General features: G+C 56.0%; 98 protein-coding genes and 2 pseudogenes (1 of these 100 running past the window's edge). 43 read left to right on the top strand and 57 right to left on the bottom strand.

What is annotated here, in order from left to right; translation table 11 throughout:
- The 4 genes from F3J36_RS06050 to hxlB all read left to right on the top strand — a co-directional run.
- A protein-coding gene (locus F3J36_RS06050; RefSeq protein ID WP_166719196.1) for a PTS transporter subunit IIC crosses the window boundary here: on the top strand, window positions 1-813 show its 3' portion. It extends 441 nt beyond the left edge of the window; 813 of the gene's 1,254 nt are visible here — the last part of the coding sequence; its start codon lies off the left edge, out of view; its stop codon occupies window positions 811-813.
- Between the two features lie 24 nt (window positions 814-837).
- Window positions 838-1,482, top strand: coding sequence for a ribulose-phosphate 3-epimerase (rpe, locus tag F3J36_RS06045; RefSeq protein WP_088517592.1), 645 nt, complete (start codon window positions 838-840; stop codon window positions 1,480-1,482).
- Window positions 1,483-1,595: 113 nt separating this feature from the next.
- Complete coding sequence (locus F3J36_RS06040) at window positions 1,596-2,348, top strand: SDR family NAD(P)-dependent oxidoreductase (RefSeq protein WP_088517591.1); 753 nt, start codon at window positions 1,596-1,598, stop codon at window positions 2,346-2,348.
- Between the two features lie 14 nt (window positions 2,349-2,362).
- Complete coding sequence (hxlB, locus tag F3J36_RS06035; protein WP_088517590.1) at window positions 2,363-2,923, top strand: 6-phospho-3-hexuloisomerase; 561 nt, start codon at window positions 2,363-2,365, stop codon at window positions 2,921-2,923.
- Window positions 2,924-3,117: 194 nt separating this feature from the next.
- On the opposite strand, the gene F3J36_RS06030 is transcribed toward hxlB, so the two are convergent.
- The 5 genes from F3J36_RS06030 to F3J36_RS06010 all read right to left on the bottom strand — a co-directional run bounded on the left by F3J36_RS06030 (window position 3,118) and on the right by F3J36_RS06010 (window position 8,833).
- Window positions 3,118-4,626 (bottom strand): sugar ABC transporter ATP-binding protein, encoded by a 1,509-nt coding sequence (locus F3J36_RS06030; protein ID WP_166719195.1) that lies wholly within the window; start codon window positions 4,624-4,626, stop codon window positions 3,118-3,120.
- Between the two features lie 20 nt (window positions 4,627-4,646).
- On the bottom strand, window positions 4,647-5,627 hold the full coding sequence (locus tag F3J36_RS06025; RefSeq protein ID WP_088517588.1) for a substrate-binding domain-containing protein: 981 nt from the start codon (window positions 5,625-5,627) through the stop codon (window positions 4,647-4,649).
- A gap of 30 nt (window positions 5,628-5,657) precedes the next feature.
- Entirely contained in the window at window positions 5,658-6,692 is a 1,035-nt protein-coding gene (locus tag F3J36_RS06020) for an ABC transporter permease (RefSeq protein ID WP_088517587.1), read from the bottom strand.
- Window positions 6,689-8,137: a xylulokinase gene (gene xylB / locus F3J36_RS06015; protein ID WP_088517586.1), complete on the bottom strand. Its 1,449-nt coding sequence runs from the start codon at window positions 8,135-8,137 to the stop codon at window positions 6,689-6,691. The genes F3J36_RS06020 and xylB overlap by 4 nt, the downstream gene beginning before the upstream one ends.
- A 267-nt stretch (window positions 8,138-8,404) precedes the next feature.
- Window positions 8,405-8,833: a MarR family winged helix-turn-helix transcriptional regulator gene (locus F3J36_RS06010; RefSeq protein WP_247653143.1), complete on the bottom strand. Its 429-nt coding sequence runs from the start codon at window positions 8,831-8,833 to the stop codon at window positions 8,405-8,407.
- A gap of 92 nt (window positions 8,834-8,925) precedes the next feature.
- Between F3J36_RS06010 and surE the strand changes: the two genes are divergently transcribed.
- On the top strand, window positions 8,926-9,675 hold the full coding sequence (gene surE, locus F3J36_RS06005) for a 5'/3'-nucleotidase SurE (protein WP_166719194.1): 750 nt from the start codon (window positions 8,926-8,928) through the stop codon (window positions 9,673-9,675).
- A gap of 83 nt (window positions 9,676-9,758) precedes the next feature.
- On the opposite strand, the gene F3J36_RS06000 is transcribed toward surE, so the two are convergent.
- Complete coding sequence (locus tag F3J36_RS06000; RefSeq protein ID WP_166719193.1) at window positions 9,759-11,276, bottom strand: recombinase family protein; 1,518 nt, start codon at window positions 11,274-11,276, stop codon at window positions 9,759-9,761.
- A gap of 201 nt (window positions 11,277-11,477) precedes the next feature.
- On the opposite strand from F3J36_RS06000, the gene F3J36_RS05995 reads away from it, so the two are divergent.
- A protein-coding gene (locus tag F3J36_RS05995; protein ID WP_166719192.1) for an IS3 family transposase occupies window positions 11,478-12,625 on the top strand; the annotation gives its coding sequence in 2 pieces (ribosomal slippage) (window positions 11,478-11,715 and window positions 11,715-12,625; 1,149 coding nt in all).
- A 203-nt stretch (window positions 12,626-12,828) separates the two neighbouring features.
- Here the strand turns inward: F3J36_RS05995 and F3J36_RS05990 are convergent.
- The gene (locus F3J36_RS05990; RefSeq protein ID WP_247653142.1) at window positions 12,829-13,470 is read right to left on the bottom strand and encodes an Abi family protein; all 642 of its coding nucleotides are present in this window, start codon (window positions 13,468-13,470) and stop codon (window positions 12,829-12,831) included.
- Between the two features lie 702 nt (window positions 13,471-14,172).
- Here F3J36_RS05990 and F3J36_RS05985 point away from each other — a divergent pair.
- Together F3J36_RS05985 and F3J36_RS05980 are read left to right on the top strand one after the other, a co-directional pair.
- Entirely contained in the window at window positions 14,173-15,213 is a 1,041-nt protein-coding gene (locus F3J36_RS05985) for a tyrosine-type recombinase/integrase (RefSeq protein WP_166719191.1), read from the top strand.
- Between the two features lie 144 nt (window positions 15,214-15,357).
- Window positions 15,358-17,052 carry a thiamine pyrophosphate-binding protein gene (locus F3J36_RS05980; RefSeq protein ID WP_166719190.1) on the top strand — a complete coding sequence of 565 codons (1,695 nt, stop codon included), beginning with the start codon at window positions 15,358-15,360 and terminating at the stop codon, window positions 17,050-17,052.
- Here F3J36_RS05980 and F3J36_RS05975 read toward each other — a convergent pair.
- The 3 genes from F3J36_RS05975 to F3J36_RS05965 form a co-directional block, all read right to left on the bottom strand.
- Window positions 17,042-17,962, bottom strand: a complete 921-nt coding sequence (locus F3J36_RS05975; protein ID WP_166719189.1) for a LysR family transcriptional regulator — start codon at window positions 17,960-17,962, stop codon at window positions 17,042-17,044. The two genes, F3J36_RS05980 and F3J36_RS05975, sit on opposite strands and share 11 nt — an antisense overlap.
- Before the next feature lie 124 nt (window positions 17,963-18,086).
- Complete coding sequence (locus F3J36_RS05970) at window positions 18,087-18,863, bottom strand: LysR family substrate-binding domain-containing protein (protein WP_166719188.1); 777 nt, start codon at window positions 18,861-18,863, stop codon at window positions 18,087-18,089.
- A complete protein-coding gene (locus F3J36_RS05965; protein WP_166719187.1) occupies window positions 18,824-18,988 on the bottom strand; it encodes a LysR family transcriptional regulator in 165 nt (54 codons plus the stop codon). The genes F3J36_RS05970 and F3J36_RS05965 overlap by 40 nt, the downstream gene beginning before the upstream one ends.
- Window positions 18,989-19,125: 137 nt before the next feature.
- On the opposite strand from F3J36_RS05965, the gene F3J36_RS05960 reads away from it, so the two are divergent.
- Both F3J36_RS05960 and F3J36_RS05955 read left to right on the top strand, forming a co-directional pair.
- Window positions 19,126-19,719, top strand: coding sequence for a UbiX family flavin prenyltransferase (locus F3J36_RS05960; RefSeq protein ID WP_166719186.1), 594 nt, complete (start codon window positions 19,126-19,128; stop codon window positions 19,717-19,719).
- A 10-nt stretch (window positions 19,720-19,729) separates the two neighbouring features.
- On the top strand, window positions 19,730-21,229 hold the full coding sequence (locus F3J36_RS05955) for a UbiD family decarboxylase (protein ID WP_166719185.1): 1,500 nt from the start codon (window positions 19,730-19,732) through the stop codon (window positions 21,227-21,229).
- On the opposite strand, the gene F3J36_RS05950 is transcribed toward F3J36_RS05955, so the two are convergent.
- Both F3J36_RS05950 and F3J36_RS05945 read right to left on the bottom strand, forming a co-directional pair.
- The gene (locus F3J36_RS05950) at window positions 21,226-22,779 is read right to left on the bottom strand and encodes a sensor domain-containing diguanylate cyclase (RefSeq protein ID WP_166719184.1); all 1,554 of its coding nucleotides are present in this window, start codon (window positions 22,777-22,779) and stop codon (window positions 21,226-21,228) included. The genes F3J36_RS05955 and F3J36_RS05950 overlap by 4 nt on opposite strands.
- 149 nt (window positions 22,780-22,928) lie before the next feature.
- The gene (locus F3J36_RS05945; protein WP_166719183.1) at window positions 22,929-23,957 is read right to left on the bottom strand and encodes an NAD(P)-dependent alcohol dehydrogenase; all 1,029 of its coding nucleotides are present in this window, start codon (window positions 23,955-23,957) and stop codon (window positions 22,929-22,931) included.
- A 110-nt stretch (window positions 23,958-24,067) separates the two neighbouring features.
- Between F3J36_RS05945 and F3J36_RS05940 the strand changes: the two genes are divergently transcribed.
- Both F3J36_RS05940 and F3J36_RS05935 read left to right on the top strand, forming a co-directional pair.
- Window positions 24,068-24,973 (top strand): LysR family transcriptional regulator, encoded by a 906-nt coding sequence (locus tag F3J36_RS05940; RefSeq protein ID WP_166719182.1) that lies wholly within the window; start codon window positions 24,068-24,070, stop codon window positions 24,971-24,973.
- A 301-nt stretch (window positions 24,974-25,274) separates the two neighbouring features.
- A complete protein-coding gene (locus F3J36_RS05935; protein ID WP_166719181.1) occupies window positions 25,275-26,006 on the top strand; it encodes a hypothetical protein in 732 nt (243 codons plus the stop codon).
- Between the two features lie 42 nt (window positions 26,007-26,048).
- Here the strand turns inward: F3J36_RS05935 and F3J36_RS05930 are convergent, their stop codons facing one another.
- On the bottom strand, window positions 26,049-26,963 hold the full coding sequence (locus F3J36_RS05930; RefSeq protein WP_166719478.1) for a LysR family transcriptional regulator: 915 nt from the start codon (window positions 26,961-26,963) through the stop codon (window positions 26,049-26,051).
- Window positions 26,964-27,082: 119 nt separating this feature from the next.
- On the opposite strand from F3J36_RS05930, the gene F3J36_RS05925 reads away from it, so the two are divergent.
- The 5 genes from F3J36_RS05925 to uraH all read left to right on the top strand — a co-directional run bounded on the left by F3J36_RS05925 (window position 27,083) and on the right by uraH (window position 30,777).
- Complete coding sequence (locus tag F3J36_RS05925; protein ID WP_166719180.1) at window positions 27,083-27,820, top strand: SDR family oxidoreductase; 738 nt, start codon at window positions 27,083-27,085, stop codon at window positions 27,818-27,820.
- A gap of 36 nt (window positions 27,821-27,856) precedes the next feature.
- Complete coding sequence (locus tag F3J36_RS24305; RefSeq protein WP_256378227.1) at window positions 27,857-28,144, top strand: SDR family NAD(P)-dependent oxidoreductase; 288 nt, start codon at window positions 27,857-27,859, stop codon at window positions 28,142-28,144.
- Window positions 28,117-28,770 (top strand): SDR family NAD(P)-dependent oxidoreductase, encoded by a 654-nt coding sequence (locus tag F3J36_RS05920; RefSeq protein ID WP_371741996.1) that lies wholly within the window; start codon window positions 28,117-28,119, stop codon window positions 28,768-28,770. Before F3J36_RS24305 ends, F3J36_RS05920 begins: the two co-directional genes overlap by 28 nt.
- 363 nt (window positions 28,771-29,133) lie before the next feature.
- Window positions 29,134-30,234 (top strand): NADH:flavin oxidoreductase/NADH oxidase, encoded by a 1,101-nt coding sequence (locus F3J36_RS05915; RefSeq protein WP_058759145.1) that lies wholly within the window; start codon window positions 29,134-29,136, stop codon window positions 30,232-30,234.
- A 129-nt stretch (window positions 30,235-30,363) separates the two neighbouring features.
- Window positions 30,364-30,777 carry a hydroxyisourate hydrolase gene (gene uraH / locus F3J36_RS05910; RefSeq protein ID WP_166719179.1) on the top strand — a complete coding sequence of 138 codons (414 nt, stop codon included), beginning with the start codon at window positions 30,364-30,366 and terminating at the stop codon, window positions 30,775-30,777.
- Between the two features lie 186 nt (window positions 30,778-30,963).
- On the opposite strand, the gene F3J36_RS05905 is transcribed toward uraH, so the two are convergent.
- On the bottom strand, window positions 30,964-31,803 hold the full coding sequence (locus F3J36_RS05905; RefSeq protein ID WP_166719178.1) for a helix-turn-helix transcriptional regulator: 840 nt from the start codon (window positions 31,801-31,803) through the stop codon (window positions 30,964-30,966).
- A 99-nt stretch (window positions 31,804-31,902) separates the two neighbouring features.
- On the opposite strand from F3J36_RS05905, the gene F3J36_RS05900 reads away from it, so the two are divergent.
- Complete coding sequence (locus F3J36_RS05900) at window positions 31,903-32,799, top strand: SDR family oxidoreductase (RefSeq protein ID WP_166719177.1); 897 nt, start codon at window positions 31,903-31,905, stop codon at window positions 32,797-32,799.
- A gap of 214 nt (window positions 32,800-33,013) precedes the next feature.
- Here F3J36_RS05900 and F3J36_RS05895 read toward each other — a convergent pair whose 3' ends face one another.
- From F3J36_RS05895 to F3J36_RS05880, 4 genes are all read right to left on the bottom strand, one after another.
- Window positions 33,014-34,261: an aromatic amino acid transporter gene (locus F3J36_RS05895; RefSeq protein WP_166719176.1), complete on the bottom strand. Its 1,248-nt coding sequence runs from the start codon at window positions 34,259-34,261 to the stop codon at window positions 33,014-33,016.
- Between the two features lie 158 nt (window positions 34,262-34,419).
- Entirely contained in the window at window positions 34,420-35,430 is a 1,011-nt protein-coding gene (locus F3J36_RS05890; protein ID WP_058776359.1) for a Gfo/Idh/MocA family protein, read from the bottom strand.
- Between the two features lie 31 nt (window positions 35,431-35,461).
- Window positions 35,462-36,283, bottom strand: a complete 822-nt coding sequence (locus tag F3J36_RS05885) for a TIM barrel protein (RefSeq protein WP_166719175.1) — start codon at window positions 36,281-36,283, stop codon at window positions 35,462-35,464.
- A 136-nt stretch (window positions 36,284-36,419) separates the two neighbouring features.
- Window positions 36,420-37,865, bottom strand: a complete 1,446-nt coding sequence (locus F3J36_RS05880) for a sugar porter family MFS transporter (protein ID WP_166719174.1) — start codon at window positions 37,863-37,865, stop codon at window positions 36,420-36,422.
- 317 nt (window positions 37,866-38,182) lie between these two features.
- Here F3J36_RS05880 and F3J36_RS05875 point away from each other — a divergent pair, with 317 nt between their 5' ends.
- Complete coding sequence (locus F3J36_RS05875; protein WP_166719173.1) at window positions 38,183-39,526, top strand: MFS transporter; 1,344 nt, start codon at window positions 38,183-38,185, stop codon at window positions 39,524-39,526.
- Between the two features lie 3 nt (window positions 39,527-39,529).
- Here the strand turns inward: F3J36_RS05875 and arnF are convergent, their stop codons facing one another.
- The 7 genes from arnF to arnB are packed head-to-tail and all read right to left on the bottom strand — an operon-like array spanning window position 39,530 to window position 46,874.
- On the bottom strand, window positions 39,530-39,892 hold the full coding sequence (gene arnF / locus F3J36_RS05870) for a 4-amino-4-deoxy-L-arabinose-phosphoundecaprenol flippase subunit ArnF (RefSeq protein WP_166719172.1): 363 nt from the start codon (window positions 39,890-39,892) through the stop codon (window positions 39,530-39,532).
- A complete protein-coding gene (arnE, locus tag F3J36_RS05865; protein WP_021509383.1) occupies window positions 39,889-40,209 on the bottom strand; it encodes a 4-amino-4-deoxy-L-arabinose-phosphoundecaprenol flippase subunit ArnE in 321 nt (106 codons plus the stop codon). Before arnE ends, arnF begins: the two co-directional genes overlap by 4 nt.
- Complete coding sequence (gene arnT, locus F3J36_RS05860) at window positions 40,206-41,873, bottom strand: lipid IV(A) 4-amino-4-deoxy-L-arabinosyltransferase (RefSeq protein WP_371741995.1); 1,668 nt, start codon at window positions 41,871-41,873, stop codon at window positions 40,206-40,208. The genes arnE and arnT overlap by 4 nt, the downstream gene beginning before the upstream one ends.
- 19 nt (window positions 41,874-41,892) lie before the next feature.
- The gene (arnD, locus tag F3J36_RS05855; protein WP_088517261.1) at window positions 41,893-42,777 is read right to left on the bottom strand and encodes a 4-deoxy-4-formamido-L-arabinose-phosphoundecaprenol deformylase; all 885 of its coding nucleotides are present in this window, start codon (window positions 42,775-42,777) and stop codon (window positions 41,893-41,895) included.
- Window positions 42,774-44,753 carry a bifunctional UDP-4-amino-4-deoxy-L-arabinose formyltransferase/UDP-glucuronic acid oxidase ArnA gene (gene arnA, locus F3J36_RS05850; RefSeq protein WP_088517262.1) on the bottom strand — a complete coding sequence of 660 codons (1,980 nt, stop codon included), beginning with the start codon at window positions 44,751-44,753 and terminating at the stop codon, window positions 42,774-42,776. The genes arnD and arnA overlap by 4 nt, the downstream gene beginning before the upstream one ends.
- On the bottom strand, window positions 44,750-45,736 hold the full coding sequence (gene arnC / locus F3J36_RS05845) for an undecaprenyl-phosphate 4-deoxy-4-formamido-L-arabinose transferase (RefSeq protein WP_021509379.1): 987 nt from the start codon (window positions 45,734-45,736) through the stop codon (window positions 44,750-44,752). Before arnC ends, arnA begins: the two co-directional genes overlap by 4 nt.
- A gap of 1 nt (window position 45,737) precedes the next feature.
- Window positions 45,738-46,874, bottom strand: coding sequence for a UDP-4-amino-4-deoxy-L-arabinose aminotransferase (gene arnB / locus F3J36_RS05840; RefSeq protein ID WP_166719171.1), 1,137 nt, complete (start codon window positions 46,872-46,874; stop codon window positions 45,738-45,740).
- Between the two features lie 457 nt (window positions 46,875-47,331).
- Between arnB and F3J36_RS05835 the strand changes: the two genes are divergently transcribed.
- The 4 genes from F3J36_RS05835 to F3J36_RS05820 all read left to right on the top strand — a co-directional run bounded on the left by F3J36_RS05835 (window position 47,332) and on the right by F3J36_RS05820 (window position 52,027).
- Window positions 47,332-47,547, top strand: coding sequence for a hypothetical protein (locus tag F3J36_RS05835; protein ID WP_227746467.1), 216 nt, complete (start codon window positions 47,332-47,334; stop codon window positions 47,545-47,547).
- A 638-nt stretch (window positions 47,548-48,185) separates the two neighbouring features.
- Window positions 48,186-48,950: an A24 family peptidase gene (locus tag F3J36_RS05830; RefSeq protein WP_088517265.1), complete on the top strand. Its 765-nt coding sequence runs from the start codon at window positions 48,186-48,188 to the stop codon at window positions 48,948-48,950.
- Window positions 48,951-49,165: 215 nt separating this feature from the next.
- Window positions 49,166-50,548 carry a diaminobutyrate--2-oxoglutarate transaminase gene (locus F3J36_RS05825; protein WP_021509096.1) on the top strand — a complete coding sequence of 461 codons (1,383 nt, stop codon included), beginning with the start codon at window positions 49,166-49,168 and terminating at the stop codon, window positions 50,546-50,548.
- A gap of 12 nt (window positions 50,549-50,560) precedes the next feature.
- The gene (locus F3J36_RS05820; protein WP_166719170.1) at window positions 50,561-52,027 is read left to right on the top strand and encodes an aspartate aminotransferase family protein; all 1,467 of its coding nucleotides are present in this window, start codon (window positions 50,561-50,563) and stop codon (window positions 52,025-52,027) included.
- 83 nt (window positions 52,028-52,110) lie between these two features.
- On the opposite strand, the gene F3J36_RS05815 is transcribed toward F3J36_RS05820, so the two are convergent.
- The gene (locus F3J36_RS05815) at window positions 52,111-52,503 is read right to left on the bottom strand and encodes a RidA family protein (protein WP_058770208.1); all 393 of its coding nucleotides are present in this window, start codon (window positions 52,501-52,503) and stop codon (window positions 52,111-52,113) included.
- Window positions 52,504-52,632: 129 nt separating this feature from the next.
- Here F3J36_RS05815 and F3J36_RS05810 point away from each other — a divergent pair, with 129 nt between their 5' ends.
- On the top strand, window positions 52,633-53,235 hold the full coding sequence (locus F3J36_RS05810; RefSeq protein WP_021509093.1) for a TetR/AcrR family transcriptional regulator: 603 nt from the start codon (window positions 52,633-52,635) through the stop codon (window positions 53,233-53,235).
- Here F3J36_RS05810 and F3J36_RS05805 read toward each other — a convergent pair.
- Window positions 53,216-54,127, bottom strand: coding sequence for a LysR substrate-binding domain-containing protein (locus F3J36_RS05805; protein ID WP_166719169.1), 912 nt, complete (start codon window positions 54,125-54,127; stop codon window positions 53,216-53,218). The two genes, F3J36_RS05810 and F3J36_RS05805, sit on opposite strands and share 20 nt — an antisense overlap.
- Window positions 54,128-54,224: 97 nt before the next feature.
- On the opposite strand from F3J36_RS05805, the gene F3J36_RS05800 reads away from it, so the two are divergent.
- Window positions 54,225-55,088 (top strand): aldo/keto reductase family oxidoreductase, encoded by an 864-nt coding sequence (locus tag F3J36_RS05800; RefSeq protein WP_166719168.1) that lies wholly within the window; start codon window positions 54,225-54,227, stop codon window positions 55,086-55,088.
- Window positions 55,089-55,102: 14 nt separating this feature from the next.
- Here F3J36_RS05800 and F3J36_RS05795 read toward each other — a convergent pair whose 3' ends face one another.
- The gene (locus tag F3J36_RS05795; RefSeq protein WP_211072895.1) at window positions 55,103-56,596 is read right to left on the bottom strand and encodes a PLP-dependent aminotransferase family protein; all 1,494 of its coding nucleotides are present in this window, start codon (window positions 56,594-56,596) and stop codon (window positions 55,103-55,105) included.
- Between the two features lie 109 nt (window positions 56,597-56,705).
- Between F3J36_RS05795 and gabT the strand changes: the two genes are divergently transcribed.
- Together gabT and gabP are read left to right on the top strand one after the other, a co-directional pair.
- Window positions 56,706-57,959: a 4-aminobutyrate--2-oxoglutarate transaminase gene (gabT, locus tag F3J36_RS05790; protein ID WP_166719167.1), complete on the top strand. Its 1,254-nt coding sequence runs from the start codon at window positions 56,706-56,708 to the stop codon at window positions 57,957-57,959.
- Window positions 57,960-58,063: 104 nt separating this feature from the next.
- The gene (gabP, locus tag F3J36_RS05785) at window positions 58,064-59,461 is read left to right on the top strand and encodes a GABA permease (RefSeq protein ID WP_166719166.1); all 1,398 of its coding nucleotides are present in this window, start codon (window positions 58,064-58,066) and stop codon (window positions 59,459-59,461) included.
- 31 nt (window positions 59,462-59,492) lie between these two features.
- On the opposite strand, the gene F3J36_RS05780 is transcribed toward gabP, so the two are convergent.
- Window positions 59,493-59,813 carry a hypothetical protein gene (locus tag F3J36_RS05780; RefSeq protein WP_166719165.1) on the bottom strand — a complete coding sequence of 107 codons (321 nt, stop codon included), beginning with the start codon at window positions 59,811-59,813 and terminating at the stop codon, window positions 59,493-59,495.
- A 172-nt stretch (window positions 59,814-59,985) separates the two neighbouring features.
- Between F3J36_RS05780 and F3J36_RS05775 the strand changes: the two genes are divergently transcribed.
- Window positions 59,986-61,278 carry a glycoside hydrolase family 10 protein gene (locus tag F3J36_RS05775; RefSeq protein WP_166719475.1) on the top strand — a complete coding sequence of 431 codons (1,293 nt, stop codon included), beginning with the start codon at window positions 59,986-59,988 and terminating at the stop codon, window positions 61,276-61,278.
- Between the two features lie 40 nt (window positions 61,279-61,318).
- On the opposite strand, the gene F3J36_RS05770 is transcribed toward F3J36_RS05775, so the two are convergent.
- The 4 genes from F3J36_RS05770 to F3J36_RS24150 all read right to left on the bottom strand — a co-directional run bounded on the left by F3J36_RS05770 (window position 61,319) and on the right by F3J36_RS24150 (window position 67,222).
- Window positions 61,319-63,178 (bottom strand): hypothetical protein, encoded by a 1,860-nt coding sequence (locus F3J36_RS05770; RefSeq protein ID WP_166719164.1) that lies wholly within the window; start codon window positions 63,176-63,178, stop codon window positions 61,319-61,321.
- 340 nt (window positions 63,179-63,518) lie between these two features.
- A complete protein-coding gene (locus F3J36_RS05765) occupies window positions 63,519-65,501 on the bottom strand; it encodes an autotransporter outer membrane beta-barrel domain-containing protein (RefSeq protein WP_247653141.1) in 1,983 nt (660 codons plus the stop codon).
- A gap of 410 nt (window positions 65,502-65,911) precedes the next feature.
- On the bottom strand, window positions 65,912-66,256 hold the full coding sequence (locus F3J36_RS05760; RefSeq protein WP_166719163.1) for a hypothetical protein: 345 nt from the start codon (window positions 66,254-66,256) through the stop codon (window positions 65,912-65,914).
- 336 nt (window positions 66,257-66,592) lie between these two features.
- Window positions 66,593-67,222, bottom strand: a complete 630-nt coding sequence (locus F3J36_RS24150) for a VENN motif pre-toxin domain-containing protein (RefSeq protein WP_247653140.1) — start codon at window positions 67,220-67,222, stop codon at window positions 66,593-66,595.
- A 410-nt stretch (window positions 67,223-67,632) separates the two neighbouring features.
- On the opposite strand from F3J36_RS24150, the pseudogene F3J36_RS05750 reads away from it, so the two are divergent.
- Window positions 67,633-67,866, top strand: a pseudogene (locus tag F3J36_RS05750) (SymE family type I addiction module toxin).
- Window positions 67,867-67,923: 57 nt separating this feature from the next.
- On the opposite strand, the gene F3J36_RS05745 reads toward F3J36_RS05750, so the two are convergent.
- The 3 genes from F3J36_RS05745 to F3J36_RS05735 are packed head-to-tail and all read right to left on the bottom strand — an operon-like array spanning window position 67,924 to window position 69,458.
- Window positions 67,924-68,340, bottom strand: coding sequence for an Imm63 family immunity protein (locus tag F3J36_RS05745; RefSeq protein ID WP_166719162.1), 417 nt, complete (start codon window positions 68,338-68,340; stop codon window positions 67,924-67,926).
- A gap of 1 nt (window position 68,341) precedes the next feature.
- On the bottom strand, window positions 68,342-68,734 hold the full coding sequence (locus F3J36_RS24360) for a TNT domain-containing protein (protein ID WP_371742001.1): 393 nt from the start codon (window positions 68,732-68,734) through the stop codon (window positions 68,342-68,344).
- A 1-nt stretch (window position 68,735) separates the two neighbouring features.
- Entirely contained in the window at window positions 68,736-69,458 is a 723-nt protein-coding gene (locus F3J36_RS05735) for a VENN motif pre-toxin domain-containing protein (protein ID WP_166719160.1), read from the bottom strand.
- 259 nt (window positions 69,459-69,717) lie between these two features.
- On the opposite strand from F3J36_RS05735, the gene F3J36_RS05730 reads away from it, so the two are divergent.
- Window positions 69,718-69,933 carry a SymE family type I addiction module toxin gene (locus tag F3J36_RS05730; RefSeq protein WP_211072893.1) on the top strand — a complete coding sequence of 72 codons (216 nt, stop codon included), beginning with the start codon at window positions 69,718-69,720 and terminating at the stop codon, window positions 69,931-69,933.
- Here the strand turns inward: F3J36_RS05730 and F3J36_RS05725 are convergent.
- From F3J36_RS05725 to F3J36_RS05705, 5 genes are all read right to left on the bottom strand, one after another.
- Entirely contained in the window at window positions 69,911-70,132 is a 222-nt protein-coding gene (locus F3J36_RS05725) for a hypothetical protein (protein WP_166719159.1), read from the bottom strand. The genes F3J36_RS05730 and F3J36_RS05725 overlap by 23 nt on opposite strands.
- 467 nt (window positions 70,133-70,599) lie before the next feature.
- The gene (locus F3J36_RS05720) at window positions 70,600-70,860 is read right to left on the bottom strand and encodes a hypothetical protein (protein WP_166719158.1); all 261 of its coding nucleotides are present in this window, start codon (window positions 70,858-70,860) and stop codon (window positions 70,600-70,602) included.
- A gap of 142 nt (window positions 70,861-71,002) precedes the next feature.
- Window positions 71,003-71,254: a MafI family immunity protein gene (locus tag F3J36_RS05715; protein ID WP_166719157.1), complete on the bottom strand. Its 252-nt coding sequence runs from the start codon at window positions 71,252-71,254 to the stop codon at window positions 71,003-71,005.
- Window positions 71,255-71,264: 10 nt separating this feature from the next.
- Window positions 71,265-71,765: an EndoU domain-containing protein gene (locus F3J36_RS05710; protein WP_166719156.1), complete on the bottom strand. Its 501-nt coding sequence runs from the start codon at window positions 71,763-71,765 to the stop codon at window positions 71,265-71,267.
- Between the two features lie 15 nt (window positions 71,766-71,780).
- Entirely contained in the window at window positions 71,781-72,158 is a 378-nt protein-coding gene (locus F3J36_RS05705; RefSeq protein WP_166719155.1) for a VENN motif pre-toxin domain-containing protein, read from the bottom strand.
- A gap of 276 nt (window positions 72,159-72,434) precedes the next feature.
- On the opposite strand from F3J36_RS05705, the gene F3J36_RS05700 reads away from it, so the two are divergent.
- Window positions 72,435-72,662 (top strand): SymE family type I addiction module toxin, encoded by a 228-nt coding sequence (locus F3J36_RS05700; protein ID WP_166719154.1) that lies wholly within the window; start codon window positions 72,435-72,437, stop codon window positions 72,660-72,662.
- A 39-nt stretch (window positions 72,663-72,701) separates the two neighbouring features.
- Here F3J36_RS05700 and imm45 read toward each other — a convergent pair whose 3' ends face one another.
- Window positions 72,702-73,013, bottom strand: a complete 312-nt coding sequence (gene imm45, locus F3J36_RS05695; protein WP_166719472.1) for an Imm45 family immunity protein — start codon at window positions 73,011-73,013, stop codon at window positions 72,702-72,704.
- A gap of 253 nt (window positions 73,014-73,266) precedes the next feature.
- On the opposite strand from imm45, the gene F3J36_RS05690 reads away from it, so the two are divergent.
- Both F3J36_RS05690 and F3J36_RS24140 read left to right on the top strand, forming a co-directional pair.
- The gene (locus tag F3J36_RS05690) at window positions 73,267-73,566 is read left to right on the top strand and encodes a helix-turn-helix transcriptional regulator (RefSeq protein WP_247653138.1); all 300 of its coding nucleotides are present in this window, start codon (window positions 73,267-73,269) and stop codon (window positions 73,564-73,566) included.
- A gap of 167 nt (window positions 73,567-73,733) precedes the next feature.
- Window positions 73,734-73,892 (top strand): annotated as a pseudogene (locus tag F3J36_RS24140) (SymE family type I addiction module toxin); the annotation flags it as partial.
- Window positions 73,893-73,935: 43 nt separating this feature from the next.
- Here the strand turns inward: F3J36_RS24140 and cdiI are convergent.
- The 4 genes from cdiI to F3J36_RS05665 all read right to left on the bottom strand — a co-directional run bounded on the left by cdiI (window position 73,936) and on the right by F3J36_RS05665 (window position 88,321).
- Window positions 73,936-74,367, bottom strand: coding sequence for a toxin-immunity protein system imunity protein CdiI (gene cdiI / locus F3J36_RS05680; RefSeq protein WP_166719152.1), 432 nt, complete (start codon window positions 74,365-74,367; stop codon window positions 73,936-73,938).
- The gene (locus F3J36_RS05675) at window positions 74,367-85,004 is read right to left on the bottom strand and encodes a hemagglutinin repeat-containing protein (RefSeq protein ID WP_166719151.1); all 10,638 of its coding nucleotides are present in this window, start codon (window positions 85,002-85,004) and stop codon (window positions 74,367-74,369) included. The genes cdiI and F3J36_RS05675 overlap by 1 nt, the downstream gene beginning before the upstream one ends.
- A 12-nt stretch (window positions 85,005-85,016) precedes the next feature.
- Entirely contained in the window at window positions 85,017-86,681 is a 1,665-nt protein-coding gene (locus F3J36_RS05670; protein WP_166719150.1) for a ShlB/FhaC/HecB family hemolysin secretion/activation protein, read from the bottom strand.
- Window positions 86,682-87,112: 431 nt separating this feature from the next.
- Window positions 87,113-88,321: a pyridoxal phosphate-dependent aminotransferase gene (locus tag F3J36_RS05665; RefSeq protein ID WP_166719149.1), complete on the bottom strand. Its 1,209-nt coding sequence runs from the start codon at window positions 88,319-88,321 to the stop codon at window positions 87,113-87,115.
- Between the two features lie 68 nt (window positions 88,322-88,389).
- Here F3J36_RS05665 and F3J36_RS05660 point away from each other — a divergent pair, with 68 nt between their 5' ends.
- Entirely contained in the window at window positions 88,390-89,451 is a 1,062-nt protein-coding gene (locus F3J36_RS05660; protein ID WP_166719148.1) for a gamma-glutamyl-gamma-aminobutyrate hydrolase family protein, read from the top strand.
- Here the strand turns inward: F3J36_RS05660 and F3J36_RS05655 are convergent.
- Genes F3J36_RS05655 through F3J36_RS05625 form a run of 7 tightly spaced genes read right to left on the bottom strand, consistent with a single transcriptional unit; the run spans window position 89,414 to window position 96,060 of the window.
- A complete protein-coding gene (locus F3J36_RS05655; RefSeq protein WP_104093320.1) occupies window positions 89,414-90,358 on the bottom strand; it encodes a dihydrodipicolinate synthase family protein in 945 nt (314 codons plus the stop codon). The genes F3J36_RS05660 and F3J36_RS05655 overlap by 38 nt on opposite strands.
- A gap of 9 nt (window positions 90,359-90,367) precedes the next feature.
- Window positions 90,368-91,537 (bottom strand): Xaa-Pro peptidase family protein, encoded by a 1,170-nt coding sequence (locus tag F3J36_RS05650; RefSeq protein ID WP_166719147.1) that lies wholly within the window; start codon window positions 91,535-91,537, stop codon window positions 90,368-90,370.
- Entirely contained in the window at window positions 91,521-92,624 is a 1,104-nt protein-coding gene (locus tag F3J36_RS05645) for a mandelate racemase/muconate lactonizing enzyme family protein (RefSeq protein WP_166719146.1), read from the bottom strand. Before F3J36_RS05645 ends, F3J36_RS05650 begins: the two co-directional genes overlap by 17 nt.
- Complete coding sequence (locus tag F3J36_RS05640) at window positions 92,621-93,796, bottom strand: M20 family metallopeptidase (protein ID WP_166719145.1); 1,176 nt, start codon at window positions 93,794-93,796, stop codon at window positions 92,621-92,623. The genes F3J36_RS05645 and F3J36_RS05640 overlap by 4 nt, the downstream gene beginning before the upstream one ends.
- 13 nt (window positions 93,797-93,809) lie before the next feature.
- Window positions 93,810-94,556, bottom strand: coding sequence for an amino acid ABC transporter ATP-binding protein (locus tag F3J36_RS05635; RefSeq protein WP_058775910.1), 747 nt, complete (start codon window positions 94,554-94,556; stop codon window positions 93,810-93,812).
- Entirely contained in the window at window positions 94,553-95,287 is a 735-nt protein-coding gene (locus F3J36_RS05630) for an amino acid ABC transporter permease (RefSeq protein WP_166719144.1), read from the bottom strand. The genes F3J36_RS05635 and F3J36_RS05630 overlap by 4 nt, the downstream gene beginning before the upstream one ends.
- Window positions 95,288-95,307: 20 nt before the next feature.
- Window positions 95,308-96,060, bottom strand: a complete 753-nt coding sequence (locus F3J36_RS05625; RefSeq protein ID WP_369974301.1) for an ABC transporter substrate-binding protein — start codon at window positions 96,058-96,060, stop codon at window positions 95,308-95,310.
- A gap of 250 nt (window positions 96,061-96,310) precedes the next feature.
- On the opposite strand from F3J36_RS05625, the gene F3J36_RS05620 reads away from it, so the two are divergent.
- Together F3J36_RS05620 and F3J36_RS05615 are read left to right on the top strand one after the other, a co-directional pair.
- Window positions 96,311-97,207: a GntR family transcriptional regulator gene (locus tag F3J36_RS05620; RefSeq protein WP_088517292.1), complete on the top strand. Its 897-nt coding sequence runs from the start codon at window positions 96,311-96,313 to the stop codon at window positions 97,205-97,207.
- Between the two features lie 52 nt (window positions 97,208-97,259).
- The gene (locus F3J36_RS05615) at window positions 97,260-98,045 is read left to right on the top strand and encodes an SDR family oxidoreductase (RefSeq protein ID WP_088517293.1); all 786 of its coding nucleotides are present in this window, start codon (window positions 97,260-97,262) and stop codon (window positions 98,043-98,045) included.
- 115 nt (window positions 98,046-98,160) lie between these two features.
- On the opposite strand, the gene F3J36_RS05610 is transcribed toward F3J36_RS05615, so the two are convergent.
- Both F3J36_RS05610 and F3J36_RS05605 read right to left on the bottom strand, forming a co-directional pair.
- A complete protein-coding gene (locus F3J36_RS05610) occupies window positions 98,161-99,354 on the bottom strand; it encodes an ImmA/IrrE family metallo-endopeptidase (protein ID WP_166719143.1) in 1,194 nt (397 codons plus the stop codon).
- Window positions 99,355-99,366: 12 nt separating this feature from the next.
- The gene (locus F3J36_RS05605) at window positions 99,367-100,038 is read right to left on the bottom strand and encodes a hypothetical protein (protein ID WP_088517295.1); all 672 of its coding nucleotides are present in this window, start codon (window positions 100,036-100,038) and stop codon (window positions 99,367-99,369) included.
- Window positions 100,039-100,270: 232 nt separating this feature from the next.
- On the opposite strand from F3J36_RS05605, the gene F3J36_RS05600 reads away from it, so the two are divergent.
- Genes F3J36_RS05600 through F3J36_RS05575 form a run of 6 tightly spaced genes read left to right on the top strand, consistent with a single transcriptional unit; the run spans window position 100,271 to window position 106,277 of the window.
- The gene (locus F3J36_RS05600) at window positions 100,271-100,981 is read left to right on the top strand and encodes a FadR/GntR family transcriptional regulator (protein ID WP_021509083.1); all 711 of its coding nucleotides are present in this window, start codon (window positions 100,271-100,273) and stop codon (window positions 100,979-100,981) included.
- Window positions 100,968-102,134, top strand: coding sequence for a PLP-dependent transferase (locus F3J36_RS05595; RefSeq protein ID WP_166710381.1), 1,167 nt, complete (start codon window positions 100,968-100,970; stop codon window positions 102,132-102,134). The genes F3J36_RS05600 and F3J36_RS05595 overlap by 14 nt, the downstream gene beginning before the upstream one ends.
- 21 nt (window positions 102,135-102,155) lie before the next feature.
- Complete coding sequence (locus tag F3J36_RS05590) at window positions 102,156-103,427, top strand: sugar ABC transporter substrate-binding protein (protein ID WP_059011244.1); 1,272 nt, start codon at window positions 102,156-102,158, stop codon at window positions 103,425-103,427.
- 24 nt (window positions 103,428-103,451) lie between these two features.
- Complete coding sequence (locus F3J36_RS05585) at window positions 103,452-104,372, top strand: carbohydrate ABC transporter permease (protein WP_058759118.1); 921 nt, start codon at window positions 103,452-103,454, stop codon at window positions 104,370-104,372.
- A 9-nt stretch (window positions 104,373-104,381) separates the two neighbouring features.
- Entirely contained in the window at window positions 104,382-105,206 is an 825-nt protein-coding gene (locus F3J36_RS05580) for a carbohydrate ABC transporter permease (protein ID WP_166719142.1), read from the top strand.
- A gap of 3 nt (window positions 105,207-105,209) precedes the next feature.
- Window positions 105,210-106,277, top strand: coding sequence for an ABC transporter ATP-binding protein (locus F3J36_RS05575; protein ID WP_088517298.1), 1,068 nt, complete (start codon window positions 105,210-105,212; stop codon window positions 106,275-106,277).
- Window positions 106,278-106,293: 16 nt separating this feature from the next.
- On the opposite strand, the gene F3J36_RS05570 is transcribed toward F3J36_RS05575, so the two are convergent.
- Together F3J36_RS05570 and F3J36_RS05565 are read right to left on the bottom strand one after the other, a co-directional pair.
- Window positions 106,294-112,266 (bottom strand): autotransporter outer membrane beta-barrel domain-containing protein, encoded by a 5,973-nt coding sequence (locus F3J36_RS05570; RefSeq protein ID WP_166719141.1) that lies wholly within the window; start codon window positions 112,264-112,266, stop codon window positions 106,294-106,296.
- 300 nt (window positions 112,267-112,566) lie between these two features.
- Window positions 112,567-113,703, bottom strand: a complete 1,137-nt coding sequence (locus F3J36_RS05565; RefSeq protein ID WP_211072891.1) for an acyltransferase family protein — start codon at window positions 113,701-113,703, stop codon at window positions 112,567-112,569.
- Window positions 113,704-114,263: 560 nt separating this feature from the next.
- Between F3J36_RS05565 and F3J36_RS05560 the strand changes: the two genes are divergently transcribed.
- Window positions 114,264-115,064: an SGNH/GDSL hydrolase family protein gene (locus tag F3J36_RS05560; protein ID WP_166719139.1), complete on the top strand. Its 801-nt coding sequence runs from the start codon at window positions 114,264-114,266 to the stop codon at window positions 115,062-115,064.
- Window positions 115,065-115,343 lie beyond the last annotated feature (279 nt).

The following is a 115,343-nucleotide window of genomic DNA, read 5'->3' as shown; positions in this document are numbered from 1 at the left end:
TTCGGTGTTGCCGTAGCCCTGAGTGTGATTGCCCTCTTTATTGGCGATTTGATTGCACCTCGCTGGCAAAAATATTACGGTCTGGAAGGTACCACCTGTACCACCATGATCCATATCGGCTGGACGTTACCTTTTGCCTGGCTGGTGAATAAAGTGATTGATGTGATTCCCGGTCTAAACAAACTCGATGTCGATTTAGAGAGTGTGCAGAAACGTCTCGGTGTATTCGGTGAGCCGGCCATCATTGGTGTTATTGTGGGTTGCTTGCTGGGATTACTGACGAAACAACCGGTAACAACCATTGTCCCAATGGCAATGGGAGTGGCGGCGGTCATGGTTCTGCTGCCTAAAGTGGTAGGCGTATTAATGGAAGGTCTCTCACCGATTGGCAAAAGTGCCAAAGAGATCATGCAGCGCCAGATGGGTAAAGATGCAGAACTGAATATTGGTATGGACTGCGCACTGGCGTTGGGTGACCCTGCAACCGTAACGGTCACCGTGATTACCATCCCGCTGACTATGCTGTTTGCCTTGATATTGCCGGGCGTGATGATCTTCCCGATTGGTGTGTTGATGTCAATTATTTACATGAGCACCATGACCGTGATGGCCAGCAACGGCAACGTTATCCGTTCGATTATCTCAACCTTACTGTTCACGATTGTCGTGATGTATTTAGGTGGTTACGTCGCACCCGGCGCAACGCAATTCCTACACGGGGCGGGCGTAGGCTTGCAGGGCCAAGGTACTGACTTTGTTTTAACCGGGCCCTGGGAAGTATTGACGTATTGGTTGAGCACAGTATTCCATTAATTTAAATAATGAGGTTTGCTTACCATGGCACAAATATTACCTTCAATATTCGGAGCGAACATTCTACGTCTGCAAGATGAAATTCGTTTCTTAGAGGAAGAAAATACCGAAATACTCCATGTTGATTTAATGGATGGAACCTATGTGAGCAATATTGCATTTGGTCCCAATCAAATTTCAGCCATGAAAAAAGCCAGCAAGATGATATTCGATGTGCATATGATGCTGGCTAACCCGGAACGCCATATTGACGATGTCATCAATACTGGTGCAGAAATGATTTCCGTACATTATGAATCCACGCCACATGTGCACTTCATTTTGCAGAAAATCAAAAAGGCCGGGCGTAAGGCTGGTGTGGTGATCAACCCCGGCACACCAGAAAGTGTGCTGGAATATTTATTAGATGATATTGATTACATACTGATTATGACCATCAATCCGGGGCAGCCCGGACAGATATTCATTGAGAAGAGTCTGGAGAAAATCAGAAACACCAGAAATATGATTGCGGATCGAAATATTCAGATTGAAGTTGATGGCGGTGTTAATCTGGACATCGCGAAAAAAGTTCAGGAAGCTGGTGCGGACTTAATTGTGGTTGGCGGTGCCTTATTTAATGACAACCCTAAAACAAGCTATCAGGCACTAAAAGCCGCCATGAATTAATTCCAGTCCTTTCGTTAATGGCGTGCTCAATAATGAGTGCGCCAGCAAGTTACACATCTACGATGCGGGAAGTTACCCTTCTCCATTCGTACGAAAATCAGGAGAAAAAGCTCATGAGTCAATTTGAAGGCAAAGTGGCATTAATTACCGGTGGCGCACACGGCATTGGTAGAGGTATCGCGAAACAATTCGCTGAACGCGGTGCGCATACAGTGATTATTGATTACAACGAAGCAAACGGCATTAAGACTGCGCAAGAACTGACTTTTGGCAGTGTAAAGTCACTCTTCGTGAAAACCGATGTTTCTGATCCTCAGGCGCTGGTTGACGCACGTAACAAAGTTTTCGAAACCTTTGGGCGCATTGATATTCTGGTATTAAACGCTGGTGTTGCCTTTGCGAATAAAGTCAAAGACATCAGCTTTGAAGAGTGGAATAAAACAATTTCCATCAATCTCACGGGTCTGTTTACCACGGTCAAAGCGTTTTATGCAGACTTCCTGACGAATCAGGGATCTATCGTCTATATCTCTTCTGGCTCTGCTTTATCGGGCACGGGCGGTGGCGTCAGTTATCCAGCCAGTAAAGCAGGTGGTGAGGGGTTAATCCGTGGTTTGGCAAAAGAGCTGGGACCTAAAGGCGTGAACGTGAATGCGATTGCCCCACGTTTGATCGATACCGGTGAAATGATGCGCGTGAACTACCCCACTCAGGCCGATTTAGATGCGGTGTTGGAAAAGATCCCTGTGCGTCGTCTGGGGACCATTGAGGATGTGGCCAACCTGGCGGTATTCCTCGCTGATAAATCTAACTCCTATATTCAGGGGCAAACCATCCTTATGGACGGCGGCCGTACCATTGCATGACGGGAAAGACGAAAATGGGTGTTCAGGAAAATACCATCAGTATTCTCAGAGAGTTAGAGCAAAATGCGCTGAAGATTGATAACAGCCAGGCACTGAAGCTCATCGCTCAAATCCGTCAGGCCCGGCACATCTTTCTGCAGGGCGCGGGCCGTAGCGGCATAGCCATCCGTGCTTTCGCCAATCGTCTGTTGCACCTGGGTTTCTCGGTGAGTGTAGTGGGTGAGATATCTTCACCGCATACCGAACCGGGCGATCTGCTGATTATTGGTTCCGGCAGCGGCGAAACCGGCAGCCTTAAAAGTCTGGCGCAAAAAGCTGTGGAAAGCGGCGTTGAGGTGGCGCTGGTGACCATGAAGAAAGAGTCAACAATTGGCAAGCTCGCCAGGTGCGTGCTGGTGCTGCCAGGCACGGTTAAGACGGAAAACGATCGTAATCTGGGTCAGTTTTCACAGCCGATGGGTTCGGCTTTTGAGCAGTTGTGCTTCATCACTTATGACGCACTGGTGCTGGAGTTGATGAATCAGTTGGGTGAAACCAGCGAAAGCATGTTCAAACGCCACGCCGACTTTGAGTAACATACACGAGCGCTTCCCGGGAGGCGCTCTCTTCCTTCGATATCCCATCCGTATTACCCTTACCCCCATCCTTTTTGATGCTATAGCCAGCCCAGCGATGGGGAATATCAGCCTTACGTCTTGCAGCAACACTGATTAATAAAAAGGGGGCTATTTTCATACGAAATAGCCCCTAAAAACATTCAAGTACTCAGTTAAATCGCCGTTTCAGCATGCTCCCATGCCGCTTTACGCAGATCGGCGGGGTTTAGATCTCGCGCAGGGATCACCACGCCATCGCAGGTTCCGTGCCGGAATACCGTGACGTTATCTGCGACATCCAGCAGTTCTTCTTCTTCGCTGGACACCACAATCACGCAGCAGCCTTTATCCGCTAGCTGATGAATAATGCGGTAAATATCCGCTTTTGCGCCAATATCGACCCCTTTGGTGGGTTCATCCAGTAATACCAGGCTGGCATGCTGCGCGACGACCCGTGCGAGCAGCACCTTTTGTTGGTTGCCCCCCGAGAGGGATTTAATCGGGCCATTAAGGGCTCCCAGTGTGTTCATCTTACTCAGCAATTCTGCCGCTGCCTGGCGAGCGGCACGGTGGCTAACAAAAATCCCCGTACGAAATTTTTTCAGCACGGGCAAAGTGGCATTGGCATAGCTGGTCATCAGCGGAATGAAACCGTCTTTTTTTCGCTCTTCCGTCAGATAAGCAATGCCCTGCTCGATAGCTTTTGCAGGGGATACCGGATGGTAATCCTTGTAAGCCAGTTTGATCGTGCCGCCGGTGACTGTTTCAAGTCCGAAAAGGGTTTGGCACAGACGGGTGCGGCCTGCACCTGCCAGACCATAAATGCCCAGAATTTCTCCTCGATAGGCTTCAAGGTTGACCCCTTTCAGCCGATCGGTCTGCAGATCGGTGACCGATAACCAGGGTTTTCCCAACACACCCCGGATGATACTTCGGCTGTTGGATGCCGCCTGATAGGCACCGGCATCGCCGACAATCGCATCAATGATGGCGCTTTTATTCAGCGTTTGTTTGCCTTCATTGTAAATCACGCGCCCGCCACACATGACGGTGGCTTCATCGCATACCCCAAGCACTTCATCCAGTTTATGCGACACCAACACCACGCCGATCTGCTTTTCCCGCGCGATGCGCTGTACAGCCAGTAACAGCGCCTCCGCTTGCGCGCCTTCCAGCGCGGTAGTGGGTTCATCAAGGAACAGGAAACGAGCTTCGCGGTCAAGGTTAGACACCACTTCCAGCATCTGCTTGTCAGGGTGCGACAGGTTATTGACTTTTTCGGTGGCGCTAAACGTCAGATGATACTCCTGCAGCACTTTTTCCGTGTGCGCAATCATACTGGCATCATCCATAAAACCGTTGCTTTTGCGCCGTTCGCGCCCAAGGAACAGGTTTTGCCAGACGCTCATGCCAGGAATCAGGCGCAGTTCCTGATAAACACAGGCAATACCACTGCTTAGTGCCTCACGTGGCGAAGCGAGTTGCACTGGCACTTCACCAATCAGCAGCGTGCCGCTGTCGGGTTTATCAACGCCAGCCAGTATTTTCAGCAGTGTCGATTTGCCTGCACCGTTATGGCCAAACAGCCCATGGATCTTTCCTGGCCTGACGCTGAAATCCACACCGTGCAACACCTGCACACCTGAAAAACCAATTTTTATCTGCTTCGCCACATAGTTCATTCATTAGCCCTCTGCTTCCCTCAGTACGCTGAACCGATCACTGATGCCGCGTTCTCTTTGTTGACCAGCAGCGGTGGATTATTGATCATGGCGGGCACCTGCTCGCCATTCAGGCTCTTTTTAGCATTTTGCACCAGCAGTTGTGCCAGCTTAACCGGCTCCTGAATGGCGCCGGCTTTCATGACACTGTTGTTTTGCACGGCTTTCACGCCCTCTTTATCGACAAAGGCATAAAGCTTCACTTTGTCACTGACGCCCAACTGCTGGATAGCGGCCAGGGATCCCAACGCAGCAGGTTCGGTGTCGGAATAGACCACATTAATTTCCGGTCGGCCTTGCAGCATTTCGGTCGTCACCTTTAACGAGGTGGTCTCTTCCACTTTGCCGTTCACCAGTGCAACGAATTTGATGTTCTTGTTGCTGGCCAGGGCCTCTTTAAAACCGTCATCGCGCGCATTGGCGGCAATGGAGGTCGGTTCACCGACAATGCCTACCGTGGCTGAACCGTTTTCACCGATATCTTTCAGCAGTTGCTGACCAATCAGCTTGCCGCCTTCGCGCTGATCGGTCTGAACCCCCTGCACAAGCGTGACGTTCTGCTGCTTCATCCCATCGGTATCGGGCAGAATATTGATGGCAAACGCCGGGATTTTGGCTTGATTGAGCTGGCTGATGATCGAGACGCACGGGCCAGAGGAGACGCAGTTGACCGCCACGGCATCGACCTTCTGCTCGATAAAGTTCTGTACCTGCGACAGTTGCTTGGCGTCGTCATTATCGGCGATAGAGATTTTGATGTTCATGCCCTGCGCGGCAGCGTTTTCTTCAAAACTTTTTTTCATCGCGACGTAATAGGGATTGGTCAAGTTCGGCAGCGTCACGCCCAGCGTTTTTTGGGGGGTGCCCACGGTCCCTTCTGGGACATCACGGTTACAGCCCACCAGTGTAAGGGACAGCGCGACGACCACCGCACCAGCGGTGAGTGTTGTACGGAGTGGCATTATTATCTCCTGAAGAGGTGTAGGTCAGGGTTAAGAAATGGGTGTTGTTGTTTTTCGTGATTTGCGGACTTTGAGCCAAGGGATCACGATTTTTTTCGAGGTGCGCAAGGTATCAAAAGTCACGCCAAACAAGATGATCAGACCAATGACCAGTGGCTGCCAGTAAGCACTGACGTTCAATACGTTCATCAGATTTGAGATGGCGGCTATCAGCATCGCACCAATCATTGCACCTATGATACTGCCGGTGCCGCCAAACAGGCTGACGCCCCCCACCACGGCGCCCGCAATGGAGAAGAACAGTTCATCACCGCGTCCGGCAGTGGGATAGCCCGTCATCAGACGCGAGCCGTAAATCAGACCGCCGCAGGCGGCGCAGAGTCCGGAGATCGCATACACCAGTAAGGTAATGCGGGGGATGCTGATGCCCGATAAACGTGCGGCATCAGCGTTTCCACCCACCGCATAAATATGCGTACCAGTAATGGTGCGGCGCAGGAAAATCACCGCGATAACAATCGCCAGCAGAAGCGCAATCACAGGGAATGGAATGCCCAGCGGCTTAGACTGCCCGATCAGGCTGTAGCCGATTTGCGTCACTCGTATTGATTCCGCACCGGTGATGATCTGCGGGATGGAGGCTGCCACGCCCATCATGGCAAAGGTCACAATAAATGGCGGGACGCCGGTGCGCTCAATGATCAGGCCATTAATGAGTCCACTGAACGCACCTATAGCAAGAACCATCGGCACCGCCAGTTGCCAGGGAATACCAAATTTCTCCATCAGTAGTGCAGCGACGACACAAGTCATCGCCACGATAGAACCGCAAGAGAGATCGATCCCCCCGGTCAGCAAGACAAACGATTGCCCCAGACAGAGAAAGCCGATCACTGCACCATTAAGCAGCAAAACCATCATATTGGAAACGGTAAGGAAGTTAGGCGTGGCGATAAATCCGCCCAGCATAACCAGCATGAAGACAACGGCGATACCTGCTTCAGCCGGCACTTTCAGTGGCTGCTTAGGAGGCTTTATTTTGGCGGGGGTGCTCATGGAACTCATTGCAGTTCTCCTGATAATGCCTGGGAATAGGTTACGTAGGCGTCCAGCACATGGCGCGCGTCTTGCTGAGGTTCAGCCACGGATACAAAGGGGATGCTCCAGCGCTCCGCCATTGCGGCGTTGGTACATCCCAGCACCGCTGCAGCAGCCTGAATAGCTGCCCCAGCAGCCGCGGTTTCGCCTACGGGCGAGATCCAGACGGTTTTGCCGGTGAGATCGGCCAGAATCTGGCGGTAGGCGCGTGACTTCGCACCTCCCCCGGTAATCACGATGCGGCCATCGTCTTTAAAACCCTGTTGTTTGAGGATTAACCTGCCCGCCAGTAAACCGCACAGCACGCCTTCAACCGCGGCACGTGCCATGTCATCTGGCGTGGTGGTGGTGCGCAGTCCACGCAGGTGTCCGGTGGCATTCGGCAGATTGGGTGTGCGCTCGCCGTCCAGCCAGGGAACCAGTTGCAGGCCGTTGGCACCCGGCGGTGAACGCAGAGCGAAATTATCAAATTCATCGGTGGTGACACGCAGCAGTTTGCGAAACGCATCAGTGACTTTGGCGGCGTTAAGGGTGGTGATCATTGGGATAAATTGATCGGCGGCATCGGCATAGCCGTTGATCATCCCGCTGCTGTCAACGATGCCTGTGCTCGATATGCCGTACAGCGTCCCGCTGGTGCCAATTGAGATACCGGTGTCACCCGCTTTCAGGTTCATCCCCAATGCGGCGGACATATTATCACCGGTGCCGACCCCGACAATCGCCCCCGCCAACCCTTCCAGTTCAGGGATCAGCTTCAACACGCCTGCCGGCTGATGAGAAGGAATAATGGCCGGCCAGAGGGAGACCCAATCGATGCGATCATTAACTATTTCCGCGAGTTGAGGCTCCCAGCTGTTGGTGAAGGGATTGAAGTAACCGGTACCGGAAGCACCACCGCGCTCGCAGACAAAGCTGCCACTCAGGCGATAGACCAGATAATCAAACGGCAGCATGACGCGGCGGCATTGCTCCAGCACTCCGGGATGATGCTGTTGCGTCCATGCCAGCTTGGAAATCGTCATGGCAGGTCCCGGCACGGAACCGGTGAGACGCGCCCATTCCTGCGGCGCGATTTGCGCGCATAACGCGTGTGCCTGGGGGGCGGACTCGGTGTCATTCCACAGTTTTGCCGGGCGCAATGGGCGATCATGCTTATCCAGCATCACCAGACCGTGTCCCTGTCCGCCTACCGCTAAACCGGCGATACGTGGCCACCACGATTTAAGTTCAGTAAGTGCGCCCACCAACGCCTCCCACCAAGCCTCGGGATCCTGCTCACTGCAGGGTGGCGTCGTCGGTGGATGCAGTGTGCGTGCATGCGCCACCACTTCGCCGTTTTCCAGACTGCGCAGCATGACAGTACAAGACTGGGTGGATGAGTCTATACCGGCAACAAGGTCCCGCTTCATTGAATACCCCTAAGACGTACTTCTTAATGGTTGAGACAATACTGCTGATCGACGTGATGTGAGTCGGGTAAAACCCGTCTTACATTTTGCTCACATGATCATTTTATTTGCTCATTTGTTAGGTTAAGAAAATACCCACGGCAAATCTATCGTCAATTGCCGATTTTTAGGAACGTAACCAATGTCTCACTTTTGTGGTAGATCGCCATGCCGGACGGAACAGCATTTTCATCTATGTGGGCGTGAGGCTTGTAGGTTAATACACCTCTATTTGATCGCCGCCAGACGCGCTGCAATTTCTCCTGCTTTAAACAGAATGTCTTGCTCATCAGGCGTGAGTTGATGATGCATCGCTTCAGATAACCACTTATCGCGCACGCGGCGATTGTCTGCCAGTGCGGCTTTGCCCGCTGGTAATAATGTGATGCGCACTTTTCTGCGATCCTTTTTGTCAGGCAAGCGCTGAATGAAGTGCTCATCCTCCATTACGCGCAGCAGCGTCGCGAGATTGGAACTCTGCATTTGTTCAGCGCCTGCAAGTTCAGAGGGGGTGACTCCATCACCCAAACGATCAATGGCGCTGAGAATCAGCATTTTCGCCCAGGACTGGGGAGTATTGCGGGATTCCTGCCGGAGTCGCCGTGACAGGCTGGTGAGTTGATTACGCAGGATACTGACATCGCGAGTAGACATCATGTCATTTACCTATATAAATATAGCTATTATTATCCTGTAATTTACCTTAATCCTCAGCGTATGAGGAGTCGTTATCTATATAAGGATGGAAAATGACAAATCCAGCGTACTTGTGTGACCGAATTCTTCTGACCAATGATGATGGTATTGACGCGCCAGGGCTCGCAGTGCTGGGAAACATCGCCGAAACTCTGGCAAGAGAAGTGTGGGTGGTCGCACCGGTGCACGATCAAAGTGGCACTTCACATGCGATAAGTCTGCATCAGCCTCTTCGCGTGGTGCAGCGTCATGACCGACGCTACGCAGTCACTGGCACACCTGGTGATTGTGTAGCAATGGCCCTTGGCCATCTGATGCGTGATAACCAGCCGGATTTGATCCTATCTGGCGTTAATCGCGGTGCCAACCTGGGCATCGAGACGGTGTTCTCGGGAACTGTCGGCGCGGCAATGACAGGCATGTTGATGGGGGTTCCCTCATTCGCAATGAGTCAGGCCTTTACTGACCGGGCGCATATCCCCTGGCAGGTTGCAGCAGACAGCGCAAGTGATGTCATTCGTCATCTTAATCTCCATCACCGCACCACAAAAGCCTGCCTGAACATTAATTTCCCAGTGCAGCGCAGTGCAGATCATCCCCTGTTTACGTTTACGCGTCAGGGTAAAGGCTACCTCAAGGGGATTAGCGTGACCGCAATGCAAGATCCGCGCGCGCTTGACTACTATTGGCTGTCATTAAGCCGGCATCAGGAAGAGGATTATCCCGATGCGGAATCCACAGTACTGCGTGAGGGCGGGATAACAGTGACGCCTTTACAATTTGAACGGACGGCGAAGAAGTAAGGGAGAGTGTTCCCGAACAAAGCCGGGAACAGTGATGCCCACCGGGATAAATAATTGCGCATTACTGAACTCCTGAGCCGCAGTTACATATATACCTCTTTCTCTTCAAGATAAGCCATAGCATCAAGAATGGATGACCAGCCAACCAGGCGGGTCAGCGGATAGTTATATATTTTCATGCCGTTATGCAGAAATACGTCGCACGTTTTTGCCCCGGTATGCATCCTGATCTCCGGGATGAGGCTGCGTGCCGTCAGCTGGCACATCCGGCGATCGCTGATATCAAGCAGGTTCAGGTTCGTTGCTGTAGCGCAGTCTTTCATCTGTCGGACGCCGGCCATCTCTCCCTCCAGCCTTCTTATCTCCCCGGAAAGGCTCTTTGCCCGCTCACAGAGTTCAGTCACGTCCGGCGCGACTTCAATCGCCCTGATGATGTTGTGCAGACTTCCGGTCAGCTGCAGATGCCTCGCCGTCAGCGGCCGCAGCGTATCTTCAGCTGAAACGCGTCCGCTCGTGGCGGATGCCTCCTGCACCAGACCACTTATCAGATAACGATCGGTCAGGTCCCGGCGTATCGTGACGGCTTCACAGCGGTTCTGCCGGCGCATTGAACATACGTAGTAGCCATAGCCCTTTACCGAGATTCCGGTCAGGATGACCGCATGACCGCAGAGGCCGCACCGCATCAGCCCGCGGAAAATATTGATGAGGTAAGGGTTAAAATTACCATCCCTGCGGCTTTCAGGTTCCCGGTACATCAGCTGCGCGCGCGCGAAATCCTCTTCGCTCATGATCGGCGGGTAGTAATCGGGTATCTCTTCCGCCTCTGTCGCGTTGCACTGATGTGACGGCACGAGATATCCTATTACAGCCTTTTTTCTTACCAGTCGTTCAATGGATGAAGAGTTCCACTGTGATACCTTCCCCTTCAGATTCTCCTTTCCCTGCGCGTTCAGCGCGCAGCTGATCCTGACAAAGGACATGCCTTCAAGACGCATGCGGAAAACTGAGCGGATTACCTCTGCGCGCTCTTCCAGCACGTCAAAGCCGTCGCGGGCAGCGTTAACCTTCAGCCAGTAAGGGCACTTCGCTGTCATAATCGTTCCCGCTGCAGCTGCCTTACGCTTTTCCGCCCATGCGGCGCGCATGCGCCTGGACTTCATTTCGCTCTCTTCATTCGCCCGCTGGGCAATCAGAATGGCCCTGATAATGGCGAAAGGATCGTCCAGCGAACCGCGGGTATATCGAACATTATCGCTGAGCGTGACGACGTCAATGCCGGCTTCCAGCAACGCCCGCAGACGGCCGGTGGCATCGCCGATTTTCTCGCGCGACAGTCTGTCGAGGCTTTCAATCAGCAGTACCGTACCGCTCTCGATGAGCCCCTGCTCAACCGCTGCCATAAATACGGCGAAGGCTCCCCTGACGGCGTGCTGGCCACGCCAGGCGCTCAGCCCCATGTCCTCGTAGGTAACAGGATCAAGGTAATAGTCAGGATTGTGGCTGAGCCATTCACCGATCAGTTTTTTCTGGCGCCTGGCTGAGTCGCCTTTCGCCTGCTGCAGTGAGGAAAAACGAAGGTATGCAATCGCTTTTTTCATGGAAACACCGCCTGAAAAGTCAGTTCAAGACGTGCAGCGTACGCGTGTCGTGCAGTCTAACTACAGCGTCTTTCCACCGGTAAGATTAACGGTACAGTTCCGGCAAAACTGTCGTTCGGCTCAGATTTTATCGCTGACTGAATCGCCACGGGTTTAACAGACACCTCCGAGTCATTTAAGATGGCTTAAAGAGAGGTGCCCATGAGCGGTAAGCGTTATCCCGAAGAGTTTAAAATTGAAGCAGTCAAACAGGTTGTTGATCGTGGTCATTCTGTTTCCAGCGTTGCAACACGTCTCGATATCACCACCCACAGCCTTTACGCCTGGATAAAGAAGTACGGTCCGGAATCTTCCACTAATAAAGAACAGTCAGATGCTCAGGCCGAGATCCGCCGTCTCCAGAAAGAGCTGAAGCGGGTTACCGACGAACGGGACATATTAAAAAAAGCCGCGGCGTCCTTCGCAAAGCTGTCCGACTGAGGTACGCCTTTATCCGTGACAACACCTGTTGCTGGCCTGTTCGCCTGCTCTGTCGGGTGCTGGATGTTCATCCCAGTGGCTTTTACGCCTGGCTTCAGCAGCCGCATTCACAACGCCATCAGGCAGACCTGAGACTGACAGGACAGATTAAACAGTTCTGGCTGGAATCGGGATGCGTCTATGGTTATCGCAAGATCCATCTGGATCTGCGGGACAGCGGGCAACAGTGCGGAGTGAACCGGGTCTGGCGGCTGATGAAACGTGTCGGGATAAAGGCTCAGGTCGGATACCGGAGCCCGCGGGCACGTAAAGGCGAGGCCAGTATCGTGTCGCCCAACAGGCTCCAGCGGCAGTTCAATCCGGATGCTCCGGATGAGCGTTGGGTAACGGACATAACCTACATCAGGACCCACGAAGGCTGGCTGTATCTTGCCGTGGTTGTTGATCTGTTCTCACGCAAAATTATCGGCTGGTCCATGCAATCCCGGATGACAAAGGACATTGTCCTGAACGCACTGCTGATGGCTGTATGGCGGCGTAATCCCCAAAAACAGGTGCTGGTTCACTCGGATCAGGGCAGTCAGTACACAAGCCATGAGTGGCAGTCGTTCCTGAAATCACACGGCCTGGAGGGCAGCATGAGCCGTCGTGGTAACTGCCACGATAATGCGGTTGCAGAAAGCTTTTTCCAGTTATTGAAACGCGAGCGGATGAAGAAAAAGATCTACGGAACGCGGGAAGAAGCCCGCAGCGATATTTTTGATTACATCGAAATGTTTTATAACAGTAAGCGTCGGCATGGTTCGAGCGAGCAAATGCCTCCGGCTGAATATGAAAACCAGTATTATCAACGGCTCAGAAGTGTCTAGATTATCCGTGGCGATTCACTCAGGGGAAGTGTTGGTATGCCGTTAGGAAGTTGCTTGTTTTTCCAGAGAGCATGTGTGTTACACAATTCCCGCACCTTATCATTATTATCAATAATATTAAGAAGCTTTAAATTAGACGGGTTTATCCAACGTATAATATCAAGGCATTTTTTATAATCGTTAGCAATTTTATTAATCGCCTGCTATACATTGTATGTGCTATTTTTGCGCCATAATGGTTCATGATGAGAAAGGCGGTTACGTATTTTATTAATATCACGCAAATCGTTTCCAATTCTGTTTATAGATAACGGCTGGCCTTTATTATTGCATGCGTTCGGAAACACCTTTCCCCGAAGATGAGGCCACAATGTCAGATAGGTTGCATTAGGTGTACTGAAATCTTTATCAACTAATGCAACCCAGAAACCCAAAGTGAGCTTTGCTATGTAATTCTCTGGACTATGAGACTTAGCCTCGTAAGTGATTTTTCCTCGGGCTGTATTTATCTGACGGTAAGATTCTAAATTGTTTGCTTGCGTCATGACGGTAATAAACCAGCTTCGGTCAATTGCAGCCTTTTTTGCTGCCCATGCATGTGCAGCGAATTTTTTTTCAATGACTTCCTCTTCATACTCGATTTTTGCCTGATAAATGGCATTTCTCAGAGAAACTTCAAGTATCTGAAGGGCCGGTAGAAACGCGCTTGCTAACTGTTTATTCCACAGGTAAATGCCCAGACATTCTTCATCTGTAGCGCCTTTAAATACGGCTGTCTGATACGTTGAAAATCTCTGTTGTGAGATAGAGTTGAGTATCGCGTATATTGTCATGGGGATTTCCATCTTTCCTTATGTTTTACATACTATAATACGTAGCTCATGCGAACCGAACAAAATTTGTGCTTGACGTATCCGTCAACTTTCTCCATAATCTCTTTCAGAGACAGGTTCTCTAATTATGCGAGCGTACAGTCCTACTCAACGATGTCTGTATTAGCGAAAGATTTTCATGAAAGGCTTCCCGTAAGGGAAGCCTTTTTTGATCGTGCCTGACCCAACTCAATTCTTTACCTGCCTGCTTCCGTCCCTTCTCACCCTTTGCGGAGAAAGCAGTATTCTTCCGCACGCCCTGCCCCTTCCCTCTCTGCACAACATTTAGTGCCAATCAGTTACTCTCGACTACCATATGTTGTGTTTTTTGTGATTATGAACCTCCGAAAGCAACTCTTACCGGCATTTATTTGTGCGGAATTAGCCTGTACAGTGCATAAACTTCCGCAACGCGGCTATGCTGCAAAATAATTATCTTTCTTGACCACATGTGATGTCATGGGCATCCGTCCATTAATGGATCTTTTTGAACAAAAGTAACTTCATATAATAAGACTTATATAAAGTCAGGATCCGCAGGATCATCACCTTTGGTTAACATGCTGCAGTGTGACTGCGCCACATCGTGCATAAAAAACCGGCACCGCTACGTTAAATCTGGCGGGTGATGACCCTGCTACATGCACAGAATTCACGTAGCGACATCATAAATTAATGAGTAAAACGGACACCCTGCCCGGGATCACCGCCAGCCCGGCCCTGATGAACAGTATTGATGAGGATATTGCTGAACGCCTGAGAGAATTTGTCAGTGATAAAGAGGCGTTTTCTGATAACACGTGGCGACAGTTGCTGAGCGTTATGCGGATCGGCAGCCGCTGGGCGACTGAACATGGCCGGCAATTTTTACCGATGGATCCTGCCGATCTGCGTGATTACCTGCTGTGGCTTCAGGCATCGGGACGCGCCTCTTCGACCATCGCGACTCATGCGGCATTAATTTCCATGTTACACCGTAACGCCGGTCTGGTGCCGCCCAATGTTTCGCCGCTGGTGTTCCGGGCCATGAAAAAAATCAATCGCAGCGCGGTGATAGCCGGTGAACGTGCCGGTCAGGCCATCCCCTTTCGCATTCGGGATTTACTTAAGCTGGACCAACGCTGGGCGGGCTCTGACCGCCTGCAACAGCAGCGCGATCTGGCATTTTTGCATGTGGCTTACGCCACGCTGTTGCGCATCAGTGAACTGAGCCGCCTGCGGGTGCGTGATATTTCGCGTTCGGCCGATGGCCGTATCATTCTTGATGTCGCCTGGACCAAAACCATTGTGATGACCGGAGGACTAATTAAGGCACTCGGCGATCTCTCATCACAACGTCTGACCGAATGGCTGGTGGCATCCGGGCTGATCGCTGAACCCGACGCGTTCATTTTTGGCCCGGTGCACCGCGCCAACCAGGCGCAGATTGTCTGCGATAAACCGCTCTCGACCCGCGCGCTGGAGGATATTTTCGTCCGCGCCTGGCGTGAAGCGGGACCGGGTACCGGCGTGCAACCCAATAAAAATCGCTATCGCGGCTGGTCGGGACATAGCACCCGGGTCGGTGCCGCCATCGACATGGCCAGCAATAAGTACAGCACCGCGCAGATCATGCAGGAAGGCACCTGGAAGAAGCCGGAAACGGTGATGCGCTATATTCGCCACGTTGATGCGCATGCCGGGGCGATGGTGGATCTGATGAATGGGCATCTTTAATCACGCGGCTTTGCCTTATAGTCATACCTTTTAGGGTATCAAACAGGCTAATCTTAGTATTGGAATCAACGCTCACCCTGCTTCTAAGATAAATTCAGCCCGGAAACTGGCGGATTATTAATCGATAGTCAGAGGTGAACAACGATGAATAAACCCATTGCAAAATTAAACGACACCCCGGTACGCCGCGGTGGTGATGTCCTGCTGGAAGTGTTAGAGAGCGAAGGCGTGGAGTATGTGTTCGGTAACCCAGGTACGACTGAGTTACCTTTTATGGACGCCCTGCTCCGAAATCCCAACATCAACTATGTGCTTGCCTTGCAGGAAGCCAGTGCGGTTGCGATGGCCGATGGTTACGCGCAGGCCGCCGGTAAGCCCGGTTTTCTCAATCTGCACACGGCCGGTGGTCTGGGACACGGCATGGGCAATCTGCACAATGCGGTTTGCTCGCAAACGCCATTAGTGGTGACGGCTGGCCAGCAGGATTTACGCCACAGCATCACCGATCCCCTGCTGTTGGGGGATTTAGTGAGTATGGGTAAGATTTTTTCCAAATGGTCGAAGGAAGTCACCAGCGTTGACCAGTTACCAATCCTGGTTCGCCGTGCTTTTCATGATGCGGATGCTGCGCCCAAAGGCCCGGTTTTCCTCTCTTTACCGATGGATGTGATGGAAGCCATGAGCTCCGTTGACATCGGCGCGCCGTCTAACGTTGATCGTAAAGCGGTCGCAGGTTCACTGCCGCTGTTAGCCAAAAAATTAGCCGCCTTTACCCCCGGCAAGGTCGCGATTATTGCCGGCGATGAGATTCATCAAAGCGACGCGGCTGCGGAAGTTGTCGCACTGGCTGAGTTGCTGGCCGCTGACGTTTATGGCTCAACCTGGCCGAATCGGATTCCGTATCCCACCGCGCATCCTCTGTGGCGAGGCAATCTCTCTACTCAGGCGACGGATATTGCCAAAGCGCTTGATCAATACGATGCAATCTTTGCGCTCGGCGGTAAATCGCTCATCACCATCCTCTATACCGAGGGGCGTGCGGTGCCGGAGCATTGTAAAGTGTTCCAGCTCTCAGCCGATGCCGGCGATTTGGGACGAACTTATCGTAGCGAGCTCTCAACTCTCGGCGATATTAAATTATCGCTGGCGGTGCTGCTACCTGAGCTGAAAGAGGCTACCGCGCATAATCGCCCCGATTATCAGCGTCGTTTCGCGGCTGCGGCAGCACAGTTCGAACAAACTAAAGAGAACTTATTCCAGGCGGTACAAGAGCAGCAGTCGGCCACGAAGATCACGCCATTGATCGCCGCATTTGAGGCCGCGCGCGCTATTGGTCCGGATATTACAATTGTTGACGAGGCCATTGCGACCTCACAATCGCTGCGTAGATCGCTGTCGAGTAACAGAGCAGATCAATATGCTTTTATGCGCGGTGGCGGTCTGGGCTGGGGCATGCCCGCAGCAGTGGGGTATTCCCTCGGACTGGGCAAAGCCCCTGTTGTCTGTTTTGTGGGGGATGGTGCGGCAATGTATTCGCCTCAGTCGCTGTGGACCGCCGCCCATGAGCAATTGCCGGTAACCTTTATTGTGATGAACAATACTGAATATAATGTTCTTAAGAATTTTATGCGGTCTAAAGAAGATTATACCTCGGCGCAAACCAATCGCTTTATCGCCATGGATTTGGTAGATCCTGTGATTGATTATCAGGCGCTTGGCACCGCGCTGGGGCTGAAAACGCGTAAGATTGAGGTGGCTTCACAGATCGCTGCGGCTGTCGAGGAAGCTATCGCCAGCGGTAAACCCAGCCTGATCGAAATCGTGATTGCTAAGAACTGATGCGGGTATCCGATGCCGTGCTTAACTCCTCTGCGAGGGCACGGCATTGGTTAACAAAGTGTTCCAGCGCTGGATTTTTATTATCAGAAGACCACATCAGAATATTTTCTATGGTATTTGCGTCCGCAATTTTCCGATAATTAATGCCTCTTATCTGCGCCGTCGCCATACTTGCCGGAATGATGGCCACCCCTAATCCATGAGCGACGAAATTAACGATGGTTTGCTGGACTGAAACCTCAACGCCAATATGTGGACTAAAACCGGCTTTCAGGCACTGATTAAAAATCCTGTCATAAAGCAGCGGCGACATAGGGCGAGGCACAATGATAAACGGGTCATTGGCCAGCGTTTCCAGGGTGAAATTTTCAACATTGGCCTGGGGATGATCCGCAGGAAGCGCGACAATTAACGGTTCACGCAATAACACCAGCGAGTTAATCGCGGAGCTGGTGACTTCCGAAAAGCTGATCGCAACGTCCAGCCGCCCATCCTCCAGCGCAGCGTTTAACCCGGGCGGGATCATTTCCTGGAATTGCAGATCAATACTGGGATAATTCATTCTGTGTTTCATGACCAGTTGCGGCACCACACTGTACGATGCGTACATGGTTGCGCCCAGCTTAATCAATCCCATTTGCCCTTCTGAAACAGCCTGCACATTACTACACGCCTGCTGCATCATTCTTAATACAGCGTAAGCATCTTTCAGGAATTGCTCGCCGGCAAAGGTAAGTTTCATGCCTTTGGCATTACGGGTAAACAGTTTCGCACCCACATCGCGTTCGAGCTGGGCTATTTGTCTGCTTAGCGGTGGCTGCGAAATATTCAGCTTTTCTGCTGCCCGGCCTATATTCCCCACTTCTGCCACGGTACAAAAACTCATTAGCTGATTCAGTGTTGGCTTCATGACTGCGCTTCTCACGCATAATCTGACAATAGATTACGTCAGTGAATCACAAGTTGGCCGATAAGGCATAGCAATTCGCCAGCCAGATCCCCATAACGCCGCTGAGGCTGGAATGCCCGCCTGATTACGCAGCGGGTTCCTCACCATAGTGTGACTGCGCGTACCCGGCAAAGCGCCGGATCTCCGGGTTAGCAGCGCCGGTTTTCCAGCACAGGTAGAGTGCCGTCGTGACATCCTGCTGCGCCAGCGGCAGCAGTGCCACATCCTGCCGCAAAAATCTCTCCGGGGCGTGGGGGATGAAGGTCACGCCCAGGCCCAGCGCGGCGAGGTCAACGGCGGTGGCCACATCGCGCGCGTGGAGCACGCTGGCTGGAATCTGCCTGGCGGCGGCATAGAGATTAAGCACCGCGCCACCCAGCCCGATGCCTTCCGGATCTTCCTGCAAAATCAGCGGCTCCGCCGCTAAATCAGCCAGCGAGATGCAGGCCTGCTGCGCCAGCGGATGGTCGTCGGCCAGCACCGCACACAGCGAGGTTTGATGCAGAATTTGCCGGCTAATCTGGCGACGTTCCGGCAGCGGCCCGCGCAGGATGCCGATATCCAAATCGCCGCTCTCCAGCAGGCTTAGCTGTTGGTTGACGCTGTACTCCACGGGTTGCAGCGCGATCTGGGGAAAATCACGTCTGAAGGCACGGATAATTTTGACCAGCGCCGGCTCCAGCATAGATGTGCCCACATAGCCAATGCGTAACATGCCGCGTCGTCCGGCGGCCACCTGCTTAATTGTGTCCTGCAGATGCTCCACACGCTGCACCGTCTGCTGGACTTCCCCGAGCAGCAATACACCTTCGCGCGTCAGACTCACCTTACGCTTGCGCGCGCAAATAACTTCACGCCCCACTGCTGCTCCAGTGCCTGAATATGCTGAGACAACGCCGGTTGCGTGAGGTTAACCGCCGCCGCCGCCCGTGCGAAATGCAGCGTATCGGCGAGTGCCAGAAAAGAACGCAGCTTACGGTAATCCATGCTACTCCTGATAAGGATTCGTTATTAATAAAAGCATAATACCAATTAGACCCTGATTAGCGAGCGCATTATCTTTGCCAGCAGGACGGCGACGGCAGGAACGCGCCGGAAAATTTTTGCCTTTCACAGGAGGCCTTATGCGCATCATTGTCGGCGTAACCGGTGCCACCGGTGCCCCGCTCGCGCTGCGATTACTGCGGCAGCTGGCGGACATTCCACACATCGAAACGCATCTCATTTTGTCACGCTGGGGAAAAGTGACGCTGGAACATGAAACCAACTGTTCTCTCAATGAAATCAAACAACTGGCCGATGTGTTTCATCCGGCCGGTGACCAGGCCGCGACTATCTCTTCGGGCTCATTTGTCACCGACGGGATGGTGATTATTCCCTGCAGCATGAAAACGCTGGCCGGTATCCGCAGCGGGTATGCGGAAGGGCTGATTGGCCGCGCCGCGGATGTCGTCCTGAAAGAGCAGCGCAAACTGATTCTGGTACCGCGCGAAACCCCGCTCAACACCATTCATCTGGAAAACATGCTGGCGCTGTCACGCATGGGCGTCAGCCTGATTCCGCCTGTGCCGGCCTGGTACAACCATCCGGCCACGATTGCCGATGTGGAAAATCATATCGTGGGTCGCGTGCTGGATCAGCTTGGTATCGACACTGCTGGCGCCACGCGCTGGCAGGGTTTACATCCCGCCAGTGATGACCTGACACTCCCCAACTAAGGAACAGCCTATGTCAAACACATCTCCCTCTTCGCACAGCAGTGAGGTTTACGATCTGCGCTCTGCCATCGAACTGCTGAAACAATTTGATGGTGAGTATATTGAGACCGATGAACCGGTGAATCCCGAAGCGGAACTGTCCGGTGTCTATCGTTACGTTGGCGCGGGCGGTACCGTGATGCGTCCCACGCAGACCGGACCGGCGATGGTGTTTAATCACATCAAAGGTTACGACAACTTTCGCGTACTGATTGGTTTGCTGGCTTCACGGCAGCGCGTGGCGCGCCTGTTAGGGGTGCCGAAAGAAAAGCTGGCGCATCTGCTGCGTTCATCGGTACACAACGCCATTGCGCCGGTGGAAATAAGCCAGCAGCAGGCGGTTTGTCAGGAAGTGGTGCACCTCGCCACGGACGACGGTTTTGATATCCGCCGCCTGCTGCCTGCGCCCACCAATACGCCTGAAGATGCCGGCCCCTATTTCACCATGGGGATGTGTTATGCCGCCGATCCGGAAACCGGCGAACATGACGTCACTATTCACCGCTTGTGCGTGCAGGGCAAAGATGAGATCTCGATGTACTTTGTACCGGGCCGCCATCTTGATCAGTTCCGCATCAAGGCTGAGCAGGCGGGCAAAGCGTTGCCGATTACCATCAGTATTGGTGTCGATCCGGCCATCGAAATTGGTGCCTGTTTCGAACCGCCGACCACACCGCTCGGTTTTGATGAGCTGGCGATAGCCGGGGGCTTGCGCGGTCGGGCGGTTGAGCTGGTTAAGGGTGTCGCCGTTGATGCCCGCGCCATTGCCCATGCAGAGATCGTGATTGAGGGTGAACTGGTGCCAGATTATCGCGTACAGGAAGATCAGCATACCCATAGCGGTAAAGCGATGCCGGAATTCCCGGGTTATACCGGTGAAGCGCAGGCGGCAGTGCCGGTGATTAAAGTCAAAGCCGTGACGCACCGCAAAAATCCCATCCTGCAAACCTGCATCGGACCGAGCGACGAGCACACCAATCTGGCCGGAATCCCGACCGAAGCCAGCATTCTCGATATGGTTGAGCGTGCGTTACCGGGTCTGGTTAAGAATGTACATTGCCCTTCGCCAGGCACCGGGAAATATGTTGCGGTGCTGCAAATCAATAAGCGCGGCCCACAGGATGAGGGACGCCAGCGTCAGGCTGCCCTGCTGGCTTTCTCGGCCTTTTCAGAGTTGAAGCACGTGTTCCTGGTCGATGAAGATGTTGATGTGTTCGACTTAAATGACGTGATTTGGGCGATGACCACGCGTTATCAGGGCGACGCGGATACCATCTTTATTCCCGGCGTGCGCTGTCACCCGCTCGATCCCTCACAGGATCCGGCCTTCAGCAACTCGATTCGCGCCCATGGCATTACCTGTAAAACCATTTTTGACTGTACGGTGCCGTATGACCTGAAACACAACTTCCAGCGCTCGCAGTTTATGGAAGTCGATGTTTCACGCTTCATTCCTGGTTATAACCGTTAATCACTCACTGCCCGCCAGGCCTGCGCCTGATTGCGTCCGCTATGCTTGGCCTGGTACAACGCCGCATCAGCATGCTCGATCAGGTTGCCGGCCTGATCGTCATGCCAGGTGGTCGCACAGCCCGCGCTGAGCGTCACCTGCGCGTCGGGCAGTGCGGAAGCGGCGTGAGGCAGATGCAGGTCAGCAATCGCCTGTACTGCCTGACGCGCAATATTCAGCGCCGCATGCTGATCGGCACCGGCGAGGATAATGGCAAACTCCTCGCCGCCATAGCGCGCGACCATGTCGCTCTGCCGTAGCTTAAGGCGTTTAAGCGCGTCGGCCACCTGGCGTAAACAGTGATCGCCTGCCACGTGCCCGTAGCGATCGTTGTAGTGTTTGAAGTAGTCAATATCCATCAAAATCAGCGACACAGGTGCTGATTTTTCCCGCAGATGATGCAAAGCATTCTGCAAAAAGCGGTCAAACTGTCTGCGGTTAGCCAGACCGGTCAGCCCATCAAAAAACGCCAGTTGATCCAGATGGTGATTGGCATCGGCGAGGTCGTTTTTGAGTTTGAGCAGCGCGTCCTGATAATGCTGGCTATGCCGAGCCTGACGAATGACAAACAGTCCCAGCAGGATAATCGCGACCAGCAGCGCCACGTTCAGGGAAATATCCTGCAGTCGCCCTTTCACCCAGCGCAGATACAGATTGCGTTTGTCATAACCGGCCGCGACGACCAGTGGATAGCGTTCTGAGCTGGCGAAGCCGAAGATGCGCACCTGGCCATCCAGCGCCGCGTTCCACTCGCCGCTGCCGCGATCGGCTTTCACCAGCATCTGCTGGAACAGATGGCTGGCGGAGAGACTCTTGCCGATATAGCTGTCGGGCATCGGACGGGCATAAAGCACCGTGCTGTCTGCCAGCATCAGAACCAGCACGTCGCGCGGCCCCAGCTCGTAGTAACTGTAAAAACGGCGGAAATAATCCACTTTAATGGTGGCTAACAGGATGCCTTTGAAATCACGCGCGGCATCGCTGACGCGCAGGGAAACCGGAATAACCAGATCGCCAGTGCTGCGGCTGCGAATCACCGGGCCGATGTGCAAACTGTCACGGCTGTTGTTGCGGTGATAGCGGAAATATTCACGGTCAGAGTTGTTGGTGCCCACCGGCACGCTGCGCGTGGAGGTGGCGATCCAGCGTCCCTGCTCATCATAGTAAAACAGCCCGTGCAACTGCGGCAGACGGCTTTGCAGATCGCGCATAATCTGGCTCAGGTTGGCGGCGTTGAGCTTTTCCAGCGGCTGCGCCTGCAGGTCGCGCTGCACTTCACGCAGGGCCAGTTCGGTCTGGAGCACGGTATCTTCCGCCTGACGTGACTGTGACAGGGAAAGATTGACCGCCATCTCTTCCGTCTGGCGCACCGCGCCGTGCCAGTCTTCGCGCAGCGTCCACAGGGTGAGCGCAATGATCGCGCATATCAGCAATCCGCCGGACAGCAAAATACTGCGCAGCAGCGAGGAACCTGAAATGATTGCCGCTTCATTTTTCCTTTTAAACGTCATGTTTCACCCTGTTGCCGTGTCAACGCTAAGTTAAGCACATAATCAGCGACGGGATTTTCAGGATTAAAGGCGGTAATGATGTCACGCGTGGCGATGGCCGCTGAACGACGGGTGAATGCTGCATAAATCGCCAGCGATCAGCGCGCGTCTCACTCGCTGCTCATCGTGATGACCACCTTACCGAAAGGCCCCCGGTCCAGATGGTCCAGCGCTGATGGCAGGTCAGAAAACGCGTACACCGAGTCGATCACCGGCTTTATGCCGGTCCGATCAACGGCACGGATCAGGCGCGTGAGTGCGCGACGGCTACCAGTGCCGATACCATGAAGGGTCACGTCTTTCATCATCAGCGGCATTGCCGGTGAGCTGAAGTCAAAGCCCTCAAGCGCGCCGATCTGACAGATGTGCCCACCGACCGCCGCCAGCTGCACGGATTTCCCCAGATGATCGCCACCGATGACTTCAAGGATATGATCGGCACCGTGGTTGGCGGTGATGCGGTAAATTTCCTCCATCCAGTCTTCACGGTGGCGATCCACATAATGGTCGGCACCCAGCGCTTTCGTCCGGTCGGCGTTGCTGGCTCTGCCGGAGACGATCACCTGCGCGCCATGCGCTTTGGCAATCTGCAAACCAAACAGGGCAACCCCGCCGGTACTGGGAATCAGTACAATATCGCCAGCCTGCACGCCGGCACGTTCGACCAGCGCAAACCAGGCGGTGAGACCGGCACAGGGCAATGTGGCAGCCTGAATCGGGTTAAGCGTCGCGGGGGCGGTAACCAGCCACGCTTCCGGCATAACCACATATTCAGCCAGCACGCCGGGATAATAGCCGCCCAGCGTTTTATAGGCCGGCGTGCGCGCATCGCCGGGACGCACACCGTCGATCCAGTCGGGCGTAAACGTTGAAATAACCCGGTCACCGGTGGTGAAGCGGCTGACCCCTTCCCCCCGGCCAACAACGATGCCGGCCAGATCGGACCCCGGTGTAAAAGGAAACGCAAGCGGCAGGCCCCGGCCATTCTCAATCACCATCTTGTCCCGGTGATTCAGGGCGACGGCTTCAACTTTCACCAGCACCTGCTGCGGACCCGGAACCGGCATTGCGACCGTTCTCAGCTCGAGGTTATCGCGCCCGATGGCGTCTGTTTCCCAGCGTCGCATGTGTTTTGTCATCGTAAAGCCCTTCCAGGTAATTAATTTTGTTGGTGTTGTTAGTCTCCGGCTTCTGATTATGAATAACAATACGCTATAATCGACACAGCTTATTGAGCCAGGAAGCAACAATGAAAGGCAGCGAATATAGCGAACTCCGGGCATTTGTTTGTGTCGCGGAGGAACGCAGTTTCAGACGGGCGGCACAGCGGCTGAGTGTGTCGCCCTCCGCGCTGAGTCATACCATCCGCGCGCTCGAAGAGCGTTTGGGTAGCCGGTTGTTGAACCGGACCACCCGCAGCGTGGCGCCGACGGAAGCAGGACAGGCCCTGCTAAACCGCCTGATGCCGGCGATGGCGGAGATCGCCTCGGCCGTCAGGGACGTCGGTGCCTGTCAGGACGAGCCGCGTGGACGGGTTCGCATCAATCTGCCGCGTATTGCTGCCCGCATGTTGATTGCGCCCATGCTGCCGTCATTCAGGAAGAACTATCCGCATGTCTCTCTCGATGTGGTCATTGATGACAGCCTCACAGACATTGTCGGCCACGGATTCGATGCCGGCATCAGATCGGGACAACTCGTGCAGCAGGATATGATTGCCGTGCGACTGACGCCCGACATGCGGATGATTGTGGTCGGTTCCCCGGACTACTTTTCACGCCATCCCGAGCCACAACATCCGCAGGATTTGCGCCAGCATCAATGCCTGACCTATCGCTGGGCCGATACCGGTGTGCTGCAACGTTGGGAATTTCATGGGCCGGCAGGCGCGCACAGCGTGAATGTTGAAAGCATTGTCACCGCCAACGAAACGGATTTTGTGCTCGACGCGGCGTTAAAAGGAACCGGGCTGGCCTATATCAGCGATCAGTTCGCCCAACCCTGGATTGAACGCGGCGAACTCAGGCAGGTACTGGGCGAGTGGTCTGCGGTATTTTCAGGACTTCATCTCTATTACGTTAACAATCCCCATATGTCGGCCTCGCTGAGAGCGTTTATTGACCAGTTAAAATCCTTTGTTGCGACGAGGCGTTGAAATCAGCAAGCGCCACGCTGCTCGTCCCGCTACAAATATTAAATCATGCTAATCATTAACCCTGCTTTCATTCCGATTGTTACCGCCCTTACTTTCTCCTCTGCAACGCGCCTTATCCCCTGCCGCCACGCTTTTCAAACGATCTAAATTTGCAGCAAAAATTTATTTAATCATTAAATTATATTTATTATATTAGCGAAAATTTAATGTGGACTGGTTGAGGATTACAGTGCATTTAACAAGGAAATCAGTGATTAGCAGCGCTATCTCTGATGGCGTACTGACAAAAAGAACCCACAGAATGTGCAGGATACTTAATGGTATCGATCAGCGCATTAGCATTACACCGGCAAGCGGATTGATTGACTTCCTTAAAGGGATGGAGGTGACCAACGAACAGTACCGGCGCAGTGGAATCGTTAAGGAAAAACGCTCAATTTTTCTCTATAACGAAGGGCTGCTGAATCCGGAAAGCACGCTGTTTCTCGCCCGCAAAGGCCAGGATATCCTCGGCACGCTAAGCGTCATCGCCAATCACAATAACCGTTTGCCGTGCAGCAAACTTTTTCGTGAAGAGATGGCCGCCCTGCAGCTGGAAAAGCGCAAAGTGGTAGAGCTTGGCACACTGTCGGTACGCTACCAGGCAGACAGTGAAAACATCGTGTTTATGCTGTACCTGAAAATCATGATCTACACCATTTTCATTGAACAGGTGGATGACATCTTTATTCAGGTCAAAGAAAAGGTTGCTGCGTTTTACGAGCGCAATTTCCTGTTCAAACAGATCGGCGGCACCAAAAAGCACCCGGATTATAGTGATCTTAACGCCACGCTGCTGCGCGTGGATGTGAAAAGCATCCGCGACAAAATTTATGAGCAGCAGTGTTATGGCCCGATGGGCTGGCTGCGCATGCTGCGTGAACTTGGTTTACTGCAGCACTACCGCACGCTGAGCCAGCAGTGCCACAGCTGCCCGCGCTTTACGCCAGATCAGCGGGACGCGGAGCTCTATCAATATCTGTGTAATCTGTGACGGCGCCAGCCGTCTCTGCACCGTTTTCGATTTTCACACAGATCACTTGCCGGCATGGCTATCCACGTCGTGCTGCAGGAAGAGATCTTTTAGCCATTCGATGAAGACCCTGACTCTGGGTGATAGCTGTCGGTTGCGCGGATACAGGACAGAGACGGGAGACGGTTCAGGTGGAAAGGCTTTGAGCAATTCGACAAGCGCCCCCGTCTTCAGATCATCTTCCACGTGATAACGCGGCACCTGGATGATGCCGAGACCCATGCGCGCCACGGATACAAAGGTATCAGCCGCATTGACGGTAATTGAAGTTTTGATCGTCGTAGTGATGCGTTTGCCGTCCACCCTGAATTCCAGAGGGAGTATGCCGCTGCTGCCCGTGGTGCGGAATCCGATCATCCTGTGGCCGGAATGCAGTTCATCCGGATCCGACGGAAGTCCGAACCGGGAGACATAACCGGGCGAAGCGACCGTGACCTCTTCCAGCATGGCGACGCACCGTGCGATCATATCACTGTCCTGCGGCGTTCCGACACGCAAAACACAATCAATTCCCTCACGCACCAGATCGACCAGCCGGTCACCCTCGCTCAGATAGATTTCGATATCAGGATAAGCTTCGAGGAAACAAGGAAGATGCGGCAGAACAAAATGTCTTGCCAGCGTGCCATGAACATCGACACGCAGCAATCCCTTCGGCCGGGCGCCGGCAAACGCCCCCTCGGCATCATCGATATCGTCCAGTATAGAAACGCAACGCTTGTAATAGGCTTCACCGTCCAGCGTCGGGCTGACGTGACGCGTGGTGCGTTCCAGCAGCTTAATCCCGAGGCGCGACTCAAGTTGCTTAATTGCGTCCGTTACGGTCGAGCGTGGCAGGCCGAGGTCTTCCGCCGCCCTTGCGAAGCTGCGGCGCGCTACCACACGCGTAAAGACGCGCATCGTATCAATTCTATCCATGGTATTGTTCGTCATTATCGAATTCTGATACCAGATAGTGACTGATTATCCGGAAAAGATACAGTGCTAGAGTTTCTCCGTGTTCAGGCGCGATACCGCGCGAAAATGGGAGAATATCTATGTCTGCTTCAGAGAAAGTGGCAATCGTAACCGGTGCATCCCGCGGAATTGGTGCCGCCATTGCCAGGCAGCTTGCTGCGGACGGCTTTGCCATCGTGGTGAACTATGCCGGCAACGCAGAGGCTGCTGCCGCCGTGGTTGAGGAGATCGAAGCCGCCGGTGGCAGAGCCATCACCGCGCAGGCGGACGTTGCTGATGCCAGCCAGGTAAAACGCATGTTCGATTTAGCCGAATCTGCGTTTGGCGCTATTGATGTGCTCGTCAATAATGCCGGCGTAATGATGCTGTCTCCGCTGGCCAGCGCCGACGATCAGAGTCTTACCAAGCAGATTGACATCAATCTGAAGGGAACGTTTAACACCCTGCGCGAAGCGGCAAACCGCCTGCGTTCTGGCGGGCGCATCATCAACTTCTCCACGTCGGTTGTCGGGCTTAAGCTTGAGAATTATAGCGTCTATGCCGCGACCAAGGCGGCCGTCGAAACACTGACAACCATCCTGTCCAAAGAGATGCGCGGACGCAGCATCACCGTCAATGCCGTCGCGCCCGGTCCGACTGCGACCGACCTCTTCCTCAACGGGAAAAGCGATGAACTGATCGCGCGCATGTCCAAAATGAATCCGCTGGAACGCCTCGGCACGCCTGAGGATATCGCCAGTGTCGTTTCTTTTCTCGCCGGACCACAAGGCAGCTGGATGAACGGACAGATCCTGCGCGCCAATGGCGGAATGGTCTGAGCCGCAAACTGCAGATTGAGTCAAAGGAGTACTGTTATGTCTCATAAGATTATCCTTGTGACCGGATCGTCAAGCGGCTTCGGTCGCCTGACTGCCGAAGCGCTGGCGCGTGCTGGCCATACCGTTTATGCATCAATGCGGGATATTGCGGGTCGTAATGCCGCAAATGTCCGCCAGTTAAGCGAACTTTCCACGCGGGAAGGAATTGACCTCCGGCCGCTGGAACTTGATGTTCAGAGCGACATATCGGTTGATGCTGCCATTGAAACGGTAATATCCGACGCCGGGAAGCTTATGTGGTGGTACACAATGCCGGCCACATGATGTTCGGCCCGGCCGAAGCCTTCACGCCAGAGCAGTTCGCCCAGCAATATGACGTTAACGTGCTGGGAACGCAGCGCGTCAACCGGGCCATACTGCCGCGTATGCGCTCCCGACGTGAAGGCCTGCTGGTCTGGATTTCCAGTTCCAGCGTGACCGGCGGCACACCGCCCTATCTGGCCCCTTATTTTGCCGCCAAAGCGGCGATGGATACGCTTGCCGTTCAGTATGCGCGCGAGCTCAGCCGATTCGGCATTGAGACAACAATCATCGTGCCGGGAGCCTTTACCAAAGGGACGAACCATTTTGCCCATTCTGGAAGTCCTGCCGACACCGGGCGTGTCGCGGAGTATGAAGCAGGTCCTTATGCCGGTTTCGGCGATGTTGTGCAAAAGGCCTTTGCGGAGATAGTGCCGGAAGATGCCGATCCCGCGCGCGTTGCAGCACAGATAACCGATGTTGTCGATATGCCGTTTGGTACGCGTCCATTTCGTGTGCATAACGATCCGTCCGAAGACGGCGCGAATATCGGCTTTGCGGTCATCGACCGTTTGCGCGCCGAAATGCTACATCGGGTTGGATTGTCCGATCTTCTGACGCCAGCGAAAGCACCGTCGTGTGAAGGATAACAGCCGTGACCGGCGGGATCGCTCGCCGGTCGCTTTACCATGCAAACAGGAGCGCCGGAAATGCACACCGTTGTCATCCTTACCTGTGGCTTTGCTTTATTAAATATCCTTGCTCGTACACCCTACCAACAATTCAGCATCCTTAGCGTTAGCTTGCGTTCTGTTGAGCCTCAGCCCCTGGTTTGAATAAAGGGCGCTAGTCAGCCTTACCGGCACGTTAGCCGAACCCGCCGCCATTACATCAATCACTAAAAGTATGTTGTAATTAATGTGTGTCATTGCCGCTTACATCTGGCATTGCTGCAAATCCGGCTGCAGCTCCTATGCTGTAGGGAGTCATTAACGTGCGGATATGAGGTATGCATGAGTTTACTGTTTAGCGCGACGCAGCTTGGCGAGTTGTCGCTGGAAAATCGCATTGTGATTGCTCCGATGTGCCAATACTCAGCGGAAGAAGGTCAGGCAACGGCCTGGCACCGCATTCATCTGGGCCAGCTGGCGCTCTCCGGCGCGGGACTGCTGATTATCGAGGCAACGGCGGTGGAAGCGATTGGCCGTATCACGCCGGGCGACCTGGGGCTATGGGACGACGCGACAGAAGCCGCGCTGGCCAGCGTGCTGCAGGACGTGCGGCGCTACGCTACCCTGCCGATTGGCATTCAGTTGGGTCACGCCGGGCGCAAAGCGTCTTGTGCTGCGCCATGGCAAGGCGGTGCGCAGCTCTCTGAGGAACACGGCGGCTGGCAGACCGTCGCGCCGTCTGCGCAGCCGTTTGCACAGGATGAGCGTCCGCCGGCCGCACTCAGCAAACAGGATCTGGCGCAGCTGAAACAGGCCTTTGTCGATAGCGCTCTGCGCGCGGTACGCATCGGCATTCAGCTGGTCGAACTGCATGCTGCGCACGGCTATTTGCTGCACCAGTTTCTGTCGCCGCTCAGCAACCAGCGTGACGATGAATATGGCGGCTCATTAGAGAACCGTCTGCGTTTCCCGCTTGAGGTGTTCAAGGCGCTGCGCGCTGCGCTGCCGGCGGAAATCCCGGTTGGCGTGCGGCTTTCTGCCACCGACTGGATCGAGGGCGGCTGGGATAATCAGCAATCGATTGTTTTCAGCCAGCAGCTCGAAGCCGCAGGCTGCGCCTATATTCACGTCTCCAGCGGGGGGCTGGCACCGCAGCAGCAAATCAGCGTCGGTCCAGGTTATCAGTTGCCGTTCGCTCGCGAGATTCGCCAGCAGGTCTCGATTCCGGTAATTGGCGTGGGGCTGATTACCGAACCGAAACAGGCCGAGCAGGCGCTGCAGGAGCAGGATGCCGATTTGATCGCGCTGGCACGCGCGGTGCTGTATGACCCACGCTGGCCATGGCACGCCGCCGCTGAACTGGGTGCGCAGGCAAAAGCGCCGCCACAGTATCTGCGTTCCGAACCACACGGCCTGAAAGGTACCCTGATTAGCAACCAGTAGTTCCCCTGACCGGCAGCCGCCCGGTTGCCGGTTCTGCTCTGGGAAATTTCACAGATTTCAGCCCATTGTGCGCGACTGCACTGTTTTCGTCTTATGCTTTCCCGGCCAATTAACCAAAAGGAAGATGAGATGAAATTGCAGCATTATTTACTGGGCGGCGCGCTCTGCGCTTTCAGCGTGAGCGGCCTGGCCGCTGAGATGAAAAATCCCCTGAGCGTGCATGTGCTGAATCTGCAAACCGGCGTACCGACCGCAGGTATTGAGGTCGAGCTGGATAAGAAACAGGGTGAAGAGTGGGTGAAACTGGCGCAGGGCACTACCAACGAACAGGGACGTATTACGGCGCTTTACCCGGCGGGCCAGAAGGCGCAGACCGGGATTTACCGCGTAATTTTTAAAACCGGTGACTATTACAAAAAAAACAGTCAGCCGACCTTCTTCCCGGAAATCCCGGTGATGTTCAACCTGGATAATGCCGATCAGCACTACCATATTCCCCTGCTGCTCAGCCAGTACGGCTACTCCACCTATCGCGGCAACTAAGCAAAACAGGCGCTCCGGACGGTATATTTATACCAGTACGTTTTGTTGAACCGTTGCCTCGTTAAGCGATTGAATCAGGCAGGAGAACCTCTATTTCGTTTCTCCTGCCCATTACAGGGTAAGCCTGTTTTTTCGGCTGGTGTGATTGCTATAGCGTGCTGGCTGACGTATTGAAAACTGCCTGACTCAGCCTTCGCGCTGGGCTGGATTCTGTGAAATCCAGCGCTCTGTTTTCGCTCTGCTTTCATCGGTTGCCGGATTAAAGAGCATCATCGTTAAATCCGGCCTGCCTTCAACAGAAAAGGTCGAGAACTCCAGGGCAATCGTTCCCATTTGCGGATGATGCAGCACCTTAAACCCTTCGCCATGCCCGGCCACATCGTTGTTACGCCACAGGCGGGCGAAGTCAGCACTTTGAGCGGATAGCTCCTCAACCAGTCGATCAATTTCCTCTGAAGCACCCAGGCGCGCGGCATCCGCCCGAAAGGCGTTGACGATGAGACGGGCCACGCCCTCCCAGTCGTCTTGCATCCCCCGCGCTTCCTGATCGGTAAACAGCAGGCGCAGAATATTGCGCCGCGCGGGCGGGAGTTGCCCGTAATCCTTCAGCACAACCGTCGCCGGGTGATTCCATGCCACCACATCCCAGGTGGCGGTTTTGATAATCGCCGGAATCGTCAGGCTTTCCAGTACGCGTTGCAGCCGTGGGGTTATGCTGTCGGACCGACTTACCCGGTTTTCTGGCGGATGCCCAAATGCGAGGATAAACAGATGATCGCGCTCGGGAGACGTAAGCCGCAGCCCGGCAGCAATGCGGTTCAGTACCTCACGCGAGGGCGCTCCCCCGCGGCCCTGCTCAAGCCAGGTGTACCAGGTCGGGCTGATATTCGCGAGCTGGGCAACCTCTTCGCGGCGCAGGCCCGGCGTACGGCGGCGGCCCGGCAAAAAACCAAACGAAGCCGGGTCAATTGCCAGACGGCGTGCCCTTAAAAACTCACCCAGCGGATTTTCAGAAAGCAGCGTCATAAATCACCCTGTTAATGTTTATACCCTGATAACTTCACTACTTTAATAGTAAAAGATCCGCGCTTACGCTGTCGCACTAAATCACTCAGGAGACAGGCTATGCGTATTTTTATAACGGGTGCGACGGGCTTTATCGGCTCACGCGTTGTATCGGCCCTGCTGGCTCGCGGCCATCAGGTGACCGGTCTTGTACGTTCAGAAGAAGCAGTTCTGCAGTTAAACGATAAAGGCGCGACAGCCCAGCGCGGTACGCTGGAAGATCCCCAGGCGTGGATTGCCGGCATTGACCAATGTGATGCGGTGATCCACACCGCTTTCGATCATGATTTCAGCCGTTTTGTCGAAAATTGCGAAAAAGACCGCCGCATTATTCGCGCGATTGGCTCTGTATTGCAGGGCAGTCAGCGTCCGCTGCTTATCACTTCTGGTACCGGAATGGGTGATGACGGCAGCGGCCAGCTCGCTCTTGAGCAGAATTTCAACCCGGCACACCCTAACCCACGCGTCGCCTCGGAGCTGGAAGGCACTAAGCTCCTTGAATCGGGGATCGATCTGCGTGTGGTGCGTTTACCTCAGGTTCACAACACCGAACGTCAGGGATTAATCAGCTATTACATCGCTCTTGCCAGGGAGAAAGGCGCGGCAGCTTATATCGGCGGAGGTGAAAACGCCTGGTGCGCGGCACACGTTGATGACGTCGCCGGGCTGTACGTAAAAGTGCTTGAGCAAGGCGAACGCGGCAAACGGTATCATGCGGTAGCAGAGGAAAGCATTGCCTCACGGCTGATTGCTGAAACCGTGGCAGCAGGCCTGGGGATTCCTGCCGTTTCGCTGAAACCCGATCAGGCCGCGGAGCATTTCGGCTGGTTCGCCGCTTTCGCCAGGCTGGATCTGCGTGCCAGCGGTGCCTGGACGCGTCAGCAGCTCAACTGGCAGCCCAAAGGACCGGGTCTTATCGCTGACTTGAGCAGAGTGAATTATTCAACCCAGCCGTAGCCCCAGCGCCGGGTAGCGGCGCAATTCATCGCACAATTTACAACGGCGCGGTGGCCAGATTAGCGCGATAAATCGCGCCGCTACGAGCTGGTGCTCTGACGGGTAGCGGCGCAATTCATTGCACAATTTACAACGGCGCGGCGGCCAGATTCGCGCGATAAATCGCGCCGCTACGATACGGATAGTGTGCAGCCTTACCTCTGAACCCCACGGCTCACGTCACACAGGCCGCAGCAAATTGCGGTAACACACCCAGCCAGCTCAGCGTCCATGCCAGCACATTCAGCGCGCCGAAAAGCAGCACCAGGCCAATCGCCAGTGGCGTACGCGGCCGATCGGCAAAGCGCTGTTGCGCACGCCGCGCCAGCAGCGCCGGAATAATCACCGCCCACAGCGTGGCAAACAGGCCGGCAAAACCGATGGCGGCGACGAAGCCATGTGGCCACCACAGCGAAGCGAGCAGCGGCGGCAAAAATGTCAGGCAGGCGGTTTGCAGCCGCGCGCGCGGGGAATGCCCCCAGCCGAGGCGGTCGGCGATGAAATCAAACAGGCCTGCCGTCACGCCGAGAAACGAGGCAATCACCGCAAAATGTGAGAACACCGACATCATCAGCGACAACGCGCGCACGTGCAGATGATCGCGCAGCGCGGCCATCAGCGCGGCAATATCTCCACCCTGCTGCACGATGTCAGGAAACACAGCGCGCGGCAAATTCCCCATGGTGCAGACAATCCAGAACAGGTAAAGCGCCAGCGACATCAGCGTGCCCAGCACCAGCGCGCGTGTCACCGGCGACTCGCGGCGCTGGTAATAACTCACCAGCCCGGTGATGTTACCGTGATAGCCAAAAGAGGCCAGACAGAACGGCAGCACGCCCAGTGCGTAAGGCCAGTAGCTGTCTCCCGGCGCGGCGGCAGCGAACAGCGAGGGCACGTCTACCTGAGTTAACAGCCCGCCGAACAGCAAAATCAATAGCAGGATTTTTGCCAGCACGCAGAACGTCATCAAACGACTGACGCCGGTGGTGCCGAGCCACACCACAGCGGCGACACACAGCGTCAGCGCGATTTTGGCCCCGGCGGTTGAGAGCGGCACGCCAAGCTGATTCAGCGAGTGCTGGTAAACCGGACCACTGGCTGAAATATAAGCGTAGGTGAGAATGCCCAGCACAAACAGGATGCTGAGGCCATTGATGCTGGCCCAGCCGCGCCCGAGCAAATCGCGCGTCAGCGTATCGTAGCCCGCGCCTGGCGGATAATGCAGGCTGACACGCATAAACAGCAGCCCGGAGAGCAGCATTGCGCCCCAGCTTATGCCCAGCAGCAGCAGCGCCCAGCCAAACCACGCCCCGGCCATCACGATCGGCAACGTAAACATACCGGCGCCCACTACCGTCCCACAGATGATCATGGCGCCCCACCATACCGAGGGCTGGCGGCGCGCCATTACGCTCTCCGTCATCACACTTTTCCTTGCACAACATAAAGGCGGCGATGATACACGGGATCGCTAACAAATGTGAGGCGCGGGCGGTGACTGACGGGAAGACAGCTGTCAACAGGTGACAATGTCACATAAAGGCGCACCGGTTAGGGTGCGCCAGCCGCGATGTGCCGGGATTAGCGATAAAAAGCCGGACGTGGCGGCATGGTAATCGGGACAATGTCACCGTTGTTCTGTGCCGCGACACAGGCATCGGCCGCCACGGCGGCGGCATAGCCGTCCCACGCCGACGGGCCTGTCATATTGCCCGACAGCACGTTGTTGATGAAATCCTGCAGCTCAACGTCATACGCAGCGATAAAACGTTTTTTCCAGTCGGTCAGAATGCCGGTGGAGAGCTGCGCCGCGTGGCGGGTCTGTACCGACATTGGTTCAGGCAGGCGGGCAATGCCGCTCTCGCCAACCACCTCACACTGAATGTCGTAACCATAGGCGCAGTTAACGAAGATCTCGACATCAATGCGGATGCCCTTCGCGGTTTCCAGCAGCACAATCTGCGGGTCCTTCAGGTGCGATGACGCGTGGCGGGTCTTGCGTGGGTAAATCACCTGCGCACTGACGTAATCATCGTTCAGCAGCCAGCGCAGCACGTCGAGTTCATGGATCAGCGTATCGGTGATCGCCATATCGGTGGTGTAAGCATCGCCGACCGCCGGATTGCGGTGCGCGCAGTGCAGCATCAGCGGCTCACCCAGGGTGCCGCCGTCGATAACTGCTTTCAGCGCGCGATAGCCGCTGTCGTACGGTCGCATAAAACCCACCTGCACCAGTTTTTTGCCTGCGGCAATTTCCGCTTCGACAATATTCATACAGCCCTGCGCGGTCACTGCCAGTGGCTTCTCGCAGAATACCGCTTTGCCGGCTTTGATGGCTGCCAGCACAAACTCTTCATGCGTCGGGCCCCACGAGGTAACCAGAATGGCCTGCACCTCCGGCGCGGCGATTAAATCGTGCGCGTTGTCGTAAATCTCCGCCTGCAAGCCGAGCTCGCTAATCACCTGCTCACAGTTGCTGCGATTGATATCATTAAGCGCGACCACGCGCGCATGCTGCAGCACCTGGCTGCAACGACGAATGTGTTCACGGCCGATAGCGCCAGTGCCGATTACACCAATATTGAGTGTCATGCGAGGTTCCTTCAGCAAAATGCCGGATTGGTTAGTGGTTGAGGTAGTCAATGCTGCTGCGAATTTCGCGCGCAATATCCTCAGCGCTCCAGCTCTCCATCACCGACGAAAACGGCTCGAAAGCATAAACACCGCGATAGCCCATCTCTTCCAGGCGCTGCACCTGCTCGCGGGATTTCAGCAGGTCATCCGCGCTCAGCATGATGCGCTCTTCGTCGGTGAGTTGATGAGTCGGGCGCGCATCCGTTACGCCAGAGAGATGCACCAGGCCGATGTGATTCACGTCTACACCACCGGCGAAATCCTGTTCAGCGCCTTCGTACAGGTGATGATGGAAGGTATCCAGCACGATGTTAAACGGCACACCGGCCTGAGCGATGAGCTGCTGCGCCAGCGCGGCCGAGCGCAGTGAACTCTGCGGAAAACCGAGCGGTTCAACCAGCCCGGCAACACCATATTCGGCAAACAGCGGCGCCAGGGTTTGCAGCGCCTGTACGGTTTGCTCATTACTCACCGGCGCCCCATCATTGAGCGGACAGAGCACCAGCGCTTTCGCCCCGGTGGCGCGCGCATCGGCTAACAGCGCGCGCGTTTTTTCCAGCACCGCATCATCTAACTGATTGAAGGGATACACCGCGTTGATGGTTTCGATCTCAAGCTGATGCTGCGCTGCCAGACGACGCACCTCCTCACCGCCTGCGCCGTCGGTCACGCTGCCGCTTTTCATATCATTGCGTATTTCAACTTTATTTAATCCCAGCTGTTCCACCAGCGCGAAGAATTCCGCCATGCTGAGATGAGGGGCAATTTTACGGTTAACACAGAATCGGTCACTGCTTATTTTGTAGGTCATGATCTTTCCTGGATAATAATCACTGGGTAAGGTTCTGTTTGCTGCAAGGTACTGACATGCCCTGATAGTAAGTTATCTTTTTTGCCCGCTCTGCGGCTTCTTTGAGTGATTTACATCAGCCTGAGCGCCCTCACATTTAGCCTTTGCCGTCATACAGTTCATAGAAATAGTGTTCGACCTGTTCCAGGCTGCGCCCTTTGGTTTCCGGGATAGCGCGCAGTACAAACAGGGCGCCGCCGATCCCGATCACGGCGAAGGTGAGAAACGCCCCGGCCAGGCCAAAGGCGGCCAGCAACAGCGGGAAGGCCATGGAAATGGCGAAGTTGGCAATCCACAAGGCAAAAACGGCACCGCCCATGCAAATGCCGCGCATGCGCGCCGGGAAGATTTCCGACAGCAGCAACCAGGTGACCGGTGACAGCGCGCCCTGCTGAAAACATAAAAACATCAACATTCCGGCCAGTACCAGATAGGCCCGCAGCAGATTAACCGCACCACCGGCGTGATACTCCGGCATAAGCAGGCACACCGTGGCGATAAAGAACAGGCAGGCGGTACAGCCCATCTGCCCTATCAGCACCAGCGGACGACGGCCAACCTTACCGATTATCACGATCCCCACCAGCGTCATGATTACCGAGATCACGCCGTTGGCGATGGTGGCGAACAACGCCGCATCGTTGCTCAGGCCGGTAGCAGTGAGCATGGTTGGCGCGTAGTACATGATGGTATTCACACCGGTCAGCTGCTGGATGGCGGCAATGCCAATTCCCAGTAAAAACACTTTGCGCAACCATGGCGTGCGCAGATCACGCAGGCGACCTTTGCCTTGCTGGCGATGCTCTTCGATGGTCTCTTCGATCTCCTCCAGTTCCCACTCTACGTCCTCCGCCGCCCGGGTTTTCTCCAGCACCCTGCGCGCGCCAGCGGTGTTGCCGCGCATGACGTGCCAGCGTGGACTTTCCGGCATAAAGATCATGCCGATCCACAACAGCACGGCGGGCACGGTGGAGATGGCCAGCATCCAGCGCCAGGTATGTTCGCCACCCCAGATTTCATTGAAAGTCGCATTGGAGACATAGGCCAGCAGCTGGCCAGAAACAATCATCAGCTCCTGCAGCGTCACCAGTTGGCCGCGTTTATTCGCCGGAGCAATTTCCGCGATATACACCGGCACCGTGGCAGCCGCCCCGCCAACGGCAATACCAAGAAACAGGCGTGACGCAATCATCGTCACCACATCAGGTGCGAAGGCAGAGCCGACCGCGCCGAGGGCAAAAATAAAGGCCAGCGTGATGATGATTTTGCGGCGCCCGAGGGCATCCGCGAAGTGCCCTGCCAGCAGCGCGCCAAAGGCAGCGCCAAACAACAGTGAACTGGTCACCAGCCCGGTAGTGAACGGCGTGAGATGCAAATCACTCCGCATGAACAGCAGCGCACCGGATACCACGCCGGTATCGTAACCGAACAGCAGCCCGCCGAGTGTCGCCACCAGCGCGATGATTTTTACGAAGGGTTCGGTTTTTGTTGTGCTGTTGGGGCCGGACGCGGGGTTGGTGGAGAGATAAAGTTCTTTTTCCATAATACCTCCTGGTAAAAAATGCGTTAGGAAAAGCATCAGAACAAAGCAGCGCGTCCAGGCTATCGGCATTTTTATTTCATGTTAATTTATATTTGAAACCTGCTTTTCAAATTGTGAGTTCAAGCCTTTTGACCGGTTTATTTTGATGGATTTACATCAGCCGAAATAAGGAGAATGAACATCGGGCGAGGTGGTTATGGAAGCGCAGCAGATCGGCCCCTTGACGCCGGGAGTCGCCACGCTTTGTGATCAATCGCGCAACAACTGCACAAACCTTCTTGTATGGTAGTCGCTCTTTAACCTCTTCGGGATTTGTCATGGCCTCTTCAACTGTTGCTCAATCTGATACCGCTGAAGCTCACCCTAAATCATTGATCCGCCGCGTCGCCAGCGCCTCGGCGATAGGCACGGCGGCAGAGTATTACGACTTTTTCGCTTACGGTACGGCAGCGGTACTGTTCTTTGGCCATCTGTTCTTCCCCAGCCACGATCCGCTGGTCAGCACACTCGCTGCCTTCGCCACTTATGCGGTTGGCTTCCTCGCACGTCCTATTGGCGGCATGGTGTTTGGGCATATCGGCGACAAAGTGGGACGCAAAAAGGCGCTGGTGGCGACCATCCTGATCGTGGGCCTTGGCACGTTCTGCATTGGTCTGTTGCCAACCTACGAAAAAATTGGCGTCTGGGCCCCGGTATTACTGATTGCCATCCGCTTGCTGCAGGGGTTTGGCGTCGGCGGCGAACAGGCGGGCGCGGTATTAATGACGGCCGAATATGCGCAGCCTTCCCGGCGCGGTTTCTTTGCCAGCTGGGTGCAGATTGGTGCTCCGGTCGGGTTTCTGCTGCCGCTGGCGCTGTTCGCTGTGCTTAATGCCGCGCTGAGCGCCGAGCAGATGATGGACTGGGGCTGGCGCGTGCCTTTTCTGCTCAGCGCGCTGCTGGTGATTGTCGGCCTGTTTATTCGCCTGCGCATTGATGAATCGCCGGTCTTCGCCGCCATTCGTGAAACCAAAGCGGCAGAATCCAGGCCGTTAAAAGAGGTGCTGCGTGGTAATCCACGGCTAGTGGTCAACGGTGTGGCAGCGAAACTGATCGAAGCCTGCGCCTTCGCCCTGTTTACCGTCATCATCCTTGCCTGGGGTAAGGCTAATCAGCTTGATGCCGGCATTTTGATGAACAGTATGATCGTCGCGGTGATCCTCGAAGTACTGGCGATCCCGCTGATGGGTGCCCTTTCCGACCGCATCGGTCGCAAGCCGGTTTACCTGATCGGCACGCTGCTGATCATGCTCTCGATCGTGCCCTTTTTTCTCGCGCTGGCGCACAATAGCTACTGGCTCACGCAGCTGGCGATGATCGTGGCACTGACGCTGGGTCACAGCATGTGTTATGCCCCACAGGCGTCATGGTTCCCCGAACTGTTTCCCACGCACATTCGCTGCAGCGGTATCGCGGTGATCTGGCAGATCGGTTCGCTGATCGGCAGCGGCGTACTCGGACTGGTGGCGGTGAAAATTCTGCAGGTGACCAACGGCCATTGGTATGGTCTGGCGCTGTATGTTGCAGTGCTGGGTGTGATTTCATTGTTCGGCCTGCTGCGTCTGCCGGAAACGGCGCCAGGCCGCCGCCAGGGTGAATATCACCCGTGGCAGCAGCATTAACGGTTAACGGCGCGGCAGCGCCACGCACAGCAGGCCGCAGACGATTAATACGACGCCAGCAAGACTGCTCCAGCGGAAGGTTTCATGCAAGGCCGGCAGGGAAATGGCGGCCAGCCACACCAGCACATAGCTCAGACTGAGCAGCGGATAGAGCCGGTTGAGCGGCAACAGCCGCAGCGCCAGCAGCCAGCACAGCATTGAGCAGCCGTAAGCTGCCAGTCCGGCGATTAACGGTATCAGGCCTTGCTGCCACGGTAGCGCGGTCCATGTATCCAGCGGTGGCAGCGCGAGCATCGCCGTGCGCAGCAGCAGCTGCGCCAGCGACACCAGCAGCACGCTGGCCAGCGCCAGCAGCCAGCCCTTCACAGATGGCTCCCCATCAGCGCCACCCCGGCAACGATCGCCAGCGTACCCAGCCACTGCCGCCGCGTGTAGGTCTCACGCCAGATGACGCGCGCCGCCACCGCCACCAGCACAAAATTCAGGCTCAGCATCGGGTAAGCCACGCTGACCGGCACGGTGCGCAGCACTACCAGCCACAGCAGCATCGCCGTCCCCAGCAGCAGCAGGCTGAGCACCAGCCAGCCGAACAGGCGGTGCCCGCCACAGTGGGCCGCCTGTTTCTGGCACAGCTGGGCGGCACAACTGAGCAGGCTTACCAGCAGGATCAGCAGCAGATTCATGGTGTCGCGTTGTAGCCGTAGTAGACCAGCCGTCCCTGCTGATACACATCATCCGGCACCGGCAGATGCGCATCCGCTTGCTTTTCGTCAGAATTTAGCAGTAGCACCAGCGCTACCGGACCCTGTCGGCGATGCAGGCGCAGCCAGTCGGCGAAGGCTTCCCCGTCGACGTAGCGCGTTTTTGCATCGGGATAATTCAGTCCGTACTCCAGCTCACCTTTTTCATCGAAGAAAGTGATATCGCTGCGGCGCAATTCCCATGCGACCGCAGAAGCGATGCCGGAATTGTCCACCACCAGATAGCGGCTCTGCGCCAGCTGAGGCCGAACGGCGCTGACGAAACTCTGCGGCTGTTTGCTGTCACGTACCTTTTGCGGGATAGCCAACCCGACCAGCAGCGCCAATGCCAGCGGGCAAAGCGCAGCCAGTTGCCAGCGGCCTGTTTTCAGGCTTAACCAGCCCATCACCGCCCAGCCGGCAAATGCCAGCGCAGCGCACACTACCCGCAGCAACTCATCGCGCGCGTACACCGGATGGTGCGCCAGCCCCCAGGGTGCCAGCACCACCACGACCAGCAGCGTGGCAACCAGACCAAACAGCAGGTTGATCCAGCCATTTACCACCAACGCCTGTTTCAGGCGCGCGGTGTTACCGTGCGCATAATGCGCCATCAACAACGCCAGCGGCGCAAAGCACGGCAGGATATAGGTCGGCAGTTTGCCTTTGGCGATGCTAAAGAACAGCAGCGGCAGCACAACCCAGCTAAGTAAATAGATCGCGGCCGCGTGCTGCTGACGCTGACGCCATGCGCCGCTCAGCGCGCCCGGCAGCAGGCCGAGCCACGGCAGACAGCCTGCCACCAACACCGGCAGGTAATACCAGAACGGGGCTTTGTGCTGCGCATCGCTCTCCGCGAAGCGCTGAATATGTTCGACCCAGAAGAAGTAGTGCCAGAAATCGCCTTCCTGATGCTGAATGGACAGCGCCCAGGGCGCGCTGATCGCCGCCGCCACCAGCACAGTAAGCGGGCCCCAGCGCAGCAGTTCGCCAAAACGTCGCTGCCAGAGCACCCAGGGCACAATCGCCAGCACCGGCACCGCCAGCGCCAGAAAGCCTTTGGTCATGAAGCCCATGGCACAGGCCGCGCCGAGCAGCACATACCCCGTCAGCCGCTGTGAGGTATTGTGCGCCTGCGCAGCAAACCAAAAGCTGCACATCGCCGCCACCAGCCACAGCAGCAGAATCGGATCGAGCACGGCGTAAGTGCCGATGCCATAAACCAGCAGCGAGGTAAGAAAGATCACGCTGGCGGTGAGCGCTATTTTGCGGCTGGCGAACATCCGCTTGCCCAGCCAGTAGATCAGCAGGGCACTCAGCGTGGTACAGATAATCGCACCGGCGCGCACGCCAAAATTATTATGCCCAAATAACAGCTGGCCAAGATTATTGACCCAGTAACCGGCAATCGGCTTCTCGAAGTAGCGCAAATCAAAAAAATGCGGCACCACCCAGTTACCGCTCAGCAGCATCTCGCGGCTAATTTCGGCATAGCGGGTTTCATCCGGCTGCCAGAGATCGCGGAATGGCACCGGGATCAGATAATAGAGAGCAAAAAGCGCTATCAGCAGCACTATGCGGGTGCGGCCGCGCATCGGTGTTTCCATACTTGGGTCCTGTAAAATGTTAACTCTGGCAACCCAGCCAGCCTTCCCGGCCGGCAATGTGCCCGCGCACCACATGGCCCTGCGGCAGCGTACTGAGATCGTCCGGCAGCAGCTCGCTCAGCGGACAAAACCGGATGCCCTGCTGCTGCGCGCGCGTCAGCAGATCGGCAAAGGCGGGCAAACCGACGATGCCTTCGACCTCTGCGTGAATGGTATAGACCGGCGTACCGCTGGCGGCATGCATCTGCGCGAGGATAAAGTCGTTAAAACCCTCCGCGCTGACCTGCTGACCCACCACTTCATCCCACGTCGGCAGGGTTACCGGAATTTGTACCGTGCCGAAGCTGCCATCGTTGAGGCGCGGAATGAACGGCCCGCTGCCGCGGCAGTCGCTGTTATAGCGAAAGCCAAACGGCTGCTTGGCATCCAGTACCCGGCTGTCGGCGCGCCAGCCTGCCACTGCAGAGCAGGTGACACTGTCACCCAAAATGGCTTCCAGCGCCGCTTTACCGCGCGCAATCTGCGCATTCAGCTGCTGTGGCGACCAGACGCCAGCCCAGGTCTGCCAGGCAAAGTGATCCCACGCATGCAACCCCACTTCATGGTGATCTGCCGTGGCGCGAATAATCGAAGCCAGCCCTTTACCTATTTCGCGGCCCGGCCAGGCGGTACCGGCCAGTAAAATATCCCAGCCGTACAGCGAGGCCGCGCGCGAACGCAGCATTTTCCACAGAAAGCGCGGCTTCATCAGGCGCCACAGGTGGCGCCCCATGTTGTCCGGCCCGACGCTGAAGAAGAAGCTGGCCTGCAGCTGATGCAGGCTGAACTGCTGCAGCAGCGCCGGTACGCCCAGTTGCGTGCCGCGCCAGGTATCGACATCAACACGCAAACCCACTCGCTTCATGGCTTTTCCTGTAGCTCAACGGTGCGCAGGAAGAAGTCCAGCGTGTTATCGATGGTGGTATCCATCGCCACGGTTGGCGTCCAGTCGAGCAGGCGGCGGGCGTTTTTAATCGACGGCTTGCGGTGCTCCACGTCCTGATAGCCCTTGCCATAGTAGCTGCTGCTCTCTACCTCACGGAAACCGGCAAACGGCGGGAAGCGATCGCGCAGCGGGTGGCGCTCAAAGCTGGCCAGCAGGTGTTCCGCCAGCTCTTTGATACTGGCTTCGTTCTCCGGGTTACCAATGTTAACGATCTGGCCATCGCAGTTGTTGTGTTTGTTCTCGATAATGCGGAACAGCGCTTCGATGCCGTCGCGAATATCGGTGAAACAGCGCTTCTGCGCGCCACCGTCGATCAGCTTGATCGGCGAGCCTTCCACCAGATTAAGGATCAACTGGGTGATGGCGCGAGAACTGCCGATACGCGCGGCGTTGAGGTTATCCAGACGCGGGCCCATCCAGTTAAACGGACGGAACAGCGTAAAGCGCAACCCCTCTTTTTCGCCATAGGCCCACAGCACCCGGTCCAGCAGCTGTTTCGACACTGAATAGATCCAGCGCTGTTTATTGATCGGTCCGACCACCAGGTTAGAGTGATCCTCGTCGAAATGCTGATCGGTGCACATACCGTACACTTCGGAGGTCGACGGGAAAATGATGCGCTTTTTATACTTCACGCAGTCACGAATAATCTTCAGGTTCTCTTCGAAATCCAGCTCGAATACGCGTAGTGGATTACGGGTATATTCGATCGGCGTGGCGATCGCCACCAGCGGCAGCACCACGTCACATTTCTTGATGTGATATTCAATCCATTCAGAGTGGATGCTGATATCCCCTTCGACGAAGTGGAAGCGCGGTTCATCCAGGAAGCGGCTGATGGCATCGGAACCGATATCCAGGCCATAAACCTCAAAGTTATCATCCTGCAGCAGGCGTTCGGTGAGATGGTTGCCGATAAAGCCGTTTACGCCGAGAATCAGCACCCGCGTGCGGCGTTTCACCGCAGCAACCGGCTGCGAATAGAGCAGCGCACCCGGTACCATGCCCAGACTCTGCGCCAGCTGGCTGCCGTTCATGTAAACACCGTTGTCGCTCTGCCCGGTGACCACTTCGAGCGCGCCCTCGCCGCAGGCAATCAGGAACGGCTCAACCGACAGCACCGTGCCCGGTTTGGCGCTGGGCGCATCCTGGTGCAGCCGCCCTTTCCACACCACAAATTTCACCGTGCCGGCATACGCAAACGCACCTGGCCAGGGATCGGTGACTGCACGCACCAGGTTATTCACTTTAGCCGCCGGCAGCTCCCAGTTGATGCGGCCATCCTCCGGCGTGCGGCGACCAACCACGGTCGCTTCCGCGTCGTTCTGCGGCGTGGCGGCAATCTCACCTCGCTTCATCGGCGGCAACGCGCCTTCCAGCAGCTGGCCGGCGCAGGCCACCAGCTTACGGTGCAGCGTCAGCGCATTATCCTGCGGGTCAATCGCCACGCGCTGCTGCGCCACAATGTCGCCGGCATCGGCACGTTTCACCATGCGGTGCAGCGTCACGCCAGTCTCCGTCTCACCGTTGACCAGCACCCAGTTAAGCGGCGCACGACCACGGTATTTCGGCAGCAGCGAACCGTGCAGGTTAAACGCGCCAACCCGCGCGCAGTTCAGAATGGTGTCGCTCAGCAGGGCGCGATAATAAAACGAGAAGATAAAGTCCGGCTGCATGGTGCGGATGCGATCCACCCACAGCGGATGGTTAGCATCTTCCGGCGCATAAACCGGAATGCCCTGCTCAGCCGCGAGGCGTGCTACCGAAGGAAACGCATGGCTCTCCGGCGAGGTGTCCGCATGGGTAAAGATGGCACTGATTTCATAGCCTGCGTTCAGCAGCGCAGTTATGCCTGCACAGCCCATTTCGGCATAGGCGAAGACGATAGTTTTCATTGCTTAATTTCCTGTACAGACGGGGCATCTTGTTGCGGATGGATAACACGTTGAATGAAGTAGCGCGGACGGGCGCGTACGTCGTTATAAATACGACCGATGTATTCGCCCAGCAGGCCCATGCCGACAAACTGCGCGCCGACAAAAATAAACAGCACGGCAAACAGCATGAACACACCGTCACCGGCCCAGCTGGCACCGAGGAACAGGCGCAGCACAATCAGGATCAGAGAAAAGGCGAAACCGGCCAGCGCGATTAAGCTGCCGACGATACTCAGCAGACGCAGCGGCGTGGTGGTCAGGCAGGTCACCAGGTCATACATCAGGTTGATCAGCTTCATGAAGCTGTATTTGGAGTCGCCAAACTCACGCTCGGCATGCGTAACCGGCAGTTCAATGGTGCGGCGCGCGAAGGTGTTCGCCAGAATCGGGATAAAGGTGCTGCGTTCGTGGCAGTTGAGCATCGCATCAACAATGTGGCGGCGATAGGCGCGCAGCATGCAGCCATAATCGCCCATGGCTTTGCCGGTCACGCGCTGAATCAGGTGGTTGATGGTGCGTGAAGCGCGGCGACGGAACCAGCTGTCCTGACGGTTCTGACGCACGGTGCCGACCACGTCGTAGCCCTGCTGCGCGGCTTTGACCAGATTGGGGATCTCTTCCGGCGGGTTTTGCAGATCGGCATCCAGCGTAATGATCACATCACCGGAAACATGGCTGAAACCGGCCATAATCGCCGAGTGTTGCCCATAGTTGCGATTCAGCAGCACGCCGACCACGTGACTGCCCGGCATATCCGCCGCATCGGCGATCATCTGCGCGGAGCGGTCGGCGCTGCCGTCATCCACCAGTAAGATTTCATAGTCAAGACCGAGCGTGCGGCAGGCAGCGTCGGTACGGCGCACCAGCTCCGGCAGGCTCTGTTCTTCGTTGTACACCGGGATCACCACGGAGACTTTGCGAATCGGTTTTTCTTCCAGCATCTCAGGCTCCCGCAAGGTGGCGTAAGGCAGCAATCACACGCGTTACATCGTCATCGTGCATGTCGGGGAACAGGGGCAGCGAGCAGATACGTTCACTGTTCCATTCGGTGGCCGGCAGCGAGATCTGCGGATAGCGTTCACGGTAATACTTGTGGGTATGCGCGGCGCGGAAATGCAGGCCGGTGCCGATGTCATGGATTTTCAACTGCTCCATTAGCGCATCGCGGCTAATACCGCAGCGCGCTTCGTCCACGCGAATGATAAACAGATGCCACGCATGCTGATGCGGCCACGCCGGCTGCACCAGCGGCAGCAACGGCGTATCTGCCAGCTCGCGCAAATAGCGCGCGGCGATGGCCTGGCGACGTGCATTGATGGCCGGCAACTTTTGCAGCTGCACCAGCGCAATCGCGGCGTTGATGTCTGGCAGGTTGTATTTAAAACCGGGCATGATCACTTCGGCCTGCGGTTTGCGGCCATGGGTATGACGATCGTAGGCATCGACGCCGAGGCCGTGGAATTTCAGGCTGCGCAGGCGGTCAGCCAGCTGCGCGTCATCGGTCACCACGATGCCACCTTCGGCGCAGGTGATGTTTTTGATGGCGTGCAGCGAAAAGATCGCCGTGCCCTGCTGGCCAACGTGCCGGCCTTTGTAGTAGCAACCTACCGCGTGGGCGGCATCTTCTATCAGTGGGATATTGTGGCGCGCGCTGACGGCGCGAAGGGCGTCGATATCCGCCGGCGCACCGGCATAGTGAACCGGCACGATGGCGCGGGTGCGCGGCGTAATAGCCGCTTCGATCTGTTCTGCGCTCACCATCAGGTTATCGCGATCCACATCGATCATCACCGGCGTCGCGCCCAGCAGCGTAATAATATTGAGCGTGGAAACCCAGGTCAGCGACGGGGTGATCACCTCGTCGCCGGGCTGGATACCCAGCGCCATCAACGTGACGTGCATGCCTGCTGTGGCGGAGCTGAAAGCAATAGCATGCTGGTTGCCGGTGAGCTGACAAAACGCCTGCTCCAGCGCAGCATTCTGCGGTCCGGTGGTAATCCAGCCCGATGCAAATACCGCCTGCACCGCGGCCAGTTCTTCCTCACCCAATGCCGGGCGCGAAAACGGAAGGAAACTCATAAGATAACCTTACTGTTGTGCCTGAAAACATGCTGAAAAATAAAACAAGCGTTATTGCCGCGCATGACAACCTGATGAAACACGCTGTAACCTTTTGTTTAAACGTTGCTTAAACGGGTACATTCACAGGGCTGCTGTCATATGCGCGCAATAAAACTTAAGCAGGTCTGTTTTATCGCTATAAGAAACCAAAATACGGGGGAAAACTTAACTGAACATTAAATGGCAAAGCGGCACGCTGACTTTTTTACGTGATGTTGAAGATTGGTAGAAGATTACGCGCCGGGGCCGGAAATCAGCATCGGGTCAGACATCATGGGTCGGCTTGTCGACACACGGCAATTAAAGTGGCTATTTTTCAATGCATTAACTAAGAGACTATACTGTTCTTAAGGTTATCCTAAGGTTGGCTGCTTATTCTTGCCTGGGATAGTGACGCCAGAGGCTGGACAGGAGAATGATGATGAGAACCGCGACTGACAGACTTTCACAGGCAGCACTACGCCGGCATCACATTGGCGTGAAAACAAAAGGATTGCGTTTCCGCGGTGAGCTGTATGTGTTTCGCTATAACGCCGGCCATTACGACGTGTTTCGCAACAGCGAATGGGTGATGTCGCTCGCCACCAGCAATGTGCTGGAAGCCATGCAGCAGTTTAAACAGAGCCAGTAAATTCGCTGGCTCATTGATTGGATTAGTATCTGTCTCCGCTGGCGTATTGGTTAGAATGTTGCCAGTCTCAGCTGGCCCATCGATTGGATTTTTGCCTGTCTTCGCATCGATTAGGTCATTGCCTGCCCACAGCATTCAGGCATCCCCCGCTTATATCTCCTCTGTTCTCTGGAACCCGCTCGTAAATCCTGCAGCAAATCGCTGCAACGCCGCTTTGCTGCTCGCCACGCCGTCTCCACCGGCGTATTGTGCCTCTCGCACACCGGCCAGGGTTGGCGACAGATCGCGGTGCGCATAAATGCGCACCCTACAGGTTTTGTAGGGTCGCCAAACCGCACAGAACTGGTAGCGGCGCGATTTCGCGGTGCGTATAAATACGCGCCCGGCGAAACCTGTAGGGTCGCCATTTATGGCGACCTCTGCCGTCAAACCGCACAAATCCGTAGCGGCGCGATTTATCGCGCAAACAGGTTACGCGGCACCTTTATGCCAACCTGTCGTGCAACCTGGCAAAAAATCGCCCCGCTTACACCGGTACGCATCAATGCGCTCCCACGGTAACCGCGCCATGATCTGCACGATCGCCATTCGTGGCGACAGAAAAACCCAACGCTGCATGGACAGCAGGAGAAAACCTCATGGAAATCGCTTACTGGCTGATCGGTACACTGCTGGCGCTGTGCGTCGGCAGCTTTCTCAACGTAGTCATTTATCGCCTGCCACAGCAGGTAATGAACCCGCAACCCGGCATTCCCCTGCTGCTGCCGCGCTCGCACTGCCCACACTGCCAGAACACGCTGCGCGCGATCGATATGCTGCCGCTGCTGAGCTGGCTGCTATTGCGCGGACGCTGTCGCTACTGCCACCACCCGGTGAGCCTGCGCTACCCGCTGACGGAACTGCTCACCGCCGCGATCAGCCTGGCGCTGGCCTGGCTGCTGCCGCCCGATAGCCGCCTGCCTGCCGCCCTGCTGCTCGCCTGGATTCTGCTGGCGCTAACCCTCATCGACATTGAGCATCTGCTGTTGCCGGACGCTCTCACCCTCTCGCTGCTGTGGCTGGGTCTGTTGCTTAAAGCGCTGCACTGGCTGCCCGGAACGCTGCATGACGCGGTGTTCGGCGCAGTAGCGGGATACAGCGCGCTGTGGCTAGTGGGTGGACTCTATCAGCTGATAAAAAAGCGCCCCGGCCTCGGTGGCGGAGACGCCAAACTGCTGGCTGCGCTGGGTGCCTGGCTCGGCTGGGCGCTTTTACCCTTTGTGCTGTTACTGGCTTGCACAGGCGCAATTTTGTTTGTTCTGCTTGCCCGATTAGGCTGGCAACGCGAGCTGTATCACGTGCTGCCCTTTGGTCCGTGGCTGGCACTGGCGGGCATAAGTCTTTTTATTCACACGATTATTTAATCGCCTGTTCATATCGCGGCGCTAAAATAAGTGGCCAGTTTCTGTCCAACATCCTGATTCCTATATGAAAAGAATAAACAATTCTAAACAAAATTAATCATTGTGATGTGCGTCAAAAGGCTCTATATTGGCCGCGTTTTTTGAGCCACTGATACTTTTTTGTTCAACTAGTCAATCGGCCAGCCTGTTCGAGCCCCGGTTGAAGGAGAGATATGATGACGGATAAAGTCCGTATTGATACTTTTGGTGCCAACTCATTCAACGGAAACAACGACGCATTCTTAGCCCGTCAGGCTGAGTTTGAATCAAACGTCAGGAGTTACCCGCGCAAGTTGCCTTTAGCGATTGCCAAAGCCAATGGCGTGTGGATTACGGATGTTGAAAACAAACAATATCTTGACTGTCTGGCTGGCGCAGGGACGCTGGCACTTGGTCATAACCATCCTGATGTTCTGCAGAGCATCCAAAATGTCATTACCAGCGGCTTGCCGTTACATACTCTTGATCTGACAACGCCTCTGAAAGATCAGTTCTCCGAATCTCTGCTCTCGCTGCTGCCAGGTCAGGGTAAAGAGTACTGCCTGCAGTTCACCGGTCCATCCGGTGCTGATGCCGTTGAAGCGGCGCTGAAGCTGGCGAAAAAAGTCACCGGCCGCAGCGGCGTAATCAGCTTCTCTGGCGGTTACCACGGGATGACGCACGGCGCGCTGTCCGTGACCGGCAACCTGTCGCCGAAAGAAGCGGTTGACGGCATGATGCCTGAAGTGCAGTTCATGCCTTACCCGCACCTGTACCGTTGCCCGCTGGGCCTCGGTGGCGAAGCTGGCGTGAAAGCCCTGACCTACTACTTCGAAAACCTGATCAACGACGTTGAAAGCGGCGTGCGTAAGCCTGCGGCCGTGATCCTCGAAGCGGTACAGGGTGAAGGCGGTGTGAACCCGGCGCCGGCTGAGTGGCTGCAGCGCATCCGCAAAGTGACGCAGGAACACGGCATTCTGCTGATCCTCGACGAAGTCCAGGCTGGCTTTGCCCGTACCGGTAAGTTCTTTGCCTTCGAACACGCGGGCATTGAGCCAGACATCATCGTGATGTCTAAAGCGGTGGGCGGCGGTCTGCCTCTGGCCGTGCTGGGTATCAAAAAGCAGTTTGACGCCTGGTCACCTGGCCACCACACCGGCACCTTCCGCGGCAACCAGCTGGCGATGGCAACCGGTCTGGCGACGCTGAAGATCCTGACCGAGCAGAATATCGCCGGCAAAGTAGCAGAACAGGGTGAATGGCTGAAAGCCCAGCTGAACGCGATGGCGAAACGCTTCCCGGTTATTGGTCACGTACGCGGCCTCGGGATGATGATCGGTATCGAAATCGTTAAGCCACACGAGCCAGCTGACCACATGGGCAGTTTCCCGGCCGACGGCGAACTCTCTGCACTGCTGCAGAAAAAATGCTTCGAAGCCGGTCTGATTCTGGAGCGTGGCGGTCGTCACGGTGCGGTACTGCGCCTGCTACCATCACTGCTGATCAGCAACGAAGAGCTGGCCGTGTTCCTGGATAAATTTGAGCAGGCGCTGCTGGGCGCTGGCGTCAAACCTGTTTGACTGGAAGAGTAAATGTCTGAAGTAAACCCGATTCTGGCCGCCTCGGCCCCGAGCATTGAGGCGTACCAGCAGGCGATTGCCCAGAGCAGCGCCGCGGTTGTGCAGTGGCTGCAACAGCCTGAGATGTACCAGGGCAAAACGGTTGCCGAACTGCGCGAGCGTATCACGCTCGACTTCAATCCAAACGGCCTGGGCAACCAGGCCGCGATTGAACGTGCGATTGAATATTTCCTCAAAGACAGTCTGGCGGTGCACCATCCGCAGTGCGTTGCGCACCTGCACTGTCCGAGCCTGGTGGTAAGCCAGGCGGCTGAAGTGCTGATCAACGCCACTAACCAGAGCATGGATTCGTGGGATCAGAGCCCTTCTGCCACCATTATTGAAATCAAACTGATTGAGTGGCTGCGTGCGCAGGTTGGCTATCCGGCCGGTGATGCGGGCGTGTTCACCAGCGGCGGTACGCAGAGCAACCTGATGGGCCTGATGCTGGCACGTGACGCTTTCTATGCGCGTCAGGGCCATTCCGTGCAGCAGCACGGCATCACTGGCGATCTGCGTAAGATCAAAGTGCTGTGCTCAGAAAATGCCCACTTCTCCGTGCAGAAGAACATGGCGCTGCTGGGCCACGGCTATCAGTCTGTGGTGCAGGTTAAGTCCGATCAGTACGCCCGTATGGACGTGAATGACCTGAAAGCCAAACTGGCGCAGGCTGAAGCCAACGGTGAACAGATCCTGGCGATCGTCGCGACGGCAGGCACCACCGATGCCGGCGCCATCGATCCGCTGCGTGAGATCGCAGCCATCGCCGCTGAGCACAACATCTGGGTGCACGTGGATGCGGCCTGGGGCGGTGCGCTGCTGCTGTCTGAAAAGTATCGTCATTACCTGGATGGTCTGGAGCTGGTGGATTCCGTCACCCTCGACTTCCACAAACAATACTTCCAGACCATCAGTTGCGGCGCGTTCCTGCTGAAAGACGCGCGTCACTATGAGCTGATGCGTTATCAGGCGGCTTACCTGAACTCCGAGTTCGATGAAGAAGCTGGCGTGCCGAACCTGGTGTCCAAATCACTGCAGACCACGCGTCGTTTCGATGCGCTGAAACTGTGGATGGGTCTGGAAGCGCTGGGTCAGAAACAGTACGCCGCGATTATCGACCACGGCGTGAGCCTGGCACAGGACGTCGCGCAGTTCGTTGAATCTGAGCCGCGTCTGGAACTGGTAATGCAGCCACAGCTGGCCAGCGTGCTGTTCCGCTATCGTCCAGAACAGCTGAGCGACAGCGCGCAGATCGCCCTGTTCAACCAGCGTATCGGCGATGCGCTGCTGGAATCTGGCCGCGCTAACGTCGGTGTGACCGAGCATGCAGGCGTGACCTGCCTGAAGCTGACGCTGCTGAACCCGACCGTCACGCTGGAAGACATCAAGCTGCTGCTGGCGCTGGTAGAAAAAACTGCTGATCAACTGCTGAGCGCCTGATTAGGCGTGAAGTGAACAAGCCGCTAACCGGCAACGGTTAGCGGCTTTTTTTATAGCTTAAAAACAGATCGCCGCACGCTGGCTCACTGCGGAATGCGCGCAATTACCTTGATTTCGAAATCATAGCCCGCCAGCCAGTTGACGCCCACCGCCGTCCAGTTGGGATAAGGCTCATCGCCGAAGAAGCGCAGCCGGACTTCGTTCACCGTGGCGAACTGCGCTTCCGGATCGGTATGAAACGTAGTGACGTCAACTACGTCATCAAAACTGCAACCGGCGGCCTTCAGCACCGCCGCGAGATTGGTAAATGCCTGATTAACCTGACGCGTAAAATCGGGCTCGGCGGTGCCATCATCACGGCTGCCCACCTGGCCGGAAACAAACAGCAGATCGCCGGAGCGAATCGCCGCAGAGTATTTATTGATGTTGTACAACGCCTGACGGCCCGCTGGAAAAACAGCATCGCGTTTGTTCATAATCGTACTCCTGAAGATGAGTGAAGAAAGCGGGTTAGCTATGCCCGTTTTCGCTTTAACATACGCCGCGTATGTATTACTATGTTTTACATACGCGGCGTATGTCAATGCAAAATTTAAGGAACAGCGATGGCAGCCAGACGACGGGCAGACCAGGTGGAAGAGACGCGCGGCAAACTGATTGCCGCTGCACGACGCGCGTTCGCGCAGAAAGGTTACAGTGAAGCGTCAATGGATGACCTCACGGCAGCCGCCGGGCTGACGCGCGGTGCGCTGTATCATAATTTCGGCGATAAGAAAGGGTTACTACAGGCGGTCATTGACCAGATTGATGGCGAGATTCTTGAGCAGATGCGCGCAGCCGGACAGCAGTATCACACTCGCTGGCACGCGTTTCTGGCGGAAGCCATTACCTATATCGAGATGTCGCTGGAGCCGGAAGTCCAGCGCATCATGCTGCTGGACGGCCCGGCGGTGCTGGGCGATCCGTCGCGCTGGCCTAATCAGACCGCCTGTCTGCGCACCACCGCCGCCATGCTGGCGGAGCTGATTGAGGAAGGTACGGTGAAACCGGTCGATACCGAAGCGGCGGCGCAGCTGGTCAACGGCGCCGCGCTCAATGCCGCGCTGTGGATTGCTGCTGCCGATGAGCCGGTTGCGGCGCTGCCGCGTGCGGTGCAGGCCTTCCGGCTGCTGGTTTCCGGGCTGCTGGTCAACCCGGCGTCGCATTGAGTTCGCGTATCCAGCTGAGAAACGCCTGCAGCGGTGCCGGGATCAGCCGGCGGTCGTTGTAATACAGCCACAGGCCGGGAAAGCTGAGCCACCAGTCGGCAAGAATCGGTTGCAGACTGCCGTTGGCCAGCGCCGGCTTCAGCCAGTCCTCAAACAGATACACTACGCCGGCACCGGCGATGGCCGTTGACACCGTCAGCTCCATCGCCGCACCGATGCTGCAAATCAGCGGCCCCTGCGGCTGTAGCGTGATGCGTTCCGCGCCGCGGCTGAACTCCCATTCGGCCGTCACCCCGGTGGCATAACGACCATACAGACAGCGATGCTGCATCAGGTCGCGCGGATGCTGCGGCGTACCGTAAGCCGCCAGATAGGCCGGCGCCGCGGCCGCGGCAAAGCGCTGCACGCGCGGACCAATCGGCAGCGCCACCATATCCTGCTCCAGATGATCGTCGTAACGGATACCGGCATCGCAGCTGTCGCGAAAAATGTCCTGCACATTACTTTCCGCCACAATCTCCAGCCGGATGTCGGGATAGCGCTGCAAAAATCCCGGCACAATCGCCGGTAATACCAGCCGCGCCGCGCTGACCGGCACGTTCAGCCGCAGCGTGCCGCCCGGCGTGTCACGGAACGTGTTCAGGGCATCCAGCGCCGCATCCACTTCGTTCATGGCGGGCAGCAGCCGTGACATCAGCGCCCGGCCCGCTTCGGTCAGTACCACCGTTCGCGTGGTGCGATTGAACAGCCGAACGCCCAGTTGCTCTTCGGCGCGCCGCACCGCATCACTCAAACGCGACGGATTGCTGCCGCTCATGCGCGCCGCCTCGCGAAATCCACCGACTTTTGCCACCGCCACTACCGCATGCAGCAACGCCATATCCAGCGCCATTGTGCGTCACTCCGTACAGTCTGTCCTGATTTACACGGATAGTCGCACAGCACCGTTGTGATTACAATTTAAACACTATCCGATGAAGGAGGTTTACATGTCACAGGCTACAACTACTTATACGCTGGGCGACCGTCAGGTTGCCCGTCTCGGCTACGGTGCCATGCAGCTGGCCGGTCCCGGCGTATTTGGCCCGCCAAAAGATGAGGCCCGCGCGCTACAGGTGCTGCGCGATGCCGTGGCTGCCGGTGTCAATCACATCGACACCAGTGATTTTTACGGCCCGCACATCACCAATCAGCTGATCAAAAAAGCGCTCTATCCTTACCCCGACGATCTGCTGCTGGTGACCAAAGTGGGTGCCCGACGTGATGCCAAAGGCGGCTGGCTGCCCGCCAGCACGCCGGAGGAACTGACGCAGGCGGTTGAAGATAACCTGCGTAATCTGGGGCTCGACGTGCTGGAGGTCGTCAATTTACGCTCGATGCTGAGCGTTCATGGGCCAGCAGAAGGATCGCTGGAGCCGCAAATCGAGGCTATGATTAAACTGCAGCAGCGTGGCCTGATTCGGCACATTGGCCTGAGCAACGTGACCGCCAGTCAGGTGGCGCAGGCACTGCAGATGACGCCGATTGCCTGCGTACAGAATCTGTATAACCTCGCCAATCGTCAGGATGAGGCGCTGATCGACCAGCTGGCGGCGCAGGGCATTCCCTACGTGCCGTTCTTTCCGCTCGGCGGTTTTTCGCCGCTGCAGTCGGAACAGCTCAGCGCGGTGGCCAGCACGCTCAACGCCAGTACGCTGCAGGTGGCACTCGCCTGGCTGTTGCAACGCTCAGATAATATTCTGCTGATTCCCGGCACCTCCTCGCCGCAGCATCTGCAGCAGAATCTGGCCAGCGCGGCGCTGACGCTGAGCCCGGAGGTGGTTGCGCAACTGGACGGCATTGGTCGGGCGTAAGGCACACGCCGGGGCTATCCCCGCCCGGCGATGCCCGCTTCTATCAGGCAGGCTTTGAGCACACCAAACGCATCCTGGCACTGGCGCTCATCCACGCAGGCGTAACCGAGCAGCAGACCGCGTCGCTCCTGCGGATGCATGTAGTATTGCGACAGCGGCCGCACCTTCACGCCGCGTCGCAGCGCCAGCGCGGCAATCGCCACATCATCACAGCCCGCGGGCAGATTCAGCACCAGATGCAGCCCGGCTTCATGATTGACCACCGGCATGAATGCCGCGCCCAGGTAGCGCTCAATCAGCGTCATCATAAAGCGCCGGCGCTGACTGTAGAGTTTGCGCATGCGGCGGATGTGCGTCATGTAGTGGCCTTTCTGAATAAACTCCGCCAGCGCGCGCTGCACCAGCAGATGCCCGCCGCGATAGAGTTCGGCCGCCGCCACCCGCAGCGGCTGTGCCAGCGCTTTTGGCACCACCAGATAGCCGAGACGCAGCGCGGGATAGAGCGTTTTACTGAAGGTGCCCATATAGATCACCGGCGCATCCGGCTCAAAGCCCTGCAGCGAGGGGAATGGCTGGCCGGCGAAGCGAAATTCGCTGTCATAGTCATCTTCCACCAGCCAGCTTTTGTGTTTGCGCGCCAGGTCGAGCAGCTGTCTGCGCCGCTCCAGACTGAGATGCACACCCAGCGGATACTGGTGTGACGGTGTCACAAAAATCATCTTCGGCGCTTTGCTGCGCGGTGCCAGCTCCGGGATAATGCCCTGTTCATCCACCGCTTTGGCCTGAATTTTTAGCCCGTTAATGCGTAACAGGTTGCGCGTGCCCCAGTAGCCTGGCTCCTCGATCCACACCGGATCGCCCGCGTCGCACAGTACGCGCGTCACCAGATCCACCGCCTGATGAATGCCTTCAGTAATGATGATTTGATCGGCGTCGGCACGCACCGAGCGCGCCACGCTGAGATACTCAGCCAGCGCCTGGCGCAGCTGCGGACAGCCGCCGTTACTGCTGTAAATCAGCCGCTCGATGTCGGGTTCGCGATTCAGCCGCGACTGAATCTGGCTAAACAACTTATGCGGAAACTCACGCACATCCGGCGCGCCGGGCACAAATGCGCCCCACTGATAAGGCGAGGCATTGGCGTGACCGAGCAGCGTGGCGCCGCGTTTTGAAATCGCCGCCGGTTTACTCATCAGGGGTTCACTGAGCGGCAGCGCCGGCGCGCTGTTGAGGCACCCTTCCGGCAGGTTTTCTGCAATCCAGGTGCCGCTGCCGGTGCGCGCGCTGACATATCCCTGCGCGACCAGATTTTCATAAACGTTTAGCACCGTATTACGCGACACCGCCAGCTCGCGCGCTAAATCACGCGTCGCTGGCAGGCGTGAGCCGCGCGGGAAAATGCCCTCTACAATCGCCGCCTGCATGCAGTGCAGCAGGCGCTGCTGCAGCGTGCCTTCCGCGACAAACTGTAGTCGTTCCAATACATGATCGGCGTACAAACTCCGCAATTGGCTCCATCCTTCTCAGTGAAATTGGCTCTGGCAACCGCGCTCAGTGCAGGCATAAATAAGCGTGTTTGTCGTGATTTGTAAAGACGCTTATCGCTAAGGAAAGGTTATGGAAGGTAAAAACAGCCAGTTGCAACAACGCAAAGATGACGCGCTGCCGCGCGGCACCGGTAATCTTTGTCAGTGGTATGTCGATCAGGCCGAAAACGCCACGCTGCGTGACGTTGAGGGTAATAGCTGGATTGATTTCGCCGGCGGCATCGCGGTGCTCAACACCGGCCACCGTCATTCGCGCATCGTGCAGGCCATTGCCGATCAGTTAGCAAAATTCACCCATACCGCATTCCAGATAACGCCGTATGAGAGCTATGTGGCGCTGGCGGAACGCATCAATCAGCGGGTACCAATTGCCGGTAAAGCCAAAACCGCCTTTTTCACCACCGGCGCTGAAGCGGTAGAGAATGCGGTTAAAGTGGCGCGCGCCGCCACCCGTCGTCACGGCATCATCACCTTCGGTAACGCCTTTCACGGCCGCACCTTCATGACCATGGCGATGACCGGCAAAGTGGCCCCTTACAAGCGCGATTTTGGCCCGATGCCGGCCTCGGTGTTTCACGCCCGCTACCCTAACGCAGTGACCGGCATCAGCGTTGAGGACGCTATCGCCAGCCTGCACGATCTGTTCAGCCACGACATCGCACCGCAGGATGTGGCCGCCATTGTGCTGGAACCGGTACAGGGCGAAGGCGGTTTCCACATCGCGCCGGCAGAGTTTCTTACGCAGCTGCGCGCGCTGGCCGATGAGCACGGCATCCTGCTGATTGCCGATGAGGTACAGAGCGGATTTGCCCGCACCGGCAAGCTGTTTGCCATGGAGCACTACAGCGTGCAGCCCGATCTCATCACCATGGCGAAAAGTCTGGCGGGCGGTATGCCGCTGTCGGCGGTGAGCGGTCGCGCTGGCATCATGGATGCGCCCGGTCCGGGCGGGCTGGGCGGTACCTACGCCGGCAATCCACTGTCGATTGCCGCCGCGCATGCGGTGCTGGATGTCATCGACGAAGAACAGCTGTGCCAGCGCGCCAGCGACCTGGGCGCGACGCTGAGCGAACTGCTGCACCGCGCGCGCCGCGCTAACGCGTCGATTACCGACGTGCGTGCGCTGGGCTCAATGGTAGCCGTGGAGTTTGCCAGTGCGCAGCAGGCGCAGGCGCTGCAGCAACAGGCGATGGCACGCGGTCTGCTGCTGCTGACCTGTGGCCCGCAGGGTAACGTGATCCGCTTCCTCTATCCGCTCACCATTCCGGATGCCCAGTTCCGTCAGGCGCTGGATATTCTCGACAGCCTGCTCAGCCAGCCTTAGCGTTCCACCCATTGTCCGATCGCTTGCCTGCCGCGCGCAGGCAAGTTTCACCTGCATAACAGGCGGGGTCTGCCCTGCCTGAGAGACGATCTGGAGAGATATTGATGACTGCTCAGAATGCCGATGTACTGGCTCAAAGCCTGAAACCCCGCCACGTGCGCATGCTGTCGATTGCCGGAGTAATTGGTGCCGGGCTGTTCGTCGGTTCCGGCCATGCGATTGCCGAAGCCGGACCGGCGGTGCTGCTGGCCTATGTCGCCGCCGGCGCGCTGGTGGTGCTGATTATGCGCATGCTGGCGGAGATGGCGGTCGCCTCACCGGACTCCGGCTCCTTCTCCACTTACGCCGACAAATCCCTTGGCCGCTGGGCTGGGTTTACCATCGGCTGGCTTTACTGGTGGTTCTGGGTACTGGTGATCCCGCTGGAGGCCAACGCCGCCGGCACCATTCTGCACGGCTGGTTCCCGCAGGTGGCGGTGTGGGAATACACGCTGGCGATCACCAGCTTCCTGACCATCAGCAACCTGTTCAGCGTGAAAAACTACGGTGAGTTTGAGTTCTGGTTCGCGCTGCTGAAAGTGGTGGCTATCGTCGCCTTTCTTTGTGCCGGCAGCCTGGCGCTGTTTGGCCTGCTGCCCGGCAGCAGCACGCAGGGTATTTCACATCTGTACGACACTCACGGCTTCATGCCTAACGGGATCAGTGCCGTGCTCGCCGCCATTCTTACCACCATGTTCTCTTTCATGGGCACGGAAATCGTCACCATTGCCGCCGCCGAATCTAACGAACCGCGCAAGCAAATCACCCACGCCACCAACTCGGTGATCTGGCGTATCGCGCTGTTTTATCTGCTGTCGATCTTTCTGGTGGTGGCGCTGGTGCCGTGGAATACGCCGTCGCTGATGAAAGCCGGGTCTTACCAGACGGCGATGGAGATGATGAACGTGCCGTATGCCCGGCAGATTGTCGATGTGGTGGTGCTGATCGCGGTATGCAGCTGTCTCAATTCTGCGCTTTACACCGCGTCGCGCATGCTCTATTCCCTGTCGCGTCGTCAGGATGCGCCAGCGGCGGCCTCGCGCACCACGCGCAGCGGCACGCCATGGGTCGCAGTGCTGATGTCTACCGCCGCAGCATTTCTGGCGGTGATCGCCAACTATCTGGCGCCAAGCGCGGTGTTTGAGTTCCTGCTGGCCAGCTCCGGCGCCATTGCGCTGCTGGTTTATCTGGTCATTGCCGCTTCGCATCTGGTGCTGCGGAAAAAGCGCGAGGCGCGCGGCGAGCAGCTCAGCTATCGCATGTGGCTGTTCCCGGGTCTGACGTGGGCCACCATGGTGTTCATTGTTGGCGTACTGACGTCAATGCTGTTCAATGCACAGCATCGTTCAGAAATTATCGCCACCGGGCTGTTGACGCTGCTGGTGCTGGTTGCCAGCCAGATAGTGCACCGCAAGCGCGCGGCGCGTAAAAACAGCGAGGAGATGGTAGCGCTGCGTTCGTAACGCTCGCCATGACGGGCACGGAAGCCCGCCGTTACTGCACATCAATACTGATCGACTCATCCGCCACGTTAATCGTCACGGTGCAGTGCGTCCACACCGGCTGCCCTTCAGTCATCTCATGTTCGATAAAGTATTGCTGAAAGTCTTTCAGCGCGGCACTGAGATCGCCAATCGCGCGCGCGTCCGGCTCGAACCAGTCCGGTTCGCCGTTTTCATCAAGGTAGTTAAACTGAAACTGCCCGCCCTCCTCATTGGCAAACAGCTCCGCCTGCACCACCAGCACCTGCGCGCCGTCGGGGCCACAGCTAAAAATGATCTGGCCAATGCGGCGATAAAGGTCTTCGTATTGCATAGTGAGAACTCCTGTAAGATGCGGGACGCGCGACAGCGCCGCGGCGGCATTCATCTCAGCCAATGTCTTGACATTATGTCTGAGGATCAGAGAATGAACGCCTGCGAATAACGGACTACAAGAAACGGAGTTTATCATAGCCTGTTCAGCGCGTTACCTCTCTGTTACCCACATTAAACGCGTCGCCCGTCTGCTGTCTGCCGTGCTGTTGCTGGCCAGCTGCGCCTCGGAGCCGCCAAAATCGCTGGTCACCCCGTTTCCGTCGCCGACCAAACCTTCTGTTCCGGCCAAACCCGCAGCGCAGACTGAACCAGTGCGCGGCGTCTGGCTCACCACGGTGTCGCGCCTCGACTGGCCGCCGATATCCTCCGTCACAGCCAGCCCGGCACTGCGTATCCGCCAGCAGCAGCAGGCACTGACGGCCAAACTGGATAAGCTGCATAGTCTGGGGATCAACACGGTGTTTTTCCAGGTGAAGCCCGATGGCACCGCCCTGTGGCGTTCGCGTATCCTGCCATGGTCCGATACCCTGACCGGCAACATCGGGCAGGATCCGGGTTACGATCCGCTGCAATTTATCCTCGACGAGGCGCACAAACGCGGTATGAAGGTGCATGCGTGGTTTAATCCTTATCGCGTGTCGACCAATACCAAACCTGCCACCGTGACGGCGTTAAACAACACGCTCCAGCTGCAGCCGGCCAGCGTGTTTGTGCTGCATCGCGACTGGATCCGCACCGCCAACGACCGCTTCGTGCTCGATCCGGGCATTCCGGCGGCACGCGACTGGATCACCAGCATCGTGGCGGAAGTAGTGTCAAACTACGCCATTGATGGCGTTCAGTTCGATGACTATTTCTACACGGAAACCGCGGCATCGCCGCTCAATGACAGCGCCACCTTCCGCCAGTACGGCGCGGGCTTTGCCAGCAAAGCCGACTGGCGGCGGCACAATACCCAGCTATTGATCGAACAGGTTTCCCGCACGATAAAACAGCTCAAGCCTGGCGTTGAGTTCGGCGTCAGCCCGGCGGGCGTCTGGCGTAATCTGTCGCACGATGCGGCCGGCTCCGATACGCGCGGTGCGGCGGCTTATGATGAAGCCTATGCCGACACGCGCCGCTGGGTGCAGCTTGGCCTGCTGGATTACATCGCGCCGCAGCTGTACTGGCCGTTTGCCCGCCAGGCTGCGCGCTATGACGTCCTGGCGCGCTGGTGGGCCAATGTGGTACAGCCAACCCACACCCGGCTTTACATCGGCGTGGCGCTGTATAAGGTGGGTGAAGCTTCAAAAAGTGAGCCGGACTGGACGGTTCAGGGCGGCGTTCCCGAACTGAAAAAACAGCTCGATCTGAATGAATCGCTGCCGCACATCGACGGCACCATTCTGTTTCGCGAAGATTACCTTAATCAGCCGCAGACGCAGCAGGCAGTCGATTATTTACGTCAGCGCTGGGGAAAATGAATTATTCAGGCCAGCAGAGGAATACTGCTGGCCTGAAGCGTTAGCGCGGGTTATCCGGATCGAGTAATTCAATACTGCGCGGCACGCCGTTCACGCGGACTTTCAGAAAACGGCGGGTGATCCACTTCCCCGCGGCATCCTGCTCCTGCCGTTCAAAAAACGGCCCACGCAGCAGCAGTTCTTTATTATTGTTGTAACCAAAGCCGACATCTTTATTGCCCACCCAGTGCTGTTCAAAGGCGACGACCGGCTGGTTGTCCAGCGCCGTGGCTTCTTCCGCACTGCAGGCGGTAAAACTTTTGCGGAAAATAAAACACTGACCGGACTGATAGCGATCGCGCCCGTTGGTTTCCACCAGCGCAATCGAGAAGCCGGTATAGGCCGCAATTTTAACGTACAGTTTGGTGTGTGCGCCTTTGCCCTCGATATGCACCTTAATTACGGGCGAGGAGCCTTCGCTGTACCAGCTGCCAATGGTGTTATCGTCGTTGCGCGCCTGCAGATAAATATGCGCCACGCCTTCCGGTGTCCGGTAGCTGTAATCGGTTTGCGTTTCCGACTGGGAAACATACTGCGCGCTGCCGACAATGCGCACGTGAATTTGTGAGGTGGCGTCGGAAAAATTAAATTCGCCGACGTAAAACCATTTCGCATCTTTGCCACGGTTATCCATGTGATGCTGCGAGGTGGTGAAGTCATAGCTCAGCGATCCCTGAATGATCGCGCCGAGATCGGAAATCTCCATCACGCCACGGTCGCCTTCCGCCAGCAGCGTCCATGGCTCAATACCCTCTTTGCTGAAGTCAAAGCCCGCGCTATCGCGGTGCACGCTTTTCTGGATAATCATCGCGCGGCAATAGCCCATTTTCATGGGATTTTGCGTCGATTCAATCACCAGCCCTTCAATGGTCCACTGGCCATTGGTGAGATCGCCGGCAAATTCGGAGTGCTCGATCCAGCCATTACGAATAAACGATTGCGTACAGCGCGGCAGATCGAATACCGGCTGTTTAGTACTGCGCTGCAAATTAAAGTTGGAGAGTTCAATCGCGGTCGAATGATCCCAGGCGCCTTTTTCCCGATCGGACCAGCGCGCATAGACAATACTGCCCTGACAGCCACGTGAATAAAACTGATCGATTTTACAGTCCAGCGTGTCAATCAGTTCCAGCGCCCGCCCGCCGAGGTAGCGAAACTCCATGCTGCTGACGCGCAGGAATTGTCCCCCAATAATACTGTTGGTAAAGAAGCCGACATTATTAAACGCCGTGCCGCCGTCTTCGCCGCTATCAGAACTCATGCCTTTCACCACAAAGCCGGAAATTTCCACATAGCGTGCGCGTACGCTGAAGAAATGAGTTTTGCGCGGTTTCGGTCCCCAGTTAAATTTCAGCGTGGTGGTGGGGAAATAACCGAAGTTGACCGGCGCGCCGGAGATCTTGAAGCGGTTAATCTCTCTGTCGCTGCCCAGCACTTCCGCTAAATCAAAGCCGGACAGGCTGAACTCACCGGCGGTAAAGCGAATGCCCGCGGAGGGTAAGACACGCTGCGACCATTTAAACATGCGGATCACCGCATCAATACAATCGGTGGTGCCATCGGCTATCGCGCCAAAATCCACCACCGTGACCGCGCTATAATCGAGGACCACTCTTTTCCAGCGCTTTTTACCGGACGTTACGAAATTTAGCCCGCCGTCATCGGGCGTGCTGTTGTCGGTGGCATCGTAGACAAACACGCCGCCGCCCATCCGGCTGCCACGGCTGTACTCCAGCACCGACGCAATTTCGCCAATCGAAACAGGTTCCTGTTTACGTAAATCGTCAATGGTATGTAATTGAATCACCGTCCCGGTAGCGGAAGGTGTGGTAGTGCTGGTGGTGCCAGATGTATTCGCCATGGTGTTCCCCATAAATTATTAACGTAATACGGCAGAGCATCAGCAGTATAAGTGATTGAAAATTAATATATTGACCTGTACCAGCTTATACGGGAGCTTTTCAGCGGGGTGATTTACCGGAACAGAATAACGATATGATTCCGTAAGGAAAGCGAAGCGACAAAAATACATTTTACAGATTTATCGCAGAATAATTGTGGTAATCGCCGGTACGAACGTTCTGATTAATTTGACTTACGAAGAAGAATGGCTTGAATTATCGAAATATTTCCCCCGATCATTAGTTTAATTTTTTACGCGAGATAACGCGCCAGTGAAATTTCCGACTGGCGCGCCGTTATCAAAATGTCGCGTTCAGGCCAATATTCCAGCTCAGCTGATGATAGGCGCTGTTGCCACCGATCGCTGAAACCCCGGCAAAGGCATTGACCGTTTCACCCAGCGGCACGCTGGCCCCCAGCGACATATCCAGCCAGTTTTTATCACCGGCGCTGACGCTGCGTACAAAGCCGGTCTGCGTTGACTTCAGCCCGGCGCGCACCGCGTTCTGCGTATCACCAAACTGGTGGTTATAACTGAGCTGCGCCCACGGATTCACCGGCCACTGTTTGCTGTCGATACGCCAGCCAAGCGCGCCGATTTGCGAATGCAGGGTTTGATCGGAAAAGCGCATGGCGGTGCTGCTGTCGCCGTTTTCGCTGTAGCCCCCTGCCCGCACATAATCCAGTGCGTAGCTGGCAACCGGGCCGGTGGAAAGGTGTTCGCCTATTGGCACATCCCAGCCGGTTTGCACCCGTAGCCCGAGCATTTTTCCGCTGCTGCTGCCCTGTTCGGTGCGCGTTGCCGGGCCGATATTGATGCAACGTTCGATGCTGTCAAAATCGAGATCGGCATAGTGCACATCCGCATTGATCCAGCCCTGCTCCAGCAGCGTCAGCTGGCTATACAGCGCCAGCAAATTGCCGCGCAGCTTGTAGTCGTAGTGCGCCGACGGATGCTGGTGCTGCGCGGTGCTCGACAACAGCAGACCTGCCTGCCAGTTATCCGTGAACTGATAGCCTAATCCCAGCGTCAGGCTGCCGGTATTGGCGTCACCGTTGAGCAGGCTATCGCCGCGATAATCAATATGCTGACCGGCATAGCCGCCGAACACGCTAACCTGACCGGCGCTGGCCGGCTGCTGTCGCTGCTGCTGTAAATGGCCGTCGAGGGTGTTCTGCATATCCCGCGACAGCATCAGCGGCGCCCGTGCCAGTGCCGCCACCTGCGCGGGTGCGTCGAGGATCGATTGAATATAGTCGGCGATCATGGCATGTACCGCCGGGCTGGGATGCAGCCGGTCGGCGAACAGATAGGCCTGCGCGTTACTGAAACCGGGCGTTGACGAGGTGCATTCGGCGGCGGAGGTGCCGACCGGACAGGCCATCCCCAGCGTATTGCTCAGGCCATAGCGTTGCGGATCGGCAATTACCTCGTTGAACAGGCCGGCGATGTCGGCACGCACAATGTTGCCATTCAGCGCCACCAGCCCGGCCTCTTCCTGCTGGTTATAGCCATCGGAGAGGGCCGTCACCTGCTCGCTGAGCACCTGCCAGGCCGAAAACAGCTGCTGCGCCAGCGCGGCACGCAGCGCCGGGATGGTCGATACCTGTGCGGCGGCCTGATCGAATGCGTCGCGCACCGCCTGCTGGCGCGCAGCCACGTCGGGCGTGGCATGGCTGTCCAGCGAGGCAAACGCCGCGACCATCGCCGACTGCGCCGCCGGGCCCAGCACACTCAGCACCGCCTGCACCATGAAAGGCGTGGAGCCCAGTTGCGGCACGTTTGGCACGATTACCGCCCCCGCACCGGCATCCAGCAGGGTTTTGATTTGCGACACCGCCGCGCTGGCGCTGTTGCTGATGGTATCGCGCGCGGTAAGCGGATTGGTCACCGCCGCCGCGATATCGTTAGCGCCAACCCAGTGAATGTACAGTCCGTTGCTATCTGCGCGGCCGCCGTTGGATTGCAGATAAGCAGCCAGCTGGTCTTGCGTATTGAGGCTGGCATCCAGCGCCGGCACGGTAACGCCGCCGCCCTGTGCATAGTTGCTGCCACCGCGCGACGACGGCTGCAGCGTTTGCCCGAGCTGTGCGGCGAGGATCTCGTCATACAGTGGATGTTGCGCGCCATCATAAGTAAAGCGCCCGACATTACCGCCATCGCTCAGGCTATCGCCGAAAACCGTCAGGTTGTCCCACGCCAGAGCGTTAAACGGCACACACAGGCAACTCAATGTGGCAAACGCGACCGCCGATCGCGTCAGGTTGCGACTCTTCATCATTCACTCCGAATCAGGCCAGAAATCATGTCTGACCGCTAAAGGTGCCGGCGCGTCAGGATGCCGGCGTGCAGGCTGAAAACCGCTTAAACAGCGGAAAGGACAGTGATAACAAGGATGCTTAAGGTGTAGTCAGGCAGGCGCGCCTTTACCAGGCAGAGAGCGGAAATTTGCGGGGTGGATCGGCACGTCAGGGATTGCGGGCTGGTAACCGCAGCGTGAGGAACGGGGCTTTGAGTGACGAAGCGGCGGCGTTAACTGTAGCCGATATCATAAACAGACCCCTGGCATCCCCAGTAACTGCTCTGCAACCTTGCTATGACACGGGGCAGCGATGGCACAGCCTTCCGCAAAAAGCTTCAGGAAGTTATTCTCCACAATAAAAATCCCAGCCGCAGGGGCTGGGATTTTCGTTATCTAAGAACAGAGCTAATTTTTATATCTGGCCTTATACGCACCTCAACTTCATTTATCGTCCCCTCTGCAACAACTTCAATATAAATATAATCACCTAAATTATCCCTTTTGATACTAAATGAACTCACACCATCAATAGCGCTATGTGAAATTTCTTTATCATGTAGTTTTATTACGTACTGAACCCAACCTTCAATAACGCTAAACGAAAAATCAATACTAAGACCGCATTGATCTTTTGCTGTATATAAAAAGCTGACATTCTCTCTCTCAAACGAGACTGGTTCACTTTCAAAGAAAGAGAGCAATTCAATTTCATCAGGCTTATTTTCTATGAACATTACTTAGTTACCCCATTTTTCGGTATGGTCGTAATGTACTGACGAACACCATCGCCCGTAACTTTGAAAGTACTTTTAAACATAGTAGCCTTTCCTGAAGGGCCAATGAAGAAAGACTCTCTAATCTCAGAGCTACCCTATTGATCCGTATATTTTTTTACAACATTATTTGGGACTTTTGTCGCCTGAGTAAAATGTTCAGCCAGCACTGTATGGCCATTAATATCATCAGTAATACCTAATCGTTTCATTTCCAGAGCAAGTTGATTTGTACGATCCAATGTATGACTATTACCGGTTTCTCTACCAAAAAGATAATCAAAATTTTCGCATCAACTACCGAATTGGCGATTGTCTGGCCGCAGTGATTCCCGGAACCTTTTTACCTGGCAGTATTATCCCAGCCAGCATCCCATCCGTCGCTTCCAGCGCAAGCTGATTCCCTTTTGATGCCTGAACTACAGTATCTTTCACCGCATACCAGGTATCGCTTTTCATCAGCGCTTTAACGTTGTCCGCGACTGCCTGATTTTTCCCGGACAGATCATTCAGCGCCTGGTTACAGTAACGGTCTTCCGCTACACAGGTTGCCAGCGCCATGGCCGCATCGACAACATAGTCCACGCCCCCCAGTGCCGAGTCGCCTGCATCGGCCAGGCCGTTGATAATCGCGTTGGCGATAGCAGAGGTTGTCCCGTTACCGAGCATGTTTCTGACCTGGTCTTTCAGGTATTCCGCACTCTGTCTGACGGAATCACGTGCTTTATCCCTGCTCAGCCAGTTATTCTCAACCGCATTCTTCCGTGCCTGAGCGCCGGCCAGCGCACCGGCGCTACTGCCGCCGGTCACGCCGCCTGCCAGACCTGCAGCCAGGGTACTCTGTGCACTGATGATCTGCTTATCCGGCTCCTGCAGGTCACTGACCTGTTTACCCGGATACATCGAATGCATGATCAACTGACCCATCAGCTCTCCGCTGACCGCACCGGTCGCGCCTGCTACTGCGCTGTTTCCTGCTGCTCGCGATCTTATCACACGAACCATTGCACTGGTGCCACGGCTGGAAAGGCAGATCGATGCGATCCGGCAACTGCCAATAACGAGGCAGAAGTTTGTGGCTGAGATGCTGGACGATGTGATTGGTTAAACAGAGTAGATATCCGGCGCGGAGCTGAGGTGCGCCAACACCCCAACCCGCTAACCACAACCAACTATACGAGAGGGTTAATCATGGCAGAGCACGATACTAATTCAGAAGTGAGCATTTCCAGAGCGTTACGGCAGCGATTGGTAAAACGGAGTAATTAACAGACGCGGAACTGAGGTGTTTGAGCACCCCAGCCCGCTGACCATGAGCAACTAAGAAGTAGTTGATTATGGTTGACACGCATCATGAGTCATAGACCCGCACGCCCACAACCGCTGCCTGCGGATTACAGGCGCATTATTACAGGGTCGGCTACCGGCCTAACCGGAGCCAGCCGAACCCGCTGCCGCAGCTCACCATTAAAGGCCGCTGGCTGGAGCAGCTGGGCTTCACGACCGGGCAGAAGATCGAGGTGATCACCGGGCCGGGGCAACTGCTCATCCGGCTGGCGAATGAAGGGTAATTAACTGATCTGTAGATTAAAATCCCGGCACTAAGGCCGGGATTTATTGAGTTAAGATTATAAGTAGAGGCTATCATCGTAAGGACTGGCAGCAAGAATTTCTTCAAAATGTTTTCGAGATTTTATTCCCCAGTCGATGTTGATTTTGTTCATAAGCTCAATAATCTTTGGAAAATAAATACGCCGACTATCTTTACCAGGAATCCGATTATTTAATTCGTACTCGACTGCTACATCATGTATAAAATCATACATAATCCAATAAAGTAACTCATCTGTTGAATCTGTAACCTTTCTAGAGAACTCATATCCTCTCTCGGAACAGATATAATTATATTTTCCATTTTCAAATGAAATATAAGGCGTTCCATCATCAATAGGTGCTGAGCAAAGGTTAACAGAGTGAACCGGAAAACCTAATATCAAAACCAGCGTATCTATTTTTTTTTGAAGATCATTAATACTCAACAGCATTTCAATTAACCCTCTCAATATATTTGTTGTCTAACAACCATTGTACATTTACTCGTTCCTGCATATTAGGCAGAATCTGAATACCTCCGCCAGGTTCACCAAAAGCAGGGGCTATTTTCCCTTGCATAACAGGCAACGGTTTTATGACAACGTATTCATGGTACTTATCCGCTAAGGAGCCAGGGGCTAAAGCGCGCTGTTCCTGGGGCGTACCTTGTGGTGCCAGGAAAGAACCATTTGTCTTGCCATACCTATCCAAATGAGTGCCTACAGGAAGCGTTGTTTTAACTGGTTCTTCGGCAAAACCTAACTTTGCAGGCCAGTTCCAGTCTCCGCTTTCATTACGGTATTTATCGTACTGTGACCACCCTGAAGCTTCCTCATCAGCAGCAATTCTAGTTGGCCCTGCCGTTCTTCCGGCTGAAGGTTGAGATAGTTTTTTTTGCTGAACTCTCTTTTGTCGGTTCCTTAATTACACTCTTCAGCCCGTAAGCACCCGCCAGAGCGGCAGCCAGCTCCTGAGTCTGCATTGCTATATCATAACGGTCTGCTGCTGTTTCCCAGCTCACACCGGGCGCCTGTGCTATTGCTGCTATGGCTTGGTCGCGGCTGATACTGCCTGCATCCAGTCCCTGCAAAACACTTTCCAGGTTTTTCACATCCTGTTGATATAAATCCCTGTACAACAATGAGTAGGTCGCATTTTCACCATATTTATTAAATGCTTCCTGAGCCGGGCCAATCAGCGCACCACAGGCTGAACCACCTTTATTACCATCCGTACAGACCGCTTTTATCGCTTCATCACGCGCTTTATCTGTCTGATTAATCGTCGCCAGCTCTTTCGCTTCAGCCGGTGTCAGTTCCTGTTTCAGATAGTCGCGCTTCGTCTCCAGCTGTTTCTTTCTGTCGGCTTCCTGCACGCTCAGCCAGTTATTCTCAACCGCATTCTTCCCTGCCTGAGCGCCGGCCAGCGCACTGGTGCTACTGCCGCCGGTCACGCCGCCTGCCAGACCTGCAACCAGGGTATTCAGTGCACTGATGATCTGCTTATCCGACTCCTGCAGGTCACTGACCTGTTTACCCGGATACATCGAATGTATGATTAACTGACCCATCAGCTCTCCGCTGACCGCACCGGTCGCGCCTGCTGCCGCGCTGTTTCCTGCCGCCCGCGATCTTATCACACTATCCACTACACGGTGCCACGGCCGGAAAGGCAGATCGATGCGATCCGACAGATGCCAATGACGAAGCAGAAGTTTATTTCTGAGATGCTGGATAACGTAATGGGTAAACGGAGCAGCTAACAGGCACGGAACTGAGGTGCTCGAACCCCCAGCCCGCTGACAGCAAGCAATTAACGAGGAGTTGATCATGACTGTGGCCCATCATAAGTCAGAGAACGACACGCCCACAACTAAATCAAGACATTACACCGTGGGATATATCCACGACCACCTGAAGCACAGGCCTTCACCGTCTATCACGCTACGATGCCACTGGATGGCTGAGCTGGGATTCGACACCGGGCAGAAGATCGAGGTGATCACCACGCCGGATCAGATGATCATCCGCCAGGCGGCTGACTGATAATGACCATTTGATCTAATATATTTCCAATCTTACTTAACAAGACTGCAACCTCATTTCTATCAGAGCCTATTCTTGTTTCAAACTCAGCAATATCAATACCATTACAGATTTCATTCAACGCTGAATTTAATATCAGCAACTCTTCTTCTGTTATATTAATTTCTGCAGTTTTCATTGTGACAGATAATAGTTCCATATTTACCTCAAGCTATCAAAGTAGGCTCTCCCGTTCACTGGTCTGAATGCAGTACCACCATCGCCAGGTTTGGGGTTTCGTATAACAACGGTGTTTGTCGATTGATCCCAATAAGCTGACCCTCCGCCACCTAGCTCTTTGACAGAAGTTGGATTTTACAACGTTCTCAATGTGTTGAGAAAACTGTTCTTTTGTCTTTATTCCCAGATTAGCGAATTCATTTTACTGAATAACATGCTTTTCGAAAGCATGTCCATCGGCAATTTCTTTTCCCGTTAACTCGGCATTAAGATTTTTACTATTTACAGCACTATAAGCCTCATTATTCCGTGCATTTTCCTCATCCTGTGGCTCCCAACAGCCGGGCGTTCCGGACCCCGTTACACCCTTCGGCTTTATCAGCATCCGACAAATCTTTGCCAATATTTGGCTGGTTCTGATCTTCGCCATTTTTCCGAAGAACAAGCTCATCCGAAGGAGCATTGCGTTGCCTTGTCCAGCGCATCCCCCAGATCTTTAATTGTACCTTTAAGACCTGCAGCTATTTTCTTATCTGCATCCTGTTTAACCTGGTCGCCGGGACCAACAGGCACACCCGGAACAGGAACTGCAGGCGCAGGGATAGTCAGCGCATTATTCTCAACAACAACACTCTCTGGCGTGGAGTATGGTGACGAAGGCGATTTTTCCCTCAACTTTCTGTTAGTTAGAATCGTTTTTACCGGCACACTTCCGGCGCGACAACTTGTAGCTCCGACGCGCCTTTTTCTTCTTCACATGCTACCGCTGGCCAAGAGCACCTGGCGCATTGTAAGGATTTTTAAAAATGCTCCAGACGTTAGTGTTGGGAGCATTTGTACGTTTTAGCGGTTATTTTTCTGGATTTATATATATATACCTACTATCAATTTCCAGACCAAGATCATTAACTATTTTAATCACTTGCGTGTACTCACCTTTACTGATCACAACATCATGATCAGCAATATGATCACATAGCGTTTCGAATGCTACTACATTCTCTGAAAACCCAAGATACCCAAGGGCAAAGTCAACTAACGAAGGTTCCAGACGATCTTTTAATCCTTCACCAAATTCTCTAATTTCGTCATTAATATCCATTTCACCCACACTATTTTTTAAGGGGCATCAAAGTTGGAGGAGTCGGATTACTATCCGGGAACGCTGTTACAATTTTCCCACTAGCGGGCTCGTATACCACACGAACTCTGACACCATCTCGTTCTTCCCAGGCAACCCACCTTGCCGGCCTTCCTGCGTTTGTATACGCCCCACCAGTTCCGGTCTGAGCAAACCATTGAGTATCGGGGGAGGTAGCAATGTCTCCCACAGTATGGACAACCTTATCTGCTGACCAACTTTGAGGAAAGACTGTTTTTCCTGGATTTCTAGGATATAGATGTCCCCCTTGCGTAGGGCTATCCCCATATAAAATATGTTGTTTGGCTTCTGGTGAAAGGATATCAACGTATTTCTGGTTTGAAGGTGATAGTCCAAGATCTGAACTTTTCGCAATAGACAAAAAGGCTTTAGCAGCCACGTACTGCACCAGCTTGGCTTCACTCGTAGGTACACCACTTGCCAGGATTTCTGCTGCCCGTTGTGGCGTCATCTCTCCGTCAGCCGCCTATGCACTGACCGGGACCCCAAAAAACTCTGCCCATGCTGTCAGGAATCCTTTAACGGCATCCTGCCCTTCAGGTATTTGACCCTGCGAGTTTTTAACCAGCGCCGCCGTAAGTTCATCCGGCGAAGCGCCATTCTGGATCATACTGACCGCAAGTGACTGTTGAGATAAGCCAATATCATTCAGCCCCTTAGGCAGACTCAGCGAGTTATTCTCAACCGCATTCCTCCCTGCCTGAGCGCCGGCCAGCGCACTGGCGCTACTGCCGCCGGTCACGCCGCCTGCCAGACCTGCAGCCAGAGTACTCAGTGCACTGATGATCTGCTTATCCGACTCCTGCAGGTCACTGACCTGTTTACCCGGATACGTCGAATGCATGATCAACTGCCCATCAGCTCTCCGCTGACCGCACCGGTGCGCCTGCTGCCGCGCTGTTGCCTGCTACCCGCGAGCTTATCACTCTAACCACTGCACGGTGCCACGGCTGGAAAGGCAGATCGATGCGATCAGGCAACTGCTAATGACGAAGCAGTAGTTTTTGGCTGAGATGCTGGACGATGGGATTGGTTAAAAAGAGTAGATATTAGGCGCGGAGCTGAGGAGCGCCAACACCCCAACCCGCTAACCACAACCAACTATACGAGGTAGTTAATCATGGCTGAGCACGATACTAAGTCAGAAGTAAGCATTTCCAGAGCTTTACGGCAGCTTAAGGTCGGATATACCAGTATCCGCCATGAGTGCCGCCGTACCGGCAGTGACCTGCTGCCCAGCCTTAACCTGAAGGGTAATTGGATTGAAGAGGCGGGGTTTACGACCGGTGCGCCGGTGACGGTCGCCGTGGAGAACGGGCAGCTGATAATACGGTCGCTGGCTGAGTGACAGGCAAAAAAATCCCGCCTGTTAAGGCGGGTTCGTTGTTTATTTAATAGGAGTTGCTACATATTCACCAAGGATATAAACATCTTCAATATTACATTCTGGATATATCCATTTAGCCCAATTGGTAATAACCCATTCTGTACTTAATGCTCTACCTTCGATTGACGCACTTTCGACTGGTAAAGATATTAAAATCAATCCAGCTTTGTGACCAGAAGATACAACTAAGCCGTGAGTTTCAAATAAATCTATGACCATAAAATCAACCCATTCTTCATATGGCCAAACAGCAGGCAGCCTAAAGACCGTTCCCCTCTTGATTGATTTATTTTTATAATCAATAAGTTTCATCATTTCACCTTCAAGTCATGGCCGCCTGACTTATCTATGCTATTAGGGATTGTTTGTACCTGCAACCCTGCCATTACCGTTTTTATTAACCACCTTTCATTGCCCAACCGGGGTTTACCAATAAACCGTGAACGCTGCACAACTTGCTTGTGCGGCGGGCGCGGGTTGGACGGAGCGCGAACCGGCAGGGGTCGCATGCAGAGGGTTAAGCAGGGAGGCCCCCGGCGGGGGCCGCACGGGGCGGAGATGGCGAATGACTCATGCCCGGCTGGCCGAGTTACTGGAGGTTGACCGCCGGGTTTACAACCGCTGGGAACGGGGGGCATCGGTTCCCCAGCTTGACGCCGTGGTCAGGATTGCGCAGGTATTACAGACCAGCCTTGATTCGCTGCTTGGACTGGAACCCATGACGCCGCCGCAGATACATAACCCGCGTTTACAGGCGCTGGTGACGCAGATGGATTCGTTATCGGATGAAGATCAGCAGGCGCTGATCGTCCTGATGGACAGCCTGCTTAAGCGTTTGAAGATGACGCAGTTATTGACGTCGTAGAAGGGATTTACTACAGAATAGACGATTTTTATCAGCGCAGGGCTGCCGGGCTGGCACCCGATAACTCTGCTCACCACAACAACTTGTTATGAGTAGTTACTATGGCTAAACGCGATTGTAAGTCAGAACCCCGCGCAACTGAAGTAAAATAACCCCAACGGCATTACACCGTCAGCTACACCCCCAATGGCATGAAGGGCAACCCGCCGCCGCAACTCACGGTGAAGGGCCGCTGGCTGGAAGATCTCGGCTTTAACACCGGCCAGCCCGTTATCGTCACCGTCGAGTGTAGGCGGCTGGTGATTGAGGCGGAGATTAGGATCTAACCGGAAAAAAAAGAAGATCCCGGCGCAAGGGCCGGGATCTTCTTTACTGCATTAGTGTCACTCTACATAGTTGATCATTCTGATTAAACTGAATATGCAGTGTATGACTTTCTGTTTTGTATTTTATCCAACGATTGACATATCCCAACAACATATCCATTTTTCCACCTCCAGATCCCGAAGGAGTCCCCAACATCTGAATAATCTCTGACTCACGACTATTAACAGGTAAAGGCAGTTCACCTGTATAGGCAGAGAATCCTTCATCGGCTTGTATATAAAAAATAATTTGATTTACCACGTCATCTTCTAATAAAAATAAAACACCCGAATTAAAAAATGAGTAATAACTTCGGTCACCTAATACGCCTTCTTCAAAAACAGGTAATTCATTAAGTTTTTGAGGAAGATAAATAAACTCATTACTCGCCTTCGAGCACCCTAGCATTTCAACAAGATTATTCCATGCCAACATTATTTAATGACCCCTGTTTGCCGATTTCTGTCAATAATTTTCTTTACAGCATCATCAACTAGAGCCGGCTCATACCCGCGCTCTATCATATTGGTTCTCAAGGCATCAGTATCACGACACACGGCACCGCACAAATCTAACGCATCTTGCTGAACTTGAGCTGCCGTGTTTTTCCCACCATAAGTAGGCCCAGCCCGGTGAACATCTTTAGGGACTTCTACAGCAGTAGCATTTTGATATAAAGTCTTTTCTTCCGCTGGAGTCAATTTCCTGCCTAACTCATTTTCCTTTGCTGTTCTCAGAGCAGCAAAAGAGGGAATATGATCATGCTCTAAACCATCACCCACTACAGCACGATCTTTAAGCTCTTTATATGAACCAACATCTAACGGCTTAACTGTCTGAATCTCATCACTGGCCTTATTGATCAGCTTCGAGGCTTCAGCAAGTTCCCCTTTCTTCAGCGCTGTCTCAGCCGCTTTAATGGCCTTGCCCGCCACATCCCCTGCGCCCGGTATCAACCCTAACGATGCGGCAAGATAATCCAGCGCACTCTGCGCTTCCGCAAAGCTTTTGATATCACCCAACACCGGCACAAAATCTGCACCGGCGGTAAGGGTTTCTTTCAGCGATTCACGCCGCTCGTCGTACATCTTCACCGAGCAGGCTTCCGCGCTTAATCCGGCACAGTTCTCCTTCTTATAGCGCTCGTTTTCCGCCTCAACATACTCACCGGCCTTCTGCTCAAGCGTTTTACCTTCAGACTGCGCCTGCGCTATATCACCCAGCGAGTTATTCTCAACCGCATTCTTCCCTGCCTGAGCGCCGGCCAGCGCACTGGCGCTACTGCCGCCGGTCACGCCGCCTGCCAGACCTGCAGCCAGGGTACTCAGTGCACTGATGACCTGCTTATCCGACTCCTGCAGGTCACTGACCTGTTTACCCGGATACATCGAATGCATGATCAACTGACCCATCAGCTCTCCGCTGACCGCACCGGTCGCGCCTGCTGCCGCGCTGTTGCCTGCCGCCCACGATGTTACCGCACCTACCACTGCATGAGCCATCGCTTTTGCGGCCTGATTGTCGGCGGTATATTTGTGTATCTGCTCGGCCAGATACGGTGCCGCCGCGCCGCTGGCGGCCTGTGCCAGATTGCCACCCGCCAAACCCTGAATCGCCGCAGTCGCCGCCTGAATCCCCTTCTGGATATCGCTGCCGGTGCCCCAGAGCGCCATGGCCTTCTTATAATCACTGCTGTTTTCCAGCGCTTCCTGATACGCTTTCTTTTCAGCCGCAGGAGCGTCGGCATCCGGCTGGTTTATGTTGTTTTTTGCCAGTTCCTTCTTACCTGCTTCCGTCGCCTCAATCTGCCCCTGCGTCCGGGCGATATCAGCAACCTGGCTGCCTATTTCACCGATCAGCTGAGCCGTCTGCAGGCGTTTCTGCTCCTTCTCTTTGTCGAAAATCGGGCTGATGCTGTCATTAGCGTGCTCGGTGTCGCGGCTAAGTGCAGCAACATCCTGCTGCTGATTTGCCTGGTCGCGCACCACTATCGATCCCTGGGCAACGGCTGACTGCGTGGTTCCCTCTGCGTGGCCACTGCTGCCTGCGCCCGCCAGCATACTTGCGGCCATGTTCCCTTTGAACTGGCCGCTGAAGTTGCCCGTCGAACTGAGGCCAATCCCCTGGTGTTGGGTTTTATAATCTGCCTGATTATGCAGGTCAGTGAAGCCAAGCGTGCCGGTATCAAGACGGTTTTTATCCGCGTTAGCCTGGCTGGCTATCACCGCACCATTGAGCTGGGTGTGACTGCCAACGGTAATATCAAACCCGCCCTGACCGGCATAAATGCCGCTTTGCTCCAGCACACTGTCGTAATTGCTGTGCATTTTATCCTGGCTGGCGTTGATATAACCGGAACCGGTCATCGAGCCAAAAGTGAAACTGCCGCCGGCTCCAAAACTGATCTGCTTCGAATCATAGTTATCGCTATCCTGCAGACTGGTAATAGACAGGTTGCGACCAATGTCAGCAGTCACGCTGTTACCGTTAACCAGCGCGCCAGTCAAAGTGGTGTCACGACCGCTGCTGATGTCGACAGCACCGCCGCTGTCGAGGGTGGTTTCGCTCCAGACGGTGCCATTCCCCTTTTCATGGCCTTTCGCCCCGTTAACGCTGGCGAAAATACTCAGTCCTGCGCTGCCATTGCCCACGCCGAAACTTAGCCCGATACCGCCACCGCTGCTGCTGTTTTTACCGCTGGTTTGTTGCGTGCTTGCCGCGCCCGTCAGGTTGATGTCGTTCGCTGCGTGCAGTGACGTATCACCACCAGCCTTGAGCTGGCTACCGGCAATCAGCAAATCACCGCTGCTGGCACTATTGCCGTTACCGGTGGCATCAATACTGAGGTTTTTACCGGCATTCAACGTAGAACCGCTGACGGCGTCGGACTCCTGATGCTGCTGAGATTTTGATTTTTGAGTGGTCAGCGAAATACTGATGCCAACGCCATTGTTAGGATCGCCATTGGCCTGCGCAAGCTGGCTGGCCTGGTTCGCCTGAACACCGGAAAGCACCGCTTTGGTTGCCTGTAATGCGGCCAGACGGCCATCGCTCTCTTTTTTGGCGGACTGTGCGGCAGAGACAGCGCTGTTAACCGCCTCGGCTACTGCGCCTGAAAGCGCCAGCGTCAGTCCACTGGTGCGCTGCTCAAAACGTTCGTCGCGCGTACGTACATCGTGGCCGGGCGTGATTGCTACGCTGTCACCTTTCAGGGCCATGTTGCCGCCGGCAATCAAATCCGCCCCCTGTACCTGCAACTGCTGGCCTGCGGTGATTGAAACGTTCCCGCCGGTGCTGCCAACGGTACTGACACTCTGGCTTTGCGTCGTGCCTTTTTCCTTCAGATCGTGCAGCGACTTACTGCTGCCGATGCTGATACCCAGCCCACCGGTTCCCATCAGGCCGCTTTTTTTCGTCTCTGAGAAGCGCCAGCTCGACTCCGTGTTGGTGGCGGCAGAGATCCCGACATTGTTACCGGCGCTGAGCGCCACGTTATCATCACCCGCGACCTGCGATCCTTTCACCAGCAGATCGTGACCCGCGCTCACGGAGATATTGTTGCCACTGAGCAACGTGCCTTTTTCGTGCGTAGCGCTGTCTTCCTGAATGGTGTGGGTGGTCTTCTTGCTGAACAGACCTTTTTTGGTTTTCGTCTCTTCGCGATAGTTATAATCGCTTTCGGTGGCCGTAGTGAGGTTAATATCATGCCCGGCTCGCGCGGCGATATCCTGTTTTGCCGTAATCTCACTGGCTGCGCTGTTGATGTCATTCCCTGCGGCCAGCACGATATTACCGCCACTGCTGATTTCGCTGCCGGTTTGACGAACCTGCTCGTTGATCGTCACTTTTTTGCCGCCCCGGCTCTCGCTGTATACGCGACTCTGCTGAGCATTCAGGTTCAGATCGCGCCCTGCGCTCAGGGAGGCGTTTAAATCGGCCATCAGCTGCGCTGCCTGCGAGTTAATATCGCGACCGGCGCTCAACGCTAAATTTCCGCTGCTCTGGATGGTACTGCGCGTAGCGTTAATGCTGTCGTTTTTGCTATTGCCCTGCGTCTGATGGCTACTGTTATCCAGCGTATTCAGATTGATATCATTTGCAGCGGCCAGCGTCGTATCGCCTTTTGACATCAGCGTGCTGCCGCTCAGATTCAGGTCGTGACCGGCACGCGCGGTGAGATCACCACCCGCGCTTACGCTACCGTCCTGGCTGCTGGTCACCACAGCGCTGCCATTTTTATTAAGGCGATCGGTATGCAGTGCATTGGCGGCGATATTGATATCGCCCCGCGCACCCAGCTGTAAATCACCGCCAGCAGCCAGCGTCGCGCCCGTGTTATTGATGTTGCCACCCGCACTGAGGCTGGCATTTTTGCTGGCTGAGATACTGGCCACATCCCCTAACTGGGTATCACTGAAGCTTAACGCGGGCGCATTTTTGATGCCGTTAAGCGCCAGGCTGCTCCACTGCTGAGCCTGCGTAACGTTATTGATGTTTCCCGTCGCCGATGCGAGCGAAACGGTTTCGGCCGAAATCGATGCACCGATATTATTAATATCGCCAATCGCGTTCAGTTGCAGATCGCCGCCCGAAGCCAGTAAACCAGCATGCAGGTTATTCAGCGTGCTATTGCTGCTGGCTGACAGCAGCGTCTCGGCTTTGATAGTACTACCGTCGTTATTGATCTGCCCGGCATCCAGTTTCACCGCCTGACCAGCAATCACGCTACCTGCCGCGATCTCACTGTCGCCTGGCGCCAGATAGAGTTTCGGAGCCAGCACGGTTTGACCATTAACCGTGGTTTTTTCCCACCACACAATACTCGTGGTGAGGGCCGCCACCTGTTCCGGCGAAAGGCTAACCCCCAGTTGCAGGCCTAAGCCCGCCTGTTGCCGGGCCGCGCTGTCCATCAGGTATTGCATCTGCTGCAGATCGGAGCCGGTACCACCCACATAGCGATGCCCGGTCTGGCTCAATATGGCGTTACTTACGTAGCGGGTATCGAACGCGGCATCACCGAGGAATTTATAATCCTTATCGGGTGTAAGCTGCAGACGATTCAGCAGATAGGCAGAACCGAGGAATTTATCTTTGTCGGTATAGATTGCCGCCGTTTCGACTCGAGGGCTGCTGCTCAGCGCCGGTTGCGTTACCGCCTGAGCCGATTGTTGAACTGCCCCGGAAGTCGGGTTCCTGAGAAACGCATTGAGGCCATCAAACAGGCTGCCGTCGGTTTTACCGACCTCTGCCAGCTGTGGGTTAGTGGTAATCAGGTAGGGACTGGCAGGATCTTTACTGGCGACAAACAGGCCGTTGTTACCGGCAGGCAGTGGATAATCAGTTAACGCCGCGCCCTGATTACCTATTTGCTGTAGTGCGCCTGTCAGCGCATCCTTCCACTGCGGAGACCCGACGGCGATAGTTTGCCCGGCGGCAAGCTGCTGGTTCTGCACGCCACCCACGGATTGCAGTGGCGCAGTTCCTGCGATACCCGGTTTGCTAATGGCATGCACCATGCTGCCAGCGTTAGCCACGGTATCCGTATTGCTCAGGTTATTCGTAAAACGCGCGCTGACGTTGCCACCAGCCTGAATCACGGCACGCAGACCTTCCCCCGTCTGGCTGGTTTCATAAACGGGTGCGCCCTGCAGGGTATAAACCACCTCGGAGCCCAGGCCACTCTCGTATTTCACACCATGTGAATTCCCGTTACGTAAATCAGCAATGATCGAAGGTGCAGTATCTTCTTCGCCGTAGAGGTTAGTATCAATCCGTCCCGTATTAGGATTGCCATATTTGTAGACCAGATACTGGCTTTGAATACTGTTTTCCCAGGACTGATTATTCAGATTGTTGCCGGTGAGCACGATATCCTGACCGGCGAGTAAATTACTGGCTTGATTGTCGAGGGCATCGGCTGTCACTACCAGATTCCGGTTAGCAGCGATTCGCCCTGCACCGCCAGTCGCGCTGGCCGTGACGGTGGTAGAACTTACGAGAAACTTGCGAACCGCCGTACTAAGTTTCGGTGCCAGCGTGGTGTAAGGCCGGTATTCGGTGTGGCCGTTTCCTTTACCATTACTTCCCCCCGTCTGATAACCATGCATGCCGTGATAAACGCCGATCTCATCGTCATCAAGCTGACCAAGCTTCACTTTCATGGTGGCTTGTCCCAATCCGGCGGGGGCATTCGTAGCGGACGCTGAAGTTACAGAGGTATTCATCCCTTCACGCTGATTCAGCAGATGCCCGGTATGGATGGTGATATCTCCGAGCGAGGTTTCAATGTTGCCTGAGGTATTGATCACTTCATCGCTGGCGTTACCCGCCGCATCGCGCTGCAGCCACAGGCTATTATTCGCCAGGATATCGCCACGATTATTTTGAATGCTGCTGGCCAGCAGTTGCATATTATTCCCGGCATACAGCAGCGCACGGTTTTCTATCCGGCTGCCTGCTGTCATCAGCAAATTCCCTGCTGTCCCGACGAAGCCATAATTCACTAACTGGCCGCGACTGGTGAGACGCATATCTCCGCCGGCCTGGACGCTTCCGCTATCATTAAGCGTCATGTTGCTGGCATCGACGTTCAACGCGCCGCTGCCGCTGCGTAGCTGACCATTATTGATGAAATTATTGCTGCTGAGTTGCAGGCTGTTGCCCTGCAGCGTCCCCAGAACGATAAGATCGCCTTGCGTACTGAGATTCAGCGCTTTACCCGCTGCCAGCGTGCCGCTCTGCGTGAATCCCGATCCCAGTTGCAGGGTCATGTTGCCCAGCGCCAGCAGGCTGCCGGCCGCATTCAGCACCGGCGTATTGAGGGTCAGATCGCCTGCGCTATAGAGTTTGCCGGTTGCCTGGTTATCAGCATTCTGTAAGGTCAGGGCCAGCGCACGGCTGGCGAATACGCTACCGCTGTTGTGCAACACACCGCCGCGCACCTGTAAATTATCGCCCTGCAGCTGTCCCTGATTGGTCATCTGGCTGGCATTCACCTGGCTATCACCCAGACCGGTAAAAGTCCCGCTGTTCACCAGGTTGTTACCACTGTAAGCCAGCCCCTGCGCCTGCACCAGGCCGCTATTCAGTACCGTCGGTGCCGACAGCGTTAATGGACCACCGGTAAGCAATCTTCCCGGGTTATTCAGGCTGTCGCTTAGCGTTATCGTCGTAATGCCATCGCCCTGAATCTGTCCCTGGTTCAGTAAAGATTGCGCGTTGAGTTGCAGAGCACCCTGGCTGCGCAGAACCCCGCCCTGATTCGCAATCGCCTGTTCAACGTCGCCATTCAGGTTCTGCTGGGCATACAGCTGACCACGGTTAGTCAGGTTGCCGCTGTTTATCACCAGATTTTTGGCTTCGATATCACCGGCACTATCAATCGAGCCCGCTTTCAGGGTGCTGGTTCCCGCGCTCAGCAAAGCAGCGCCTTTTAGCTGCTGCAACTGTCCGCTGAGGTTGGCTGTCAGCTCGTCTGTTGCTGTAGCACTTCCCTGATTAAGCAGCGAACTGCCCTGCAGCTGCAGATTTTTTGCCGACCATTTGCCTTCATTGTTCAGGCTGGCCGCCTGAATGGCCGCCAGACCACTGGAAACGATATTACCCTGCGCCAGCGTGTGCAGGTTGCCGGTCGACGTGAGACTGGTGCGCGTTGCGGACTGGATGCTGCCGTTGACATCAATCTGGCTGGCACGGGCATCAATGCTGTTCGCCTGCCAGCTGCCCTGCTGGTTAATACGTTGCGCATTCACGTTCAACGCGCCCTGAGTCAGTAACCGGCCCGACTGGGCATCGGTCAGATCCTGCTGTAATTGCAACACCAGGGATTTCAAGCCGATCAGATTGCCGCTGTTGCTTACACTGTCCGCCTGGATCGCCAGCGTATCGCCCTGCATCTGACCCTGATTACGCAACTGCGAGCTTGTCAGCGAAAGTTGTTCACTACTCAACAGTTTGCCACTGTTATTAAGCTCGTGACTTTGCAGCGTAGCGGCGCTGTCCGACAACAGGCTACCTGCGTTGTCCAGCGTCTGCTGCAACGCAACATCAAGCCCTTTGCTGCCGAGGGCGATACCGCTGTTATTCAGCGTATTGCCGCGCAGTTGCAGCGAGCTGCCCTGCAAACGTCCGGCATTTTGTGTGCTTTCAGCGTCCACTTTCAGCGCACCGCCTGACAGAATTTGCCCGGATTGCAGGTTATTGAGCGCATCGCTGCGCAGCGTGACCGATTGATTGCCCTGCATCAGCCCACTGTTAGTCAGTTGCTCGGTATCAAGTTCGAGGGTTTGTCCACTGAAGTTACCTGCATTGCTCAGCGCGGAAGTGTTCAGCGTCAACCCATCTGAGGCCAGCAGTGAACCCGCAAACATGTTATCAAGCGTGTTTTTCACACTGATATCCAGCGTTCGTGCAGAGGTTTGCCCCTGGTTGCGCCACGCATCGCTGCGGATCGCCATCGCGCCCAGCGCATTAAGAGTACCCTGCTGCTGTAATGTTCCAGCGGTCAGATCCAGGCGATTATTGGCGCTCAGCGTGCCCGTGTTATTAATAATGTCTGCGGCAATGGTCAGATCCTGAGCGCCGGTCTGCGCCCGGTTGTTGAGCGTACCCGCCTGCAAAGTCAGCTGGCCGGGTGTAAACCACTGGCCTGCCAGATCGGCCTGATCGGCAACGTTGAGCGTGATGGCGCTTTTGCCCTGCGTGCGCGCGTTGTCACCACTGCTTAACTGTTGCGAATTCAGTGTCAGCGCCTGGTCGGCGGAAAGCGTGCCGTTCAGCTCAATATTTTGCCCATTGAGCTGAATGTTTTGCGCACTGGTCTGTAACGAACCTGCGCGGGTCGTCAGTTTTTCCGTCTGGAAATCGAGGTTGTGCTTCGCGCTCAGCGTTCCACCGAGGTCAGCCTGGCTGGAGTGCACCCGCAGAGCGCCGTCTGTCAGGATGTTACTGCCATCGCCAGCGGTAAACTGATCCGCATTCAGCATTAAGTCGCCCTGCGCGCCCAGCAGACCGTTGTTATCCAGCTGGCCGACATCCAGCCGCTGCCCGGCGCCAGATTGTGCCGTACCGTTATTTGTTAATACGCGGCCAGAAAGCGTTTGCTGGCCGCGCGATTGCAGCAGACCCGCGTTGGTCAGATGATCAAAACTAAAGTGCGTATTACCATTCGCCGCCAGCGTACCGCTATTGACGAAGTCCGTTGCACTGAAAGCCAGCTCGCGTCCGGCAATCAGCGTGCCAGCCCACTGGCTTTGATCATTAACCTGAAATGCAATGTCATTACCGGCAGATAGCTTGCCCTCACTGAGAGCGTTGAGGCGGTCTGCACGTAAAGTGACATTGCCACCCGCACGGCTTTGTCCATCCAGCTGCTGCTGTGCGCTGGTCAGGCTAAGGTCCTGCTGAGCCGTGAGCATTCCGGTTTTGCTCAGGTGCAAGGCACCGCCGCTCAGCTGAACATTATCTCCGTCCAGCTGACCACCGATCGTAGCCTGCTGACTGGCCGTCAGTGAGACGTCGCCGTCACCGTGTAGCCTGCCCGTGCTGCCAAGCGTGAGGGTATCGCCGTTTAACATCAGGCTACCGCCGCTGGCGATCTCGCCTTGCAGCATTTGCTGACGGGCGCTGAGATTGATATTGCGCTGACTGCTAAGCCGGGCGTCTGCTGCAGTTTGCAACGAGGTGCTGCTTAACGTCAGGCCGTTTTTACCGCTTACAGAACCGTTCAGGGTGAAATCGCCACCCGCTAAGTCCAGCTCGTCACCGGCGAGTAAAGTCCCCGTTGCGCCATTCAGCGCCTGCTGCGTGGCACTGATATGCAGCGCACGCGAAGACCCGATCAATCCCTGATTGTCCAGCGATGCGGTGTTGAGCGTTTGCCCGCCTGCCGACTGTAAGCGTCCCTGGTTGCGTAAGGTATTTGCCGTAATAGTCTGGTTTTTCTGCGCCTGAATCAGGCCGTTATTCATCAGCGTCTGCGCCGTCACACTGATGTCACCGTTAGCTGCAACGGTACTGTTTTGATCTGCCGTGACGTCGCTTGCTGCCAGGCGCAGATTGCCGCCGCTGGTCAGTTTATTGTTACGCAGCTGCACATTGCCCTGGCTGTTCAGCGCTACGTCACCGGTCGCCTGTTGCGTCCCCTGCAGCTGCATATCGCGGGCATTCGCGAGCAGCTTGCCGCTGGTGCTGGCATTCCCCAGTGTCAGGGTGCCATTCGCGTTTAACGTGATATCGCCCTGGTTGGCCAGTAGATTACCGATGTTGACCCCGACGCCTTTGTCGCTCGACACCAGATGAATCCGGTTAGCGTACATGCCGCCAAGCGCACCGGTATCGACCGCCACCGACGGCACTGGCCCTTCTCCGGCGATTGGCGTAACCGAGCCGTCCTGCGCAACGCGGTTGGCACCCGCCGTGATAGCGAGATCGCTGGCATGAATATCCGCATTAATTTTGGTGGCGCGCGCAATGAGCGATACCGCATCAGCGCGGCTGCCATCCAGCCCTTTGCCCTCAACCGTCACGTCGCCTTTGGTGACTTCCAGCGCGGCAAGATTGCCGCTGGCATCCAGCTGCGGTTTTCCGGTAGTGAGCGTCACGTTGGGCGTATTAATAAAGCCACAGCCGTTACAGGTTATGCCGTAAGGGTTGGCCACGATCACATTCGCGGCTTTACCCGCGACTTCGGTATAGCCCTGCAACTGCGAACGATTAGCTCCCACTACTTCATTGATGATCGCCCGGGCTTCGTGCCCGGCTTGCAGGTTAGGGTTATTCTGGATCAGTCCGCCCAGTTGGGTCTGGGTAAGTTGTCCGCTGGCATTATTGAGAATCAGCCCCTGCTGCCCGACGTTGTACTGCTGGTACTGGTTATGGGAAACACCTGCCTGATTCGGCGTGGCGATATTGACCACCGGCACGCCGTTACCCGCGGCATCCATGCGCGTGCCCGGCGTAACCGGGGTAATTTCCGCGGCCACAACCGGCAGCAGTGGCTGTACCGCCACCAGATAACAAATGAAGTAGCTCAGCGCGCGACGAAACGGGGAAACCGGTTGACGATCATCCATAATCATTGCCTCTTAAAAAACCAGCCCGACCCGGGCATAAATGCTAACGTGATCCGGTTGCAGATAGCCGGGATAACTGAGCGGAAAACCGACCGTGTATTGGGTATAAAAGAAACGGCTGCGGGTGCCGATCCCCACGGCGCTGCCCCATATCGTGCCAACAGACTCGCGGTTCTGCGCATCGCTCTTCAGCCAGCCGCCGTCCACCGCCGCCAGGGCGCTGACGTCACCGACCAACGGCAAGGTGAACAGGGTGTAATCCAGTTCATTACGCAAATAGCCACCCGCGTCGCCTGACAGGTATTGTTCTTTGAAACCCCTGACTGAGCTTTCGCCGCCGAGCGTCAGGCGTTCGCTGCCGTATAACCGATCCGGTGACCACTGGCCGTATACGCTGCTGAGCCACCATAACTTGTCCGAAACCGGTCGCTGGAAGCTGCCGCTCAGGCTCCACTTGCGAAACTGCGCCCGCGGTAAGTCCCCGCTTTTATCGGCATCACTCTCCACATCAAACCACGGCATACCGCGGCTAAAGGTTGGGTTGAGCGTTGCCACGCCACCGAACACCTTTTGCGTATGGTTGAATCCGATCTGGGTACTGGTGATTTTGCGACTGCTACTCTGCAACAGGGTATTGTTGAGATAGTTGTGACTGGTGTAGTGATTCAGGCCGAGCTGCAAACTGGTCTTGATTTCACCGTTGCGAAACAGCACCCATGAACCATTCAGGCGATGCGCAATATTGTCGCCGTTACTCAGCCAGGTGAAACCATTGTTATCAAAGTGACTGTGATAACTGCTCCAGCTATAGCTGTAGTCGAGCAGGCCGTAGCCATACGGCACGCTGACACCCGCCTGCACATTCTGCGCGTCACGCCACTCGCTGAATGCGCTGCTGCGACCGCCGCTGATAAACCAGCGATCCGCCAGCCCTAACAGGTTATTGCCGGTCAGCGATGCGGTTAACTGACCGACACCGGTGCTTTTTTGTCCGCTATTATCAAATCCCAGCGCGGCGCTGAGCGGAAATTCTGCCGCAGTCGTCAGGTTCACCACTGAATAACCGGGCTGCGGCGCAGGCTGAATTTCAATCTGTACCGGGGTACGGCGCAGGCGATTAATTTGCTCCATACCCTGCTCAATATCGCGCAGGTTAAGTATTTTTCCTTCAATATGAGGAAAAGCCATCTTTAACATCGCCGGCTGCGCCCCGTCGAGGCGAATAGCGAATAGTTTCCCTTCCAGCACCGGAATAATTAACTGCCCATGAGACAGATCCTGTTCGGCTAAAAACGCCCGGCTGGTAATGTAACCACGTTGCATATACCAGTCAGAAACCGCATGTACCAGCGCATTAATTTCACTTAAATTCAGGCAGCGATTGATATAAGGTGCCGTCAGCGCCTGTTGCTGACGATCGGATATCAGCGTGACCTGCTGCAGACGGATATGCTGGATCGGAAAACAGGGGCCAGAGCCCGCCGGGGAGGCGTCCGGCGCATTCAGCGGTGCCACAGCATGCCACAGTGCATCGCGCTGCTGCTGATCCTGCTCCAGTCGCTGCTGTTGTTGGTTTTGCAGATAATCGCGGTCGCCGGGTGTCAAAGGGGCAGCGATAATCTGGCCTGACGCTATAATAATAGACAGCGCCAGCAATATCCTTCTTTTTGCCATCATCAAAGACTTAAGTAAAATTAATTGTAAAGGTTTTGTAAGCTTCTTTGCGCAGAATATCACCTAAACAATCAGACAGTTCCGCTTACCAGGAAAAAACAATAAACATCACGCAGTTTTAATTAAGTGATAAAAACAACTTTACCTAACGCAAATAAGCAATAGAAAATCAGCAACGGCCATTAAATCATTAATATCGCGCGATGGCGGCATGACGCCAGATTAAGCGGGCTGAATGAGATGAGGCCTGCCCGGTAAGGAAACGGTGCCATATTGATAAGCGCCACGGCAATCTGCGCTGACGCCGCAGTGTTGCGTCATGCGGGCTTTTACTGCTGCTGAAACCACGCACCTGCCTCACCCGATCGCCATTGCTGGCGATCGGGCGGATGCATGCCAGCATCCGATCGTGTATCAATCCCTCATGGCGGACATCAGCGCAGTTTTGCCACCGAAGATTTCAGCCGCGCGCAGGCCTGCTCCAGCAACGCATCGTCAACCGCGTAGGCAATGCGTAAATAACCCGGCATGCCGAATGCCGATCCATGTAACACCGCAACCTGTGCGTCCTGCAACAGCCAGCTGGCCAGCGCGCTATCGTCCTCCAGCCGTTCCCCCTGCGGCGTCACGCATCCCAGTAACTTTTGGCAGTTGGCAAAAATATAGAATGCTCCCTGCGGCGCCCGGGCGCTGAGGCCGTTGCTGGTGGCGATCATTGTCAGCACCTGCTGACGTCGCCGATCAAGCGTAGCGAGCCAGCCTGCCAGAAATTCGGCCGGTTGCTGCAACGCGACAACCGCTGCTGCCTGCGAGATGCTGCTGGGATTAGAGGTACTCTGCGACTGCAAAATCTGCATCGCGTTAATCAGCCATGCCGGACCGGCAGCATAGCCGAGCCGCCAGCCGGTCATGGCATGGCTTTTTGAGACACCGTTGACTGTCAGCGTGCGTTCAGCCAGCTGCGGGGCCGCCGCGGCAAAAGTGCTGAATGGCGTGGCGTCGTAGCGTAACGGCTCGTAAATATCATCCGCCATGATTAACACCTGGGGATGATCGGTCAGCACCTCAGCCAGCGCCCGCAACTCCTGCGCACTATAAACCGCACCGGTCGGATTACCCGGTGAGTTCAGAATCACCCAACGCGTTGCCGGCGTCAGCGCGGCAGCCAGTTGTTGCGGCTGCAGCTTCCAGTCGTGCTGTTCGTCACAGGCCACGATCACCGGTTCGCCTTCCGCCAGCGTCACCATATCCGGATAGGAAACCCAATAAGGGGCAGGAATGATCACCTGCTGGCCAGCATCCAGCGTAGCCAGCAGCGCGTTGAAGATCAGCTGCTTAGCACCGCTGCCGGCAATGATCTGCTCAGCGCTAAAATGCAGTTGGTTATCACGGGCAAACTTGGCGGCAATCGCTGTTTTGAGTTCGCGCGTACCGGAAACGGCGGTGTATTTGGTTTGCTGCTGCACAATGGCGGCAATACCGGCATAGCTGATGCTGTCCGGCGTGGCAAAATCGAGTTCTCCCTCGCCGAGGTTGATTATCGCTTTGCCGGCGGCTTCCAGCGCACGCACCCGATCGGAAATCGCGGCGGTTGGAGATGGACGGACGCGCTGCATGCGACGAGCCAGTAGCTGACTATTCATAAATCCTCTTTTGTATATCCTGAATCAACTAATACAATTAATCACCCCATCCCAGCAGGAAGAGTGCCGTGTTACCTATTTTCATTGTTGATGATGCCCGCGTTCCGGCGCGCTTTGGGCTGCTTGCCAGCCTGTATGCCAATCAGCTGGCGTTACCGTTATGGAGCCTGCGCCCGGATTTCTCCGGCGATTTCCCCGATAGCCATCAGCATGTCGCGGCGGCAGGTTACTGCGTCACCAGCGGACTGTATCGAAGCGATACACTGCAGCACGAAGTCCGCGATGTAACCCTGCTGCCTGCGAACGAAGCCGTAATCGTCATGGCGCAGGCGGATGAAGCGCGCATTGCTCATTTGCCAGGCCAGCGCCTCAAGGCGCTTTCCTGTGAGACGACAATGCGGCTGCAGGATGGCAGCACCACCCTGCTGCAACATACCCTGACTTCACCGCCCCCCGGCCGCCACGCGCTGCGTATTGCTCTGATAGCGCGCGAGCACGATCAGCGTTACAGCTATCCGGCCACTCTCGATGCGCTTTACGCCGCAGCCCGGGCGCTGGCGCTCGATGTGGATATTCACTTTTTCGCTCCCGCCGCACTGACAAACGAGCTGTCCGAACTCGACGAGGTGCACGGCATTCTGCTACCGGGAGGTGCCTCGATGGCAGCGGTGCGCGGTCAAATCGCCGTGGCGCACGCCAGTCGGCAGCGCAACATTCCCACACTGGGTCTGTGCCTCGGCATGCAGAGCATGTGCACGGCTGCGTTACAACGTCACCCAGAGCTCAGTCAGGCCATGCTGGCAGAAGTGGCACCGCAGGCCGCGGTGCACAGTTTTATTGCTTTTGCCGATGGTCGCCATCGCTGTGGCCTGCTGCCATACCCGGCCGCAGAGCCGTTTAACCTTATGCATTACAACCATCGCTATCGCTTTAATCCGCAACTGCTGCCGCCGCTGCTGGCAAGCGGCGTGCAGGTTACCGCCCAGACGGATGACATCATCGAAGGCATTGCGCTGGCCGATCACCGTTTCTGGCAGGGGGTACAGGGGCATCCGGAGCTACAGTCGCGCCCGGATGCACCGCACCCGCTGTTTACGGCCTTTCTGCAGGCGCTGGTGACGCCAGCGTAACCCCGCTGCGTCCGTCGCTGGCCAGCCGTTGCATCACGCTGGTCAGCGCGACCAGCGCGTCTGGCGAGATCGGCTGCAGCGGTGCGCGCACCGTGCCGCCATTGAAACCGCGCAGCGCCATTGCCGCTTTCACCAGCTGCGGCTGGCCGTGCTGGCGTGCCAGCGTGCGATAGTCAAACCACAGCTGGTGCAGATCGCGCGCGGTGGCGGCATCGCCCTGTTCCAGCGCACGATAGCAGGCAAGGATGAGCTCCGGCAGCGCGCCGCTGTTGGTGGTACTGATGCCATCGAATCCGGCCATCATCGGGCCGGCAAAGGCCAGATCGGAGGCACAAAATAGACGCAGTTTGCCGCGCAGTCGGTTGGCAATCTGATCGATGGCGGTTGGATTCAGATCGCCCTGTTTGATGCCCACCACGCCCGGTATCGCCGCCAGTTGCTCCAGCAGTGCCGGTGACAGGGTGATACCAATGCCCGGCGCGTTGTAAACCAGAATGCCGGTTTTCGACAGCGGCGCCATCTCAGCAAAATAGGCAAGAATTTGCGCGTCGGTAATTTCGCTGACAAAAGGCGCGGTGACCATCGGCAAACCGCCCAGATCCCCGGCCAGCTGCGTCAGCTCGCGGGCATCACGCGGATCTGCGCTGGCGCTGCACAGCATCACCGCCACGCGATCCTGCACGCAGTCCATTACGGCGTGAAACAGTGCACGGCGTTCTGGCACTGACATCACCGGAAACTCGCCATAAGTGCCGCCAATCAACAGGCCGTCGTAGCCAAGGCCGATGACGCGTTCGATATTTTCGCGCAGGGCGCCGAAGTCAATGTCGCCGCTGGCGCTGAAGGGCGTCACGGTAATGTTAAAGATACCGCGCAGGCGTTCACGGCATTCGCTGATGTCTTTCATCGGGTTTCCTTATATGCAGGTTAATGGGCGAGCCAGCGAACCGAGCTGGCGATAGCCGGTTTCCGTCACCACCACGGTTTCGCTAACGCCAACCGTAAATTCGCCGTAGATACGCAGCGCCGGGGGGATATGGAAGGTCATGCCTGGCTGCAGTTCGGTGTTGACGCCACTGTAGAGGCTGAGAATGCCGCCCTCGCCCCAGTCCGGCGCGAACGAGACACCGATGGAGTAGCCGGTGCGTTTTTTAAAGTTGTCGGTGAAGCCCGCGCGATCGATCACCTGCTGGCAGGCTATGTGCGGTGCGGCACAGATTGCGCCCGGCCGAATGGCATCCAGTGCCGCCTGGAGCGCCTCCTGACACACTTTCTCCATTTCCATAGCAATAGCAGGGGGCCGCCCCAGCCATGCCGAGCGCATCAGCGCGGCGTGATAGCGATCGTGCGCGGCAGCCATCTCCAGAAAGACCGGCTCATTATCCTGCAACACGCGACGACGCCAGGTTCCGTGAGGCACACCGCTGCGTGGGCCACTGGAAACCAGCGGCTCCATCCCGACATACTCGGATCCGGCCGCGATGGCGGCTCCCATCATGGCCGCGACCAGCGCATTTTCATCAGCCCCGGCGCGCACCGCGGCCATACCGGCCTGCATGCCGGCGTCAACATAGCGCGCCGCCTGAGCGATCTTTTCCACTTCCGCCGGCGACTTCACTGCGCGCAGCGGCTCAATCACCCCGGCAGTATCGGCGAGGCTGCCGATACGACTTTGTAACGCCTCATACACGGCTACCGGCAAAAACCAGCCGCGTTTGTCCAGCCCGACACGCTTACTAAGCCAGCCGCGCTGAAGCAGCAGGGCAACGAGAAAATCAACCGGGTTATCGCCATCCTGATAGATGGCGGCATCTGAGATAAAGGTGTTGGCGATAAAGTTAAAGTATTCGAGCTGGCGGATAACAAACACCGGATCCCCTTCTGTTGGCAGCACCAGCGCCTGAAAGGTGTAATAGCCCGGCGTTTGCTGACCGGTTAACCAGAAGATATTTTCTGGTCCGGTCACAATCATCACATCAACGCCGGCCGCATTGAGTCGTTCGCGGGTGCGCTGGATGCGTTGTGCGTACTCCTGTGCACTAAAGGCGGATTCACTGCCCTGGATAACATTATTCAGCTGTTGCATAACCAGACTCCTGGAGAAAAGTGGCGCGCGCGGCATCAAAATGCACGCCCAGGCCGGGTAAATCATTGATGAAAACAGTGCCCTGCTGATAATGCAGGCCGCTCACCGCATCGTTTATCAGTCCATCGGCACCGTACAGTTCTGCGAAACGTGGCTGCACGGCGCGACACACCTGCAGCGCCGCCGCTGTTGCCGCATGGCCTTCGTTCATCTGACCTATCATGAAAGGGATGCTGGCCGCCTGCAGGCGCCGTGCCGCCGCAAGCGTCGGCGCAATACCGCCCAGCTTGACCAGCTTGAGGTGGCCCCACAGCGCGCCGTTTGCCGCCATCAGTTGATCGATGGCTGCCGGGCTATTCAGGCTCTCGTCCAGCATGATCGGCACGCCATAACCGCTCAGTTGCGCCAGTGCGGCATCGTTAGCCGGTGCCAGCGGCTGTTCGACATAGCTGAGATTCAGCGCCTGCAGCGCCGGAAAAGCGGCGTGCGCCTGCGCCAGTGACCACTGACCGTTGACATCAATCGCCAGCGTGATGGCCTCACCAAAGCGGGCGCGCAGGGCGTGCAACCGCGCCAGATCGGTCGCAAAATCCGCCACGCCGGTACGCAGTTTGAGCTGGGTAAAGCCACGTGCAACGTACTGTTCAGCCTGCGTCAGCATTTGCGCTTCACTGCCCCAGAACAGCGTCTGGTTGGTCGGGTAGCCGGGGCTGGCCGCAACGGCACCGAGCCAGTGCGCAAGGCTCACGCCGGCCTGCTGCGCCAGTAAATCATGCAGCGCCATGTCGAACAGCATGCGGGCCGGCGCCAGCAGTCCCGCCCCATCCGCATGCACACGCTCCAGCATCGCCTGCGGCGCCAGTGCCCAGTTCCAGCCTGCCAGGGCGCGGGTGATGTTTTCCAGCACCCGATCGGCGCTATAGCCGTGCAGATACTGAATGTTGAGCCGCACCTCGCCAGTGCCGCAGCGCGTGCCATCGTCCAGCCGCAGCCACAGCGTATCCAGCGCGCTGATTGCGCCCGAGGACGCGGTGTGCAGCGTGACTGCGTCATAGCGCAGCTGACCGCGCCAAAGCGTTGCTTTCACGTTGCGGACTCCTGAGGCAGCATCGCCAGTGCCACGTCGAGGTAGATGGCTGCGGCAGCAATAAATTCTTCAACAGGCACGAACTCATCTGGCTTGTGAGCCACCGCCAGGCTGCCGGGTCCGATCACCACGCCTTTCGCCCCGAGCGAACGAAAATGCACTAAATCGCATCCCCCCTGAAAACCAAACGGGCCCGGTTCCGCCTGCCCGTGGCGACGACAGGCGGCGAGGCTGTGCTGCACAATCGCTTCGTTACTGTCGGTCTCGGTGGCCCCGCCCGTGGTGGCCTGCCAGGCGATGATTTCCGCCTCCACGCCGGCAGTGGCTTTCGCGTGGTCAAGCAGCTGCTGCAGTTCGGCCTTCACCGCCTCCTCGTCCTCACCAGGCACCATGCGGCGGTCGAGGAGCAGCTCGCAGCTGTCCGGCACCACGTTATCAGCGTGCCCCCCGTGGATGCGCGTCACCGTCAGGCTGGCATTGCCCACCAGCGCGTGGCAGCGACAGCGCACCTGCTGCTGATGCGACTGCTCAATCAGGCCCAGTAATCTGGCGGACTGATAGATGGCGTTTATCCCCAGCTCAGGCGTGCCCGAGTGCGCCGTTACGCCCTTCACCCTGACGCGCGGTCGCAGGCTGCCTTTATGGGCAGAAAACGTGGCGTTGCCGGTGGGTTCGCCGATCACCGCAAAATCGATAGCCGGCGGTGCCTGCCGGACATAAAACTTCGCGCCTTCACTGGCGACCTCCTCATCGGCAGTGAATACCCCCATCAGCGTACCGGACCAGCGGTGGCGACTGGCGGCCAGCAGGCGCAGCGCTTCCACCATCGCCACCAGCGGTCCTTTGGCATCGCAGGCACCACGACCGTACAGGCGTCCCTCGCGCTCGGTAAGGGTAAAGGGATCGCTACGCCAGCCGCTGCCGGCAGGCACTGTGTCCAGATGGGTATTGAAGGCGAAGCAGGGTCCGGCACCGTTGTGCAGAACCGCGATGACGTTGGTGCGCCCTGCCGCATATTCACTGAACGACAGGTCAAAACCGGCCTCGCGCAGCCAGCCTGCCACGCACTCTGCCGCTTCGCGCTCCTGACCGGGTGGATTTTCTGTATTGATGGCAACCAGCGTGGCGAGGTCGCGCTTCATGCGCACGCTGTCGACCGGGTGAATAGTCATTATGGCTCCGCTGTTAATGTAGGATTTGATCGAGAAAACGCTGGGCGCGTTCGCTAACCTGGCGGTTGAAGAAGTCGCTGGCGCTGGCGCGCTCCAGAATTTCGCCCTCTTCCATGAACAGAATCTGACTGGCGGCACGGCGCGCGAACCCCATTTCATGGGTGACGACCATGCTGGTCATGCCTTCGGCGCTCAGTTCCGCCATCACATCAAGCACTTCGCGGATCATCTCCGGATCGAGCGCTGACGTGGGTTCGTCGTACAGCATCAGTTCCGGCTTCATCGCCAGCGCCCGGGCAATGGCCACGCGCTGCTGCTGACCGCCAGACAATTCGTCGGGGAAATGATCGGCCCGATCGTGAATACGCACCTTCGCCAGCAGCGCTTCTGCCTGTTTGCGTGCCGTGATGCGGTTGACGCCGAGTACCGTCATCGGTGCCAGCATGATGTTTTCCGCCGCCGTCAGATGGGAAAACAGCTCGTAGTTCTGAAACACCATGCCAATACGCTGGCGCAACTGGTGCGGCGGCACTTCTCCCCGGCTGATATTCTGGCGGGTGAAGAACACATCGCCGCTATCGGCGGGTGACAACAGATTGACGCAGCGCAGCAGCGTAGATTTGCCGGAACCGGAAGGCCCAATCAGCACCACCGTTTCCCCACGCTGAACGCTAAGCGAACAGTTCTTCAATACCGGCTGACGGCCAAAGCTCTTGTCGATGCCAATCAACTCCAGCAGCGGTGGTTTTGTCTCGTTCATGACAGATCTCCTGCGGTATCCGCCGCTTTGGTTAACCGACGGTGGCGCGCCCGGGCCTTTTGCCATTTTCCACGCCGCTGTTTCGGGTCGAGCGTGCGCTCCAGCCACGACTGAAACAGCATGAACAGCGAGGTCAGCAGCAGGTAATAGAGCCCCGCCGCGCAAAGCGCCTCGAAATAGCGGAAGCTGGCGCTGGCGGTCTGGTTCGCCACCAGCAACAACTCCTGCACCGCAATCACGGAGACCAGCGCGCTGGACTTCAGCATGCTGATCATCTGATTGCCCATCGGTGGCAGCACGATGCGCGCGGCCTGCGGCAAGACAATCTTGCGCATGATCTGGGCCTGGGTCATTCCCAGCGCCATACCGGCGGTGCGCTGGCCGCTTTTTACCGCCTGTAAGCCGGAACGTAATATCTCCGCCATGTAGGCGCCCTCATTCAGCGACAGCGCCAGCACGGCACAGGTAAACGCGGAGAAGCGCAGACCGAAACCAGGCAACACGTTGTAGACAAAGATGATCTGGAACAGCACCGGTGTACCGCGAAACAGCCAGAGATAAAAAAACGCCAGCCCTTTCGCGGCACGAAATGGCGCTTCCTGTAGCAGCGCCAGCACCAGTCCCAGCACTACGCCGCACAACAGCGAGCACAGAGTAATCAGCAGCGTCATCCACGCGCCCTGCAGAAATTCGCGGGAGAGGAAGTACTGCCACATTAAATCGATCGACATAGCTTTCTCCGGTCAGCGGATTAAAAAATGGCAACGGAGTCCGGGAAGTTCCATTTCTCAATCAGTTGCTTGTAAGTGCCGTCTTTCACCAGGTTTTGCAGTCCCTGTTCCAGTTGCGCTTTGGTGGCGCTGTCGCCTTTACGGACCGCAAAAGCGATGTGGGTATCGGCTTCAAACTCAGCGCCTGCCGCTTCAAACACGCCGGGCTTCTCGCTAAACAACGCAACGGTACCCGGCGTTGAAAGGAATTCCGCATCGGCGCGACCCTGCGCAACAGCCACTGCCGAGTCCGTTGCCGCCGGGAACGTCATGACATTGATCGCGGCTTTTTTGGCGGCGAGGCAGTTCTGGTTATCCACCCGCGCCTGGCTCTCTTCGATACCGCCAAGGGTGACCGCCACGTTTTTGCCGCACAACGACAGATCGCGCCCGGTGATGCCGGCCGGATTGCCTTTACGCACCACAACGCGACTGCCGATTTTGAGGTAAGGAACAAAATCCACCTGCGCCGCACGCGCCGGATTGACGTACATCGCTGAATTAATGATGTCGAGACGTTTGCCCTGCAGTGCCGGGATCAGCCCTTTGAACTCCATTGGCATGGCTGCGGGTTGCAGATTGAGCGTCTTACTCAGCGCGGTTATCAACTCGATATCAAAACCGGTGAGCTTGCCGTCTTTCACAAACTCGAACGGCATAAAGGTGGCTGCGGTGCCGTAGGTCAGTTTGCCTGGGGCAACGCGATCGCTTGCCGCCTGGCTGATGATGGGCATCAGGGCCAGCGTGGCAAGCGCAAGTAACCGACCGGTAGAGCGAAATGAATTGCTGATCATCTGTGTCTCCTGGTAAACGTTTAAATTGGTTTTTATGATTCATAAAATACAATCATGGTGATAAAAAAACGTCTTCTCCTGGTGCACTCTGCACGCTTATCGTGCATGCATTGCTTTATATCGCAGCATTTTCCTCAACATGTTATTGTACCTTTAGTCGACAGTAATACATTTCAGGAAATCCCGTTCTATGCAGCCTGACTCCTCCGCCAGCAGCCGTCGTATTGCACGTCAGCTACTTGACCTGATCTATGAAGCAAGATTCGATCCAGGTCAGCACTTACGTGAACAACCTCTGGCAGACGCGCTGGGCGTTTCCCGCACGCCGGTGCGGGCAGGACTTAAAGAATTGACCCGACTGGGCGCGGTGGAAGCGCGGCCCAATCAGGGATTTTTTCTGCTAAAAGGGGCAGATGAGTTACAGCAGCTGAACATTGAACCCCCGCAGAGCAGCGACCAGACGTTGTACGAGTTACTGGTACGCGATCGTATTGCCGGTGCCCTGCCCGAATCGTTCACCCAGACGGAAATCAGCCAGCGCTATGACGTTGATCGCGGCATTCTGACACGCACGCTGGTCAAGCTGTCGGAAGACGGATTAATCGCGCGCAATGCGGGACATGGCTGGCGTTTTCAGCAAACGCTTAACTCGGAAGTCGCGCTGCGCAACAGTTATGGATTTCGTCTGATGATTGAGCCAGCCGCCCTGCTCAGCCCGCAATTACGCGCGGATCGTGCCATGCTGAAGCGCCTGCGGGCACAGCATCTGCGATTGATTACCCATCCGGACCTCACGCAGGTATCGGCGCGCGACATTTTCGAGACGGATGCCGCTTTTCATGAATCGCTGGCCGAAGCCAGCGGCAATCTGTTTGTGCTGCAGGCGATTCAACAGCAAAACCGCCTGCGCCGCCTGCTGGAATTTGGCAGCTACCAAAACAAACGGCGCGTGAAAGAGTGGTGCGAAGAGCACGTGGCCATTATCGACGCGCTGCGTGAAAACCGACCGCAGCAGGCGGCCGAATTAATGAAAACGCATCTGCAATTCGCCTTCGATCAGGTACAGATGCGTAAACCGGGCGCATAACCGGCACTGTTTTTGCACATTACGATCCTGAAAATACAATCAGGAGGCAGTGATGGATTTGCAAATACAAGGGCGCGTGGCGCTGGTATGTGGTGCAGGCAGCGGTCTGGGTCAGGCGATAGCGCTGGCACTGGCGCAGGAGGGCGTGCGCGTGGCGGTCACCGGACGCGACAGCAGTAAGTTGCAGGCAACGGTGGAGCGCATTACCGCTGACGGCGGTGAGGCGCAGGCGTTCCAGCTCGATCTGGCGGCACCCGACACCTTTGACAGCGTGCTGGAGGCGATTCGCCAGCGCTGGGGCGCGGTGGATATTCTGGTGAATAATTCAGGTGGGCCGCCAACCGCGAAAGCCGCGGGCACCGCCAGCGAACTCTGGCGACAGCAGTTTGCGGTGATGGTGGACGCGCTGATTCAACTGAGCGATAAGGTGCTGCCGGCCATGCGCCAGCGCGGCTGGGGACGCATTATCACGTCCACCTCGTCGGGCGTGGTCACGCCTCTCCCTAATCTGGCGCTGTCCAATGCGCTGCGCATGAGCCTGCTGGGCTGGTCGAAAACGCTGGCAAACGAGGTAGCCGCGGATGGTGTAACGGTTAACGTCCTGGTGCCGGGACGCATTGATACTGAGCGCGTCAGTCAGCTTGATGCGCTGAAGGCGCAGCGCGAAAACAGTACCGCCGCTGCCGTCGCAGCCCAAAGCCGGCGCAGCATACCGATGGGCCGCTACGGCGCGCCACACGAATATGGTGCCACCGCCGCTTTTCTCGCCAGTGAGCCTGCCAGCTACATTACCGGCAGCGTGATCCGCGTCGACGGCGGCCTGATCGATGCCGTTTAGCCGCTGATCGCGGTTTTTGGATGATTGTCCGGCGAAGCAATGCCTCTGCTGGCAATCAAAATCCGCATGGCTGCATCGCGTGAAGTGATGCAGCCACTCGCGAACCAGTAATGCATTATTTCCTGGTAAACAGGCTGACTACATTATTGTCGGCTGACTGAGGGGAGCTGTTGTCGCGGGCTTTGAGTGTGGCTGGCAAATGCAAAATCTGCGTTTCCGCTAATTCATCTTTCGGCAGGGAAAACAGTTTTTCTACATCGTGGCGCGCCATTGCCAGTGAAGAGACAAAGCTCTGTTTGCTATACAGGCCTTCATCCAGCAAAAGCCTGAGACTTCTGGGCAGTAATCGCACAGCTTCAGGAACCCGCTGATCGTCAAGCGGTTCACCTTTACGCCAGCCGCGCGCTGAAATTTGCTTGTACAGGCGCTGATGCTCAACATCGCTAATCAAATTCAGCTCTTTAGCCCGAATAATCATGGCCTGTGCAGATATTCCCCAGCGCTGCTTCAGCGCGACGAAATTCTCCAGCGTGGGATTTGCCGGCAATTCCACCGCAAACGCTTCCTCCGGTAACATAAAGCATGCGGCGAACTTATGCGCCTGCGCTTCGATCGGCTTAAAATTAATACTGTCCAGTCGTTTGATAAACCGGTGTAACACTAAATGGCCAAGCTCATGAGCGGCATCAAAACGGCTGCGGTAATAGTTATTTTTATCCGACGCCAGAATCATGTAAGGCCGTTGCTCACGCTCGTTCCATTGCGAGTAGCCATCCATCACCGCACTGCCCTGTTCGAAGCGCGCACAAATCACACCGGCATTTTCAATGACCAGCAGCAGATCGTTCAGCGGTGCGAGACTCAGTCCCCAACGTTTGCGGCACTGACCAGCCATCACTTCAATCATTTGATCATCAATTTGATGGTGATCGGTAACATCAAGCCAGGGAATATTCACCGCCGGAAAATCAAGATCCTGCTGTAAATGCGCTGACGCTTCCTGCAGCCACTCCATATAACGTTCCGAAGCCGCGCACAGATCCTTTGCCGTGTTCGCCATGGTGCGGAAAAACACTGGATTATTAGTATGAACATGCAAGGGTTTAGTAAACCAGGCTATGGGACAATTCAGTACCAATGACAGGGCCAGCAGCGCGGCGGAATCAGGCGCATGGCTGCCATTCTCCCATTTAGTAATGGTCGAGGGGGAACGCTCAACCTGGCGCCCCAGATTGATCTTCGAAAACCCACGCGCCTCACGTACCTGGGTTAAACGTTTTGGCTCAAAACCCGCCACACCGACTCTCATTGTTGCACCACACTAACCTTCCTGCTGCTTTAAGCGTTTCTTCAACTGTGGAACTGCTAAATCAGGGATTTCATTCTGATTATCTGCTGTATTGTACAACGCGAGGACATCGCGTATTGACTGATTATAATGGTAGTTACGCAGATTGGTGAAAGGGACTGTTACCCGTAAATCCAACATACTTCCCTGCGGCTTAGTATGAGGAGGATTGACGTTAACAATCAGCACGCCTAACGTCTCTTCAGCCGTATGCACTCCGGCAATATCATAAAACATATCTGGCGTAACGCCTTCGAGCTCTCCGTTCAGTTCAGCAAGCAATGTGCGATGACGTGCCCGTTTAATCAGGTGCTCGTCGTGATTGAGTCCAATCCGGCTGATTTTGATTCCGCCCGATTCAACAAGGCAATAGTGTTCACCCTGGGGTTTAGTGACGGCATCGATGCAGATCAGGCCGCTGGCCTCAGCCGCTCTGCGAAACGCGGCATTCAGAAAATAGTGCCGTGCCTGAGGACGTAAGCGGATCTTTTCCGGATGCTTCAGTCTGCCTGCCGTCCCTTCTACCACCGCATGAGCGCTGGCATAACTCGCTTCCGATTCTTCCATGAGATTAAGCCAGAACTCACGCGCAAATGAGGTGGTGAGCAGTTTGTTGATGCTGTCAAAAATTCCGATACTATCCATCCCGGCACCTCGTTGCGTTAACCGGAAATAATGCTAATTTATTTTCGTTTTGAGCGCAACATTGTCTGCAGTACCGCCACACCACGGTGCACCCTGGCGGGTTTTGCACCAGCAGATCTCATAATCTGCGCTTATTACGGCGTCAAATTTCTCACTAAATCAAAAGCTCATGATTCTGGCATGCGGGTTGCTATGTCTTTGGTAGAGATGTTGGACCAATTAAGGCAAAACGATGCATGACCCGGCTGAACTCCATCCCATTATTCCGACGCGCAGCGATACGCTGATTCTTGATGCGCTCACGCGCTACATGGCGCATGCCGGCGCGCAGCCGGGCAGTCGCCTGCCGCCGGAGCGCGAGCTGGCGGAGAAACTGGGCGTCAGCCGTAATACGGTGCGCGAGGCGCTCAAGCGCTGGGAAGCACTCGGCATCATTGTGCGCAAAAAAGGCAGCGGCACTTTTCTGCAGGCAGAAGTCGGTCTGCATGACAGCTTTCTCTCTCTGCGCTTTAAAAACGACTCCGCCAACATGCTTCATGCGCTGGAAGTGCGCCGCATCATTGAGTCCGAATCCTGCGTGCTGGCCGCGCAGCGCGCCAGCGCCGACGACCTGCTGGAAATCGAACGGCGGCTGGAAGAGATGGAGCGTGTGCACCTGGCTATCGGTTCCGCCGGGCCGGAGGATTGGGCTTTCCACACCAGCATCTACCGCGCCGCCGGCAATCCGCTGCTGTTGCAGATGCTTAACGGCGTCTACGACACGCTGCACGCTTTTTTCGAATCCCCGCCGGAGCAGGCGCTGTTTTCAGACTCGTTTCCCCTGCACCGTGAACTGTTTAACGCCATCCGCGCCCGCGACAGCCAGGCCGCGCGTGCCCTCTGCCACCAGATTCTTGATATCACCGAACGCGACATGAAGGACGTGATCCATGCCAAACGCTAAACCTATTGCGCAACAGACACTGCTTACCCACGACCAGCGCCACGAACAGGGCGCCGTAACGCCACCGATTTATCAGTCCTCGCTGTTTACCTTCAGCGATTACGACAGCATGATCGCCCGCTTTCGCGGTGAGAGCGACCAGCCGCTCTATTCCCGCGTTGATAATCCGACGGTTAAAGCGCTACAGGATAAAGTTGCCGCGCTGGAAGGCGGTGATGCCTGCCTCGCCTTTGCCAGCGGCATGGCCGCCATCAGTAACGCGATTTTGAGTGTGGTTCAGCCAGGCGCGAAAGTGGTCTGCGTTAATCATGTCTATCCCGATACTTACCGTTTTTTGCGCGGCTTTTGTCAGCGTTTCGGTATCACGACGCAGTTTGTTGATGGCGACGATGAAGCGGCGATAGCCGCCGCGCTGCCCGGCGCCAGCCTGCTCTATCTGGAAAGTCCCTCCAGCTGGGTGATGAGTGAACAGAACCTGCGGCAGCTGGCCACGCTGGCGCGTGATGCGGGCGTCGTCACGTTGATTGATAACAGCTGGGCTTCGCCTATATTCCAGCAGCCGCTGCTGTGTGGTATCGACATCGTGGTGCACTCCGCCTCGAAGTACATCAGCGGCCACAGCGATGTGGTGGCCGGCCTGGTGATTGCCAGCCACCAGCACATCAACAACATTGCCCGTCACATTAGTCCGTTCCTTGGCGGCAAACTGTCTGCGAACGAAGCGTCTTTGCTGATGCGTGGCCTGCGCACGCTGCCGCTGCGTATGAAGCAGCATCAGCACAGCGCCCTGCAGCTGGCGGAAAAGCTGCGTGACCATCCGCAGGTCAGCGCGGTTTGCCATCCCGGGCTCAATCCCCCTGCATGGTCCACGCTGCGCGGTTACAGCGGGCTGTTTTCCTTTGCCGTGACCGAACAGGTCGACATACCGCAATTCTGCAACGCCCTGCAACTGTTCCATATGGGCGTCAGCTGGGGAGGTTTCGAGAGCCTGGTGATGCCGGCGATTTCAGTCATTAATCAGGCCAGTGAATTTAATTCAGCCCAGGATTTTGGTGTCTCGCCGCGCCTGATCCGTATCTCTGTTGGCCTCGAAGAGACCGACGATCTTTGGACCGATCTGAATCAGGCACTTGCTGCCGCCACTCACCGTTAATCACGCTCCGGAGAACCAGCCATGACAACACGTTTCGCCCTGAAAGCCCTGGTACTCGCCGTGGGTTTAGGCAGCGCCTTTTGCAGCCTCGCCGCCAAACTCACCGTGGTGGAAGTTATTACCAGCCCGCCACGTACCGCGCTTCTGCAAAAAATGCTCGACGAATACAAGACGCAGCATCCTGGGACCGAGATTGAGCTGATTTCGCTGCCGTGGGGTCAGGCATTTGAAAAACTGGGCACCATGTTACAGAGCGGACAGGTACCGGATGTGGTGGAGATGCCCGATACCTGGCAAGGCTTATACGCCAGCAACAATATGCTGGAAGATCTTGAACCCCGCCTGAAAAGCTGGCCTGAAAGCGCCCAGCTGACGGACAAAACGCTGGCAATGGCGCGGGCCGCAAACGGTAAAGCCACCATGGTGCCGTACGGTTTTTACCTGCGAGCACTGTTCTGGAATAAAAAGCTGTTTAAGCAGGCAGGACTGAGTGAGCCGCCGAAAACAATGGACGAGTTTGCCAGCGACGCGAAGCGTATTAGTCAGTCAGGTAACGGTATCAGCGGCTACTGCATGCGCGGCGGTGTCGGGGGAACCAATGCGTGGATGATGTTTATGGCGGCGATGAACGGTTCGCCTGCCTTCTTTGATAAAGACGGCAACAGTACCTTAACCCAGCCGGGGGCGATAAAGGGGGCACAACTGCTGGTCGATTTGTATCAGCAAGGTGGCGCGCCTAAAGACAGCGTGAACTGGGGCTTTAACGAGATTGTCTCGGGCTTCTATTCCGGCAAATGCGCCATGCTCGATCAGGATCCGGACGCGCTGATCGCGATTAAAAATAGCATGGCGGCTGAAGATTTTGCCGTGGCGCCCATGCCGGTCGGACCGTCCGGTAAAGCCTTCCCGACCATCGGTTATACCGGCTGGGCGATGTTCAAACAGGGTAAACAAAACGATGTCGCCTGGCCGCTGATTACCTTCCTCAGTAATAAAACCAACAACCTGGCGTGGGCGAAGTTTGTCGGCACCCTACCCATCTATAAAGGTGCGGAACAGGACCCGTTCTATCAGACGCCGCAGTTTGCCGGCTGGTTTAAGGAGCTGAACGATCCAAATTATGTGCCGCTCACCATGCCGACCCATCTCAAAGGCTGGGGCTATTTCAATTCAGTGATCGTGAAAGAGAGCAGCCAGGAGACGTTACTGGGCGAAAACGACACCAAAGATATGGTGCAGGACTGGGCCAGCTATCTGAGTAAAGAGCAAAAAGCCTGGCTCGCCAGCCAGTAATCTCGCGTAAACCGGAGCCCTGAAATGATGCCTGAAATCTCTCTTCCTGCCAGCCCGGCGCGTCGCCGCTGGCGCTGGACCCGGCTTGCTGAGCCATGGTGGTATCTGTCACCGGGCCTGTTGCTGATCGCCCTGTTCATCTTCGTGCCGATGGCGATCGGCATTTCTTACGCTTTTCAGAGCATGAACCTGCTCAATCCGCTGGAGAGCGGCTGGGTTGGCTGGGCGAACTTTGCGCAGATGCTCGACGATCGCCGCTTCTTTCGCGCACTCGGCCATACCCTTAACTGGACGCTGAGTTCACTGCTGCTGCAGTTCTTTTTCGGCCTCGCGCTGGCGCTGCTGCTTAACCGCGAGTTTCGCTTTCGCCGCTGGGTGCAGGCGCTGGTGTTTTTACCGTGGGCGGTGCCGGCGTTTCTTTCCGGCCTGACCTGGTCCTGGCTGCTCAACCCGGTGGTGGGTCCGCTGCCGCAGTGGCTCAGCGACGTGGGCATTCTCAGTGAACCCTACAATATTCTTTCCGATCCGCAACTGGCGATGTGGGGGCCGGTGATTGCTAACGTCTGGTTTGGCATCCCGTTTTTTGCCATCACTTTACTGGCGGCACTGCAGTCGATTCCCAAAGATTTGTATGAAGCGGCAGCCATCGACGGTGCCAGCGGCTGGCAGCAGTTTCGCCGTGTCACCCTGCCGTTTCTCGCCCCGATGATCGCCATTACCGTGATGCTGCGTACCATCTGGATCGCTAACTTTGCCGATTTGATCGTAGTGATGACCGACGGCGGTCCGGCCGGTTCAACCTCGATTCTTTCCAGTTACATCTTCACCACCGCTTATCGCAAACTGGATTTTGGTTATGCCTCGGCGATGGCGGTGTGTCTGTTACTGCTGATGACCTGCTATGCGCTGGTACTGCTGCGCATCCGCCATCAGTTACTTAAGTAAGGAGTCTGCATGCGCCTGTTACCGTTGATCGGTCATCGTCTCAGCATCGCCGCCTATTTGCTGTTTGCGCTGTTTCCGTTGTACTGGATCATTAAAATTGCCGTCACGCCGGACAGGTTACTGTTCAGTCAGGGCGTGACGCTGTTACCTGGCGGTTTCACCCTGAGCCACTTTGCGAAGGTATTGACCGACAGTGATTTCCCCACGTTTTTTATTAACAGTCTCATTGTCTCCTGCAGCACTACCGCGCTGACCACCTTGATTGCCGCGGCTGCCGGCTATGCCTTTTCCCGCTTTCAGTTTCGCGGCAAGATGGTGATGGCGGCCCTGCTGCTGTTTACGCAGATGTTTCCGCTGGTGATGATCATTGCGCCGATTTACCGGGTGATGGCCCCACTGGGTCTGACGAATAGTCTGCTGGGGCTGATTCTGATTTACAGCGCCTTCAATGTTCCGTTCGCCACCTTCCTGATGCAGTCATTTTTTGATGCCATCCCGAAAGATCTCGAAGAGTCCGCCATGCTGGAAGGCTGCACCCGCTTTCAGGCGCTGTACCGCGTGCTGATGCCGCTGACGCTGCCCGGCATGGCAGCAACGCTCGGCTTCGTTTTCACCGCCGCGTGGAGTGAGTTGCTGTTCTCACTGATGCTGATCAACAAAAACGAAGTCATGACCTTTCCGGTCGGGCTGCTCAGTTTCGTCTCCAAATTCGCCGTTTCGTGGGGCGAAATGATGGCTGCCGCCGTGCTGGCGTTAATTCCAGCCTGTCTGTTCTTCGCTTTCATTCAACGCTACCTGGTTCAGGGACTCACCGCCGGTGCGGTTAAGGGGTAAATAATGGCTGAAATTACGCTGGCGCAAATTGAAAAGCGCTATGGCAACGTTGAGGTTCTGCGCGACATCAATCTGACCATTAAAGATGGTGAGTTCGTGGTGCTGGTCGGCCCGTCCGGCTGTGGTAAATCCACCCTGCTGCGCACCATTGCCGGTCTGGAGTTGGCAACGGGCGGCAATATTCATATCGGCAGTCAGCTGATGAACGAGGTGGCGCCGAAAGACCGCGATATTTCGATGGTGTTCCAGAGCTATGCGCTCTATCCGCATCTGACGGTCGCGCGCAATATGGGCTTCAGCCTTGAAATTCAGAAACGACCGCGTGCTGAGATTGAGGAGAAAGTCCGGCGAGCGGCGGAGATTCTCAGCCTGACACACCTGCTTGATCGCCGGCCAAAAGAGCTGTCGGGTGGACAACGTCAGCGTGTGGCGATGGGCCGCGCCATTGTGCGTCAGCCGCAGGTATTTCTGTTTGATGAGCCGCTTTCCAACCTCGATGCGCAACTGCGCGGCCAGATGCGCGTGGAGATCAAAAAGCTGCATCAGCAGATGAACAACACCATCGTTTATGTTACCCACGATCAGGTTGAGGCCATGACGCTGGCTGACCGCATCGTGGTGCTTAATCACGGCGTCATTCAGCAGGTGGGTACACCGCTGGAGCTGTACGACACACCGGCCAATAAATTTGTCGCCAGTTTTATCGGGTCACCGTCGATGAATTTTATCAACGGCGTGATGACTCCCAGCGGCGTGCGTATCAGCGACAGCGCTCAGTTGCCCCTGAATACGCACTGGGCAGCACAGGCCGCTGGCCGCGACGTCATTTACGGCATCCGTCCGGAAAACATCAGCCTGGCGCAGCCGGGTGAGCAGCATGCGCTGCCCCTTGAAGTGTCGCTGGTGGAGCCGACAGGTTTGTCCGAACTGATTCACGGTTCACTGTTTGGCCACCCGCTGATGCTGTTTACCACCCAGCGTTCCGGCGCGCGCGCCGGTGATATTTTACCGGTCACGCTGGACAGCGAACGTGCGATGCTGTTCGACGCCGCATCACAGCGCCGCCTGTAATTGCACGTTTAAGCGTTCAAAACGACCAGCGCACCCCGGCATTGTAGCGCCAGCCTTTGACGCCGTTGCCGGATATCTCTTTGCGGTAATCCGCCTCGGCATACAGCGCCACGTTGTTGATGAGGGTCGCCGTGCCGCCGAGGCCGACGTCCCACATCTGGCCAAATTTGCCGCTGCTGAAGCTCTGGCTCAGGTCGCTGGTGCCGACCCTGACCTGCGCCGTACCGCCCCAGCCGCGATAGTAGTTAGCGCGCAGATACGGCGTGTACTGGTTCTGACTGCTGTCCTGCCAGCTGCGCGCCACGCGTGCGCCGAGCCGGCCTATGGTTTGATCGTAATCGTTATAAGAGACGCGCGCGCCGTCAGCATCGGTAAAACTGTCCATGTTCATACGCAGCCAGCTAACCTGTGCCTGCGGTTCCAGGCGCACATCACCCGCCAGCATCAGCGGATAGCCAGACTCGACTGACGCCGTCCAGCCGTGCCCTTTGGGTTTGGCGACCGCTTTCTGCCGCGCAATGTCGGTTTCGCCACGGTAGCCGCTCCAGCTCAGCGAACCATCTACATACCAGCCACTGCTGCGCAGCCAGGTGCCATAAAGTGACAACGTATCGCTATCAAAGCTGGTGGAGCTGTAACCGTCAGTGGCATGCGGGCGAATGCGCGTGTTGCCGCGCGTATAGGCGATGCCGCCGCGTACGCTATCTTCAGCGCCATCGGCGCGCAGCAAATTGCCGCCGAGCTGAACGGCGCTGTAGTTGAGGTCGAAGTCATAACCCCAGGCGTCCAGGCCGCGATTGCTTCGATACTGCAAATCCGAACCGAGGTAGCGGATAAACATCTCTGCGTTGTCTGCCGGCTGCTGGCGCAGTTCGCCGAGACGCTTATGCAGATCGTCAGTGACTGCCAGCGAGTAGTACGCCAGCCCGACCGGTGCGGAGATCCAGGACGGTACCTGCGGCGTAACCGCCGGACGCACCGCCTTAACCGCACTGCCCGCCTGCGGCTGGCACAGCGAGCCATCGCTGCAGATGAAATTGTTCGCCAGACGATAGTCCCATGCGTTGCCGCCTGCGCTGCTGCCCGGTGCAAAGCTGTACAGACCATACTGCCACGGCCCGGCTGCCACATAGCCATTGCTCAGCCTGAAGCTGTCGGCACTGGCGCTGCCGGTCACCTGCACCAGTGAGACGCCTTCGCTGGCCGCGATGACATTGTCGCGATTGCTGTCCAGCAGCCCGCCGCCCTGCAGGCGGTCATCCACCCAGGTGGTGCCGCTAGCGTTACCGTTAACACGCAGCACGTCGCTGTGGGTGGCTGTCGAATTGAGTTTCAGGCGGCCCTGCGCGGAGGCCAGACTACCTTCGATGGTCAGGGTATTTGCCGCCACATTGCCACCGTTGGTCAGGTCGAGCGTGCCTGCATTGTTCACCACCAGCGAATCATTGCTGGCCCCCTGCAGCCGCGCGTTGACGCCATCGCCGGCGAACAGCGTGGATCCGGCATCGATATTGATGGTGCTGTGCGCCAGTTTAATGTTGTCGCTCAGCGTCCACTGCGTATCGATGAAGTTCAGCGTGCTCCAGCCCGCGCCGAGGTTGGTGCCTTTGGTGAGGTCGTCCTGCCGGAACGAACCGCCGCGCGCATTGAGCTGGCTGAGGTTCAGCGTGCTATCCGCGCCGCCGCTGGTGATATGACGGGTCTGGTTCAGGCTGATAGCCTGCACCGTCGCCTGATTCGCGCTGCCGTCACCCATACTCAGGCCGCCATCCAGCGTGCCGCCCGTAACCAGCAGCGTATCGCTGCCGTTGCCGGTGTTCACTTCGCCCGTGACTTTGCCCGCCAGCAGTGCCACCACATCACGGGTCGCGCCGCCCGCCACTACCACCTGATCGGCGTACGGCGCATCCAGCGTGCCCTGGTTGATAAACACCGTCTCGCCGCCGCGCAGATCAATAAGCGGTGCGACGCGGCTTTGTGAACGGATGGTGCCCTGGTTGATCACCTGGCTGGCGCTGCGGGTGACAATCGCCGAACCGCCATCGGCATCACGGATATCAATCAGGCCCTGAGCGATCACCCGTCCATGGGTGTTGGCACGCACGCCGGTGCCGCTGCCGTTGACTTCAATGCGGTAGTCGCGCCCAATCACCAAATCGTTGCCAGTGGTAGATCCATCTGCGTTTTCAAAGCGATAGCCGGTACCGCCTGCGCCGACGTGAATCTGCGCGCTACCCGCCGGATCGAACGAGGTGGCAGAGCGAATGCCGGTGCCACCGTTGGCCTCGAAGCGCACATTACTCAGCGAAATATCACTGATGCCGGCGCGATTGTTCAGCGCAGTGCCGCTGCCGTAAGCGCCGATGATGATGTCGTTGGCTTCAAAGCGCTGCGCACCGCTGTCGAGCAGCAAACCATCGGCTTTGCCGTAAGCCGCCAGCGTGCTGGCCCCCTGGCCGTCGCCGTAAATTTTCATCGCGCCGCCGGAGCCCACGCGCAGCGCGGCGGTGCCGTCATTCACGCGTAAAGTGCTGTCGAGCGGTACATACTGGCCATAACCGCTGCTGACATCCACGCCGGTGCCGCTGGCGACGCTAACCGAGCCGCGGTTGATAAAGTTACCGCCATCATGCACCCGGGCCCCGGTACTGTTGCGGCCACGCAAATCCACTACGCCCTGCTGCTGATTAAACAGGCGCGCGTCGCCGCTGACATCAAACGCCGTGGCGTTGCGCCCGGTGCCGGTGATGAGCGAGGCGGCGTAGACCTCGGTGCCATCGCCCGTCGCCTGCGCGCCGAGGGTGTTTTTGCCGTTCAGCGCGATTAGGCTGGTAATAATCCCCTGCGCGCGATTGCTGGCGCGCAGCACGGTGGCACCCTTACCGGTGACCTGATAAACATCGGTGCTGGATACCAGCGCATCCGTCCCGCTGACTACGATGCCGGTGCTGTCCCTGCCGCTCAGCGTGACGTTGCCAAAGCCCTGGTTGTACAGCCACGCGCCGTTGCGGATTTCATATAGCGTCGAGTTACGACTGCTGACATCAACCGGGCTGCCGTTGACGATCAGGCGTGAGCCGGGATCGAAAGCCTGATAGCCGATCTGATGCGCGTCATGAAACACCACACGGCTGTTCGCGCCCAGCGTAATACGACCGCCGGCAAAGGCTTTCGCGCCGACCACGTTATCGCCGTACAGATTAATCGTGCCGTTCTGGTTAATCCGCCCCAGCTGGTGATACGAGACCGCACCGAAGGTGGTGGTTTGCTGGGTGCTCTGACCGCTGTAGAGATTAAGCGTGCCGCTATTGTTAATCTCCGTCAGGGTTTTGCCGTCGCCGGCGCCTGGATAACCATCGGCGAACAGCGCCCGGCCGTTACGCAAAATGTTGATATCGCCGCGGTTGTCGACCGTTGCGCCATACTGCGCGTAGATACCCGTTACGCCTTCCCCCCGCAGGGAGATAGCGCCGCGATTCACCAGCCGCGCATGATTCATCACGGTAAACGGCTGCTGGTTATTGGCGCGGCCGTCTATCGCTGCCTGATTGATCATTAAAGTGTTCGGATCGAACTGCTTATTAGGGTTAACAACGTTACCCTGCAGCGTATAGCGATTACCGTCAGCGATGGCGACGCGGGCATCAGACCCGTTGAGGTGAATACGCGTTGCGGCATCAATGGTGGCGCGGGCGCCATCAGTAATGGTCAGCCCGCTGGCAAAGCTGGCGATGTTCAGCGTCGCGCCGTGGGTATTAATGTCGGTGCCGGCACCGCTGCCGTACACACCGCTCGCAAACGGGCTTTTCATCGACAAAGTCAGGCCGCGTCCGTCAAAATCTGCTCCCTGCTCGACGCGAAAAATCGTGCCGTTCCACACGGAGGCGCTGTAGCGGCCGTTGGCCGGCAGATTAATGCGCGCATCCGGGCCGATACGGTAGAAACTGATCTGTCCGCTATCCAGCATGCTGTCGCTGCCGCTGGAGGTGGGAATCGCGCGGGCGCTAACGTTGACTGTTGCCTGGCCTTCAGCACGAATCCCGATGCCCGCTTTGCCGCTGAGCCGGATTGGGCCGGTGATATCGGCACTGGCGTGACCGCCCGGTTCGCCAGTTACCCACACCGCCGTATTGTTGGTGCCGCCAAAGCGGTCGGCGTCACCCGCCACGTTGATCGCCCCGCTGGAGAAGGCGTGCGCCTGATTGCCCGCCGTGGCGATCACTTTCAGGCCGGTGCTGTTATAGCCATTCAGATTGAGGGTACCGCGGTTGCCCACCTGGCCGCCGCTGCCGGAATCCATCGCCAGCATGGCGATATTTTCGCGCGGTAGCGCCTGCGCCATACCGTTGACATCGATAACGCCGTTATTTAGTGACATCGCGTTGGGCCCGGCCTCAATGCGCATGCCAACGGCATTCTCGACTTTTGAGCCGATAACAATACGGCCATCATTGATGGCACGCGAGTCGAGCAGGCCGGAAACGGCGCTGATGCCACCGCCGAGGCTGACCGCGACATCCTGCGTGACGTCGCCCTTATGATTTTGCGGTGTACGGCCGAGATAAATCGTGCCATCGCGCGCGTTGACGAAGCTGCCCTCGCCGCTGAAACTCACCGCCGCTGCTGAGGAGCCGTTCGCCACATCGTGAATGCCGAGATTAATATTGCCGTGGTTGACCGCGCTGCTGCTGCCGAGAAATAAGCCGGCGGTGCCCCACGGCGCATCGCCGATATGCACATTGAGCACACCATTGTTGCGGAACTCACTGTCATAAATCGCCGACACCGCCGTGCCCGCATAGCCGAGAGAGTCTTCTGCCACGCCGCGCCCATTGGCGGCATTAAAAAAGCCACTGTTGATGACGCCATTATTGATACCGCGCGCGCCGCTGATCAGCTCCAGCGCGCCCGCTTCGGATGAGAGCGCGTTACTGGTCGCCAGTTTTCCGGCGATAATCGCCGTTGCACCATTGCTGGCGCGCATCACGGCGCTGGCGCTATTAGCCACTTCCAGCGTTTTGCCGCGATTGATTTTCACACTGGCTTTCGCGCCATCGGCGCTCAGCACCACCTGATCGCCGAGTGCGGCAGCCACTTCATCATCGTAATTGCCGGTGCTCATGCGGTAAACCACACGACCGTCGCGCAGGCTGAACGCCTGGTTCAGCGCGGCGTTATAACTTTCCGGGCTCAGGTTGCCGCCGCTAATCTGGTCAATCAGCCAGTCGTTATAGTTACGCAATTCATTGAGATTACTGACGTAGTACGCGTTGCTGCTGCCATCCTTAAGCGTGACATCAAACAGACCGGCGTAGGTCACTACGCCTCCGGCATCAAATGCCAGCCGATCGCCACCGTACGGCGGCGTGGCGGCGGTAAAGCGGATGCGGTTATTACTGTCCCAGTTAATCTGGCCGTTATTACTGCTGGCAAATAACTGACTCTGTTTGGCAGCCATTGACCAGCGATTGGTGCTGGCGTTAGCGGCTGCGCCTTGCTGACCAATATTGATATTTAACCGGCCATTAGTGACTGTCGCCACGCGCGCATCAATATATTGCTTATCGTTCACATCATAATAATCTGGCACTACCGTAGCGCCATTAATTTCCGCCGGCGCAATCATTTCCGCACTGTTATAAACCTGATAGACACGATAACTGCCTGTTTCTTCATCCGGAATACCAATAGCGTAATTTTGTGCGCCGAGTTGCAGGCGGGGCTCGCCGATTAAATTGTCATTAATAATACGCCCAACCTTTTGTAGTTCACCCAGCGTGACGCTGCTCATGCCACTTTCTCCAACGGTAAAGCGCGGCACGCCGCTTAGCGTCTGGGTTGAACCATTACATAAGCAATAAGCGCCAACTTTATTGTCGTTGCGTTCGGGAGTGAAAGGTTTTAATACCACCGCCGATACCGGTGTGGCAGACAGCATTAAGCCCTGCGCAGCAAGCAGGCTTAGTAACAAGGGATTTAATTTAAACACACTATTTTCCTCACCAGAGAAAAGACAAATGCCGCACAGCGAATGCGCAGTGCGGGGAAATAGCGAAGCGAAATATATTGTCGTAATAGATTACGGCTGGAAATCCGTTGAAATGAGTATTACCGCGATCAGGTTAAAACGTCCAGTTTGACTTAAGGAATTGTGATGACGGCGATAAGCTTTAGGAATTGCGCTAACGGATTGAGATAATTATCTGGAACTAAAAATGCAGAAAATGGCAAAAATCAGATGGCGGGAAATAATACCCGGCACGCCAGTGGCGGCCGGGCATGATGACAATTACAGTCGCGCTTCGACCGGCACCGCCACTTTTTTATCTTTCGGCTTGAGGCCAAACATGAACGAGGCGAAGCGTGAACGTTTGACGATGGCGTAACACACCGCGCTCAGCGCAATGCCGAGGGCAAAATCGATCAGGACATACAGGACTGACAGGTTATCCGGTAACCAGACATCCAGCAGCCATGAGAAAATGATCACCACCGGATAGTGCAGCAAATAGATGATCAGCGCGGAATCCACAATTGCCGTCAGAATGCGACTCTCTTTCACGTTGATGCGTTCGAAGCTAAACACCAGCCAGTAGGACAGCATCACCGACAGCACGCTGCCCAGCATCACCGGCACATATTTCATCACCCCGGTGATGTGGTTGTGCGCGACAACATAGCAGGCGGCCCACACCGCCAGCACCAGCGCGGCCATCAGCCAGCCATTCATCAGTTTACTGTTGGCGTACCGGGCAATTTTCTCGCGGTTGACGTATAACGCAAAACCGGCGGTGTAATAGACGAGGAAACGTGCGGTCACCGGGATGAGCTCGACAAATTCACCGCGTCCTTTCACCAGGAACTTCAGCACGAAGCAGGCGTTACCGAGAATCACCAGCGTGGCGATCAGCATTGGCAACGACATTTTGCCCAGCTGACGGGCGCTCCACTGATAAAACGCGCCGGGTACCAGCAGCGACATCACCGACAGCGACACGAGGAACCACAGGTGGTGCATCATGGTATAGCTGTTTAGCCAGCCTTCGAGGCTCAGCGGGGTGTTATTCATCTGTCCCGCGATAAAATACATCAGCGGCGGAATAAACAGATAGGCTGATATCAGCGGAATCAGGACGCGCTTACGGCGATTATCCGTAAAGAATTTCTGCCCTTTGCGCAAAATAATCAGCGCGGAGAACATGCCCGAAAGAAAGAAGAACACTTCCATCCTGAAGGTGTGCACCATGCTTAGCAGTGCCGTAAATATTTCCGAGGGATCGCGCTGCGCGACATAATACCAGCCATTCTCTCCCGGCAAACTCCGTGAGGCGTGTAATAACACCCCTTCCAGAATTAAGCCGGCACGCAGCAGATCCAGGCCAATATTACGGCTGGATAAAAAGGATTCTGTTTTCACATTGCACATCCTGAAATGAGTTGTAACGCAATCATAATGATTCAGTCAGAATGCTAACACCGGATTAATCTGTATACATTATGTTTAGAAACGTTTCGGAATTTCGCCATAGTGTAAAGAATGTCACTGTGCAATGGCCATAAAGCTTAAGCCAGAATGTTCTGATGGTAAAAGTTATCGTCAGGCAGTGCTTATTCGCAGCTAACTGCCGGAAAAACAGCGAAAACCCACTCTTTTACAACAGGTTGTGGATTAACGGTTCGACTCGCAGTGCGAAAATTCGCTAATCAAACCGCGTTATGTCCTGAAGCAACCGTGATGTTTTAAGCAGGCGGCAATGCGGGATTTTCTGGCTGAAGGGTGACCGCTGGGTAAGGCTTGTTTTTATGTTGCTGTATTTAAATAACTTTTATTCAGCGAGCGGCTTTTTTCTCAGAGTTGACCTAATTTTCACCCCGCAACCGTGCTTTCGGATTGTTGACCCGCAATCTCCCCTGTTAAGGTAATTCGCTTACGGTAAACAACCGATTCTCCATGTAACCTTGAGTATCAAAAGGCGGAAATTTTTTATGCAACGAGCGCTATCTGGCATCGTCACTTTGCTGATTACCACAGCCTGTCTGTGCAATACCGCATTCGCCGAAAGCGGCAAGCCCGATAATAACTTTATTATTGAAGCCTATGGCGGTTCAAGCACGCGTGGCGCCATGGCGATAAAGGAAAATGGCAAATTGCGCGCAATCTATATTAAAGACAATGAGATTGCTCTGATTAACCAGTGGTTACAGCAGAAGTACGGCGATGGCATCCGCGTAGTGAATAAAGGTGCATCCTCTTCGCAGGCCATGGACCTGTTAAATGGCAAATATTTCTACAAGAATAATAAAAGCTGGCGCGAAGAAATGAAGAAATCGCCGGCAAAAATCATTTTGCTGAATTTTGCCACCAACGATGCACGCCATTTCCATTTCCGCGATATAGAAAAGGATTACCAGGTTAGCCCGGATAAATATACCCAGGTAATGACACAGCTGATTACTATTGCCCGTGAAGAGGGTAAGCAGGTGATATTACAGGAGCCGCACCCGATTTGTGGCCGCGCGGAGAAATGGCACGTTGCACCTTACGTCACCAAACTGGACGCGCTGGCTAAAGCAGAATCGGTGCCGCTGGCGCGTCAGTATCAGCGCATCCTGCAGATGAAAGACTGGCAGTCGCTGATGTCACCCGATTGTATTCATCCGTCCGAACAGCTGTACCGCATGAAAGCAGAGGAAACGTTTTCGGTGCTGGTCTCCCACTTTAATACCGAGCTGGCTGCTGCCGGGCATGGCAAAACCCCGGATGGCGAGCAGGTGGCGAAACGCTAAACCGGTGATTGGCTGACCGGTGAAAACGGCTTAACGATATTGTAGCGTTATGGCTGTCTTGTATGGTCGTCTGTGGCGCAGGCAAGTATTCCCTGGTCGCCATAAATGGCGACCCTACAGGGTAACGGCACGGTTTTGTAGGGTGCGCATTGAGGTACAAACCGGCCACATGGGTAACACTTTAGACCGGGCACATGGGTAACAGTTATAAACGGCATAGCAGAGGAGACTCACTATGCCCTGGACTGAGACTGTTACCATGCAACGCCTTGAATTCAT

This window comes from Pantoea sp. Cy-640, from assembly GCF_011752635.1.
GTDB lineage: Bacteria > Pseudomonadota > Gammaproteobacteria > Enterobacterales > Enterobacteriaceae > Pantoea > Pantoea dispersa.
This window is presented reverse-complemented; position numbering and strand designations above follow the sequence as displayed.

Coding starts and splice junctions, on each gene's coding strand:
- F3J36_RS05665 (WP_166719149.1), bottom strand. CDS start 88,321: ATGAATAGTCAGCTACTGGCTCGTCGCATGCAGCGCGTCCGTCCATCT.
- rpe (WP_088517592.1), top strand. CDS start 838: ATGGCACAAATATTACCTTCAATATTCGGAGCGAACATTCTACGTCTG.
- F3J36_RS06000 (WP_166719193.1), bottom strand. CDS start 11,276: ATGAAAAAAGCGATTGCATACCTTCGTTTTTCCTCACTGCAGCAGGCG.
- F3J36_RS05615 (WP_088517293.1), top strand. CDS start 97,260: ATGGATTTGCAAATACAAGGGCGCGTGGCGCTGGTATGTGGTGCAGGC.
- F3J36_RS05710 (WP_166719156.1), bottom strand. CDS start 71,765: ATGACGCCACAACGGGCAGCAGAAATCCTGGCAAGTGGTGTACCTACG.
- F3J36_RS05805 (WP_166719169.1), bottom strand. CDS start 54,127: ATGGCGCTGGATATGGCGTTGCTGCATGCGGTAGTGGCGGTGGCAAAA.
- uraH (WP_166719179.1), top strand. CDS start 30,364: ATGAAATTGCAGCATTATTTACTGGGCGGCGCGCTCTGCGCTTTCAGC.
- F3J36_RS05620 (WP_088517292.1), top strand. CDS start 96,311: ATGCAGCCTGACTCCTCCGCCAGCAGCCGTCGTATTGCACGTCAGCTA.
- F3J36_RS05670 (WP_166719150.1), bottom strand. CDS start 86,681: ATGATGGCAAAAAGAAGGATATTGCTGGCGCTGTCTATTATTATAGCG.
- F3J36_RS05590 (WP_059011244.1), top strand. CDS start 102,156: ATGACAACACGTTTCGCCCTGAAAGCCCTGGTACTCGCCGTGGGTTTA.
- F3J36_RS05610 (WP_166719143.1), bottom strand. CDS start 99,354: ATGAGAGTCGGTGTGGCGGGTTTTGAGCCAAAACGTTTAACCCAGGTA.
- F3J36_RS05580 (WP_166719142.1), top strand. CDS start 104,382: ATGCGCCTGTTACCGTTGATCGGTCATCGTCTCAGCATCGCCGCCTAT.
- F3J36_RS05700 (WP_166719154.1), top strand. CDS start 72,435: ATGGCTGAGCACGATACTAAGTCAGAAGTAAGCATTTCCAGAGCTTTA.
- F3J36_RS05875 (WP_166719173.1), top strand. CDS start 38,183: ATGGCCTCTTCAACTGTTGCTCAATCTGATACCGCTGAAGCTCACCCT.
- F3J36_RS05640 (WP_166719145.1), bottom strand. CDS start 93,796: ATGACTATTCACCCGGTCGACAGCGTGCGCATGAAGCGCGACCTCGCC.
- F3J36_RS05830 (WP_088517265.1), top strand. CDS start 48,186: ATGGAAATCGCTTACTGGCTGATCGGTACACTGCTGGCGCTGTGCGTC.
- gabT (WP_166719167.1), top strand. CDS start 56,706: ATGGAAGGTAAAAACAGCCAGTTGCAACAACGCAAAGATGACGCGCTG.
- F3J36_RS24150 (WP_247653140.1), bottom strand. CDS start 67,222: ATGGGTCAGTTGATCATGCATTCGATGTATCCGGGTAAACAGGTCAGT.
- F3J36_RS05980 (WP_166719190.1), top strand. CDS start 15,358: ATGAATAAACCCATTGCAAAATTAAACGACACCCCGGTACGCCGCGGT.
- F3J36_RS05735 (WP_166719160.1), bottom strand. CDS start 69,458: ATGGGTCAGTTAATCATACATTCGATGTATCCGGGTAAACAGGTCAGT.
- F3J36_RS05655 (WP_104093320.1), bottom strand. CDS start 90,358: ATGAAAGACATCAGCGAATGCCGTGAACGCCTGCGCGGTATCTTTAAC.
- hxlB (WP_088517590.1), top strand. CDS start 2,363: ATGGGTGTTCAGGAAAATACCATCAGTATTCTCAGAGAGTTAGAGCAA.
- F3J36_RS05725 (WP_166719159.1), bottom strand. CDS start 70,132: ATGGAACTATTATCTGTCACAATGAAAACTGCAGAAATTAATATAACA.
- F3J36_RS05975 (WP_166719189.1), bottom strand. CDS start 17,962: ATGAAGCCAACACTGAATCAGCTAATGAGTTTTTGTACCGTGGCAGAA.
- F3J36_RS05630 (WP_166719144.1), bottom strand. CDS start 95,287: ATGTCGATCGATTTAATGTGGCAGTACTTCCTCTCCCGCGAATTTCTG.
- F3J36_RS05820 (WP_166719170.1), top strand. CDS start 50,561: ATGTCTGAAGTAAACCCGATTCTGGCCGCCTCGGCCCCGAGCATTGAG.
- arnA (WP_088517262.1), bottom strand. CDS start 44,753: ATGAAAACTATCGTCTTCGCCTATGCCGAAATGGGCTGTGCAGGCATA.
- F3J36_RS05560 (WP_166719139.1), top strand. CDS start 114,264: ATGCAACGAGCGCTATCTGGCATCGTCACTTTGCTGATTACCACAGCC.
- F3J36_RS05885 (WP_166719175.1), bottom strand. CDS start 36,283: ATGACCTACAAAATAAGCAGTGACCGATTCTGTGTTAACCGTAAAATT.
- F3J36_RS06025 (WP_088517588.1), bottom strand. CDS start 5,627: ATGCCACTCCGTACAACACTCACCGCTGGTGCGGTGGTCGTCGCGCTG.
- F3J36_RS05760 (WP_166719163.1), bottom strand. CDS start 66,256: ATGTTCATAGAAAATAAGCCTGATGAAATTGAATTGCTCTCTTTCTTT.
- xylB (WP_088517586.1), bottom strand. CDS start 8,137: ATGAAGCGGGACCTTGTTGCCGGTATAGACTCATCCACCCAGTCTTGT.
- F3J36_RS05940 (WP_166719182.1), top strand. CDS start 24,068: ATGAAAGGCAGCGAATATAGCGAACTCCGGGCATTTGTTTGTGTCGCG.
- F3J36_RS05745 (WP_166719162.1), bottom strand. CDS start 68,340: ATGCTGTTGAGTATTAATGATCTTCAAAAAAAAATAGATACGCTGGTT.
- F3J36_RS05715 (WP_166719157.1), bottom strand. CDS start 71,254: ATGGATATTAATGACGAAATTAGAGAATTTGGTGAAGGATTAAAAGAT.
- F3J36_RS05925 (WP_166719180.1), top strand. CDS start 27,083: ATGTCTGCTTCAGAGAAAGTGGCAATCGTAACCGGTGCATCCCGCGGA.
- F3J36_RS24305 (WP_256378227.1), top strand. CDS start 27,857: ATGTCTCATAAGATTATCCTTGTGACCGGATCGTCAAGCGGCTTCGGT.
- F3J36_RS05915 (WP_058759145.1), top strand. CDS start 29,134: ATGAGTTTACTGTTTAGCGCGACGCAGCTTGGCGAGTTGTCGCTGGAA.
- arnE (WP_021509383.1), bottom strand. CDS start 40,209: ATGAATCTGCTGCTGATCCTGCTGGTAAGCCTGCTCAGTTGTGCCGCC.
- F3J36_RS05955 (WP_166719185.1), top strand. CDS start 19,730: ATGTCAAACACATCTCCCTCTTCGCACAGCAGTGAGGTTTACGATCTG.
- F3J36_RS05890 (WP_058776359.1), bottom strand. CDS start 35,430: ATGACACTCAATATTGGTGTAATCGGCACTGGCGCTATCGGCCGTGAA.
- F3J36_RS05765 (WP_247653141.1), bottom strand. CDS start 65,501: ATGATGAAGAGTCGCAACCTGACGCGATCGGCGGTCGCGTTTGCCACA.
- F3J36_RS05585 (WP_058759118.1), top strand. CDS start 103,452: ATGATGCCTGAAATCTCTCTTCCTGCCAGCCCGGCGCGTCGCCGCTGG.
- F3J36_RS05990 (WP_247653142.1), bottom strand. CDS start 13,470: ATGGAAATCCCCATGACAATATACGCGATACTCAACTCTATCTCACAA.
- F3J36_RS05780 (WP_166719165.1), bottom strand. CDS start 59,813: ATGCAATACGAAGACCTTTATCGCCGCATTGGCCAGATCATTTTTAGC.
- F3J36_RS05650 (WP_166719147.1), bottom strand. CDS start 91,537: ATGCAACAGCTGAATAATGTTATCCAGGGCAGTGAATCCGCCTTTAGT.
- F3J36_RS05985 (WP_166719191.1), top strand. CDS start 14,173: ATGAGTAAAACGGACACCCTGCCCGGGATCACCGCCAGCCCGGCCCTG.
- surE (WP_166719194.1), top strand. CDS start 8,926: ATGACAAATCCAGCGTACTTGTGTGACCGAATTCTTCTGACCAATGAT.
- F3J36_RS05595 (WP_166710381.1), top strand. CDS start 100,968: ATGCCAAACGCTAAACCTATTGCGCAACAGACACTGCTTACCCACGAC.
- F3J36_RS05565 (WP_211072891.1), bottom strand. CDS start 113,703: ATGTGCAATGTGAAAACAGAATCCTTTTTATCCAGCCGTAATATTGGC.
- F3J36_RS06030 (WP_166719195.1), bottom strand. CDS start 4,626: ATGAACTATGTGGCGAAGCAGATAAAAATTGGTTTTTCAGGTGTGCAG.
- F3J36_RS05690 (WP_247653138.1), top strand. CDS start 73,267: ATGACTCATGCCCGGCTGGCCGAGTTACTGGAGGTTGACCGCCGGGTT.
- imm45 (WP_166719472.1), bottom strand. CDS start 73,013: ATGAAACTTATTGATTATAAAAATAAATCAATCAAGAGGGGAACGGTC.
- F3J36_RS05905 (WP_166719178.1), bottom strand. CDS start 31,803: ATGACGCTGCTTTCTGAAAATCCGCTGGGTGAGTTTTTAAGGGCACGC.
- F3J36_RS06020 (WP_088517587.1), bottom strand. CDS start 6,692: ATGAGTTCCATGAGCACCCCCGCCAAAATAAAGCCTCCTAAGCAGCCA.
- cdiI (WP_166719152.1), bottom strand. CDS start 74,367: ATGTTGGCATGGAATAATCTTGTTGAAATGCTAGGGTGCTCGAAGGCG.
- F3J36_RS05880 (WP_166719174.1), bottom strand. CDS start 37,865: ATGGAAAAAGAACTTTATCTCTCCACCAACCCCGCGTCCGGCCCCAAC.
- F3J36_RS06040 (WP_088517591.1), top strand. CDS start 1,596: ATGAGTCAATTTGAAGGCAAAGTGGCATTAATTACCGGTGGCGCACAC.
- F3J36_RS05730 (WP_211072893.1), top strand. CDS start 69,718: ATGACTGTGGCCCATCATAAGTCAGAGAACGACACGCCCACAACTAAA.
- F3J36_RS05935 (WP_166719181.1), top strand. CDS start 25,275: ATGTGCAGGATACTTAATGGTATCGATCAGCGCATTAGCATTACACCG.
- F3J36_RS06010 (WP_247653143.1), bottom strand. CDS start 8,833: ATGATGTCTACTCGCGATGTCAGTATCCTGCGTAATCAACTCACCAGC.
- arnD (WP_088517261.1), bottom strand. CDS start 42,777: ATGAAGCGAGTGGGTTTGCGTGTTGATGTCGATACCTGGCGCGGCACG.
- F3J36_RS05900 (WP_166719177.1), top strand. CDS start 31,903: ATGCGTATTTTTATAACGGGTGCGACGGGCTTTATCGGCTCACGCGTT.
- arnC (WP_021509379.1), bottom strand. CDS start 45,736: ATGCTGGAAGAAAAACCGATTCGCAAAGTCTCCGTGGTGATCCCGGTG.
- F3J36_RS05800 (WP_166719168.1), top strand. CDS start 54,225: ATGTCACAGGCTACAACTACTTATACGCTGGGCGACCGTCAGGTTGCC.
- F3J36_RS05675 (WP_166719151.1), bottom strand. CDS start 85,004: ATGGATGATCGTCAACCGGTTTCCCCGTTTCGTCGCGCGCTGAGCTAC.
- F3J36_RS05705 (WP_166719155.1), bottom strand. CDS start 72,158: ATGCATTCGACGTATCCGGGTAAACAGGTCAGTGACCTGCAGGAGTCG.
- F3J36_RS05825 (WP_021509096.1), top strand. CDS start 49,166: ATGACGGATAAAGTCCGTATTGATACTTTTGGTGCCAACTCATTCAAC.
- F3J36_RS05965 (WP_166719187.1), bottom strand. CDS start 18,988: ATGGATTACCGTAAGCTGCGTTCTTTTCTGGCACTCGCCGATACGCTG.
- F3J36_RS05930 (WP_166719478.1), bottom strand. CDS start 26,963: ATGGATAGAATTGATACGATGCGCGTCTTTACGCGTGTGGTAGCGCGC.
- F3J36_RS05895 (WP_166719176.1), bottom strand. CDS start 34,261: ATGACGGAGAGCGTAATGGCGCGCCGCCAGCCCTCGGTATGGTGGGGC.
- arnB (WP_166719171.1), bottom strand. CDS start 46,874: ATGAGTTTCCTTCCGTTTTCGCGCCCGGCATTGGGTGAGGAAGAACTG.
- F3J36_RS05950 (WP_166719184.1), bottom strand. CDS start 22,779: ATGACGTTTAAAAGGAAAAATGAAGCGGCAATCATTTCAGGTTCCTCG.
- F3J36_RS05960 (WP_166719186.1), top strand. CDS start 19,126: ATGCGCATCATTGTCGGCGTAACCGGTGCCACCGGTGCCCCGCTCGCG.
- F3J36_RS05605 (WP_088517295.1), bottom strand. CDS start 100,038: ATGGATAGTATCGGAATTTTTGACAGCATCAACAAACTGCTCACCACC.
- F3J36_RS05600 (WP_021509083.1), top strand. CDS start 100,271: ATGCATGACCCGGCTGAACTCCATCCCATTATTCCGACGCGCAGCGAT.
- F3J36_RS05810 (WP_021509093.1), top strand. CDS start 52,633: ATGGCAGCCAGACGACGGGCAGACCAGGTGGAAGAGACGCGCGGCAAA.
- F3J36_RS05945 (WP_166719183.1), bottom strand. CDS start 23,957: ATGACAAAACACATGCGACGCTGGGAAACAGACGCCATCGGGCGCGAT.
- arnT (WP_371741995.1), bottom strand. CDS start 41,873: ATGGAAACACCGATGCGCGGCCGCACCCGCATAGTGCTGCTGATAGCG.
- F3J36_RS05635 (WP_058775910.1), bottom strand. CDS start 94,556: ATGAACGAGACAAAACCACCGCTGCTGGAGTTGATTGGCATCGACAAG.
- F3J36_RS05770 (WP_166719164.1), bottom strand. CDS start 63,178: ATGGCGAATACATCTGGCACCACCAGCACTACCACACCTTCCGCTACC.
- F3J36_RS05815 (WP_058770208.1), bottom strand. CDS start 52,503: ATGAACAAACGCGATGCTGTTTTTCCAGCGGGCCGTCAGGCGTTGTAC.
- F3J36_RS05575 (WP_088517298.1), top strand. CDS start 105,210: ATGGCTGAAATTACGCTGGCGCAAATTGAAAAGCGCTATGGCAACGTT.
- F3J36_RS05835 (WP_227746467.1), top strand. CDS start 47,332: ATGATGATGAGAACCGCGACTGACAGACTTTCACAGGCAGCACTACGC.
- gabP (WP_166719166.1), top strand. CDS start 58,064: ATGACTGCTCAGAATGCCGATGTACTGGCTCAAAGCCTGAAACCCCGC.
- F3J36_RS05625 (WP_369974301.1), bottom strand. CDS start 96,060: ATGCCCATCATCAGCCAGGCGGCAAGCGATCGCGTTGCCCCAGGCAAA.